Origin of the sequence: Williamsia maris, assembly GCF_024171815.1 — a bacterium.
In the GTDB taxonomy this organism is placed as follows: Bacteria; Actinomycetota; Actinomycetes; order Mycobacteriales; family Mycobacteriaceae; genus Williamsia_A; species Williamsia_A maris.
Genome location: NZ_JAMTCJ010000004.1, coordinates 228,099 through 342,961, shown reverse-complemented (window position 1 = coordinate 342,961; position 114,863 = coordinate 228,099). Strand labels below are relative to the sequence as shown.

The 114,863-nt window shown below is 64.0% G+C and carries 110 protein-coding genes and 1 pseudogene (1 of these 111 only partly in view); 56 read left to right on the top strand and 55 right to left on the bottom strand.

Annotated elements, in window-relative coordinates:
* Positions 1–5: 5 nt before the first annotated feature.
* The 3 genes from LX13_RS20265 to LX13_RS20255 all read right to left on the bottom strand — a co-directional run bounded on the left by LX13_RS20265 (position 6) and on the right by LX13_RS20255 (position 2,865).
* On the bottom strand, positions 6–836 hold the full coding sequence (locus LX13_RS20265; protein ID WP_253663138.1) for a GAF and ANTAR domain-containing protein: 831 nt from the start codon (positions 834–836) through the stop codon (positions 6–8).
* Positions 837–927: 91 nt separating this feature from the next.
* Positions 928–2,235: a cytochrome P450 gene (locus LX13_RS20260; RefSeq protein ID WP_253663617.1), complete on the bottom strand. Its 1,308-nt coding sequence runs from the start codon at positions 2,233–2,235 to the stop codon at positions 928–930.
* Positions 2,236–2,268: 33 nt separating this feature from the next.
* Positions 2,269–2,865 carry a TetR/AcrR family transcriptional regulator gene (locus tag LX13_RS20255; RefSeq protein WP_253663137.1) on the bottom strand — a complete coding sequence of 199 codons (597 nt, stop codon included), beginning with the start codon at positions 2,863–2,865 and terminating at the stop codon, positions 2,269–2,271.
* Between the two features lie 114 nt (positions 2,866–2,979).
* Here LX13_RS20255 and LX13_RS20250 point away from each other — a divergent pair, with 114 nt between their 5' ends.
* Together LX13_RS20250 and LX13_RS20245 are read left to right on the top strand one after the other, a co-directional pair.
* A complete protein-coding gene (locus LX13_RS20250) occupies positions 2,980–4,023 on the top strand; it encodes an NAD(P)-dependent alcohol dehydrogenase (protein ID WP_253663136.1) in 1,044 nt (347 codons plus the stop codon).
* 36 nt (positions 4,024–4,059) lie between these two features.
* Complete coding sequence (locus LX13_RS20245; protein WP_253663135.1) at positions 4,060–4,683, top strand: luciferase domain-containing protein; 624 nt, start codon at positions 4,060–4,062, stop codon at positions 4,681–4,683.
* A 10-nt stretch (positions 4,684–4,693) separates the two neighbouring features.
* Here the strand turns inward: LX13_RS20245 and LX13_RS20240 are convergent, their stop codons facing one another.
* The 3 genes from LX13_RS20240 to LX13_RS20230 form a co-directional block, all read right to left on the bottom strand.
* Positions 4,694–5,695, bottom strand: a complete 1,002-nt coding sequence (locus LX13_RS20240) for a fumarylacetoacetate hydrolase family protein (RefSeq protein ID WP_253663134.1) — start codon at positions 5,693–5,695, stop codon at positions 4,694–4,696.
* Positions 5,696–5,766: 71 nt separating this feature from the next.
* Positions 5,767–6,315: a dihydrofolate reductase family protein gene (locus LX13_RS20235; RefSeq protein WP_253663133.1), complete on the bottom strand. Its 549-nt coding sequence runs from the start codon at positions 6,313–6,315 to the stop codon at positions 5,767–5,769.
* A gap of 88 nt (positions 6,316–6,403) precedes the next feature.
* The gene (locus LX13_RS20230) at positions 6,404–7,279 is read right to left on the bottom strand and encodes an aldo/keto reductase family oxidoreductase (protein WP_253663132.1); all 876 of its coding nucleotides are present in this window, start codon (positions 7,277–7,279) and stop codon (positions 6,404–6,406) included.
* A 127-nt stretch (positions 7,280–7,406) separates the two neighbouring features.
* Here LX13_RS20230 and LX13_RS20225 point away from each other — a divergent pair, with 127 nt between their 5' ends.
* The 3 genes from LX13_RS20225 to LX13_RS20215 are packed head-to-tail and all read left to right on the top strand — an operon-like array spanning position 7,407 to position 10,366.
* Positions 7,407–8,252, top strand: coding sequence for a VOC family protein (locus LX13_RS20225; protein WP_253663131.1), 846 nt, complete (start codon positions 7,407–7,409; stop codon positions 8,250–8,252).
* 39 nt (positions 8,253–8,291) lie between these two features.
* Entirely contained in the window at positions 8,292–9,191 is a 900-nt protein-coding gene (locus tag LX13_RS20220; protein ID WP_253663130.1) for a DUF1295 domain-containing protein, read from the top strand.
* Positions 9,188–10,366, top strand: coding sequence for an FAD-dependent oxidoreductase (locus tag LX13_RS20215; protein WP_253663129.1), 1,179 nt, complete (start codon positions 9,188–9,190; stop codon positions 10,364–10,366). Before LX13_RS20220 ends, LX13_RS20215 begins: the two co-directional genes overlap by 4 nt.
* Here the strand turns inward: LX13_RS20215 and LX13_RS20210 are convergent.
* On the bottom strand, positions 10,329–10,814 hold the full coding sequence (locus tag LX13_RS20210) for a polyketide cyclase (RefSeq protein ID WP_253663128.1): 486 nt from the start codon (positions 10,812–10,814) through the stop codon (positions 10,329–10,331). The genes LX13_RS20215 and LX13_RS20210 overlap by 38 nt on opposite strands.
* A 182-nt stretch (positions 10,815–10,996) precedes the next feature.
* Here LX13_RS20210 and LX13_RS20205 point away from each other — a divergent pair, with 182 nt between their 5' ends.
* Positions 10,997–12,472, top strand: a complete 1,476-nt coding sequence (locus tag LX13_RS20205; protein WP_253663127.1) for an FAD-binding oxidoreductase — start codon at positions 10,997–10,999, stop codon at positions 12,470–12,472.
* Here the strand turns inward: LX13_RS20205 and LX13_RS20200 are convergent.
* The 5 genes from LX13_RS20200 to LX13_RS20180 all read right to left on the bottom strand — a co-directional run bounded on the left by LX13_RS20200 (position 12,424) and on the right by LX13_RS20180 (position 18,241).
* Complete coding sequence (locus LX13_RS20200) at positions 12,424–13,863, bottom strand: condensation domain-containing protein (protein ID WP_253663126.1); 1,440 nt, start codon at positions 13,861–13,863, stop codon at positions 12,424–12,426. The genes LX13_RS20205 and LX13_RS20200 overlap by 49 nt on opposite strands.
* 242 nt (positions 13,864–14,105) lie before the next feature.
* Positions 14,106–15,686 (bottom strand): alpha/beta hydrolase, encoded by a 1,581-nt coding sequence (locus LX13_RS20195; protein WP_253663125.1) that lies wholly within the window; start codon positions 15,684–15,686, stop codon positions 14,106–14,108.
* 124 nt (positions 15,687–15,810) lie between these two features.
* Positions 15,811–16,116 carry a hypothetical protein gene (locus tag LX13_RS20190; protein WP_253663124.1) on the bottom strand — a complete coding sequence of 102 codons (306 nt, stop codon included), beginning with the start codon at positions 16,114–16,116 and terminating at the stop codon, positions 15,811–15,813.
* Positions 16,117–16,238: 122 nt separating this feature from the next.
* Positions 16,239–16,793: a YceI family protein gene (locus LX13_RS20185; protein ID WP_253663123.1), complete on the bottom strand. Its 555-nt coding sequence runs from the start codon at positions 16,791–16,793 to the stop codon at positions 16,239–16,241.
* Positions 16,790–18,241 (bottom strand): acyltransferase, encoded by a 1,452-nt coding sequence (locus LX13_RS20180; protein ID WP_253663122.1) that lies wholly within the window; start codon positions 18,239–18,241, stop codon positions 16,790–16,792. The genes LX13_RS20185 and LX13_RS20180 overlap by 4 nt, the downstream gene beginning before the upstream one ends.
* 310 nt (positions 18,242–18,551) lie before the next feature.
* Between LX13_RS20180 and LX13_RS20175 the strand changes: the two genes are divergently transcribed.
* Both LX13_RS20175 and LX13_RS20170 read left to right on the top strand, forming a co-directional pair.
* On the top strand, positions 18,552–18,959 hold the full coding sequence (locus LX13_RS20175; protein ID WP_253663121.1) for a YciI family protein: 408 nt from the start codon (positions 18,552–18,554) through the stop codon (positions 18,957–18,959).
* A gap of 25 nt (positions 18,960–18,984) precedes the next feature.
* Entirely contained in the window at positions 18,985–20,130 is a 1,146-nt protein-coding gene (locus LX13_RS20170; protein ID WP_253663616.1) for an RNA polymerase sigma factor, read from the top strand.
* A 6-nt stretch (positions 20,131–20,136) separates the two neighbouring features.
* Here the strand turns inward: LX13_RS20170 and LX13_RS20165 are convergent, their stop codons facing one another.
* Both LX13_RS20165 and LX13_RS20160 read right to left on the bottom strand, forming a co-directional pair.
* Positions 20,137–20,508, bottom strand: a complete 372-nt coding sequence (locus LX13_RS20165) for a hypothetical protein (protein WP_253663120.1) — start codon at positions 20,506–20,508, stop codon at positions 20,137–20,139.
* Positions 20,509–20,604: 96 nt separating this feature from the next.
* The gene (locus tag LX13_RS20160) at positions 20,605–21,273 is read right to left on the bottom strand and encodes a TetR/AcrR family transcriptional regulator (RefSeq protein ID WP_308214770.1); all 669 of its coding nucleotides are present in this window, start codon (positions 21,271–21,273) and stop codon (positions 20,605–20,607) included.
* Positions 21,274–21,350: 77 nt separating this feature from the next.
* Between LX13_RS20160 and LX13_RS20155 the strand changes: the two genes are divergently transcribed.
* Complete coding sequence (locus LX13_RS20155) at positions 21,351–22,496, top strand: FAD-dependent oxidoreductase (protein ID WP_253663118.1); 1,146 nt, start codon at positions 21,351–21,353, stop codon at positions 22,494–22,496.
* A 6-nt stretch (positions 22,497–22,502) separates the two neighbouring features.
* Here LX13_RS20155 and LX13_RS20150 read toward each other — a convergent pair whose 3' ends face one another.
* The 3 genes from LX13_RS20150 to LX13_RS20140 form a co-directional block, all read right to left on the bottom strand.
* A complete protein-coding gene (locus tag LX13_RS20150; protein ID WP_253663117.1) occupies positions 22,503–24,020 on the bottom strand; it encodes an APC family permease in 1,518 nt (505 codons plus the stop codon).
* A 76-nt stretch (positions 24,021–24,096) separates the two neighbouring features.
* On the bottom strand, positions 24,097–24,453 hold the full coding sequence (locus tag LX13_RS20145) for a hypothetical protein (protein WP_253663116.1): 357 nt from the start codon (positions 24,451–24,453) through the stop codon (positions 24,097–24,099).
* Between the two features lie 47 nt (positions 24,454–24,500).
* On the bottom strand, positions 24,501–25,271 hold the full coding sequence (locus LX13_RS20140; protein WP_253663115.1) for an SDR family oxidoreductase: 771 nt from the start codon (positions 25,269–25,271) through the stop codon (positions 24,501–24,503).
* Positions 25,272–25,364: 93 nt separating this feature from the next.
* On the opposite strand from LX13_RS20140, the gene LX13_RS20135 reads away from it, so the two are divergent.
* Entirely contained in the window at positions 25,365–25,910 is a 546-nt protein-coding gene (locus LX13_RS20135; protein WP_253663114.1) for a dihydrofolate reductase family protein, read from the top strand.
* A gap of 27 nt (positions 25,911–25,937) precedes the next feature.
* Here LX13_RS20135 and LX13_RS20130 read toward each other — a convergent pair whose 3' ends face one another.
* Positions 25,938–26,300 carry a VOC family protein gene (locus LX13_RS20130; RefSeq protein WP_253663113.1) on the bottom strand — a complete coding sequence of 121 codons (363 nt, stop codon included), beginning with the start codon at positions 26,298–26,300 and terminating at the stop codon, positions 25,938–25,940.
* Positions 26,301–26,410: 110 nt separating this feature from the next.
* Here LX13_RS20130 and LX13_RS20125 point away from each other — a divergent pair, with 110 nt between their 5' ends.
* Entirely contained in the window at positions 26,411–26,980 is a 570-nt protein-coding gene (locus LX13_RS20125; RefSeq protein ID WP_253663112.1) for a pyridoxamine 5'-phosphate oxidase family protein, read from the top strand.
* On the opposite strand, the gene LX13_RS20120 is transcribed toward LX13_RS20125, so the two are convergent.
* Both LX13_RS20120 and LX13_RS20115 read right to left on the bottom strand, forming a co-directional pair.
* The gene (locus LX13_RS20120) at positions 26,977–28,050 is read right to left on the bottom strand and encodes a hypothetical protein (RefSeq protein WP_253663111.1); all 1,074 of its coding nucleotides are present in this window, start codon (positions 28,048–28,050) and stop codon (positions 26,977–26,979) included. The genes LX13_RS20125 and LX13_RS20120 overlap by 4 nt on opposite strands.
* A gap of 38 nt (positions 28,051–28,088) precedes the next feature.
* A complete protein-coding gene (locus tag LX13_RS20115) occupies positions 28,089–29,018 on the bottom strand; it encodes an alpha/beta hydrolase (RefSeq protein ID WP_253663110.1) in 930 nt (309 codons plus the stop codon).
* A 76-nt stretch (positions 29,019–29,094) separates the two neighbouring features.
* Here LX13_RS20115 and LX13_RS20110 point away from each other — a divergent pair, with 76 nt between their 5' ends.
* The 3 genes from LX13_RS20110 (at position 29,095) to LX13_RS20100 (ending at position 31,814) form a co-directional block, all read left to right on the top strand.
* Complete coding sequence (locus LX13_RS20110) at positions 29,095–29,625, top strand: TetR/AcrR family transcriptional regulator (RefSeq protein ID WP_253663109.1); 531 nt, start codon at positions 29,095–29,097, stop codon at positions 29,623–29,625.
* 4 nt (positions 29,626–29,629) lie between these two features.
* Positions 29,630–30,415 (top strand): sulfite exporter TauE/SafE family protein, encoded by a 786-nt coding sequence (locus LX13_RS20105; protein ID WP_253663108.1) that lies wholly within the window; start codon positions 29,630–29,632, stop codon positions 30,413–30,415.
* 148 nt (positions 30,416–30,563) lie between these two features.
* Positions 30,564–31,814, top strand: coding sequence for an FAD-dependent monooxygenase (locus tag LX13_RS20100; RefSeq protein WP_253663107.1), 1,251 nt, complete (start codon positions 30,564–30,566; stop codon positions 31,812–31,814).
* Positions 31,815–31,830: 16 nt separating this feature from the next.
* Here the strand turns inward: LX13_RS20100 and LX13_RS20095 are convergent, their stop codons facing one another.
* Positions 31,831–32,952, bottom strand: a complete 1,122-nt coding sequence (locus LX13_RS20095; protein ID WP_253663615.1) for a PQQ-dependent sugar dehydrogenase — start codon at positions 32,950–32,952, stop codon at positions 31,831–31,833.
* 226 nt (positions 32,953–33,178) lie between these two features.
* Between LX13_RS20095 and LX13_RS20090 the strand changes: the two genes are divergently transcribed.
* Positions 33,179–34,075, top strand: coding sequence for an oxygenase MpaB family protein (locus tag LX13_RS20090; RefSeq protein WP_253663106.1), 897 nt, complete (start codon positions 33,179–33,181; stop codon positions 34,073–34,075).
* Positions 34,076–34,089: 14 nt separating this feature from the next.
* Here the strand turns inward: LX13_RS20090 and LX13_RS20085 are convergent, their stop codons facing one another.
* A complete protein-coding gene (locus LX13_RS20085; RefSeq protein ID WP_253663105.1) occupies positions 34,090–34,707 on the bottom strand; it encodes a TetR-like C-terminal domain-containing protein in 618 nt (205 codons plus the stop codon).
* Between the two features lie 50 nt (positions 34,708–34,757).
* Here LX13_RS20085 and LX13_RS20080 point away from each other — a divergent pair, with 50 nt between their 5' ends.
* The 6 genes from LX13_RS20080 (at position 34,758) to LX13_RS20055 (ending at position 41,337) form a co-directional block, all read left to right on the top strand.
* Positions 34,758–35,888, top strand: coding sequence for an Rv3169 family protein (locus LX13_RS20080; RefSeq protein WP_253663104.1), 1,131 nt, complete (start codon positions 34,758–34,760; stop codon positions 35,886–35,888).
* Positions 35,885–36,880 carry a TIGR03617 family F420-dependent LLM class oxidoreductase gene (locus LX13_RS20075; RefSeq protein ID WP_253663103.1) on the top strand — a complete coding sequence of 332 codons (996 nt, stop codon included), beginning with the start codon at positions 35,885–35,887 and terminating at the stop codon, positions 36,878–36,880. Before LX13_RS20080 ends, LX13_RS20075 begins: the two co-directional genes overlap by 4 nt.
* Positions 36,877–39,252 carry a PEP/pyruvate-binding domain-containing protein gene (locus LX13_RS20070; RefSeq protein ID WP_253663102.1) on the top strand — a complete coding sequence of 792 codons (2,376 nt, stop codon included), beginning with the start codon at positions 36,877–36,879 and terminating at the stop codon, positions 39,250–39,252. The genes LX13_RS20075 and LX13_RS20070 overlap by 4 nt, the downstream gene beginning before the upstream one ends.
* A 346-nt stretch (positions 39,253–39,598) precedes the next feature.
* Positions 39,599–39,844: a DapH/DapD/GlmU-related protein gene (locus LX13_RS23570; protein ID WP_308214769.1), complete on the top strand. Its 246-nt coding sequence runs from the start codon at positions 39,599–39,601 to the stop codon at positions 39,842–39,844.
* A gap of 121 nt (positions 39,845–39,965) precedes the next feature.
* Positions 39,966–40,382 (top strand): pyridoxamine 5'-phosphate oxidase family protein, encoded by a 417-nt coding sequence (locus tag LX13_RS20060; protein ID WP_253663100.1) that lies wholly within the window; start codon positions 39,966–39,968, stop codon positions 40,380–40,382.
* Positions 40,383–40,749: 367 nt separating this feature from the next.
* A complete protein-coding gene (locus LX13_RS20055; RefSeq protein ID WP_253663614.1) occupies positions 40,750–41,337 on the top strand; it encodes a GNAT family N-acetyltransferase in 588 nt (195 codons plus the stop codon).
* A gap of 399 nt (positions 41,338–41,736) precedes the next feature.
* On the opposite strand, the gene LX13_RS20050 is transcribed toward LX13_RS20055, so the two are convergent.
* The 3 genes from LX13_RS20050 to LX13_RS20040 form a co-directional block, all read right to left on the bottom strand.
* Positions 41,737–42,156 carry a hypothetical protein gene (locus LX13_RS20050; protein ID WP_253663099.1) on the bottom strand — a complete coding sequence of 140 codons (420 nt, stop codon included), beginning with the start codon at positions 42,154–42,156 and terminating at the stop codon, positions 41,737–41,739.
* 303 nt (positions 42,157–42,459) lie between these two features.
* Positions 42,460–43,050 carry a P-loop NTPase family protein gene (locus LX13_RS20045; protein ID WP_253663098.1) on the bottom strand — a complete coding sequence of 197 codons (591 nt, stop codon included), beginning with the start codon at positions 43,048–43,050 and terminating at the stop codon, positions 42,460–42,462.
* Positions 43,051–43,517: 467 nt separating this feature from the next.
* A complete protein-coding gene (locus tag LX13_RS20040; RefSeq protein ID WP_253663097.1) occupies positions 43,518–44,876 on the bottom strand; it encodes an alpha/beta hydrolase family protein in 1,359 nt (452 codons plus the stop codon).
* 447 nt (positions 44,877–45,323) lie between these two features.
* On the opposite strand from LX13_RS20040, the gene LX13_RS20035 reads away from it, so the two are divergent.
* Positions 45,324–46,007, top strand: a complete 684-nt coding sequence (locus LX13_RS20035; RefSeq protein ID WP_253663096.1) for a TetR/AcrR family transcriptional regulator — start codon at positions 45,324–45,326, stop codon at positions 46,005–46,007.
* A 60-nt stretch (positions 46,008–46,067) separates the two neighbouring features.
* Here the strand turns inward: LX13_RS20035 and LX13_RS20030 are convergent, their stop codons facing one another.
* Complete coding sequence (locus LX13_RS20030) at positions 46,068–46,895, bottom strand: MerR family transcriptional regulator (protein WP_253663095.1); 828 nt, start codon at positions 46,893–46,895, stop codon at positions 46,068–46,070.
* A gap of 161 nt (positions 46,896–47,056) precedes the next feature.
* Between LX13_RS20030 and LX13_RS20025 the strand changes: the two genes are divergently transcribed.
* From LX13_RS20025 to LX13_RS20010, 4 genes are all read left to right on the top strand, one after another.
* Positions 47,057–47,401 (top strand): nuclear transport factor 2 family protein, encoded by a 345-nt coding sequence (locus tag LX13_RS20025; RefSeq protein ID WP_253663094.1) that lies wholly within the window; start codon positions 47,057–47,059, stop codon positions 47,399–47,401.
* Entirely contained in the window at positions 47,398–48,237 is an 840-nt protein-coding gene (locus tag LX13_RS20020; RefSeq protein WP_253663093.1) for an SDR family NAD(P)-dependent oxidoreductase, read from the top strand. Before LX13_RS20025 ends, LX13_RS20020 begins: the two co-directional genes overlap by 4 nt.
* A 180-nt stretch (positions 48,238–48,417) precedes the next feature.
* A complete protein-coding gene (locus LX13_RS20015; RefSeq protein WP_253663092.1) occupies positions 48,418–49,092 on the top strand; it encodes a hypothetical protein in 675 nt (224 codons plus the stop codon).
* Positions 49,093–49,410: 318 nt separating this feature from the next.
* A complete protein-coding gene (locus tag LX13_RS20010; RefSeq protein WP_253663091.1) occupies positions 49,411–50,100 on the top strand; it encodes a hypothetical protein in 690 nt (229 codons plus the stop codon).
* Positions 50,101–50,628: 528 nt separating this feature from the next.
* On the opposite strand, the gene LX13_RS20005 is transcribed toward LX13_RS20010, so the two are convergent.
* Together LX13_RS20005 and LX13_RS20000 are read right to left on the bottom strand one after the other, a co-directional pair.
* A complete protein-coding gene (locus tag LX13_RS20005) occupies positions 50,629–50,853 on the bottom strand; it encodes a hypothetical protein (RefSeq protein WP_253663090.1) in 225 nt (74 codons plus the stop codon).
* Between the two features lie 52 nt (positions 50,854–50,905).
* The gene (locus tag LX13_RS20000; protein ID WP_253663089.1) at positions 50,906–51,064 is read right to left on the bottom strand and encodes a hypothetical protein; all 159 of its coding nucleotides are present in this window, start codon (positions 51,062–51,064) and stop codon (positions 50,906–50,908) included.
* Positions 51,065–51,784: 720 nt separating this feature from the next.
* On the opposite strand from LX13_RS20000, the gene LX13_RS19995 reads away from it, so the two are divergent.
* Together LX13_RS19995 and LX13_RS19990 are read left to right on the top strand one after the other, a co-directional pair.
* Entirely contained in the window at positions 51,785–52,015 is a 231-nt protein-coding gene (locus LX13_RS19995) for a hypothetical protein (RefSeq protein ID WP_253663088.1), read from the top strand.
* A gap of 1,042 nt (positions 52,016–53,057) precedes the next feature.
* Positions 53,058–53,645: an ArsR/SmtB family transcription factor gene (locus LX13_RS19990; protein ID WP_253663087.1), complete on the top strand. Its 588-nt coding sequence runs from the start codon at positions 53,058–53,060 to the stop codon at positions 53,643–53,645.
* A gap of 247 nt (positions 53,646–53,892) precedes the next feature.
* Here LX13_RS19990 and LX13_RS19985 read toward each other — a convergent pair whose 3' ends face one another.
* On the bottom strand, positions 53,893–55,296 hold the full coding sequence (locus tag LX13_RS19985; RefSeq protein ID WP_253663086.1) for a hypothetical protein: 1,404 nt from the start codon (positions 55,294–55,296) through the stop codon (positions 53,893–53,895).
* A 275-nt stretch (positions 55,297–55,571) separates the two neighbouring features.
* Between LX13_RS19985 and LX13_RS19980 the strand changes: the two genes are divergently transcribed.
* The 5 genes from LX13_RS19980 to LX13_RS19960 all read left to right on the top strand — a co-directional run bounded on the left by LX13_RS19980 (position 55,572) and on the right by LX13_RS19960 (position 60,187).
* Complete coding sequence (locus tag LX13_RS19980; protein ID WP_253663085.1) at positions 55,572–56,021, top strand: hypothetical protein; 450 nt, start codon at positions 55,572–55,574, stop codon at positions 56,019–56,021.
* A 237-nt stretch (positions 56,022–56,258) separates the two neighbouring features.
* Positions 56,259–56,972, top strand: coding sequence for a hypothetical protein (locus LX13_RS19975; RefSeq protein WP_253663084.1), 714 nt, complete (start codon positions 56,259–56,261; stop codon positions 56,970–56,972).
* A 283-nt stretch (positions 56,973–57,255) separates the two neighbouring features.
* Complete coding sequence (locus LX13_RS19970) at positions 57,256–58,089, top strand: hypothetical protein (protein WP_253663083.1); 834 nt, start codon at positions 57,256–57,258, stop codon at positions 58,087–58,089.
* 1,058 nt (positions 58,090–59,147) lie between these two features.
* A complete protein-coding gene (locus LX13_RS19965) occupies positions 59,148–59,660 on the top strand; it encodes a hypothetical protein (RefSeq protein WP_253663082.1) in 513 nt (170 codons plus the stop codon).
* A complete protein-coding gene (locus LX13_RS19960; protein ID WP_253663081.1) occupies positions 59,657–60,187 on the top strand; it encodes a hypothetical protein in 531 nt (176 codons plus the stop codon). The genes LX13_RS19965 and LX13_RS19960 overlap by 4 nt, the downstream gene beginning before the upstream one ends.
* Positions 60,188–60,367: 180 nt before the next feature.
* On the opposite strand, the gene LX13_RS19955 is transcribed toward LX13_RS19960, so the two are convergent.
* On the bottom strand, positions 60,368–60,964 hold the full coding sequence (locus LX13_RS19955) for a hypothetical protein (RefSeq protein ID WP_253663080.1): 597 nt from the start codon (positions 60,962–60,964) through the stop codon (positions 60,368–60,370).
* A 204-nt stretch (positions 60,965–61,168) separates the two neighbouring features.
* Here LX13_RS19955 and LX13_RS19950 point away from each other — a divergent pair, with 204 nt between their 5' ends.
* Positions 61,169–62,278, top strand: coding sequence for an SMI1/KNR4 family protein (locus LX13_RS19950; protein WP_253663079.1), 1,110 nt, complete (start codon positions 61,169–61,171; stop codon positions 62,276–62,278).
* Between the two features lie 521 nt (positions 62,279–62,799).
* Complete coding sequence (locus LX13_RS19945) at positions 62,800–63,819, top strand: tyrosine-type recombinase/integrase (protein WP_253663078.1); 1,020 nt, start codon at positions 62,800–62,802, stop codon at positions 63,817–63,819.
* A gap of 65 nt (positions 63,820–63,884) precedes the next feature.
* Here the strand turns inward: LX13_RS19945 and LX13_RS19940 are convergent, their stop codons facing one another.
* Both LX13_RS19940 and LX13_RS19935 read right to left on the bottom strand, forming a co-directional pair.
* Positions 63,885–64,322 carry a PIN domain-containing protein gene (locus LX13_RS19940; RefSeq protein WP_253663077.1) on the bottom strand — a complete coding sequence of 146 codons (438 nt, stop codon included), beginning with the start codon at positions 64,320–64,322 and terminating at the stop codon, positions 63,885–63,887.
* Entirely contained in the window at positions 64,319–65,485 is a 1,167-nt protein-coding gene (locus LX13_RS19935; RefSeq protein WP_253663076.1) for a hypothetical protein, read from the bottom strand. Before LX13_RS19935 ends, LX13_RS19940 begins: the two co-directional genes overlap by 4 nt.
* Positions 65,486–66,595: 1,110 nt before the next feature.
* On the opposite strand from LX13_RS19935, the gene LX13_RS19930 reads away from it, so the two are divergent.
* Genes LX13_RS19930 through LX13_RS19920 form a run of 3 tightly spaced genes read left to right on the top strand, consistent with a single transcriptional unit; the run spans position 66,596 to position 70,362 of the window.
* Complete coding sequence (locus tag LX13_RS19930) at positions 66,596–67,315, top strand: TnsA-like heteromeric transposase endonuclease subunit (protein ID WP_253663075.1); 720 nt, start codon at positions 66,596–66,598, stop codon at positions 67,313–67,315.
* On the top strand, positions 67,312–69,336 hold the full coding sequence (locus LX13_RS19925) for a Mu transposase C-terminal domain-containing protein (protein WP_253663074.1): 2,025 nt from the start codon (positions 67,312–67,314) through the stop codon (positions 69,334–69,336). The genes LX13_RS19930 and LX13_RS19925 overlap by 4 nt, the downstream gene beginning before the upstream one ends.
* 9 nt (positions 69,337–69,345) lie before the next feature.
* A complete protein-coding gene (locus LX13_RS19920) occupies positions 69,346–70,362 on the top strand; it encodes an ATP-binding protein (protein WP_253663073.1) in 1,017 nt (338 codons plus the stop codon).
* 1,065 nt (positions 70,363–71,427) lie between these two features.
* Here LX13_RS19920 and LX13_RS19915 read toward each other — a convergent pair.
* The 11 genes from LX13_RS19915 to LX13_RS19865 all read right to left on the bottom strand — a co-directional run bounded on the left by LX13_RS19915 (position 71,428) and on the right by LX13_RS19865 (position 82,412).
* A complete protein-coding gene (locus LX13_RS19915) occupies positions 71,428–71,685 on the bottom strand; it encodes a helix-turn-helix domain-containing protein (RefSeq protein WP_253663072.1) in 258 nt (85 codons plus the stop codon).
* Between the two features lie 1,247 nt (positions 71,686–72,932).
* Positions 72,933–73,472 (bottom strand): hypothetical protein, encoded by a 540-nt coding sequence (locus tag LX13_RS19910; RefSeq protein WP_253663071.1) that lies wholly within the window; start codon positions 73,470–73,472, stop codon positions 72,933–72,935.
* Positions 73,469–75,145, bottom strand: a complete 1,677-nt coding sequence (locus LX13_RS19905; RefSeq protein WP_253663070.1) for an alpha/beta hydrolase — start codon at positions 75,143–75,145, stop codon at positions 73,469–73,471. Before LX13_RS19905 ends, LX13_RS19910 begins: the two co-directional genes overlap by 4 nt.
* On the bottom strand, positions 75,142–75,450 hold the full coding sequence (locus tag LX13_RS19900) for a DUF7162 family protein (protein ID WP_253663069.1): 309 nt from the start codon (positions 75,448–75,450) through the stop codon (positions 75,142–75,144). Before LX13_RS19900 ends, LX13_RS19905 begins: the two co-directional genes overlap by 4 nt.
* 454 nt (positions 75,451–75,904) lie before the next feature.
* Entirely contained in the window at positions 75,905–76,240 is a 336-nt protein-coding gene (locus LX13_RS19895; RefSeq protein WP_253663068.1) for a PDDEXK family nuclease, read from the bottom strand.
* A 513-nt stretch (positions 76,241–76,753) separates the two neighbouring features.
* Complete coding sequence (locus LX13_RS19890; protein WP_253663067.1) at positions 76,754–77,443, bottom strand: DUF6338 family protein; 690 nt, start codon at positions 77,441–77,443, stop codon at positions 76,754–76,756.
* Positions 77,444–77,644: 201 nt separating this feature from the next.
* Entirely contained in the window at positions 77,645–77,875 is a 231-nt protein-coding gene (locus LX13_RS19885; protein ID WP_253663066.1) for a DUF2188 domain-containing protein, read from the bottom strand.
* Positions 77,876–78,657: 782 nt separating this feature from the next.
* A complete protein-coding gene (locus tag LX13_RS19880) occupies positions 78,658–79,320 on the bottom strand; it encodes a dienelactone hydrolase family protein (RefSeq protein ID WP_253663613.1) in 663 nt (220 codons plus the stop codon).
* A gap of 271 nt (positions 79,321–79,591) precedes the next feature.
* Positions 79,592–80,242: a DJ-1/PfpI family protein gene (locus LX13_RS19875; RefSeq protein ID WP_253663065.1), complete on the bottom strand. Its 651-nt coding sequence runs from the start codon at positions 80,240–80,242 to the stop codon at positions 79,592–79,594.
* 114 nt (positions 80,243–80,356) lie between these two features.
* Positions 80,357–81,496, bottom strand: coding sequence for a zinc-dependent alcohol dehydrogenase (locus tag LX13_RS19870; protein WP_253663064.1), 1,140 nt, complete (start codon positions 81,494–81,496; stop codon positions 80,357–80,359).
* Entirely contained in the window at positions 81,489–82,412 is a 924-nt protein-coding gene (locus LX13_RS19865) for an alpha/beta fold hydrolase (protein ID WP_253663063.1), read from the bottom strand. The genes LX13_RS19870 and LX13_RS19865 overlap by 8 nt, the downstream gene beginning before the upstream one ends.
* Positions 82,413–82,496: 84 nt before the next feature.
* Here LX13_RS19865 and LX13_RS19860 point away from each other — a divergent pair, with 84 nt between their 5' ends.
* Positions 82,497–83,171, top strand: coding sequence for a TetR/AcrR family transcriptional regulator (locus LX13_RS19860; protein WP_253663062.1), 675 nt, complete (start codon positions 82,497–82,499; stop codon positions 83,169–83,171).
* Between the two features lie 149 nt (positions 83,172–83,320).
* Here the strand turns inward: LX13_RS19860 and LX13_RS19855 are convergent, their stop codons facing one another.
* The gene (locus LX13_RS19855; protein ID WP_253663061.1) at positions 83,321–84,199 is read right to left on the bottom strand and encodes a metal-dependent hydrolase; all 879 of its coding nucleotides are present in this window, start codon (positions 84,197–84,199) and stop codon (positions 83,321–83,323) included.
* Between the two features lie 423 nt (positions 84,200–84,622).
* Positions 84,623–85,309, bottom strand: coding sequence for a TetR/AcrR family transcriptional regulator (locus tag LX13_RS19850; protein WP_253663060.1), 687 nt, complete (start codon positions 85,307–85,309; stop codon positions 84,623–84,625).
* Positions 85,310–85,747: 438 nt separating this feature from the next.
* Here LX13_RS19850 and LX13_RS19845 point away from each other — a divergent pair, with 438 nt between their 5' ends.
* From LX13_RS19845 to LX13_RS19825, 5 genes are all read left to right on the top strand, one after another.
* A complete protein-coding gene (locus tag LX13_RS19845; RefSeq protein WP_253663059.1) occupies positions 85,748–86,386 on the top strand; it encodes a DJ-1/PfpI family protein in 639 nt (212 codons plus the stop codon).
* A gap of 111 nt (positions 86,387–86,497) precedes the next feature.
* A complete protein-coding gene (locus LX13_RS19840) occupies positions 86,498–87,508 on the top strand; it encodes a dipeptidase (RefSeq protein ID WP_253663058.1) in 1,011 nt (336 codons plus the stop codon).
* Between the two features lie 292 nt (positions 87,509–87,800).
* Positions 87,801–88,193, top strand: coding sequence for a RidA family protein (locus LX13_RS19835; RefSeq protein ID WP_253663057.1), 393 nt, complete (start codon positions 87,801–87,803; stop codon positions 88,191–88,193).
* Positions 88,190–89,032, top strand: coding sequence for an MBL fold metallo-hydrolase (locus tag LX13_RS19830; RefSeq protein WP_301301520.1), 843 nt, complete (start codon positions 88,190–88,192; stop codon positions 89,030–89,032). The genes LX13_RS19835 and LX13_RS19830 overlap by 4 nt, the downstream gene beginning before the upstream one ends.
* A complete protein-coding gene (locus LX13_RS19825; RefSeq protein ID WP_253663055.1) occupies positions 89,029–89,973 on the top strand; it encodes a 2-dehydropantoate 2-reductase in 945 nt (314 codons plus the stop codon). Before LX13_RS19830 ends, LX13_RS19825 begins: the two co-directional genes overlap by 4 nt.
* Positions 89,974–90,311: 338 nt before the next feature.
* Here LX13_RS19825 and LX13_RS19820 read toward each other — a convergent pair whose 3' ends face one another.
* From LX13_RS19820 to LX13_RS19795, 6 genes are all read right to left on the bottom strand, one after another.
* Positions 90,312–90,905, bottom strand: a complete 594-nt coding sequence (locus LX13_RS19820) for a hypothetical protein (RefSeq protein WP_253663054.1) — start codon at positions 90,903–90,905, stop codon at positions 90,312–90,314.
* Between the two features lie 107 nt (positions 90,906–91,012).
* A complete protein-coding gene (locus LX13_RS19815; RefSeq protein ID WP_253663053.1) occupies positions 91,013–91,963 on the bottom strand; it encodes an alpha/beta hydrolase in 951 nt (316 codons plus the stop codon).
* 324 nt (positions 91,964–92,287) lie between these two features.
* Positions 92,288–93,241, bottom strand: a complete 954-nt coding sequence (locus tag LX13_RS19810) for an SMP-30/gluconolactonase/LRE family protein (RefSeq protein WP_253663052.1) — start codon at positions 93,239–93,241, stop codon at positions 92,288–92,290.
* A 53-nt stretch (positions 93,242–93,294) separates the two neighbouring features.
* Positions 93,295–94,359, bottom strand: coding sequence for an alpha/beta fold hydrolase (locus tag LX13_RS19805; RefSeq protein WP_253663051.1), 1,065 nt, complete (start codon positions 94,357–94,359; stop codon positions 93,295–93,297).
* Positions 94,360–94,409: 50 nt separating this feature from the next.
* Complete coding sequence (locus LX13_RS19800) at positions 94,410–95,117, bottom strand: dienelactone hydrolase family protein (RefSeq protein WP_253663612.1); 708 nt, start codon at positions 95,115–95,117, stop codon at positions 94,410–94,412.
* A gap of 326 nt (positions 95,118–95,443) precedes the next feature.
* Positions 95,444–96,451 (bottom strand): alpha/beta hydrolase, encoded by a 1,008-nt coding sequence (locus LX13_RS19795; RefSeq protein ID WP_253663050.1) that lies wholly within the window; start codon positions 96,449–96,451, stop codon positions 95,444–95,446.
* A 1,444-nt stretch (positions 96,452–97,895) separates the two neighbouring features.
* Between LX13_RS19795 and LX13_RS19790 the strand changes: the two genes are divergently transcribed.
* The 5 genes from LX13_RS19790 to LX13_RS19770 all read left to right on the top strand — a co-directional run bounded on the left by LX13_RS19790 (position 97,896) and on the right by LX13_RS19770 (position 102,682).
* The gene (locus LX13_RS19790) at positions 97,896–98,714 is read left to right on the top strand and encodes an SDR family NAD(P)-dependent oxidoreductase (protein ID WP_253663049.1); all 819 of its coding nucleotides are present in this window, start codon (positions 97,896–97,898) and stop codon (positions 98,712–98,714) included.
* Between the two features lie 10 nt (positions 98,715–98,724).
* Positions 98,725–99,324, top strand: a complete 600-nt coding sequence (locus tag LX13_RS19785; protein ID WP_253663048.1) for a carboxymuconolactone decarboxylase family protein — start codon at positions 98,725–98,727, stop codon at positions 99,322–99,324.
* Complete coding sequence (locus tag LX13_RS19780) at positions 99,321–100,331, top strand: quinone oxidoreductase family protein (protein ID WP_253663047.1); 1,011 nt, start codon at positions 99,321–99,323, stop codon at positions 100,329–100,331. The genes LX13_RS19785 and LX13_RS19780 overlap by 4 nt, the downstream gene beginning before the upstream one ends.
* Before the next feature lie 5 nt (positions 100,332–100,336).
* A complete protein-coding gene (locus LX13_RS19775; protein WP_253663046.1) occupies positions 100,337–100,978 on the top strand; it encodes an MBL fold metallo-hydrolase in 642 nt (213 codons plus the stop codon).
* A gap of 1,140 nt (positions 100,979–102,118) precedes the next feature.
* The gene (locus tag LX13_RS19770; RefSeq protein WP_253663045.1) at positions 102,119–102,682 is read left to right on the top strand and encodes a TetR/AcrR family transcriptional regulator; all 564 of its coding nucleotides are present in this window, start codon (positions 102,119–102,121) and stop codon (positions 102,680–102,682) included.
* Between the two features lie 55 nt (positions 102,683–102,737).
* On the opposite strand, the gene LX13_RS19765 is transcribed toward LX13_RS19770, so the two are convergent.
* The 3 genes from LX13_RS19765 to LX13_RS19755 all read right to left on the bottom strand — a co-directional run bounded on the left by LX13_RS19765 (position 102,738) and on the right by LX13_RS19755 (position 106,963).
* Positions 102,738–104,159, bottom strand: a complete 1,422-nt coding sequence (locus LX13_RS19765; protein ID WP_253663611.1) for an amidase — start codon at positions 104,157–104,159, stop codon at positions 102,738–102,740.
* Positions 104,160–104,424: 265 nt separating this feature from the next.
* Positions 104,425–105,426 carry a quinone oxidoreductase family protein gene (locus LX13_RS19760; RefSeq protein ID WP_301301519.1) on the bottom strand — a complete coding sequence of 334 codons (1,002 nt, stop codon included), beginning with the start codon at positions 105,424–105,426 and terminating at the stop codon, positions 104,425–104,427.
* 898 nt (positions 105,427–106,324) lie between these two features.
* Positions 106,325–106,963 carry a TetR/AcrR family transcriptional regulator gene (locus tag LX13_RS19755; RefSeq protein WP_253663043.1) on the bottom strand — a complete coding sequence of 213 codons (639 nt, stop codon included), beginning with the start codon at positions 106,961–106,963 and terminating at the stop codon, positions 106,325–106,327.
* A gap of 96 nt (positions 106,964–107,059) precedes the next feature.
* On the opposite strand from LX13_RS19755, the gene LX13_RS19750 reads away from it, so the two are divergent.
* From LX13_RS19750 to LX13_RS19720, 7 genes and pseudogenes are all read left to right on the top strand, one after another.
* Complete coding sequence (locus LX13_RS19750) at positions 107,060–108,451, top strand: flavin monoamine oxidase family protein (RefSeq protein WP_253663042.1); 1,392 nt, start codon at positions 107,060–107,062, stop codon at positions 108,449–108,451.
* 757 nt (positions 108,452–109,208) lie between these two features.
* Positions 109,209–109,826, top strand: coding sequence for a TetR/AcrR family transcriptional regulator (locus LX13_RS19745; RefSeq protein WP_253663041.1), 618 nt, complete (start codon positions 109,209–109,211; stop codon positions 109,824–109,826).
* A 236-nt stretch (positions 109,827–110,062) separates the two neighbouring features.
* Positions 110,063–110,467: pseudogene (locus tag LX13_RS19740) on the top strand (MMPL family transporter); the annotation flags it as partial.
* A 10-nt stretch (positions 110,468–110,477) separates the two neighbouring features.
* Positions 110,478–110,924, top strand: coding sequence for a limonene-1,2-epoxide hydrolase family protein (locus LX13_RS19735; RefSeq protein WP_253663040.1), 447 nt, complete (start codon positions 110,478–110,480; stop codon positions 110,922–110,924).
* A 130-nt stretch (positions 110,925–111,054) separates the two neighbouring features.
* Complete coding sequence (locus LX13_RS19730) at positions 111,055–112,305, top strand: MCE family protein (protein ID WP_253663610.1); 1,251 nt, start codon at positions 111,055–111,057, stop codon at positions 112,303–112,305.
* A 56-nt stretch (positions 112,306–112,361) separates the two neighbouring features.
* The gene (locus LX13_RS19725) at positions 112,362–112,952 is read left to right on the top strand and encodes a hypothetical protein (RefSeq protein ID WP_253663039.1); all 591 of its coding nucleotides are present in this window, start codon (positions 112,362–112,364) and stop codon (positions 112,950–112,952) included.
* Positions 112,949–113,392 (top strand): hypothetical protein, encoded by a 444-nt coding sequence (locus LX13_RS19720; RefSeq protein ID WP_253663038.1) that lies wholly within the window; start codon positions 112,949–112,951, stop codon positions 113,390–113,392. Before LX13_RS19725 ends, LX13_RS19720 begins: the two co-directional genes overlap by 4 nt.
* A gap of 852 nt (positions 113,393–114,244) precedes the next feature.
* Here the strand turns inward: LX13_RS19720 and LX13_RS19715 are convergent.
* On the bottom strand, positions 114,245–114,863 hold the 3' end of the coding sequence (locus LX13_RS19715) for an MCE family protein (RefSeq protein ID WP_253663037.1). 635 nt of this gene lie beyond the right edge of the window; the window shows 619 of its 1,254 coding nt (coding positions 636–1,254); the start codon falls outside the window, past its right edge — the gene reads right to left on this strand; it ends in the stop codon at positions 114,245–114,247.

Genomic DNA, 114,863 nt, shown 5'->3' with positions numbered 1-114,863 from the left:
TGATCTCATCGGTCCTCCTCGACACCGTCGAACGCGCCCCGCGTGTCGAGTCTGCGGGCGACGATGTCGTCGGCGACGGCCGTGATCGAACGGCCGGTCTGATACGCGTGGGCGCGCAGACGGGCCATGGCCTCGGTGGTCGGGATCTGCAACTGGACGGCGACCATCCCCGACGCCAGGTACACCTGCGCTCGCGAATTCACGCCCTGCGCGATGCTTTCGTCGGCGGCGAGCCATTCGGCCACCTGTGTCGCGTCGCTGCCGGGACCGAGGTGCGCGATGACGGCATCCCAGTTCTGCGCCATGGTGGTCGCCACGGTCTCGGCGCACACCACCGCCACCCGCGACTCGTCCTCGCTCAACGCGCCCGCGGTCCGCCGATACAGCTCGAGCACCCCCAGTGGCCGGGTGCCGGAACTGATGGCGAACGCGAAGACCGCCTGTACGCCGACCGCACGCGCCTCGGCCGTGAACACCGGCCACCGCCGACTCGCGACCTCGGCACCCATGTCGGGCACGAGTTGCGGACTGCCTGCGGGGGAGAAGACGTCGAGACACGGGCCCTCGCCGAGGGTGAACTGCAGTTCGTCGAGGTGATAGGACATCGCATCGGTGGCCCGGACGAGATCGCGGACCCCGGTCGATTCGGTGAGCAGGGCTATCGCGGCACCGTCGGCGCCGGTCAGCCGTGCTGCGGTCCGGCTCAGATCACCGAGGCCGGAGTACAGACGGCGGTCCGCCGACGGCTGGGTGCCCGATGGTGACGACACCGTGTCGTCGTGTTCGGTGCTGTCCGAGGAGTGGTGCGGGAGATCGACCATGCGAGCCCCCGACATCGTCGTCATACTCGCGAAACCCGCACGAGCGGGCGGGGTTGCGTCAGCCTAACACCGCGGCGGTCGTCACCGGCCCGGGCGCGAGATGTTGTCAGGCGCGCGCGGTCCGCTGACGTGCACCGAGTTCGACGGGCAGGTGCGCCCATCCGTTGAGCACCCGTGTGTCGCGCTTGGTGCCGGCACCGGCGCCGCGCAGCTCCGGGAAGCGATCGAACAGCGAGCGGAGCCCCACCTCGGTCTCGGCCCGGGCCAGCGCCGCGCCGAGGCAGAAGTGCCGGCCACCCGAGAACGACAGGTGTTTGGCCGCGTTCGCACGCGTGACGTCGAACCGGTCGGGGTCGTCGAACACCTTCGGGTCGCGGTTGGCCCCGGCGAGCACCAGGATGGCGAGATCGCCCCGATCCATCCGGACCCCGGCCACCTCGACCGGGGATTTCGCCACACGAGCGGTCATCTGCACGGGTGCCTCGAGACGCAACATCTCGTCAACGGCGTTGGGCCACAACGCCGGATCCTCCCGGAGGGCCTCGAGTTGGTCCGGGTTGCGCAGCAGCAGGTCGATGCCGCTGCCGAGGATGTTGACCGTGGTCTCGAACCCCGCCGCGAGCACGAGTCCGGCGACCCCGAGCAGCTCGGTGTCGGTCAGCGACACCCCGTCGTCGGAGGCGCGGATCAGTTGACTGAACAGATCGTCGCCGGGGGAGCGGCGCAGCGCAGCCAGGTGGTCGGTCAGCCAGGCGTTGAATCCGACGAGCCCCGTCTCCACCTCGGAGAACTGCGTCCACGTCAGTCCGATGTCGAGACTGGGCGCGGCGAGTTCCCCGAATTCCAGGACACGCATCCGGTCGGCGTCGGGGACGCCGAGGATGTCGCTGATGACAGCGACCGGCAGCAGCGCGCAGTACCGCTCGACGATGTCGACGGTCTCGGTGGTGCCTGCGAGTTCGTCGAGAAGGGCGTCGGCGGTGTCCTGGACGCCCGCACGCATCGCCTCGACCGCCCGTGCGGTGAACACCGACGACACCAGTCGTCGGTAGCGGGTGTGGTCCGGCGGTTCGACGGCCAGCAACGACGGGGGCCGCAGCGGATGCAGAGCATCCGAGCGGGTGTGCTTCTCGATCCACCGCAGCGGTGCCGGCAGCCGCGACCCGAGGATGATGGTGCGGAAATCGTCGGAGCGCAGCGTCTCGAACACGACGGCGTGGTCGACGGTGATGGCGGCCAACGCCGTCTCCACGAGCGGCCCCTTGGCGCGGATCTCGGCGTATACGCCCGACGCATCGGCCCGGGTGGCCGGATCGGCGATCAGTTTGGCCTGTGGATCACCCGCCGCAGCCGCCCGTTTCGCGAGAAAACGGATGAACCCGTGCATGGCCACCCACCTGGCCACCGTGCGCATCGACATCGTCCTCATGATTCGCGACCTTGTTGCTCAGCGCAATGATCCGGGTGAGCGAACCTGGGCGCAGAACGCTCGCGAGACCGCGGCAGACAACGCCGTGCGACGGCGCGCGTGCACGTCGTGATCCTCGGATTCGGTGGCGGTGTAGACGATCGCCGACTGCGCCCAGGTCGCGGCCATCGCGATGAGCATGGACCACAGGTCGTCCGATTCGATGTCCTCGACCAGCACCCCGCGACGCTGGGCATCGGCGATCGCGGCCAGCACCTCGACGTCGCGCTCGGCCACGTCGGCGAACAACGCCCCGTGTGGGGTCCGCTCGAGTCGCGCCCAGGTGAGCAGTCGGACCAGGTGGGGGTCGCCGAGATACATGTCGTAGAGACGCGCCGCGTATCCGGGGAGATCGTCGGCGTCGAACGGAGTCCGGCCGACGTCGGAGTCGACCCTCGACATGAAAACCAGGTCGAACAGTTCGTCCTTGTTGCCGAAGTAGCTGTAGATCAGCGACTTGTTGGCCCGCGCCCGAGCCGCGATCCGATCGACCCGTGCCCCGGCGATACCGTGGTCGGCGAACTCGACGGTCGCCGCGTCGAGGATGCGTTCTCGGGTGGCCGCGGAATCTCCCATGGCGGGAGTCTACCCATTTCCAACCGGTTGGTTGTAAACCCGTCGACACCGGGATACTGTCGTTTCCAACCAGTTGGTTAGGTCTTCGCGGCCGCCACGACCCGAGGAGAAGACATGCGTCCGACGACCGGATACCGAGCAACCGCACCCGACGAACCGTTGTCCCGATGGCGTTTCGAACGACGCGATCTCCGCCCCGATGACGTCGCCGTACGGGTGACCCACTGCGGCGTCTGCCACACCGACCTGCACGCCCAGCGCGCGGTCGTCGCAGGTGACGAGGCGACCGCTGTCGTCCCCGGCCACGAGTTCGTCGGAGTGATCAGCGAGGTGGGGACCGCGGTGACCGATTTCGCGGTCGGTGATGCGGTCGCCGTCGGCAACATCGTCGACTCCTGCGACGTGTGCGACATGTGTCGGGCCGGACAGGAGAACTTCTGCCGGGAGTTCCCCACCCTCACCTACGGGGGCACCGACCGCCACGACGGGTCGACGACCAGGGGCGCGTTCGCCGACGAGTACGTCGTCCGAGACCGTTTCGTCTACCGCAGGCCGGCCGGTCTCGACCCCGCCGCCGTCGCACCGCTGATGTGCGCCGGGATCACGGTGTGGGAACCGATGCGGCGGTGGAAGGTCGGCCCCGGCGTCCGCGTGGGTGTGGCGGGTATCGGCGGGCTGGGCCATCTGGCCGTGAAGTTCGCGCACGCCCTGGGGGCGTCGGTCACGGTGTTCACCACATCCGCGGGCAAGGCCGCCGAGGCCTCGGCGCTCGGCGCCGACACCGTGGTCGTCTCGACCGACGATTCCGCGATGGCCGCGACGGCCGGTGCGTTGGATCTGATCGTCGACTGCGTACCGGTCGAGCACGACCTCGCGCCGTATCTCCGGTGCCTGGCCCTGGACGGGACGCTGTGTTCCCTCGGTCACCTCGGTGCGACGTCGGTCGACATCCTGGATCTGTTGATCGGGCGGAAGAGTGTGAGCTCGGCGGGGAGTGGCGGTCGGCGCCACACCCAGGACATGTTGGATTTCTGCGGGGAGCACGGCATCACCGCGGATGTCGAGACGTTACCGTCCGCGCAGATCAACACTGCTCTTGATCGGTTGTCGCGCAACGACGTACGGTACAGATTCGTGTTGGACATGTCGGACCTCTAGATCAGAGGTCTGCCGCCGACACACACCGGAGGCACCATGGCGGCCCTACTCGAGGACTATCGGCGATGGCGGGCCCTCGGCGAGGGAGGCCTTCCTGCCAACCCGGTGGGCTGGCTGGTGACGACCTCGTTGCGGCCGTGGGGGCGGGACACGATCACCGTCGACGCGACGCCCGACGCTGCGCCGAGTGACTTCACGTTGCCGCAGCGTCGTGGTGATCGTCCGGCCATCGCCCCGTATCCCATTCCGCATCGAGAACTGCACACCGTCACCGACCCCGACCGGATCAGGGCACTGGCCGAGCACGTGGCCGCGTTCGGCGTCGGTGACTCGGGCCCGATGGTCACCTCGACGAGTCGATTCGAACGGCGCGGTGACGCGCTGTTCGTCCGCGATCGGGCGACGGCGAGTCCCTGGATCGCACACGCGCGCGGTGAGATCGCCCATGTACACGGCACGCAGGGGTCGCTACACGTCGTCGCCGACCCCGCAGACGTGCCCGAGATCATCCGGCGCGGCTGGGGTGAGCGCCACCCTCTGGCCGGTCGGCCGATCATCGGACTGCCCGACTCCTACCTGTTCCTCTACGCACCGCGTGACGCGACCGATTCGCAACAGCTGCAACGGATCATCGACCGCGTGGTCGCGACCGCGCGCTGACACCCGCGGCTCACTCGCTCTCGCGGTCCCCGACGGTGTTCGTCACCGATCCGATGCCCTCGATGTCGAGGGTCACCACGTTGCCGGGACGAATCCACCGGTCGAGTTCGAGTCCACACCCGGACGGAAGCGTTCCTGACGCGAGAAGCTCACCGGGGTAGACGTTCTCACCCTTGCTCGCGTAGGCCACGGTGTCGCCGGGGGAGTAGCTGAGGCCCGCGGTGCTCGTCGTCGACCACGTCTCGTCGTCGACGACCACCGAAGCGGTCAACCCATCGATCCGGGGCAGCACCTCGTCGGCGGTGACGACCACCGAGCCCATCGAGCTCGCGAAGGTCTTGGTCTTGACGACCGGCCCGAACGATCCGTTGCGTTGTTCGTCCCACTGGACGTCGCGGGCGCTGACGTCGTTGAAGACGACGAACCCGCCGATCGCATCGGCGCCCTGCGCCTCGGTGGCGTTGCGCACGGGACGGTCGACGATCATCGCGAACTCGAGCTCGAAGTCGAGCGCGTCGGTGTAGGACGGCCACGGCAGCGGTGCGCCGTCGGCGACGATGCTCAGGTGGTTGCCGGTGTAATAGAGCGGATGCCGGCTGAACGACGCGCCGGGTCGCAGGGCGGGGAAATCCCGGCGCGTCAGTGCCTCAAAGGCGCGGATGGCCGGCATCGCGGCGGGCAGGTTTCGTTTGACCAGTTGGTGCGCGGCCTGACTCCAGTGTTGCTCCCACCCGAGGAAGCACCGCAGTGAGGCGGGTTGGTACGGCAACGATCCGCCCGGGTGGTCGACGACGCCGACGCCCTCTGTTGTCGCAGTGTCCATGAGGCGCGTCGCCATGTCCCGGCCACGCTCACGGGACGCGAGGAACGCGAGGAGGTCGGTGGTCAGACGCCCGCGGACCTCGGGCTCGAAAGCTGCTGCGGCCGAATCGAGATCGATCCACCGACCGGAGCTCTCGTGCTGCGCCGCGAGCACATCGGTGGTCGCTGTGGTGACACGCCTGATCTTCATCGATCCCCCGGTGATGTGCGAACGCGGACGAACAGTGTCGAACTGCCGCCGAATCTACCGTCTGTGTCGCCTCACCTGACCGGGCGGTAGTGCATGGCCGTGACGCCGCACTCGAAGGGATGGACCCCGACCACCGTGAGATCCGTGTGGTGTCCGGCGGGGAACACGGCCATCCCTGCCCCGATCGCGGTCGGGTTCACCAGCAGGTGGAGGTCGTCGAGCAGCCCGGCGCCGATCAGGCTGCGCACGAGCGAGCCTCCCCCGTAGGCGATGATGTCGCCACCGTCGCCGGCCTTGAGGTCGTTGATCACCTCGGTCAGGTCGCCGTCGGCGATCTCGGCGTTGTCCCAGGGGGATTCGGTCAGAGTTCGCGAGATCACCACGCGCCGCGAGTTGTTCATCGTCTCGGCGCCGGGTGCGTCGGGCATCGACGCCCACGTCGGGATGAAGCCCTCCGCCAGGGCCCGTCCTAGGACGATGGTGCCGACCGACTCGGTGAGCGCGGAGACGTAGCGGGTCAGGTCCTCGCTCCAGTCCGTGGTCAGCCAGTCCATCTCGCCGTCAGGGCCTGCCATGAAGCCGTCGGCGGTGACCTGGGTCTGCAGTGTGAACGTGGGCATGGGGTTCCTCTCGAACGGGCGGTTACACGGACAGACCGTCGGCGCGGCCGGAACACATCGGTCGTCGACGCACCGGGTCTGCCGACGCTCAGTTCGGTGCGGCGATGCCGTCGAGGATCTCGATCTCCTCGTCGGGCAGGACGAGTGCCGCGTTCGCGATGTTGTCACGCAGATGAGCCACCGACGAGGTGCCGGGGATCAGCAGGATGTTGGGGGAGCGCTGCAGCAACCATGACAGGGCGACGGCCATCGGCGTCGTGTCCAGCCGACTCGCCACGCCTGCGAGTTCCTCGGACTGCAGCGGCGAGAACCCGCCGAGCGGGAAATACGGCACATAGGCGATGCCCTGGTCGGCCAACGAGTCCACCAGTTCGTCGTCGACGCGGTGCGCGATGTTGTAGAAGTTCTGCACGCAGACCACCGGGGCGATCGACTGCGCCTCGGCGACCTGCTCGGCGTTGACGGTGCTGACGCCCAGATGCTTGATCAGGCCCTCCTGCTGCAATTCGGCGAGCACCGTGAACGGTTCGGCGATCGAACCCGCCGCCGGACTGTCGAAGTCCCCGACGCGGAGGTTGACGACATCGATCGCGTCGAGACCGAGGCGTTCGAGGTTGTCGTGGACGGCCTTGCGCAGCTGATCCGGTTCGCGGGCCGGCGGCCACCCACCCTTGTCGTCGCGCAACGAACCGACCTTGGTGACCAGGTGCAGCGAGTCCGGGTAGGGGCGCAACGCCTCGGCGATGATCTCGTTGGTGACGTAGGGACCGTAGAAGTCACTGGTGTCGATGTGGTTGATCCCGGCCGCGATGACCTCGTGCAGGACCTCGATCGCAGCGGCCCGATCGGCCGGGGGTCCGAAGACGTGCGGACCGGCCAACTGCATCGCGCCGTAGCCCATCCGTGTGACCGTGAGGTCGGGTGCCATCGTGAAGGTTCCACCGGGAAGTGTTGTCGTTGCCATGACCTCACCCTCCACCATTTCCGGTCACCACGACAGGACCCACCGGTCCCAGGATGGGCCGGTCGAGGATCTGCCGGTGTCGGTGCCGCGATCTAGGGTGGCCGCACAACCGTGCGAGGAGGAGACGATGACCGACATCAGGACGTATCCGCCCGGCGTCACGTCGTGGGTGGACGCCGAATACGGCGACGTCGACGCGGCGCTGGAGTTCTATGCGCACCTGTTCGGATGGCAGTACGAGGAGGCGACGCCACCGGGCCTGCCCTTCCGGTATGTCATCGCCCGACTCGACGGCGCCGACGTGGGTGGGATCGGCGGACCCGCCACCGTCGAGAACGCCGGATCCGTCACCTCGACGTGGAACACCTACATCGCCGTCACCGACGCGGCCGCCTCCGTCGAGCGGGTGATCCGCGCCGGCGGGAGCGAGGTACACCCGGCGCAGGCCGCCGGCGACGGCGGCGTGTCCGCGACGGTCCTCGACCCCCAGGGGGTGGCGGTTCGGCTGTGGCAGGCCCGCGGCCGCGCGGGGGCTCAGGTCACCAACGTCCCCGGCGCCTGGAACTTCAGCGACCTGCACACATCCGACCCGGTGGCGGCAGCCGCGTTCTATACCGACGTGTTCGGTTGGCGGACCGCCGATCTGGGTTTCGCGACGATGATCACGGTGCCGGGCTACGGCGATCATCTGGCCTCGACCGTGGACCCGGACATCCACCGCCGCCAACAGTCGGCGCCGCCCGGATTCGCCGATTCCATCGGGTGGCTGGCGCAGGCGTCCGAGGACGAGACCCCGCACTGGCATGTGACGTTCGCCGTCGCCGACCGCGACGCGACGGCAGCCGCGGCGGACCGACTCGGCGCGACCGTACTGACCACGGCCGCCGACGACTGGACGCACACCGCGGTCATCCGCGACCCGCAAGGGGCGGTGTTCACCGCGAGTCAGTTCACCCCACCCGACGACTGGTGAGAACAGACCCGCGGTTCGGCGGCGGCGCACCGTGACCGAATGGCACCATCGGGACCTGTGAGCAGAACCGCCTCGTTCGTCCGTGTCGGTGTGGCCTACGTGATCGCCATCGCGGTGGCCGCGGCATGGCTCGTGGTCGGTCCCTCCACGGATCTCCTCTGGCTCGATGCCCTCGTCGCCGACGTGCTGGGCACGCTGGTGATCTTCGTGTTCAGCCGTGTCCACCACAACTCGAGCTTCTACGACGCCTACTGGAGCGTCATCCCGCCGCTGCTGCTCGTCTACTGGTGGATAGAGGGCGGCGCGGGCGTCGACTCACTGCGCGCGTGGCTGGTGTTCGCCGTGGTGCTCCTGTGGGCGGTTCGCCTCACCGCGAACTGGGCCACCGGCTTCCCGGGACTGCACCACGAGGACTGGCGATACGGACTGCTGCGCGGGAACGCCGGGCGCTGGGAGTTCCTCACCGATCTCGTCGCCATCCACATGATCCCCACCGGACAGGTGTTCCTCGGGATGCTGCCCGTCTACATCGCCGTGACGCACACCGGGGACGACCTGTTCTGGCTCACCGCGATCGCGACCGCACTCGGTGTGGCGGCCGTGGTCCTCGAGTTCGCCGCCGACCGACAGATGCTCCGTTTCGTCCGCGACCGCACGCCCGGACAGGTGATGGCCGACGGGTTGTGGAGTTGGTCGCGGCACCCGAACTACTTCGGCGAGTTCGGGTTCTGGTTCGCACTCGCGCTCTTCGGCGTGGCCGCCTCGCCCGCCGACGCATGGTGGCTGTTCATCGGCGCCCTCGCCATGTTGGCCATGTTCCTCGGTGCGAGCATCCCGATGATGGAGACCCGCAGCCTCGAGCGCAGGCCGGAGTACCGGGCGGTCACCGACCGTGTGTCCCGGTTCGTGCCCCGTCCACCTCGTCGGGTGTCCGCATGAACCGCCCCCGGGTGCTCGTCGCCGGCCTCGGCGACACCGGCGTGCTGACCGCGATCCACCTCGCACGCCACGTCGACGTCGTGGGCATCTCGGCGAAACCGGCACTGGTCAGCGGGCAGGAACTCGGACGCCGGCTGTCCCACCCCGACGACTGGGCCCGCGACTACTGGGTCGGTTTCGACCGGTTCCGCGGCCTCGATCGCATCCGTACGGTGCACGGGTCGATGACCGGCGTCGACCTCGACGAGCGTGCGGTCAGCGTGGTGCTCGCCGACGGGTCGTCCCACGTCGAGGCGTACGACGCCCTGATCATCGCCACGGGCGTCACCAACGGCTTCTGGCGCCGACCGATGCTGCAGTCGAGCGCCGATGTCGACGGCGATCTCCGGGCCGCCCACGATCGGCTCGCCTCGGCCGGGTCGGTGACCGTACTCGGTGGGGGTGCGGCGGCGGTCAGCACGGCGGCCAACATCGCCGCGGCGTGGCCCCGCACGACGGTCGACCTCTTCTACCCCGGTGAGCGTGCGCTGCCCGCCCACCACCGACGTACCTGGTCGCAGGTCGAACGACGACTGCGGACACTCGGGGTCGGCCTGCACCCCGGACACCGCGCAGTCGTCCCGGATGGTTTCTCCTGTGACCGGATCACCGATTCCGACGTCGAGTGGAGCACCGGCCAGTCGCCGACGCAGGCGGACGCGGTCGTGTGGGCCATCGGCCGGGTGCGCCCGAACACCGACTGGCTACCCGCGGAGCTGCTCGACGACAACGGGTTCGTCCGGGTCGCGGCGGACCTGTCGGTCCCGAATCGTCCCGGTGTCTTCGCAATCGGCGACGTCGCGGCCACCGACCCCCTGCGCGGGTCGGCGCGCAACCGGGCCGATCGCCTGCTCGCACGCAACGTCCGGGCCCACTTCGCAGGTCGCCCGCTCCGCCGCTACCGGCCCCGCACCCGGCGGTGGGGATCGGTGCTCGGGGCGCAGTCCGACGGACTCGAGGTGTTCACACCGTCGGGCCGCGGCGTCCGGTTCCCCACGTGGTCGGTCGAGCACGTCCTGCAGCCGTGGATAGTGCAACGGGCCATCTACGGCGGCGTGCGAGCGCCGTCCGCCCAGAACGCCGTCACGGATCCCGACGTCACCGACCGGGCGCGCTCTCCTCGGCCAGGTGTTTGAAATTCAGCAGCTGTCGGCGTGCCATGACGAGATCACCCAGGCTGATGACGGGGCGCGCGACACCACCGCCGGACATCACGACCTTCAGGAGTAGTCGGGTGGTGTGCTCGTCCACGGTCACCAGGTCGTAGGACATCACCGCGCCGAGAATCCGGCCGGTCAGACTCACCCCGGGCGTGACCGCCAGGATGGTTCCGCAGGGACGGGTCGCGGCCGTCGTGAAATGTTCTCCGACAACCGGTTCGGGCATCGGCACCAGATCCCGCGGCGACGTGCGTCCCAGATTGTCGATCCAGTCGTACGAGTAGGGGGCGAGACGGATCTGAGACACCCACGGCCACAACCCCGCCCGCGAGGTGTGCACCGTCACGCCGCGCCACGCCTGCAGCGTGGGCGACGTGACGATGTCGTCGCACGGGTAGTGGCGCGCCATCTCGTCGTCGGTCACGTTCCAGCGATCGCCGATCACAGGGAGCCCCGATGAGGGTCGTTCGACATCGACGAAGCATACGACGGGCCGATCGACGCGCCCTGCACCGAACGATCCGACCGCCGTGGTCGCGCTTTCGGTGCGCGAGGGCACCGGTGCGGTGATACTCAGATGATCAACGTGGGTGAGGAGACGTCGGGGTGGGAGACGAGCGCGGGGTGGATCGTGGGCGACTGTCACGCCGGACCTTCCTGCGGTACACCGTCGGCACCGGTGTCGCCGCCTACGCGACCACGGCAGTCGCACCGGCGACTGCGGCCCCGTCCGAGCCCGACTGGACCGGACCGGGTGCTGCGGGGGACTCGGTTCTCACCGCGGGGGACGGGACACGCTTCTCCGAGGCCACCGCGATCTTCAACACCCGGTACGACTCCACGACACCCGCTGCGGTGGTGCGACCGCACACGACCGACGAGGTCGCCCGTGCGGTGTCCTTCGCATCCCGACGACGACTGCCGATCTCGGCTCGCAGCGGAGGTCACTCCTACATCGGTGCGTCGGCGGCCGACGGCGCGCTGGTCGTCGACCTGCGCTCACTGTCGATGCCCATCGCCTACGACGCGTCCACGCAGGCGGTGACCGTGACCCCGGCGACCACTCTGTTCGAGCTGCAGACCTTCCTGCATCGGTCCGGCCGGGCGCTACCGTTGGGCACATGCCCGACGGTGGGGTGCGGCGGCCTGACACTGGGTGGCGGGATCGGTGTCGACACCCGCGAACACGGACTGACCTGTGACCGGCTCGTCGCTGCGACAGTGGTCCTGCCCAGCGGTCGCGTCGTGTCCGTCTCGCCGGATCGTCATCGAGATCTGTTGTGGGCGTTGCGCGGTGGCGGAGGCGGTGCAGTCGGAGTGGTCACCGCGATGACCCTGACGACACATGAGGCGGTCGGCAAGGACCTGGTCCTGCTCGGATTCCCCGACGCCGCCACGGCCGACGTGATCGCAGGGTGGGCGTCCTGGCTGCCCACGGTCGACACCACGAGCTGGGTGGGTGTGAACGTCGAGTCCGACCGCGCAGGAGGAGTCCGGTGCGGCGTGCTCATCGCCGCTCCGGTGGGGGCCGGCACCGAGGTCGCCGCCCGATTCGCCGCGGCGGTCGGGGTGACGCCGAACTTCACCGCGGCGGCCACCCTGGACGCCGACGGCGTCCTGCTCCGGCTGGCCGGCGGGAGCCCGACCTCGCCCCGGCACGGTTTCACCGCCGGTTCTGACGTGGTTACGACGATCTCTGCCGACACGGCGGAGGCCATCGTCGCCGTCGTACGGTCGCGATCGGCCTCGGGTGGGGCGGGTTCGGTGATCATCGACCCGATCGACGGTGCGGTCCGGTCGGTCCGTCCGGGCGCCTCGGCGTTTCCCTGTCGTCGACACCTCGCGGTCGTGCAGTGGTTCGTCGACGTCGACCCGGACGGGTCCTACGATTCCGCGACCTCCTGGATCGCCGATGCCCACGCCGCGGTGCGCCCCGCCTCGGACGGTGCCTACGTCAACTACGCCGAGCCGGGAGCCGAACTACAGCGTTACTTCGGGGCGAACCTCGCCCGCCTGCTCGCTACGCGTGCCGCCTACGACCCGACCAGACTGTTGCGATCGTCCACCGACGCCGGCGCATAGTCCCCCGTCGTGGCGACGGAGGAGAAGATCTGCAGGATCTTCTCGACGTAGCGATCGATCGACTCGTCGGCTTCTGTGGTGCCGGGGTACATCAGGGTCATCACCGTGTACTCGGGGAACCGGTTGACCCACAGGAACACCTCTTCGGAACTCCCGCGGTTGCCGAACACGCCGCCGTTGATGTGGTCGAACATCTGGGCACCGGGCAGCTTGCGGACATCGATGTAGCTGACCATCGGGACGACCCACCCCGTCCCGACCTGGACGGTCGAATCGGCCGGGATCAGTTCGACGATCCGATGTAGCGACACCTCCGAGAGGGTCTTGCCCCGTTCATAGGACGACTGTGTGTCCGCGACCACGCTGGTGAAGGTGGAGTCGGCGGTGATGTCGACGGGAACCGGGATCAGGTTGGTGAACCATCCCACCGCGTTGAACTCTGCGGGTGAGGTCCGAGTGCTCTTCGGCGTCATCCCGAAGTACGAATCCGAACCGGTGAACTCGCGCGCGGCCATGCCGGTGACGGCCAGAACAGCAGAATTGAAGCCGGCGCCGAGACCGCGGCAGACGTCCTCGATCCGCTGTGCGGACTCCTCGTCCATGATCCGCACGGTGCGCAACGCACTGCGGGTGTATCCCTCGCTGCCCACGCCGAGGTCCAAGGGAAAGGTCGGAAGTCGGCCACCGTTCTGCTCGAGCAGCTCGATCCACTGGCTGACCTGCGGATCGTCGACCGTCAACTTCTCCGTGCCCTCCCGCTCACGTCGGCAGTAGTCGACGTAGCTGCCCGCCGGTTGCAGGCCGTGCGGGTTGCCGCTGATGTGGGATCCGTACAGCGCGATGAGGTCGACGCAGGCCAGGGCCTGCGATATCCCGTCGGAGTTCAGATGGTCGACGGCGAAGTAGATCGTGAAGTTCCCCTCGCGTTCGATGGTCCCGAAGGTCAGGCAATCCCAGTGGAACGGACCCGGCGTCTTGGCCTGGACGTGGTCGCGGATGGACTGACTGTCGCCGAAGTGGCCGAACTGTGTCGGGGTGAAGTCGACGATCTCCGCGTCGACGACGTGACGGGCGATCTGTCCATCCGGTTCCACCGAGAAGTAACTGAGGAACGTGTCGTGCCTGCCGACGAACTCGTTGATGGTGCGGGTCATGGCGTCGACGTCGAGGGAGCCCTCGAGGTCGAACGAGATCAGACACAGTCGCGAGAACCGGAATCCGGTGTCTTCGTTGCGCCGCGCCGAGCGGAGGTACTCCTCCTGCTGGTGTGAGGGCGGTACCGGATGGATCGGGGCTTCGCTCGCGGCGGCGGTCGACGCGGTCGACGCCGACCAGGTGGTGACGTGACCTGCGCTGGGTGCCCATTCATCGATGAGGCCGAAATTGATCATTGCGGAACGGTTCCTTCGGATCACACGAGGCAGAGCTTCGCGAGATGCGCTGTGGCGCACGACAAGACGAGCTTGTGACGGTGACCGTGCCCGCGCATCACTGATGAGACCTCCGAAGGGTATCGCGCAGAACACATACGGCAACGGCGATCGGCGTTGTGACAGTTCTCAGTCCGATCGCGACGAGCCTGGCGCTCATCCAAACCGGCACTCTCACCTGCGGATACATCGGGACGACGCGGTCACCGCACCTCGTCACCACGACCGGCGATGATCATGCCCATCGCGGTCAACGAACGGTTCATCCGCCCGTCGGGACCGATGTCCCAGTACTCGCCGTGTGCAGAACCCGAGAGGGAGGAACCGGGATCGGAGGCGAAGACACGGCCCCCGAAATCGGGATCGGTGGGGCTCATGCCGTGGATGCCCTCGGTGATCCCGATCGGATCGCGTGCCGCGGTCGTGGCGTAGACGTGGTCGTTCATTTCCTCGGCATCGACGTCGGTGAGTCTCCGATCGGCGGGGGAGTCCGGGTCGCCGATCCCGGGGCTGCCGACGAACACGAGGTCATCGGCGTCGAGAGTGTGGCCCTGCGACGCCGCCTCACCGACGACCACGGTGCCGTAGCTGTGTCCGATCACGGTGGTGTGGAAGGGCTCGGGACCGTCGTGAGTGGCGCGCAACCCGGCCTGGAACGCGTCGAGCGGGCCCGCCGCGTGTGCCGCAGAGGCCGGTCCCGCGGCTGCCGCGAGCCCGGCGGGTGCGTCGTAGGCGTACCACGCGATCACCGAGGTCGTGGCGGTCGGATCGGCTCGCTCGGCTGCCGTCACCATCGCCGCGGCCCGGTCGGCGCCCCCGCGTACGTTTCCCGCGTTCGAGCCCGTACCGGGGACGAAGGTGGCCACGTTGCGTGCGGTGTCGGGGTCGGTGATCGCGATGGCCACCCGGCCACGCGTGTCGATGTGCAGCAGCAGACGAGCATGCGCCCCGGTCGGGTCCTGCAGCGCTGTCTCGATCCCGTCGAGGGCACGATGCGTGCGTGTGACGGCGTCGAAGTCCCGTCGACGTCGGGTCTCCGTGACGTATCCGCCCGGGCCGGGGGAGCGCGGGATCTGCCCGTCGACGATGTAGGGGTGGCCCCGCAGGTACCGGGCGACCTTCCTGGTCTCGTCGCGCTGCAACTCGACCAGATGTCGTCGGTTGAAGTGGTCGCGATCGGCGGCCGGGATCCCGTCACGGTTGCCGATGGACCGGTCCGCGTTCCACAGTCCGGCCTTCTCCATCGCGGTGAGCTCGCCCCAGAATCGGTTGAGCGCGAACGGGTCGCGGGGGAGTGTCGCGCGGTGGTCGAGAATCCGGCGTACCTCGGAACGGATCGCGACCGGGTGGGTCGCAGGCAACGACGCGAGTGTCAGCGCCTCCAGCGCCCGACCGATGTGTCCGGCGAGGTCGGCGTCGGCGACACGCACCTCGTCGAGCGCCGACCTGAGTCGACGTTGGTGTTCCGACACCAGCCGGGCCGCGTCGGCAGTGGTGTCCGCGTCGCGGGGTACCTCGGCACCCACCGATGGCGCACGGACCACACCGTCGTCGGCGACGAGATAGCCGAGCGCCCGGATCGATTCCGCGGTGTCGCGGGCGGTCTCGCACGCGCGGGCGTACGCCGGGCCCAGCCGGTTGAGGCCGTCGGCGATGTCGAGGATCGCGATGCCGAGCCGGTTGCCGAACTGGCGCTCGGAGGCCGTCGCGGTCGCGGACGCGCGTGCCGAGTCACCACGCCACCACTCGCGCACCGCTTCGACATCCCGCGTCAGGACGTTCATCTCGTGGTCGAATCGTCGACCGCGGAATCGACTGCGGCTGCCGCGACCGAGAGCGATCCGGTGCCCACTGCCCAACCGCTGACCTGCGGCAGGGTCGGGCCGGGTGCGGACACGTCGCGACCGCTCAGGCCGCGTTGGTCAGGGCGCGGATGGCCGACGCGTGATCGGAGTCGGCGACGCCGAGGGTGTCGGCGGCTCGCCGGTTGGCCTCCGAGAGGCTCTCGACCCGTGCGGCGACCACCGCGATCGCCGACTCCGCCGCCGCGCCCGCGCGACCGCACTGCTCGGCGGTCTGCGAGCCGTCCAGAGCCCGATGCGCCTCGCGCAGAACGGAATGCAGGTCGATGTCCCGGAGGGTCGCCGCCGAGCGTCGCTGCTTGTCGGCGAGTGACCGCAGAGCGTCGAGGTCGGCGGTGAGGATGGGTTCCATGCCCGGCGACGCTACTGCCGTGGGACGACGCCGCCGGGCGATGTCGTCGCATATCGGGTGCTGCCTGGTGTGGGTGTGCACAGTTCGTGCGCCGTCACCACCGGCCGTCGGTGGCCTCGTGGTCAGGCGCGCTTGGGACGTTCCGCAGCGAACTCGACGGTGACCTCGTCGACGACCTTCATCGCACCCATCAACTGAGAGTAGGGCTTGATGCCGAAGTCGCTCTGCCGCACCACGGCCTCGGCCGACAGACCCCAGGACTCCCCGAGGTCGGCGACCGTCAGATCGACGGTGTGGTCGTGGCTGACGCCGTGGATCTCCAGGGTCCCGATCAGTCGGAAACCGCCGGCGGTCTCGTCGACCGTGTCGGTGCGGAAACCGATGTGCGGGAACCGCTCCGCCTCGAACGTCTTGAGTGCGTTCGACCGAGCGAGTGTCTTCTCGGGTCCGAGCAGCGGGGTGACGCCGCCTTCGCCGTGGACGACGTCGATCGAGTCGACCTCGGCGCTCAGATCGACACCGATCGGGCGGTCGCCGGACCAGTCGACCTCCGCACGCCACCGTGTCACGGCGATCGTGAGCCGATGCCCCATCTTCGAGGCCTTACCGGTGACACCGGTGTGCAGCAGCAGTCGGCAGTCGTCCGATGCGGTGAAGGTGTACCCGGATCCGGTCATACCCGGGCGGACTCGACCGGCTCCGAGGACTCGACGAGGGACCGTTGCCGCCAGAACACGAGGGCCGCGCTGGCGATGAGGAGCGCACCGGTGATCGAGATGAGGTCGCCGGCGAGGAGACCGAAGCCGCTGCGCAGGATGACACCGAGTGCGATCGCGACGACGCCGACCACGATGGAGCGCACCGGGGTCTGGACCTTCCACGACACCATGTTCCGGCCGGTGGTCATGAGGCTGATCGGGCTGCGGCGCAACACCTCGACGATGAACACGGTCAGCGCGACGGTGGCGAGATAACCGATCAGCGCGACGAGCCAGGTCGGGTCGGCCCGGTGGCTGTTGATGGTCGGCTGCAGTTCGTTGAGGGCCAGCGCGTGCGCGAGGTAGATGCCGAACGAGCGGTCGGCGGCGGTGCGGAGGAAGGTGTCGGCTCTGGAGCCGGGGCGTCGTCGCTCCCGCCACATCGAACCGAGCCCGTAGAGCATGGCGATGGTCGCCACGTAGGCGAAGGCGTTGTGCGGCATGAAGACGTTGGTCGCCCGGAACATCTCCTCGCCGACGTCGACCTTGTGCGCGAAGTAGACCAGGGTCGCGGCGAGCACGATGAGCCCGCCGGAGAAGATGAACTTGCGCCATCTGACCGTGAACGCGTGGGCCTTCTCGAAATGCAGTGCCGCGACGATGCCGGCCAGGACGAAGAACTGGTACGGCAGGATCGTGATGAGCAGGTGCCGCCAGATGACGCCCTGGGGCCCCTCCTGGATGAAGCCGGTCTGCGGACGAACCATGAAGTACAGCAGCGCCATGTGTGCGGCGAAGCTCACCGCCAGCAGGTAGCGGTGATATCCCCAGGTCTTCTTGAGGATGATCAGTACGAGCGGGAACACCAGGTAGATCTGCATGCTGACGAACAAGAAGTACAGGTGGTACCAGGCGTTGCCGGTGACGAGGTCGTAGGCGAGGCTCTTCAGCGACAGCACGATGTGGTCGGCGCTGTTGACGGTGTCCTTGAGCGCGTCGAACCCGCCCCCGCGATAGCGCGAATAGATCCAGTAGAAGATCGTCCACGTCACGTACGGGATTCCGATGAGTTTGAATCGCCGTCGCCAGAACTCGATGGGTTTGAGCTCACGGTTGCGGTACTGGTACCCGAGGACGAACCCGGTGAGGAAGAAGAAGCCGTAGCGCGAGTAGCGCACGGTCAGCTCGACGCCGCCTGCGACGGCGTTCGCGGGATTCGCCGCGCCCATGACGACGTGGTCGAGGATGACCGCACCGAAGGTGATGAGGCGGACCAGATCGAGCTGGTAGAGGTGTTTGTCGCGGCCGACCGTGGTGGTGTCGACGGTGGTGACGACCGCCGGCGTGTCATCGGCCTTGGTGTCGCCGATGATCGTCGGTGCCGGGGAGGGCTTCGTCTCCCGTGTCGGGATGTCCAACTCGTCCACGCTCCGTTCCCACCGCCGCGAGCACCCTCGGTCGGCCACAGTCATCGCCAGAAGCCCGTTTTGCCGTATATCCGCAGTACCCGGGCTCGTGGAACGCTAGCAGCCTTCAGGATCGATCGGCGTCTCCACAGGCGCTCACGCACCTGTGAGGTTCCTGCCAGTCGTGGGTTCGGCCAGACGACACCACCCCGACCGGCCCATTTGAGAAAATTCTCGACAACACCGCCGACACGATGTCGAGACAGCGAGCGCGGCTCCGTCCCAGGGGTGGATGCAGCCACCGGGGCGGCACCGACGAGGAGGAACCATCATGGCCAAGTACCTGCTTCTGAAGCACTACCGCGGAGCCCCCGAGGCGCCGAACAACGTTCCCATGGACCAGTGGACGCCGGGCGAGATCGACGCCCACATGCAGTACATGAACGACTTCGCGCAGCGCCTCGAGAGCACCGGGGAGTTCGTCGACGCCCAGGCCCTGTCCGCACAGGGCACGTTCGTCCGGTCGGACGGACCGGGTCGGCCGCCGGTGACCGACGGGCCGTTCGCCGAGACCAAGGACCTCATCGCCGGCTGGATGGTCATCGACGTCGACAGCTACGACCGCGCCCTGACCCTGGCGGGTGAACTGTCCGCCGCGCCGGGCGCAGGTGGGGAACCGATCCACGAATGGCTCGAGCTGCGCCCGTTCATGGGGGTCCCGACCACGGTCGACGAATGACCTCGGAGAGCGGATCGACCCGATGATGGACGACGTGCTCCTGCGGGAGCTGACGCCGGCGGTGATCGGCGTCCTCGTGCGCCGCGGAGTGGAGTTCGCGGCGGCCGAGGACGCCGTGCAGGAGGCGCTCGTCCAGGCCGCCATCACGTGGTCGCAGGACAGGCCCGCCGATCCGAAGGGCTGGTTGGTCACCGTGGCCTGGCGCAAGTTCGTCGACGCCCACCGCTCGGAGGTGGCCCGCCGCGAACGGGAGGAGCGTGCCGAGGCCCAACCCGCCCCCGGCCCCACGGAGGCTGCGGACGACACCCTGCAGCTGTTCTTCCTGTGCGCGCACCCGTCGCTGACGCCGGCCTCGGCGGTCGCGCTGACGCTGCGGGCGGTGGGCGGGCTGAGCACCCGACAGATCGCCGAGGCGTACCTGGTGCCCGAGGCCACGATGGCGCAACGCATCAGCCGGGCCAAGCGGACCGTCTCCGGGGTGCGGTTCACCGATGTGGGCGATCTGGCAACGGTGCAGCGCGTCCTCTACCTGGTGTTCAACGAGGGGTACACGGGCGATGTCGATCTCGCGGCCGAGGCGATCCGACTCACCCGACAGTTGGCGTCGACGACCGACGACGAGGAGACCGCGGGATTGTTGGCCCTGATGCCGTTGCACCATGCGCGACGGCCGGCCCGTACCCGTCCCGACGGGAGCCTGGTCCCGCTGGCCGATCAGGACCGTTCGCGGTGGGACACCGATCTGATCGTCGACGGGATCGCGGTGCTCCGGTCGGCTCTGGACCGGGACCGACTCGGCGAGTTCCAGGCGCAGGCAGCGATCGCGGCGCTGCACGCCGACGCGCAGTCGGCGCAGGAGACCGACTGGGTACAGATCGTCGAGTGGTACGACGAGCTGTACGCCCTCACCCCCAGCCCCGTGGTGGCGTTGAACCGCGCGGTGGCCGTCGGCGAGGCCGATGGTGCGCTCGCCGGGTTGGCCGCGTTGGCGGAGATCGATCCGTCCGTTCCGCGCCACACGGCCGCAGCAGCGCATCTGCACGAGAAAGCCGGGGATCTCAGCGCGGCGGCGGCGCTGTATGCGCAGGCGGCCCACGCCGCCACGAATCTGGCCGAGCGTCAGCACCTGACCCGTCAGGCGGCACGTCTGGGTGCGGCCGAGCGCGGCTGAATCGGTTCAGTTGGTCGAGGTGTTGTTCGACGAATCCGGATCGGGTGTGGACGAGACCACCGTGTAGGTCTCCGTCCGCTTCGGCAGGTAGTAGTCCAGCGGGAAGCACACACTTCGGAAACCACCCGGCTCGATCGAGCCGAGATGGCGAGGGAAGTGTCCCCGCAACCACGCGAAAGGGTCGCGAGACGACACCACGACATCGCGGGCGGTGTCGGGACCGTTGTTCGTGACGAACACGGCGCAGTCGAACCCCGCGGGGCGAATCGCGACGTCGGCACTCGCGGGAGCAGCGGAGGCGCCGCCTGCGCCGATGGTCGACGCTGCGACGACTGCGACGAACACGGCTGCGGTGAGGCGAACGGGAGATCGGTTCACGAGTGACCTTTCCGGTGGTACTGAGGAATACCAATCACTGTCGCACACGCGTACGGGAGTCGACAAGGGTCGAACAGGAATCGTCGGATTCGACGATCACCCCGCGGTCGCGATGCCCGCGAGGAAGATGTCGACGCCGGCGAGGAACTGTTCGCGGTCGTCGTGGTCGCGGACCTGGCTGGACAGATACCGCACGAACGGGAACTCTCTGTCGTCCATCTCGGCCCACCGGACCGCGACGGCGCCGAGGACGACGGATCGGTCGGTGGCGCCGCCGAAGTCCCGGCGGGCGTTCGCAGCGTTTTGACCGGCGACGCCCAGGACATAGCTCACCAGTGCCGACGCGGCGTCGAAGCGTCGCTGCTCGGGAACGCCGAGGGCGGGAAGTCGGCCGCCCAGCGCCTCCCAGATGCGCAGCATCGCGGTCTGCCACGGCTCTCGGGACAGGTGCGTGCCGACCCACGGATGGGCGTCGATGGCGTCGAAGACACCGAGAGCGATCTCGCGTATCGACTCCGCGGGCTGTTCGGAGCCAGTGTCGGTGACGACGCCGGCGATCACGTGTTCGGTTGCCGCCGAGAGCAACTCGGTCTTGTTGGCGACGTGGTGATAGATCGCGCCTGCGCCCGTCGACAACCGCGCGGCGAGGGCGCGGAAGGTCAGCCCGGCTTCACCCTCGGCATCGAGGATCTCCACCGACTCCGCGACGATGCGCTCTCGCGACAGCGCATCCGCGCGTCTCTCGTTCCGTTGACCAGCTGCCATGGGAACCATCTTGACATAGCTGGAACGCTGTTCCAAGATGTGTTGGAACAGCGTTCCAACACGAGAAGGAGAATGCGATGTCCCCATCGATCACGATCATCGGCGCCGGACTCGGCGGATTGGTGCTGGCACGGGTCCTGCACGTGCACGGCATCGACGCCACGGTCTACGAGGCCGACCCCTCGGAGAGCGCGCGCACCCAGGGTGGGCAACTCGACATCCACGAACACGACGGGCAGGTCGCCCTCGAGGCGGCCGGGCTCACCGCGCAGTTCCGTGCGATCGTCCACGAGGGAGGTGAGGCCACCCGCGTCCTGCGGCCCGATGGCGGGGTCCTGCTCGACGAGCCCGACGACGGCCACGGCGCTCGTCCCGAGGTCCTCCGCGGCGACCTGCGCCGCACACTGCTCGATTCCCTGCCTGCCGACACGGTCCGGTGGGGACACAAGGTGACGTCCGTCCGTGCGCTCGGCGACGGGCGGCACGAGATCGATTTCGCCAACGGCTCCACCGCCGTCAGCGACGTGCTCGTCGGCGCCGACGGTTCGTGGTCGAAGGTTCGGCCGCTGCTGTCCGACGCCGCACCGTCCTACGTGGGCACGGTGTTCGTCGAGACGTACCTGCACGACGTCGACGACCGACACCCCGATGCCGCCCGCGCCGTCGGAGAGGGTGCGATGTTCGCCCTCACGCCGGGCAAGGGGATCTCCGTGCACCGCGAGGCCGGCAACGTGTTGCACACCTACGTTCAGCTCAATCGCTCCGCCGACTGGGTCGCGGCGATCGATTTCGACGACGCCGACTCCGCCAGGGCAACCATCGCAGCGGAATTCGACGGGTGGGCACCGGAACTGACGGCGTTGATCACCGACGGCGAGAGCGCGCCGGTCCCACGGAAGATCTTCACCCTGCCCAACGATCACCGCTGGGATCGGACACCGGGCATCACCCTGCTCGGCGATGCCGCACACCTGATGCCGCCGTCGGGCGACGGGGCGAACCTGGCGATGTTCGACGGAGCCGAGCTGGGCCGGGCCATCGCCGATCATCCCGGCGATGTCGACGCTGCCCTGGCGGTCTACGAGGAGTCGATGTTCGCGCGCAGTTCGACGATGGCCGTCGAGGCACACGAGACCCTGGACCTGTGCCTCGGCGACACGTCGCCGTTCGGGCTCATCGACCTCATCACCGGCGTCGCGGCGGGGGAGCGGGCCGCCCGCTGACGCGGCCTACCGGTCGGTGTCGTGCGCGGCGACCGGTTCGTTCTCGGGGTCCTGGCCGAGATGCACTGCGCCCCCACCCGCGGGTTCGCTCTCCAACACGTCGCGGTCGAACAGCATCATCTTCGCGAAGTACACACCGCCGGTGGCGATCAACCCGACAACGATCAGCGTGGGGACGCGAGCATCGTCAGGGGTGACGAGCACGAACAGCGCGCCTGCCACCCAGATCATCGCCACGATGGCGACCGGGAGCTCGAAACGGCCGAGGCTGAAACCCCCCTGCTTGCTCTCGAGCCGTGGACGGACCACCAGGTACAGGACAATGGTCGCGCCGTAGATGAGGGCGGGCAGGACCGTCCCGCCCAGGATCAGCTGGAGGAGCGCGTCGCCGGGCAACGCAACCATCAGCACGACGCCGATGACGAGCACCAGGACGGTCGCGGCGACCGGCGTTCGGGTCGTCGGGTTCACCCGCGCGAGGACCCGGTGGCCCGGGAATCGCTCGTCACGCGCCATGGCGAACACCTGTCGTGCGCAGGCGGCCATCACCACCATCCCGGCGCCGAACATCGCGAAGGCGATGCACGCGAGCAGTATTCGTTCCATGACCGGTCCGAGTTGCTCGCGGATGATCGCCGCGACCGGTGAGCCACTCGCGCTGACGGCATCGATGTCCTTGATCGAGACGGTCAGGGCGATCAGGAACAGGAGCCCGGCCACACCCGCCGCGACCACCGACGCCACGATTGCGCGCGGCACGCTGCGGAAGGGATCCCTGGCCTCCTCGGCGAGATTCGCCGCCGAGTCGAATCCGACGAGAGTGGTCAGGCCCATGAGCATTCCTGCCATCAGCCCACCTCCGACGGCGTAATAACCGGCATTGCCCTCCGTCACGCCGCGGGACCCCAGGTTCGCGACATCACCGCTGCCGGTGAACACCACGACCGCCGCGAGCGCGATGATGATGACCGCCACGATCGCGATCTCGATCCCGACGGCCGCGGAGGTGACCATGCCCAGCAGACGCGTCGAGGCGATCACGAGGACGACCTGGATGAGAATGATGGCCACCGTGAGGATCCGGGCGGTGTCCTCGTCCGGTTGCATCCCGACCAACGGCATGAAGGCCTGACTGGCCAGGGCGTTGTCCATCGCGACCGTCGCGGTCGCCAGGTACCAGAACGTCAGCCATCCGAACAGCCAGCCCACCTTGGGGTTCGCGAGTCGCGACGCCCATTGGTACGACGACCCCGAGAGCGCGATCCGGGCCGCGAACTGCGCGACGACGAATGCCACCAGCGTCTGCCCGATCGCGGCGACGATCCACAACCAGATGCCCACCGGTCCCGCGGTGGTGAGCACCTGTCCGTAGGTGGCGAAGATGCCCACCGCAACCGATATGAACGCGAAGGAGATCGCGAACACCTGAAACGATCCGAGTGACCGCTTCAGTTCTGGACCCGACGCCCCGTCGGGGTCGAGATCTACCGTGTCGACCGCGCGCGTCGTCTTCTCTGCCGTCATCGAGAATCCGATCGTCGTGCCGATGATCAGGAAACGATAGATCAGGAATTGTGCTGGTCAGCCGCGAATTTCGGAATCAACGATCGCTACCGACGATTTCGGTGAGCTCCGTGCCGGGAGGGAACGGCAGCGTGTATTCGTCACCGATGTCCCCGATCGCATCCGACACCGCCGTCGTGACCACCACCCGGTCGTCGTACAGCTGGCGTATCCGCACCCGGCGACCGCGGTGGTCGAACCGGTTCAGCAGGAAGCGCAGACCGATCTCTTCCAGGACCTCCTCTGCCAGTGGCCATTCCGACACCGCGGCGAGAGACCGCCCCAGTCGGTCGACGGGGATCAGATCCGGTGCTGCGGTCTCGAGATCGATCCAACCGATGACCTCGCCGTCCTCACGACGGTGCGGTATCCAGTGCTCGGGAATCGCGGACATGGCAGTGAGGGTAGCGAGGTGGACATCCGTACGTCGCCACCTTTTCGTCAGCGGTGGGTCAGGCCGCCGTCGACGGCGTACCGCGACGCCGTCACATACGACGCGTCGTCGGACAGCAGGAACGCCGCGACCGCAGCCGCTTCCCGGGGTGTACCGACACGACCGAGTGGAACGCTTCCGAGAACCGTCTCCTCGAATTCGGCGCGGGTGTCGGGGGGCATGAAGTCACGGAAGCCGGTGTCGATCGGCCCGGGAACAAGGGTGTTGACGCGAATTCCGCGGACGGCCAGTTCGGAGGCCCATGTCTGCGCTGCGGCGATCAGCGCGGCCTTGCCCGCGGCGTACACCGCCGTCGTGGGAGCCGCCTCGTACACCGACGTCGAGGACGTCACCAGAACCGAGGACCCGGTGTTCAATCGTGTTGCGAGGGCGGCCAGCTGGAGGAACGGTCCGCGGACGTTGGTGGCCATGAGCGCATCGAAGGATGCCGCGTCGACCTCGGCCACCGGCGCGGTGGCCGCGAATCCTGCGTTGAGCCATAGCCCGTCGATTCCGCGCGAACCCATGGCCGCGAGAAGATCCGAACCCGTCGTAGGCGACGACGCATCGTTGGCCACGACCAGAGCATCCGGGAACGATGAGCGGAGATCGTCCAGGCGATGCGAATCGGTGCCGGTGAGCACGAGATCGGCACCCTCCGCCGCCAGACGTTCGGCTCCTGCTCGACCGATCCCACTGGTCGCCCCGGTGATCACGACGCGCTTGCCTGCGAATCGATCGGTGGACGCGGGGAGTCGGCTCGACGGGATGTCAGACATGGCCTTCACGGTTTCACGGGTGTGGCGCCGTGTCGAGGTCGGCGGTGGGTCCGATTGCACCACTGGTCATCTCGTCGCGAGTAAACTGAGCCGATGCAACCGCTTCGGTACTCCATCAACGTCACGCTGGACGGGTGCTGCGATCACCGATCGATGGTCCCCGACGAAGCCCTGCACCGGCACGCGGCACAGATCCTCGCCGGCGCCGACGCTCTGCTGTTCGGTCGGGTGACCTACGAGATGATGGAGTCCGCGTGGCGGCCTCCGTCGGACGGGACGAGACCCGAGTGGATGGAGCCCTTCGCCCGGACCATCAGCGCGGCGAAGAAGTATGTGGTGTCGAGCAGTCTTCCCCGGGTGGACTGGAACGCGGAACTCATCACGGGCGACGTGGAGGCGGCGGTCCGGGCGCTCAGGCAACAGTCGGGGCGGGGAATCTACGTCGGCGGGGTACAACTCCCCATGGCGCTCGCCGAACTCGGCCTCATCGACGAATATCAGTTCGTCGTGCACCCCAGAGTGGTCGGCCACGGGCGCCGACTGTTCGAGGGACTCTCTGCGCCGCTGGACCTGACATTGGTGGACAGGGAGGAATTCGAATCCGGCGCGGTCGTGATGAAGTACGTGCCGAGGCGCTGAGCACGTCTCCCCGCGTCCGGCGCGCCGTCAGCTGCTGACGATGCAGAACGGGTGCCCGGCGGGGTCGAGGTACACCCGGAACCCCTCGAACGATTGACCGGGTACCGCCGTGGCCCCGAGCTCGAGGAGTTGGCGTTCGGCCTCGTCGAAGTCGGTGACCTGTACGTCGAGATGGAACTGCTGACTCGCGTGCGGATCCGGAAACGTCGGCGGGCGATGCTCGGGGGACGGTTGGAACACCAGGTTGGCGCCGCCCAGTCCACAGTTCAGCTTCACCCATGAGGGGTCGGCTGCGTCGAGATCCCCACCCAGCACTCGCTGGTAGAACGTGGCCAACCCGACCGTGTCCGGGCAGTCCAGGATCACGGCGTTGACGAAACCGATTGCCATGTCATCACCTCTCGTGTGTGCGGTGTGTAGAACCGTAGCCAACCACCCGAGCACGCGCAGGCGGTCATCTCGGGAACCGGGGCCGTTCATCGCCAACTACGTTGAGCGACATGGGCAAGGTCTTCGACTCGATCGACAGCACGCTGCGCTCGTGGATAGAGAAACAACCCATGTGGTTCGTCGCGACCGCCCCACTCGCGGGTGACGGCCACGTGAATGTCTCGCCACGCGGCCACGACTCGTTCTCGGTCCTCGACGAGCACCGCGTCGCCTGGGTCGACTACACCGGCAGCGGTGTCGAGACCATCGCCCATCTCCGCGAGAACGGGCGCATCTGCATCATGTTCACGGCATTCGACGGCCGTCCACGGATCGTCCGTCTGCACGGACGCGGGACGGTGTCGCTACCAGGCGAGCCCGCCTTCGACGAGGTGGTGGCGCGACACCCCTCGAACCCCAGCACCCGTGCCGTCGTCATCGTCGAGGTCAGTCGGATCAGCGATTCGTGCGGATGGGGTGTTCCCGTGATGGAGATGGTCGACGAACGTGACCTCATCCGGTTGCACGCCGAGAAGAAGGGCGTCGACGGGATGATCGACTACCGCACCCAGAAGAACGCGCGGAGCATCGACGGGCTCCCCGGGTTGGACTCTCCCGCCCACCGCGAGAGACCTCGCTAGACGCTGTCGAGATCGCGACGGTCCAGCACCGCGCACGCGGCACCGGCAAGCAGCACGAATCCGGTCGCCGAGGCCAGCAGTGTCGCCTCCGGGTGGCCCCGTGCGACCGCGGCACCGATCGCCGCTCCCACCACCCCGGCGACCGCGGCAACGATCAACTGCGGCAACATCTGTCGATCCCATCCCCGCCACAACGCGACACCGACGATCACCGCACCGGACACCATCGACAACGGCGCGACACCGAAATTGATGCCGTACCGCACGGCGAGCGCGGGTACGGCGAAGACGACCAGGAACCATCCCAACGACCGTGCGGCCGAGGCGGCGACGGGACGCGGAGGTGCCTCGCGACGTGCCCACAGGCGCGCACCCATGAGAGCGAGCGCGGCGACACCGACCAACGGAGACCACGAGATGGCGTGCCCCAGGTTGTACAGCGTCGCCACGTCGTACACCGCCAGCACGATGCAGCCCAGCGCGGCGGCCGACAGCGCGAAGGGCCACAACGCCGGTGGTCCGGGACGACCGGCCGACAGCAGCGGCATGAGCACCGGCGTCGTGACGGCCGCGATCACGCGGATGACGATGTCGGTGACCGTGTACGGGTTGTGCAGGTCCCACTCGACGAGGCAGAACGTGGTGGTGAACGACGCCGAGATCAGCCAGCGAGCCGCGATCACCCGCCCGAACACATCGGCACCGAACCATCGACAGACGAGCAGGTAGGCCAACATCACGAACGGCAACTCCAGGGCTGCCTGCACATGCAGAACCGTCCACGACCACGCGGGCAGGGCGTCGGCGACCGGACCGAGATCGGCCATGTCGAACCAGCCGGACGGTAGGTACGTCGCCACCGGCGACGGGTCGCCGTTCCACACCTGCTCGACGAACGCGGTGAACAGGACCTGGTTGACGAACATCGCCGCGACGACCACGCCCAACCACGTGCCGGGATGTCGCAGGACGCCGCCACCGCCACGAGAACTCGACCCGAGTCGGGGCACCCACAGCACCGCGAGGACGCAGGACGCGATGATCACCCCAGCCAGAACCAGTTCCCCCACACGGTGAGAGTAGGTGGCCGGCCCTGCTCACCTGCAGATCACACGCGGGGACCGACCGGCACCGCCTCCTGGAGGAACGCGAGTTGGTCAGCGACCACGGTCGGGAAGTACGGATCGACGTAGGGATCGAAGTGACCGCAGTCGTACCGCCGCAGCGTTGATCGCGGAATGACGTCGGCGACCTTCACCGCCGCCGCGGCGGGCGCGATGTTGTCCTCCGATGCCACCTGGATGAGCGCCGCGCACGTGATCTTCCGTGCGGTCCGGGCGGGGGAGTAGAGGCCGATCTTCACGAGGATCCGTGCCGCCACGGTCTCCGGGTAGTCGCCTCGTTGCAAACCGGATTCGGCGATGAGTCGTGTGAACCCGGCGATCGCACCGGGAGAGGCCAGAGCCGCCACCGACCCTTCCGACCCGATCGCCTCGACGTATCGCGGCGGTCGGCCGGCGAACGACCCGAACAGATCGGCGAGAGCGATCGGCGTCAGCCGGAGGGCTTGCCGGAGGCCGGTGGCGCGGACTGCGGCGGGACCGCTGACGTGCGGCACCTGCGCGACGATGGCGGCCAACCGCTCACCACCACCGGCGAGGCTCAGCACATGGCCACCCGCGAACGACGTGCCCCAGCCGACGACCCGTTCGGCGTCGACGACGTCCAGCGAGCGCGCGAACCGGATCGCGGCGCGCCAGTCGTCGAGTTGCGACGGCACGTCGAGCAGTTGGCGGGGTTCGCCCTCGCTGTCACCGAAGTAGCGGTAGTCGAACAGGACCACCGCATAGCCGTCGCTCGCGAAACGGGCCGCGTAGGCGGGCAGACGGATCCCGCGGATTCCCCCGAAACCGTGCGCCATCACGATCACCGGCACCTGGCCGGTCGGCGCCGTCGGCCGGTACACCGTGGCGGCGCAGCGGACTCCCGACGATGAGAAGAACTCGTCGGTCCGGGTGAACTCGTCGTCGTTCAACATGGGTGTCGCCTCTCCTCTTGATCGGTGTTCAAGGAACATACCGCGCTCTTGATCGCCGATCAATTAGGGTGTGGGGATGCCTGCCAACCGTCGCCCTCGTGCACGGGAGGAGAAGCGGGACGAGATCGTCACCTCCGCCCGCCGACTCTTCGTCGACCACGGATACGACGAGACGTCGTTGAGCAAGATCGCCGCTGACGCCGGGGTGACCACCAACACCGTCTACTGGTACTTCGCGGACAAGGACCACCTGCTGGTCGCGGTCCTCGAAACTCTGCTGGCCGAGGCGATGTCGCGGTATGAGCCCATCGCGGCGCGCCCGCTGGGGGACAAGATCATGTTCGCCGTCGACGAGTTGTCGGCGATGCGCAACCTCGTCGACACGGTGCATTCGCGGCGCTCGGTCTCGCCGGTGATCGATCGGTGGCACGACACCTTCCACGGGGTGGCCGATGCGCTCACGCGGGACGACCTACCGCCCGAGACCGCCGAGGCCGCGAGCCACATCATCGCCTTCGTCGTCGAGGGTCTGCTGACCCATCCCGGGGACGACACCGAACGGCGGGCCATCGTCGATCTGCTGGTCGACCGCATCGCCGCACACTGATCCGGTGTCGATCTGGGAAGTGGTCGCGATCCTGGTCGCCGGTGTCGGCGCCGGGGCCATCAACGCCGTTGTCGGCAGTGGAACGCTGATCACGTTCCCCACCCTGGTCGCGTTCGGCTTCCCACCGGTGACGGCGACGATGACCAACGCCGTCGGCCTCGTGGCCGGCGGGGTGTCGGGAACGTGGGGTTACCGCCGCGAGCTCGCCGGGCAGTGGCCGCGCCTGCGCTGGCAGATACCGGCGTCGCTGGTCGGTGCGGGTATCGGCAGTTGGTTGCTACTGCATCTGCCCGAGAAGGCTTTCGAGACCATCGTCCCCGTGTTGCTGGTTCTGGCGCTCGCACTGGTGATCGTCCAGCCCCGCCTGCAGCGGTGGACTGCGTCGCGCACCACCCAGGTGCCCGACGATGTCCACGACACCGCACTGCGGCCAGGGCGTCTCCTGCTGGTCATCGTGTCGACGTTCGCGGTGGGAATCTACGGCGGGTATTTCACCGCCGCGCAGGGAATCCTGCTCATGGGCGCGATGGGTGTGATCGTCACCGACAACCTCCAGCGACTCAACGCCGCCAAGAACCTGCTGTCTTTGATCGTCAATGTCGTTGCGGCGTTGACCTACACAGTTGTCGCGTTCGATCGGATCGATTGGGCTGCGGCCGGGATCATCGCGGTCGGCTCGCTGGTCGGTGGGGTGATCGGGGCCAGGTACGGACGCAACCTCTCGCCGACCGCTCTGCGCGGCGTCATCGTGGTGGTCGGGATCATCGGTCTCTGGCGCCTGTTGGCCTGACCCCCGCATCTTCGGATTGCACGCCCGATCGTCAGCGATGTTTCCCTCTGAGCGGGAAAGACTGCTGATTCTTCCGATTAGTTTTGTCCGCACCGGGGGTCGGTACCGCTGAACACACTCGAGCAGCGACACACCATGGAGGCAAGTGATGGATCTCGACGACGACGCGCTGACGACCGGAATGCCCGCCCCCAGGGTGCTGGTCGCGGGGGCGAGCATCGCCGGACCGGCACTGGCCCACTGGTTGCACCGGCGTGGCGCCCAGGTGACCGTGGTCGAGCGGTCACCGGAACTGCGTCCCGGAGGTCAGGCGGTCGACGCACGCGGCGTGGCCAAGGAGGCCATCGCACGCATGGGCCTCGACTCGGCCATCCGCGCGGCGTGCACGGACACCGCCGGGGCGCACTCCGTCGACGCCGACGGGCAGGTGCTGCAGACCTTCAGCGCCGAGGACGACGGTGGCGACGGATTCATCGCCGACATCGAGATCCTGCGCGGAGACCTCGCACAGGTGCTCTACGACGACACCAGCGAGGACGTCGAGTACATCTTCGGCGACCGGATCGCCGAACTGACCCAGGACGCGGACGGGGTCGACGTCGTCTTCGCGAGCGGCGACCAGCGACGGTTCGAGTTGGTGATCGGCGCCGACGGACTGCATTCGCCCCTGCGCGCCATGGTGTTCGGGCCGAACGAGGAGTTCCTCCGGCACCTCGGGCAGGTGTTGGCCTTCTACAGCGTGCCCAACGAGTTCGGCCTCGACCGCCACCTTCTCGAATACCAGGATCAGCAGTCCGGCCGCTCGGCGATGCTCCGCCCCATTCACGACGCCGAGCGCGCGATGGCCATGTTCTACTTCGGCTCGGCCGAGTACGACGTCGACTACCGCGACGTCGCAGCCCAGAAAGCTCTTCTGCGAGATCGGGTGGCCGGGCTGGGGTGGCTGACCACGGACATCATCGCCCACCTCGACGACACCCCCGACTTCTACCTCGATCAGGTCGCACAGGTCGTGATGGACCGGTGGTCGAAGGGCCGGGTCGCGTTGCTGGGGGACGCGGCGTTCAGCTCGTCACCGATGTCCGGGCAGGGGACCGGGCTCGCGCTGGTGGGGGCCTATGTGTTGGCCGGTGAACTGGCCGCTGCGGGATGGGATCCCGACACGGGATTCGCCGGGTACGAGGCGAAGATGCGCTCGTATGTCGAGGCCAATCAGGAGATGGGACGGCTGAACGCCCGGACCCGCGAGGTCCCCGGCCCGGACAGCGAGCCCCTGCCCGACTTCACCGGCGACTGGTTCATGGAGCTGATCGGACGCGCGATCAACGGCATCGAGTTGTCCGACTACGACGGGGTGCCGGATTCGCGGGCGACAACGGGATCACCGGCTCCGCGCTGAGGTCGGTGATCGCCGTTCAGCTCGCCGGGCGGACTCGCAGGATGCGATCGTCACCGCCGTTGTCGGTGCTCACCAGCAGCGATCCGTCCCGGTCGACGTGGAGGGCTCGCAGCCGGCCGTAGGTGTCGCGCAGGCCGTCGGTGATTCGTACCGTCTCGCGCCCGTTCTCCGACAGCGTGACGAAGACGAGTCGCTTGCCCTTCTGCGCCGAGATGACCGCGGCACCACCGAGATCGCCCCAGCCGCTGGCGGGGAGGAACTCGAGCGCGGGCGTGGCGATGGTCGGCGCACCCGACGACCAGACCGCTCCGATGGCGCCGGGTACGCGCGCAGGGTCGGTCATCGGCACCGACTCGTCGTAGATCAGCGGCGCTCGGTCAGGGCGGTACCCGTAGTTGCCGCCCGCCTGCAGGAGATTCAACTCGTCGTCGCGGTCGGTGCCCTGCTCGATGGAGTAGATGCGTCCGGTCCCGGGCTGGATCGTGACGCCCTGGACGTTGCGGTGTCCGAGGGAGTAGATCGGGGTGCCGGGGATCGTCCCACCGGCGGGTGCGCCGCCGGTGGTGATGTGCAGGACTTTGCCGCCCAACGAGGTTCGGCTCTGCGGATAGGACCGCACAGCATTGTCGCCGGTACCCACCCACAGGGTGCCGTCCGGTGCGGCGGTCAGACCACACCCGGCGTGCCGCCCACCGGAGTTGACCGGGATGTTCGACAGCACGGTGCGCGTCCGGGTCAGCGACGACCAGTCGTCGGCGACCCGCCAGGCGACCACGTTGATCACCTGTCCCGAGTTGGGGAAGGGGATCGGCAACGAGCCGGCCGATCCCGTGCCGAACGCCGTCGGGGAGGTCTTCTCCGCCTGGCACGAGTACAGGGTGCGGTTCGACGTGAAGCCTCGGTCGACCGCGAGCCCCATCAGACCGGCCTCGTTGGTGACGAAGAGTTTCGATTGATCTGCGCGCACGGTCTGCGCTGTTCCACCCGGGCGTATCGCAACGAACCGGCCGCTGCGCTCGCCGGTGATGATGGTGCCGTCGGGGGCGATCTCGATGTCCCAGGGTTTGTCGAGACCGGCGGCCACCGTGCTGACCGACAACGGCGGCGCGGCCTGCGCGGGCGTGACGGCGATGAGCATCCCGATACCCAGCGCGCTGATCACGCCGAGTGTGGTGAGCAGTGAACGGTGGGGGACGCAGCGTCTGGTCACTTTGCCACCGTAATGTCGGACTTTACGATCAGGTAGAGGTTTCGGGAGAACTCCGCGCCCCGACCACTCCCTGTCCGCCGAGCCGTGCCGCGCCGACGAGGCCACTTCTCGGGTCCTGACCAGCACCGACTCTCAGAAGGCGCACAGTGGGGTGATGAACCCGTTCAGTTCGGTCCAGCAACGCGTCGGCGAGATGATCTTCGAACGTGTCGCCGGTGACGAAGGCCCCGCACGGCGCGATCGGATCCACCTGTCGACCGGCCCGCGCCGATACGGCCCCGAGTCCGCAATCCACCGGGTCCACGGTGACGCGTCGATGTTCGTGGGTGGGATGCGAGCACTTCTGCTCCAGTCACTGCATCCCCTCGCGATGGCGGCCGTCGATCAACACTCGGGTTACCGAGGAGACCCGTGGGGGCGCCTGCAGCGAACGAGCACGTTCCTCGCCGAGACGACGTTCGGCACGCTCGAGGACGCCGACCGCGCGATGCGGATCGTCCGGGCCGTGCACAAACGGATCACCGGCACCGCGCCCGACGGACGGCCCTACGCCGCGTCGGATCCGCACCTCATCCGATGGGTCCACGTCGCGGAGATCGACAGCTTCCTGCGCGCACACGACCGGTACGGCGCCCATCCGCTCGATGCGGGCGGGCGCAACGACTACGTCCGCGAAACCGCGTTCGTCGCGCGTGGTCTCGGTGCTGTCGACGTCCCCGAGACGACCGCGGAGCTCGACGAGCTGCTCGCGCTGTACCGACCCGAGCTCAAGAGCACCGCCGCCGCCCGTCGCACGGCGCGGTTCATCCTGCTGAACCCACCCATCCCGCTGCCTGTGCGCCCGGCCTACGGCCTGCTGTCATCGGTCGCCGTCTCGATGATGCCGCGATGGACCCGCCTACCGCTGCGCTTGCCGTACCTGCCCATCACCGAGGCAACCGCGGTGCGGGGGAGTGGCATCGCGATCACGACGGCAATTCGCTGGGCGCTCAGCCCGGCTGCCGTACAGCGTGATTCGACCGACCAGGCGGTGCCCGCGGTCGGTGGCTGATCCGGCGCTCGCGCTCAGTTCCCGTCAGACGACGTCCGCGGTGGCCAACTGTCCGTGATCATCTCGGTCATCTCGTCGACCCAGGTGTCATCGAGGGCGGCATCCCGGCGGATGAGGATGCGGAAGATGGCGGTGCCCGCGACCACCTCGGCGAGCATGGGTAGCTGGTCCTCACCGCGGCGCCCCTGACCGAAGCGGGATTCGAACACGGTCAGGTTCCCGGCCAATCGGCCGATCATCATGGCGTGTAGCTCGGGGTCGGCGACCGTGTCGGCGATCAGACCCGGCAGCGCCATTCGCACCTCGGGTCGGTCGAAGATCACCCTGATCGTCTCGACCAGGGCTCTGATCTCATCGCGCATGTCGCCCGGATGATCGATCGCGGGAACCGATTCGGCGAACAAAACCGCCTCGTGGACCAACTGCGCCTTGCCCGACCACCGCCGGTAGATCGCAGCCGTGGTGGTGTTGGCGCGCGCGGCGATCGCCGACAACGACAACCGGGGATAGCCGGTCTCGAGGATCAGTTCACGGGTCGCCGCGACGATCGCGGCGTCGATCCTGCTGTCGCGGGGCCGACCCGGCGCCGACTGGCCGGACCTATTGCCATCCGTGTTGCTTTCTGGTGACATGACGTCATCGTAGATGCAATACGAACTGCATCGTATTTGAGGGAGTGTTCGTGAACCTGAGCCCGCTCGACGAGTATCCGATCCATCAGGCGCCGGTGCCGGTGACGTGGCCGGCCGGCTCGGACCGGAACTTCTACGACCGGTCCTACTTCAACGTGCTCGACCGGGCCGGGCGCTTCATGGTCCTCACCGGCATCGGTTACTACCCGCGCCTGGGCGTCAAGGATGCCTACTTCGTCGTCCGTCGCGGCGACACGCAGACCGCGGTTCACCTCAGCGACGCCATCGACGACGACCGGCTGCGTCAGAACGTCACCGGATACCGTCTCGACGTCGTCGAGCCTCTACAGGAGATGCACCTGACGCTGGAGCCGACGGAGGGGATCTCCGCCGACCTCACCTGGCGAGGTCTGTTCCCCGCGGCCCTGGAGAAGCCGCACGAGATGCTCACCGACCGGCGAGTCACGTTGCAGGCCAGCCGTTTCGCTCAGGTCGGGTCCTGGGAGGGCTGGATTGACATCGACGGGGACCGGTTGGAGGTCACGCACGACACCAGTGTGGCCAGCCGCGACCGGTCGTGGGGGATCCGGCCGGTCGGCGAGGCAGAACCGGCGGGACGTCCCGATACGGCGTTCCGCGGAATGTGGTGGCTGTACCTTCCGCTGGTCTTCGACGACTTCCAACTGTTCCTGATCATGCAGGAGGATCCCGACGGTCACCGCAGTCTCTATGACTGCACGCGCCGGTGGCGGGACGGCCGCGTCGAACAGCTCGACGGGGTGCGGGTCGCCATCGACTACACCCCCGGAACGCGTATTCCGCGAGGCGCCCATGTCGAGTTCATGAACCGGGCAGGAGACCGAACACATCTCGACATCGAGTCGAAGCTGTTCGCACCCATCGCCTTCGGATCGGGCTACGGCGGCGATTCCTCCTGGGCGCACGGCAGCTGGAAGGGCAGTCCCTTCACCGAACGGGTGAGCTACGACCTCACCGATGCCGACGTCATGGCCCGCGCGCCGTTCAGCCTGATCGACCATGTGGCCCACGCCGTGTGCACCGAGGCCGACGGGACGGTCCACGAGGGCGCCGGGTTGTTCGAACACGGCGTGATCGGCCCGCACCACCCGTCGGGATTCTTCGACTGGACCGACGTGGGCGATCGGGCGCCGGGTTCATGAAGGTCATGACCGCTCTGTTCGGGCCCACCGACGCCGTCGAACGCGCGCACGCGCTGAAGGAGGCCGGTGCATCGGGGGTGTTCACCTTTGAGGGCCCGTTCGACGTGTTCACCCCGCTGGTGCTGGCGTCGTCGGTGAAGGGACTCGACGTGATGTCGAACGTAGCGATTGCGTTTCCCCGCAACCCGATTCAGCTCGCACACCAGGCCAACGATCTGCAGTTGCTCAGCGAGGGTCGCTTCATTTTGGGCCTCGGGACGCAGATTCGCGCGCAGATCGAGAAACGGTACGGGGCCGAGTTCGACAAGCCGGTGGACCGGATGAAGGAGATGGTCGGGGCGCTGCGAGCGATCTTCGCGACGTGGAACACAGGGGAGCGGTTGGACTTTCGCGGCGAGTACTACCGACACACCCTCATGACGCCGACCTTCGTTCCCGGGCCGAACCCGTTCGGGCCGCCACCGATCTACCTCGGGGCACTCGGGCCTCGGCTGACCGCAGCCACAGCGGAGGTGGCCGACGGCCTGCTGGTGATGCCCTTCGGATCCAAGCGATTCCTGCACGGGACGACGATGCCTGCCGTGCGCGCGGGTCTGACGACTGCGGGCCGTAGCGAAAGCGACTTCGAGGTGGTGCCCGAGGTGATCGTCTCGGTCGGCACCGGCCGTGACGACGACCACGCGTCGACGCGCATGTTGCTCGCGTTCTACGGGTCCACCCCGGCGTATCGACCGGTGCTCGACGCGCATGGCTGGGGCGATCTGCAGCCCGAGCTCAACGCCATGTCGAAACAGGGGCGCTGGCAGGAGATGGCCGCACTCATCGACGACGACATCCTGCACACCATCGCCGCATGCGGTACCCCGGCCGAGGTGGCCGCGCACGTCCGTGACCGTGTCGACGGAGTGTCGGAGCGGGTGTGTCTCTATCAGACAGGGCCGATCGAGGTCGACGCACTCTCAGAGATCGTCGATTCGCTGGCGTCATCGTGACGCCGGCGACGGTCGAATTCGCCGACATCACCGACGCCCGTTACGGCGGAAAAGCGGCGGGTCTGGCCGAACTTCGACGCCTCGGACTCGCCGTGCCCACGGGGTTCGTCATCGCCGACGTGTCCACGGAAGTCGCGGGCTGCGATGTGGCTCAATGGTTTGAGCGGATGGCCGCGGTCGGAGCGACCCCGGTTGCCGTCCGATCCTCGGCAATCGGGGAGGACGGTGACGACCAGTCGTTCGCCGGACAATACGACACGGTCCTGGGTGTCGACTCGGTCAATGACTTCGCCGCGGCGGTCCGGACGTGCGCAGCCTCTGTGCACTCGCGTCGGTCGTCGGCCTACAGCGAACTACCCCCGGCCACGATGCACGTGGTGGTCCAGCAGATGGTGGACGCACGCGCCGCCGGGGTGGTGTTCAGCGCAGATCCGACCACCGGCCGACGCGACCTGATGGTGATCGATGCCGTCGACGGGCTCGGCGAAGCGCTGGTCGACGGCTCGGCCTCGTCGGACCACCTCGTTATCGACTCCGTCGGTGAGGTGGCGATTGCCGACGTCGCTTCCGCTCCGGTCCTCTCGCCCGACGAGGTCACCGCCATCCGGGCTGGTGCTCTACGGGCTGCGCAGCACTGGGGGATGCCCATGGATCTCGAGTGGGCGATCGATCGCAGCGGAACGCTGTGGTGGCTGCAAGCCCGACCGATCACCACGCTTCCCTGTGATCTGGCCGCGATGGATTCACCCGTGGCCGGTGCGGACCATGTGTACACGCGCTGCAACATCGGCGAGATGATGCCGGGAGCATTCTGTCCGCTGACCGCGTCGGTGTCGGGCTTCGCCATCGACTATGCGATGCAGATGACGCAGGTGGTCGCACGGGCACAGCCGAGTTATGAGAAGCCGTGGCTCCAGGTCGGCTACTTTCAGGGCCACATGTTTCTCAACATGACCGAGGGGACAGGTCTGAGCTCCGGGCTCCTCGGCAATTCGCTGGAGCAGTTCTCCATCTCGATCTGCGGTCGGGTGATCGACGAACTGAAACCCAAGCCGCCGAAGCCGTTTCTCAGCAAGCTGATCAACACGGTTCGACTCAGCACCTATGCGTTGTCGGCCGGCCCGGCGATCCGACGACTCGGACCGCAGATCGACGGCTTCGAGGTCCCGACCAGCGAGGACCTGCGAGTCGTGTTGCGGCAGCTGGAGTCCGGGGTGCAGCAGTATTGCGACGTGACGCTCACGCATGTCCGGTCGTCGTCACGCGCCGCGGTCGCGGCCAACATCCTGGAGAGCGTCCTGATGCGGCAGGCCCTGAAAGATGGGCGCAGCGAAGACGACGGTCGAGCCGAGGCAACCCGACTGATGGCCGGCGCGGCCGACGTCGAGAGCGCGCTCATGCTCGAGGAACTGGACTCAGTGGTTCACACCATCGCGGCCGACGACGTTGTCGCGGAGAGGTTCCTGGCGGGGGAGCCCGGGGCCGCAGTGGACGAGCTGCGAGCCTCGCCTGATGCCGTCGGTGTGGCGCTCCGACGATTCCTGACCAGCCACGGTCACCGCGGCTACCGCGAGCTGTGCATGCGCGACCCGTCGTGGGCCGAGGATCCGGATGGGCTGGGCGCGATGATGCAGGTGATGGTGCGATCGGTCCTCGATCCGACCGCTCGCACGTCGGCCTCGAAGGACGTCGAGGCATCCCGCTCACGCGTCATCCGATCCCTCGCTCGATTGGCGCAGGGTGGCGCGCGTGGGCGGGAGGAGACGAAGTCGAAGATGGCGCGGATGGCGCATTCGCTGAAGCTCGGCTATCGCCACCTGGGCGAGATCTTGGCTGCGGCGGGCCGACTGCCTGACGCGGATCTCGTGTTCTTCTTCGACCGTGCCGAGCTGGAACGCGTTGTGGGGTCACAGGACATCACCGGTCTGATCACGAGCGCAGTCAAGCGACGGGAGGCACTGGCGTTTCAGAGTGCTCTCGAGTTCGACGACGTGTCCATCGGCCGACCGGTCCCACTGGTCGCCCGACCGCAACACGATTCATCGAGCAGCGAGATCGTTGGCCGGCCCGCCAGCCGCGGATCTGCGGAAGGCGTTGTGCGAGTAGTCAAGTCGATTGTCGAAGCGGGCGACCTGCAGCGAGGGGAGATCCTGGTGACACCGGTGACCGACGTCGGGTGGACGCCCTACTTCACCGTGATCGCGGCTCTGGTCACCGATATCGGCAGCTCGGTCTCCCACGGTGCCGTGGTGGCCCGCGAGTACGGATTGCCCTGTGTTGTCAACACTCTGATCGCCACGCAGTCACTCGTGACCGGGGACCGTGTCCGCGTCGACGGAGATCGCGGTGTGGTGACACGGTTGCATCGCTGACGGACCCTGCCACTATTGAGACGTGGGAGAACAGGCAGAGCGGCTGGCCAACGGTGAGTGGTACCTCGACGATGACGATCTCCGAGAGCGTCGCCGTGTCTGCTGGCGTCGGCTCGACGTCTTCAACTCGGTCGCGGGTGACGACGATTCCGCGCGCGCGAACGCAATGTCAGAATTGGCAGGATCGGTGGGGGAGTATGTCGTGGTCATCCCACGATTCACCTGCACTTTCGGCACCAACATTCATTTGGGCGACCACACATTTGTCAACGGGAACGCATTTTTCATGGACGATGCGCCCATCACTGTGGGAGCGCACGTACGAATCGGGCCGGGCGCCCAACTCATGACCGCCCTCCACCCGGTCGACGACCATGCCCGTCGTCGCGAAGGGTGGGAACGCGCAGCGCCCATCGTCATCGGCGAGAACTCGTGGCTGGGCGCCTCAGTCACGGTCGGGGCAGGCGTCACGATCGGCCGGAATGTGGTGGTCGGTGCGGGCAGTGTGGTTCTCCACGACATCCCGGATCATGTCGTCGCGGCGGGCACACCCGCTCGGGTCATCCGAACCACCCCGGCCGAAGATCCCTGATGCGCGGCAGTCAATCGTCAGCTCGCCGATCGAACCGATCGTAGGGACACGGCCACGGTTCTGGTCCGGAGCCGAAACGACGGCCCTGATCGGGTAGACAGCTTTCTGAGACAATGGGTTCATGTCTGAGACACCGTTGCCTGAATCCGCCCTGGCTATTTTGCGAAAGCCCAACCCGGCCGTGATGGCGACGGTCACCTCGAAGGGCCGGCCCGTATCCGTGGCAACCTGGTACCTCATCGAGGACGACGGGCTTCTCATGCTCGCGATGAATTCTGACCGCGCCCGTCTGAAACACCTCCAGAACAACGGATATGTGTCACTGACCGTGCTCGCAGCAGACGATTTCGGTACGCACATATCCATTCAGGGACATGTCGTTTCCATCAAGCCCGATGAGGGACTCGCCGACATCGATCGCCTCTCCAGGCACTTCCTCGGCAAGGAATACCCGGCCAGGGATAGCCCGTTGGTCACGGTCCACATCGAGATCGATCGGTGGTTCGGTTGGTCAGGGGGACGGCCTCTTCAGTACTAGCGAAGGTGTTGTTCGACGAGCGATTTCAGACAGAGTGGTCGCGAGCGGTCAGCGTAATCCCGAATCCGGCAGCTTTTTGATGCTCCGGTCTCGGCATTCCTAGGACATCGTTGAGTGTGCCCTGGGTTGGTTGCCATCTGATCCGTGAGGATTGTCGTCACGATGGAAGGATGTTTCCCACGTTGAGAGCATTTCCCGACATGTCGCGTCGATCCGTGATCGACGTCGCCCGCTGCGACGAAGCGCCGTCGCGTCAGATCACGAGATACCTCGAGCTCGTCGAGACCTGTTTGAGTCCGAGCGTCGTCGTGTTGGGTGTTGCACCCACGAAGCGGTCCCCGTGGCACTCAAACGTTTCCAGAGCTTCATGACGAGGATCGCCTCGCCCGAACTAGTTCACCCGGATACGGGGCGGTATCGGGAATGGCTGGCGTCGCATCGGGAGTGGGGTGCAGGACAGCATGAGGACGGCTTCGGCCTTGAAGCGGAGGATTCCGTAGAGACCGTCGACGAATTTCATCGATGGGTGGCACGGCTGATCGATGACCGCGACACCACCTACCGGTGGATCGTGCGGGGCCCGACTGTCATCGGAGGCATAGCCCTTCGGCACAAGTGGAATGATCACGTGATGTGGGCGGGGCATGTCGGGTTCGGGATCCGCCCATCGAAACGCGGACACGGCTACGCGTCATGGGCACTGGCCCGCACCGTGAAGCTGGCAGCAGCGTTGGGTATGGAGCGAATTCTCCTGGTGTGCGCCGCGGACAACACCGCGTCTGCGCGCACGATCGAAGGTCAGGGAGGCGAGCTCGAGGCGATAGCAGATACGCCGCTAGGAGCGGCTCGGCGGTATTGGATCGATACTGGCGCGACGAATTCAACCCCTCAACGACGAGCGCCGCGCTCATATGGTGACCCTTCCAACGCGCGGGAGGCACCCGGGTGTTCGTAGATAGCGGCGAACTCTGTGGCCGTCGTTGACGCCGACCCGTTGTCTCGGTGGGCTACGGAGCCCCGTGTGAAACTCTTCGAGTCGCTTGCCGACAAGGTCCGGTGGCAGAAAGCGCGGGCGAATGACCCGTATAGCTATCGCGCGGCTGATCGGGAGCTACAGCAGCGTTTCCACGGCCAGTCGTATCGGGCGCTGATCGCGCCGATATCGAGGTGTTACCCGGACTGGCAGCCGGAGAAACCATTGCCGGAGTGGGCATCTCGACACGTGGTGGCTCATAACGCTGTTGCGGCAATTGCACACTTGACGCCTGGCAATGCGTTGGTCGCGGTTGTTGGCTGTGTCGATCCTGCGTAGTCAGCAGGGGTGGGCTGACGAGGTTCGGGGAACCGACGACAGCTAGTCGAGAAAGTAGGCGAGGACCTTCTCGCTAGAGTCCAGAACCTCTTCTGCGGCTACCCCGAGCTCAAGTGCGAGTTCGATGGATCCCAGTAGAGCGATCTCCACGTTAGGGGAAAATGCCCGTTCGAGGACCGAAAGGTAGTCGGACATGCCTGCATCGAGCTTGTCGATGAGGTCTTGGTACTCGCCGGCGAATTGCTCGTCGAGGATCCGTTGTTCAGCAAAGTAGCGTTCGATCAGCGCCGCCTCTCGCTCTGAGAGTGCGGACGACACAGCCTTGTACATGACGACGCCGACGGTGTTGCCGATCACGGCACCGAGGACCGGCACCGGGATGATGGCTTGTCCGACTAAGGAAGATAGGGCGCTGACTGCGGTCTCTGGACATATGAGTTCGGAGTTTTCGATAAATGCCACTCGTCGATCTAACCGCGTCGGAATTTATTTGCCTGCTCCGCGACGCCGAAGGCCGCGGTGACGATCGAGCTGGCCACAGCGGCAGGGGTAGCGGTGAAGTTTGTGAGCCAGTAGATGCTGGCCCCTCGGACACCGCCCTGGGCAACTCCGAGACCGCCTTCGCCGGCGATGTCGCTCCAGTCGTCGCGCGTGAAATCCCTGAGCTGCTTGCCCGCGCGGCGCTTTTCCGACTGAAGCGCTAAGGGCCCGGGACGATGTTTCGCTGAACAGATGTGGTCGCCGGACGCCGACCAGTTCAGAAGACTATTTGCAGGCCCTGGCCGCCAGCGGTCCCGCGCGCCAGCTCCGTACCTGCCTCGCGGTCCGAAGGTGGACGATCGTCAGATCGGGATACGACTCTCTCAAGTCGGGGACCGCGTTGTCATATTTGTGCCGAGTTGAAATCGCGCAGCGAATTATGTGGTCCGGGTCGGTCAGCACGGTGTGCAGCGGTGGTTCTTTGTTTCCATTCCAGAGGACGTCCGAGCGGACACGCCGTCGCAGGGTGCGACGAAGAACCCGCGGGAATGTTGTTGTCCAAAAGGGTAGGTCGAGCCACACGATGAGGTCGCTGCGGTTGGCGATCAACGGCCGGGCTTCGGAGTACTGCCATTCGGTGACCCATCGGTCCCGGTCGACCAGGTCCAGCACGTCATAAAGGAATTCCGGTCGTGGCTGCCAGTGTGGCCCGTGGAAAAGACCGTCGATCTCGATGTGTGCGATATCGAGCACGCCTGCAATTTGTCTGGCCAGAGTCGTCTTCCCGACACCGGATACACCGGCGACAGCTACACGGTTGATCTCACCGGGCAGCATGTCCTCGCAGCTGAGGACCCCTGAGTCGGCATCGCCCACGGCGCTCCCTGCTGAGGTAGAGGCACCAAGTCTGCACCTCACGTCGCGTATCGGCTCCCTGTTCTGACCGTCAGTCCGGCCCGCTTTCTCTTACCAAAGAATCACGATGCCGTTGTCGCCAGTCAAGCCAGGACTGTCCGGGAGGGCACCGACCAGTTACCCCCCCCCCCCCCCCCGGGCGGGCCGGCGCGACGTCTGGAGGTGAGAAGCGGACACGCTGAACTGATGATTGCGCGGCGTACGACTACGTGGGACCTGCACGCCGGTCGGCTTTGCCTGGAACCGCCCAGATGGCAAGGGTTGATGTCGTGGTCGCCCGTGCGCCTAGGCCTCCAGCATCGAGTGAGACGCTCCCGGATGGTAACTCAGTGATTGATGCCAGCAATGTGATTCCGATCGGCCATCCCATCGAGAAGTAGGGTGCCCGCACCCAGTCGCACTGGCGCGGTCACAAGCTGCCGCTTCGCCTAGTTCAGAGGGGAGACAAGGTGTTCGGAAAGCCAGCGCTGGGAGTAGTCGAGCCATTCGCGGTAGTGGCCCATCGCGCAGTGGTCATCGTCGGGGTAGAGCAGCACGGTGCCACGGGGGGCGGTCTCGGCGAGTTCGACGCTGTCCTGGGTGTCCATCAGGGTGTCGTTGTCGCCGTTGATGACCAGCAGCGGCATGGAGATGTCGGCGTAGCGGTCCTCGATCGACAGGGCCGACAGTTTGCGCATCAGGTCAAGGGGGTGTCGGGCGCCGAGTGTGTCGGCGAGCGCACCGAGGATGACCTGTGGTGTCCCGAGCGCACCACCGTGAAATGAGCGATGCGTCGGAGCACCGCAGGCGATGGCACAGGTGATGCGGTCATCGGTGGCGGCCAGACGCGCGGTCCAGTACCCGCCGAAGCTCACCCCGACCATGCCGAGGCGCCCGGTGTCGAGACGTTCGTCGGCGACGAGGTGGTCGATGACGTCGTGATAAATCGCCTCCGATCCTGGGCTCATCGGCCCGGTGTAGGCGTAGCTGCCGGGCATCTCCATCACGAACATCGCCATCCCCGCGCCGCGGTAACGCAGCTGCGGTATCGCCAACTCTTGGGCGGTGCCCTCGAGTCCGTTGGTGGTCAGCACAACCGGGTGTGGACCCGGACCGGTCGGCAGGACCAGATACCCGGCCACCGTCTCTCCGCCGGCCACAGGGATCTCGACGTGCTCCACAGTCAGGTCCAGCGACGGGACCAGTGCACCGATGAGGACGTCGAACAACTGTCGTGAACGCCAGTAGGCCTGCATCCGCTGCTCGCTGTGTCCCGGGAAAGCGCTGACCTGGTGGTAGGTGATGGCCTTGACCCAGGCGTCGATTGCCCGGAATGCGGTTTCTACGCGCAGCCGGTCACCGGACGCGGCGTGCGTGACAACAAGATCGGTTATTGCAGCGGTGCTCGGTTGGGGGCCGTGATCGGCGAACAGGACTGCTGCGGGGGCGATCAGTTCAGCCAGACCGGCCAGGGCCGCATTGTCGGTGGCCGTTGCGGGATCGCTGATGTTCGGCACAGGTATCGACGTGCCGTCGGCGAGGTCGCGCAGCAGTGTGGTCGCTCGCTGGGCGTGCCCGGCCGCGATCTGGTCCCAGTGCGCGCACCATCGGTTGTCGCGAAACGATCGAGCTCCGGCCAGTTCTTCGGTGAACTGGGTGCGGTCGAGACCGCCCATGTTGGAGTAACGCAGGGCGAACAACGCGGGCAGGAACGGTGCTGCGCCGGTCAACCGGGCGGCGAGATCGGTCGTGCGGGTGACCGCGCAGGCCGTCACGAACAGCTTTTGCAGAAAGGTGGCATCAGGCATCGATTTTCCCCGGTTCAGAGCGTGTTGGTGACGGTGGCATCGCGGCGCGAGATCGGCTGCTGCGGAACGCGTTCCACGTCACAGCAGTCCGTGCCCCGACACTGTCCAATCGGCGTCGTCGACGTTGTCAGCAACCTCGCGCACGCTACCCCCTCACCGACACTTTCGGAACGATCGTTCCGACGCTAGCATGAGGGCAGCCCGGAGCGGAACAGTCGTTCCGATAGTTGGTAGGGATCGAACGATGAGGTCGCGACGGACACGTACCGCGGAAGACCTGTAGGTGCAGGCGGCTCAGCACGGTGGGAAGTGGGAACGCAATACCCCCCGAACCCAGCTGGCCAGGGAGGTGTTCGGCACGGAGACCGGACACTGGATCGGATCCGGCGACAAGTTCGAAACTGCCATCGGCGGAGTCGGAACTATCCAGCACGACATAATCGGATCGTGACACCTCTCGCCGCGGCCAATCCGCCAGCTAATAGTTCGCGAGATGCGACCCGCGTTGAACGCCAGACGCGGTTGCTCGACACCGCTGAGGAACTGTTCGCCGATCGCGGCTATTTCGGTGTCAGCGTGCGCGACATCACCGACCGCGCCGGGACCCGCCTGGCCGCGGTCAGCGACCAATTCGGCGGCAAAGAAGGGTTGTTCCAGGCAGTGCTGGCCCGAAGGATTCAACCCCTCAACAACGACCGCCGCGCCCGACTGGAGACACTGCCGGCCCGCGGAACACGAGACCGCCGCCTACGCGCCCTCATCGACGCGTTCACCGAACCGATGCGACAGCTATCCGGCGACACCGGCTGGGACAACTACTTTCGCCTCGTCGCCCAACTCGCCAACTCCGGACACCCCATCGGACGGCTGATCGTCGACGACTTCAACGCCATCGCAACCGACTTCATCAGCCAACTACACACCCTGTTCCCAGACGCCGACGACGCAGCAATCCACGACGCCTACCTCCACCTCGTCGCCGCCACCATGCACACCTACTCCAACAACCTGCGACTCGACAGCCTCACCGCAGGCCGGATGCACACCCGCGACATCGAGGATCGCCATCACGCACTTCTGCGGTTCGTTGAAGGCGGCATCATCCACGCAGTCACGAAGCGCGCACACTAAACCGGTGTGATGCTAGATGCGCCTTCAGTTCTCGGTTCCTAGGTCGGCAGGGCCTGAGAATTATTCTTGCGGTGGGGTGGTGCTGAAAACAGGCCAGCAGATTTCGGTGGCGGTGAACGTTGTCGGCTCTGAGCGTGTGCCGCCGATGTAGTGCTCGCGGATTGGTCCTTGGTCGCTGATCAGGTGCTCATTTGTGAACGTTCCCAGCGCCGCGTAGCTGCGGTCGATGCCCTCGTGACCGCCGGAGTGGGTGAGCACCGCGAATTGGGCCGGAGGTAAAAGTTGGGCCCGGATGCCTGACGGGGGGCGCGCCGATTGCGGAGCCGGAACGAAAAGAGAGGCCCGCCCAGAGGATTCGAGGAACAGCGCTCGGTCGTATAGGCCGCCAGGCACGACCTCGCTTTGATCACCTGAGGCCGCCGCAACGGCGTCTCTCAGTTTACGGACCGTGACTGTGAACCAGCTGTCGATCTCGGAGGTCTCGAGAGTGGTGCCGATGGTCCATACAGCCAGCGCAGGTTCAACGCGCACCTCGATGTCGGCGGGGGCCTGCACAGGAGAAAGTAGCTCGCGCAGTGCTCCGACCGTATCTCGAGTGTGCTGGAGTTGCGCCTCCATCTGTTCGAGATGAGTTGTGATTATCTCGGTGCGGGCCTTGGTGTCTTCCGTGCTCAGCAGCGCCTTGATATCCGGGATGGACATGCCCAGGAATCGAAACCGGCGGATGATGTGTGCGTGATCGACCTGGCTGGTGTCGTAGAAGCGATAACCGGAGTGCGCGTCGATATGGACTGGTTCGAGAATCCCGATGTCGTGGTAGTGCCGAAGCGCTTTTCTGCTCAGGCTGGACATCACCGCGAAGTCACCGATCGAGACCCGTGCACCCATGACGTCCTCCTGTGGTTGCGGCGACAGCATCATTGTTGGGCATCTTGGGGCTTCCCCCTAGGGCAGGGTCAACTGGAGCCAGGCGCCGGGCGTCGCGCGCCTGGAAGCAATTCGCGACCCAGTGTTGACTTTCCCCTTGGGGGAGGCAAGACCGTAAGGCCATGACATCAGAATGGGATCGACTCCCGGACAACGTGAAGAAGTTCATGACCGCGATCGACGCGAAACAGGGTGCTCATGCGCTCAGCGTGTTCACACCGGATGCCGTGGTGACGGACGAGGGCCGCGACCACACCGGTCGTGACGGGATCGAGGCCTGGTTGACCGACTCGGTCAGCGAGAGTGAGTACACCTACACGACCGAATTCACCGGCGCGACCGGGACCGGGCCGAGCGTCGACGTCGGGCAGCACCTGGAAGGCGACTTCCCCGGCGGGGTTGCCGACCTGCATTACCGCTTCACGCTCGACGGCGCGTTCATCAGCCGGTTGGTGATCGAACCATGAGCAAGCGATGGTTCATCACCGGCGGCACGCCCGGCGGCTTCGGGGTCGCATTCGCCGAGGCAGCGCTGGACACGGGGGACCGCGTGGTGCTCACCTCGCGGCAGCCGCACGAGTTGGCGACGTGGGCCGAGCACTACGGTGACCGCGTTCTCGTCGTAGCCATGGACGTCACCGACGCGGCACAGGTCCTGGCCGCGGTGCGCGAGGCCGAGGAGCATTACGGCGGTATCGACGTGCTGGTCAACAACGCCGGCCGCGGCTGGTACGGATCGATCGAGGGGATGAACGAAACCGCGATACGGGCGATGTTCGAACTGAACTTCTTCGCCGTGCTGTCCGTTACTCGCGCAGTGCTACCGGGTATGCGTGCCCGCGGAAACGGGTGGATCGTCAACGTGTCATCGGTGGGCGGGCTGCTGGCGGCAGTCGGATTCGGCTACTACAGCGCAACGAAATACGCGATAGAAGCCATCACCGACGCACTGCGCCAAGAGGTGGCCGATTACGGCGTCTCCGTCCTGGCGGTCGAACCGGGAGCGTTCCGGACCAACGCCTACGCCGGATTCGCCGGCGAGCCGGTCGCGGAGGCAATTCCCGACTACCACGACATGCTCGAACAGGTCCGCACCGCCTTCGTCGACATGAACGGTGTGCAACCCGGCGATCCACACCGCGGCGCCCGCGCGGTCATCGCGGCAATGGCCCAAGACCCGCCACCCCACCGACTGGTCCTGGGCAATAGCGGATACGAAGCCGTGGTCGACACGCTGGTGCAGAACCTGGACGACATACGGTCGAGCGAAGCTCTCTCTCGCGGAGCGGATTTCCCGGCCTAGCCAATCCCACGTGACGGGGCGAGCCATGACATCGACGGTGCGCGACGAAGCCGTCGTGACGTGCGGCAACCCGGTTCCTATTCTCAAGCCAGCCGGCTCGCATTGCTGGATAGGATCGTCAACAGACCTGGACTTTGCGCTGGACAGCTGTTGTGGGGACGGATGGATACAGAACAAGCGGTGATCGTGTTCTACATAGCGATCTGGGTCGGAGTGTCGGCGGTCGCGGCGATGGTCGGCAAACGCGGAGTGCTGTCATGGGTGGCCGCGGTCGCATGGACCGTCCCCGCCGCCTGGCTGACGCTCATCGGGGCATGGATACTTCCGGACCGAAGTGTGTACGAGCCTGCGGCCTTGGTCGCACCGTCTGAGCTGTGGCCGGTCCACCTCGCGTTGGCCGTGTGGGTGATGCCCTTCTCGTTCGTGGCTGTGTGGCTGCGAAGCGGGAGAGCGGTTCGTAACGCTTGCACCGTCTTCGGGACTGCTGTTGCGGCGGGCGTAGCAGTGACACTCGTCCAGATGGCCAACCCGGACGACCTGATCTTTCTGACAACCCGAAGCGACCGGCCACACGTCTACATCGTCGTCGGCTTTGCCCTCACCGTCCTCGGGCTCGTTCTCGTCGCAAGCGTCGTCCGACAACCGGGAGTACGTCACGTCAACCGGCTTGTCGCGTGTGCGGTCGTCTTCGGGGGTGCGGGCGTGACCACCTCGATGGGCGGTCTGCTCTGGCTCAGCTGGCTGTGCGTTGCCGGCGCAACCATCGTTCTGTTCATCGCAGCGATCCGCGCCGATCGTCGACGCACCTTCTTGGCAGGTCGGAAGCCAAGCGGTCCACCTGAAGTCTCTGCTTGAGTAGGCTCTTGAACTGTCAATGGATGAGGTCGACGGTTGTGTCCATGCGGATGACATGGCGATCGAATCTGCGAGCGGCGCTGGACGCCAAGCGGAAGTGACACGTACAGTTCGCTTCTAGGTGCACTGAGACCCGCGGCCGTCGTGCTGCGGACCATCTAACTCTCGGTGAACATGGTGATCACAACCCCGCCGTCTCTAGTCGTCCGGGTCGATGCGTTTGAGTACGGATGTTGCCGGCAGCCTCCGGCGGTTGGCGAGACCATCACCGGAACTCTCTCCGCCCAACCCACCACGTCCGATCGGTCGTCGCTGCGCGTGACTGGCTGGGACCGCGGTCGCGACCTCGTCACCGTCGATGGTGTTGTCGCACGGTGGGACTCATCTCGCGGCAACCCAATCGGTCAGCCCGTTGGCATCTGTCTGTCCTGGCATTCCGACGGTGTACCCGGTGTCGACGCCACAGCAACCATCGCCAGCGTCAGCCAGATCTATCTGGGAACGGAACAGGATGCGGCCAACGGCGAGACCCTCCACCTGGTGGAGCGGGTCGAGCAGTTCCCCGAACCCCTTCTCACCCCGGCCGGCGTGTTGCAACCCGGCGGCGCCGTGCTCACCCTCACCGACCTCGTACTCGTCGAACCCACCCGCGAACAGGTCGTCGACCATCTGGCAGCATTGGAAGTCAGCCGCCGAACAATCCACATCACCGCACCGCCAACCTATTTCGGGTCCATCGTTCCCGACCGCGGCAACCGGATCACCGTCGACCTCGACGACCCCGCGGCTCAGATCCACAACCGGCCCACCGATGCGGGCGGACTCGTCACCGGCATCACACGCCAAGTCAGCGAAGCAGTGCCCGTCGGTTCGAACGGGATGATGGTCTTCCGCCGTGCACCAGCCCACACCCCGACGGCAAACATCACCAACCACATGTTCGTCGTCCTCGTCCTCGACGAGTCGACCGTCCGATCTTCGCGGGTGCGCGGGAGGATGAATGACTGAGCAGGACCGGGTGAGGCGAGCGTTGACACGCAGCGGGCATTCGCCATGGACGACAAAAGGGCACCTGCTTGTCGGCGTGAATTCGCATCGGCCCCGCCGACGGCGACAGGACGGCGGCGCCCTAGCGCTCCTCGCGGAGTGGCGCGCGCACGTCGAACGAACAGAGCGCAGAGTCGCTCGGGGCGACCCGGACTTGCCGTGCACACCATTACGACTCCGAGAAGGCCCCACAGGATGTGTGGCATGCGACGGCGAGATGCTCAGCGACGCCCGCGACAGACTAGGGCGACTCATCAGCAACGGAGGTCGTCGGGCGCACCGACCCGCCGTCGAGGTCGAGCGCGTCGACGAGCGGTACCGCGAGGTGACCACCGAGGTGAGCTCCATCGCGACTCAACCCTGGTGGAATCGCAGAATGCCATGGCGCTGAGGGTGGGAACGGCCACTCGTACACCGGAGACGTCGATTGCCAGGGGATCGCAGCGCACTGAATTGGATCATCCGGTAGGGCGGTGGCGGTTCCGAGGTTTATTCGGTGGTGCCGGGCTCGTAGAGGTCGGATTTGCCGGTGGCGATGGCGCCACCGGCGATGATGGCGTAGATGAGTGCGATGCCGGCGGCGACGGATGGCCAGGCGCGCCAGGCGACCAGGGCGAGAGAGACAGCCACACCGGTAGTGGCGAGTCGGAGGTTGAAAGGCCTTTGGATGAGCCAGCGGGCGACGGTGCGGCCGCCGTCGTTGGTGTCACTCACGTTTTGCGGGTTGCTCTCCGTGGATGTGACCCGCCGCCGGACATGGTGGCAATCACTGAGTTGTCTGGGCAGTCGCAGTTCTGATTCTTAGAGCCTTGAGGATGCACCAGGCAGCGAGGACGACGAACGCGATCGCGGCGAGTCGGCCGTAGATCGCGTTTCGAGCCCCGAACCACGACAACGCCGCGACCGCCAACCAGAGGACGGCCATGACCAGGTACGCAAGGAAGCCAGGCCTGCTTGTGTCTTTCGGTTCTCTCACCGCCATCTGTTCACCTTTGCGGTTGATGTCCGTGGCGGCAAGTACAGCATCGGGACGCCGACAGTGCAGAGCAGGCTTAGGCGTCGGTCTGAGTCAGGTCACCCGTTGTGTCGCCGGTGACCGATCGGCGGGGAGCTGTAAGGCCAAGGTCAACGGATGAGTCGCCAGGTCGCGAACACCCTGAAACCGTCGTTGCACGAATAATCACGAACTATGCAGGGGCAGTCAGCCGTACGTCACTTCGGACGTGCTTCGCGTCTCCGCTTCAAGGCGCCTGCGACAGTCAGCACCACGCCCAGCGCGGCGACTCCTATAACTATCCATAAGCCGGACCCGGTGGGCCAACTGGACTCACCGGGCGTGCAGGCAACCGGATCGCATCCAAATGTTTTGGAGGGGTGCTGAAACTCGCCGACGGTTCCGATCATGACCACCGAGAGCGCCAATATGAAGATCCCGACCCAGAACAATCTGCGGCCGGACCAGTTGACTACTCGGCGGGCGGGCACGACCAACTGTACGTCGAGGTAGCTCAATCGCACCGGCAGTGAACACAGCGCCAGTTGTCCAGGTGACGTAGCCGAAATGGGCCGGGAGTCAGTCCTCGCTCGAACCGACCACCGGCAGTGGGAAATTCGTACCCCTGACGCTCCTGCCATCGTGCTCGACGTGCCACCAGGAATGTTGTACGGCGCTGTGGTCGACGGCGACACCATCACCGCGATCCACAGAGACGCGAAGGACGTCGCCGGAGGTGTGCGGCTCGTACGCGTGAGCGCCACAGGGGCCGTCACCCTCGGGCCCGTCCTCCCGCCCATCCCAAGCAACGGCATCACCGATCCACGATGGATACTCGCCGGCTCCCCCTGCACCTGTTCTGCGGCGGCGACGTCGCTGTGACCATCCGGTCCGATCTGTCCGCGGGACCACCAGTCACCATTCCAGAAACGGTGCTCTGGGCCGGGTCCGCCGACGACCTGATCTGGGTCGTCACGCATCCACCCAGCGCCAGCAACAACCGTGTCGTTGAACGGTGGCCTTTTCACGAACCCACCACGTACGACCGAACACGCGGGCAGTTTTGGCTCGTAACCTTTCTCGACCCCACCACGATGAAACCCACCGCTAGCTACCCCGTCCACGACACCCGGCCCAAAGTCGCCCGGACCGCAGACGGCACCATCTGGACAGCCGGCAATCGGCTTCAAACATTCGCCAGCGGACACATGCAATGGCCGGACCCTGTCGACTTCGACCCCATGATCAGGACAACGATCGACCCCGTGCCCCCAATGAGGACGCCGTCGCGTGGCCAAAAGAAATAACGAAGCCACGTTTCGATTCGAGCTGCCCTCTGACCTCGAGGGCGCCGCGCTCAGCGACCAGATCAAGCGGGCAACAGTGCGCCACGCTGGCGACGCCGGTGCCGTCGCGATCGGCGACGTCCTGTTGACGGGAAGCCTCGACCTAGGAACAGGGATGCGACAGCACACCGTTCGAGTGCACCTCTACTTCGGCGGAGGCTCTTTCTGATTCGGCAGCGACCCTTCTCAAGCGAGACACCCGAAACCGCGCGCGGTACGACGCGTTAAAGGTTTTGGGGTTCGAGAGCACACCCGCGACATCGACGAAAGCCACCACGCACTACTACGGTTCGTCGAAAGCGGCATGCTCAACGCAGTAATGATGCGATCGCTGCTGCTCTGAAATTTCTGCTACGCAACCGGTCTCGCCTTCACGTTGACGTAGTCCCTGTATTCGGCCAGTTCCGCTGCAGGGGAGCGGCTTCGGCCTCATGTCAGTAAAACAGCGCTTTCACCTGACATGACTCGATCAGCCGGCGCAACCACCCATGGACGTGTTTGGTGCATCAGATCTGAGAGCAAAAAGACTCCCGAAGGAATTATTGCGCAAGATTCGTTGCGGATATATGGTGACGTCCGTGACCGAGAATCGAAAGACACGTGATGACATCAAACGGGTGTCGACCTTGCCCGAGCTCAAAGCTCTGTCACACCCCACGCGGCTGCGCTTGCTCCATGCACTCAAGGCTCACGACTCGCTGACGGCAACTCAACTCGGAGAAATTGTCGAGGAATCACCAGCGTCGGTCAGCTACCACGTTAATCAACTGGCCGCGAGTGGGTTTGTCGAGGAGACCGACAACGCGAGCGGGGACGGTCGGCAGCGGTGGTGGCGTGCAGCGCACGGAATTTCATGGTTTCCAACCGACTTCAGCGACTCGCCCCACGGAGCCACCGCGGCGGAGGCGGCGAAAGCCGTAATGCTCGAACACCAATGGTCACGCTTGATGGAATACGGCCGCACCGCTACATCCTGGGGACCTGATTGGACCGACGCGACGTTCAGCGCCGACAACGTTCTACGCTTGACCCCTTCTCAGACCGACGCCCTGGGTGTCGAGTTGCTCGAGGTCGTTGAGCGGTACCGCTCCGTCGCCGCCGCCGAGGAATCGCAAGACGCAGCAGTGGTGATGGTCCTGCTACACGGATTCCCGACCCAGACGTGAGGCCACGAGCACCCACTGGACTGGTGGAGCGCGATTGCGAGCAAGCTAACGTCTACTGGATAAGTCCTTTATCACTTTTGGACTTATTCTTGACGGCGCATCGCAGGTGGTCAGGAAGCTGTTGGGTGCGTTTTCGCCGGGTCTGTTCTGCCGTTGCCGCCACTACCCCGTCATGAGACGAGTGGCGTGCCGCGCCGCCGCGTGAGGTCCGCGGCCCGCCCAATGCTGCGATTTGGGTGGTGGCGAATTACGGCATGGTCAGAACGTCGAGCACGCGGCGCCCCGTTGTTTCGGTCACCAACCCGAGTTCGTCGAGGACAGGTGTGGTGAGTGTGGTGGTGATCAGGTGGGCGCCGGCGTCGGCGGCGTCGTGGATGGCGTGGAACGCTGCTCGGCGAATGCTGTAGTCAGGGGTGGTGGGAAGTGCTTCGAGGATGTCGAGGGACGCGACGCCCGGGGTGTCGGTCCAGGCGATCACGGCGTGGGCTGCGAACGCGTACGGCTTGTGTCGAACGTCTAGTTCGTGGTTCCAGGCAATGAGTCTGCTGGCGCGGTAGGTCACGGTGGTGTCCATTGCGAGGTTCTCGCCGTGCGGAATGGACACAATTCCGTTGGTGTCTGCTCGCGGGGTGAGGTTGCCGATGGAGCTGTAGCCGCCGCTGCGCGTGAGCTCCTGGCGGCGGCCAAGGTGGATGACGCCGTTGATGCGGCTGCGTTGTGCCCATCGCACCCAGCCGGTGCTGAGTTCTTCGTCCCAGTCGCTGGCTCGGTAGGACATCCAGGCGGCGGGATTTGAGACAGGGGAGTAGAACGATGCTTCCGTTTGGGGCAGTTGGGTGGCAATGGCGAAGGTGTTGGGGTTGCGTTTCCACCGAAAGTGCAGTTGCACCTCGTGTGGTGTTGCGATGAGGCGTTCAGGTTGCAGGCTGGTGTGGATCGCGCCGCGGATCCGGAAGAGTTGGTAGGCCTGCTCGAGGGCTTCGCGGGCCACGGGGGTGAGGTGGTCGAGGTCGTCCCCGGTCAGTTGTATTCGCCATGTCCCGTCGGGGTTGGTTCGTAAATCGCGTACAAGTTCCGCATCTGCGAACGGGCCTGACGCGGCCACTAGTTCGATCAATTCGGTGTTGTGCGTGGATGGTTCGAGTTTGCGGGGTAGCTGCTGGCTCGTGTGGCTGAGGCGCTGCCAGGTGAAGTTGTCGGGCGCGAGCAAATGGTGGTCGCGTCGAGCGATGAAGGACGCGAAAATCTTCTGGTGTGTGTGCAGCGCTGCGCGTTTGCCTCGGGGCCGGATGTTGGTGTGCAGCTGGTAGGCGTAGTCGGCGAGTTCATCGCCCAGAACGACGCGGAGCCATGCTTCACCTTCGGCGTCGGCGATGGCGGTGCTCGCACCATCGCGAATGGCTTCGGCGCCTGTAAGGCCGGCGGGGAAGGGGTAGATCGTCATCACCACGGCGCGCGGCAGCGAGTTGGGTGGAAATGAGCCAGCGTCATCGACATCGTGGACGGCGATCGCGATCTCGAGTTGAGTATCGGCGGCGGTGACGGAGCGACCTCGCAGACGGACCGTATTGATGACATCCGACAGCGACAGCCTGCGGGCACCGTCCTGTTGCTCGATCTGTTCGACGAGGTCGGAAACGGCTGGAGTCATACTCCACCGCGGCTGATCAGACGGAGGCATTCTTTCGACGCAGCGATGAGTTCATACTGACACGCTAGACCTGGCACCCGACCGGGCCACCACAGCCTCCCAGACGGTCTGGATTTGTTCGCACCCTACGGGCGGACCGGGCAAGACGCCACTGTTCCGCGGCCTTCGTAGGGTTCTCGGCCCGAACTTGACCGGGTGCAGAATCTACACGGCGATCAGACGAATCCGACATAGGGTCGCTGCATGAGTGGATGCGCTGTTGTTCTGCAGTTGGCGTGCTCGCGGTCCTCGCCGGCGCTGTGACCGGATGTAGTGACGACGGCGACGACGCACCGGCTGTGGCTGTTAGCGAGGTGGCGATCGTTGCTATCGAGATCCCGACGGACCCGTCGCGCATCTCCTTCAGCCGCCTGGGAACAGACCAACCGTTTCAGCTCGAGGGTGCTGTCGATGACTCACTCTCCGGTCAGGTGGCCGCGCTGTCGGGCCTGTGCAGCAGCGACGGTACGGATGGTCTGACATCCCGAATGAAGGTTAAGGTGTCCGGGGCGCTCCCGGAGGGCAAGATTACCGTCGAGGTACGCGGACGGGACGCCGCCGAGTGTGCAAACTCCGCGGCTGAGGCCGTGGTGCAGTTGGTGGACAAGTCGAGTGCGTTCATACAGGTGCGAAACGTGCTTCCGCAGGAGACGTACCTCTTCGGAAATGTCGTCAAGCGGGCATAAAATCGTGCACGACGCCAATACAACAAGCACGGCCCACTCGACGTCGGCTCGAATGACCAACCCCATCGGGGATCTCAAAATTGAAGTGCGGCAACGCATGTGAACTTCTACTGGATAAGTCCTTTATCACTTTTGGACTTCTTCTCTGGACCGGACCACCGCAGGTCAGGCATCTGCAACCGCGAGAGGCTGCAGCAGCGCTGTAATCGGGATGGATTGGTGTGCAAGTCTGGACCCGTGCCCAATTCCGACGTGCAACCGCAGGCGTTTCAAATCCATGTCTTTGACGAGGTCCCGGCTGACGTACTGGCGGATCCTGGCACATCGTTGCGGGCGTTTTTCCCTGCTGACCGCAACTTTGAGTTCCCGCCTCACGTTGGAGACGCACTGCGAGTGTTGCCCGAAAGCGGTTGGCGGATGATCCAGTCTCTCGACAACGACCGCAACCGGCGCGAGACCGTGGCCGCACCGTCCCTCGACGAGCCGGGGGCTTGGGTCCTCATCTCGTCGTCGCTCACCGAGGAGGGCCGGTGGATGGTCAGCACCACGGATGGATGGCCCCTGCACGCCGTGCCTGCGAAACGCTATCGACGCGCCCAGCTGCGATTGGATTTGATGGAGACGACGACCGCCGCCGGGACCCGGCCGAACATTCGGCCCACCTTGACCAACACCAGCAACGCAATGTGGCGCAACGTCGCCGAGGACACACCGACCGTTCTTGCCTGGCTGCTCGACGCAGACGGCAAACCAATCATGACACCCGGGGTCGTGTACTCCGGCGGAGTCGGAGGCCTACCAGACCTGAACCCCGGCGAAACCGTTGAGCTCTACCGGGCAGACCTCACGACACCCGACATCGAATCCTTTCCCCAGGGGGAGTACACGGTCATCGGCCTATTGAAAGACCTCAACCTGCGATCCGAGCCCGGCCTGTTACGTATCACCTGACGGGGAGAAGCTCGGGCTGCTTTGCATCGTAAGTGCGATCAAATCCACTGTCGCACAACATGACTGAACTTCTACTGGATAAGTCTCTTATCGCTTTTGGACTTATTCCCATCACCGGATCACCGCAGGTCGAAGGACCTACGAGCTGGACCTATGCGCAACATCAACGCATCGAACTCGCGAGGATGGATCACTGTGGACGCCAGCCGGCAGTGACACGTACGATTCGCCATTAGGTGCACTGGGACCCGCGGCCGTCGTGCTGCGGATCGTCTAACTCCCGGTGAACACGGTGATTACACCTTTGCCGTCGCTGACGGTTCGGATTGCATTGTTCGAGTACGAATGTTGCCGCACCCCGCCTGCGGTCGGCGAGACCATCACAGGCACCCTCCATGCCCACCCCACCGGCGCTGATCGGTCGCCGGTGCGCGTCACCGGTTGGGACCGCGACCGCGACCTCGTCACAGTTGATGGCGGAGTCGCGCGGTGGGACCCGTCTGACGGCAACCCCCTCGACCAGCCCATCGTTATCTGGCTGTCATGGCACTCCGACGGTGTACCCGGCGTCGAAGCCACAGCAACAATCGCCAGGGTCCGCCAGATCTATCTGGGAACAGCACAGGACCCGGCCAGCGGCGAGACCCTGCACCAGGTCGAGCGGGTCCAGAAGTTCCCCGAACCTCTACTCACCGCGGCCGGCCCATTTGACCCCGGCGGCGCCGTGGTCACGCTCACCGACCTCATACTCGTCGAACCCGCACCTCAACAGATCACCGATTACAGGGCAGCACAGGATGTCGCCCGGCGAACAGTCCACATCACCGCACCGCCAGCCTATTTCGGGCCCGTCGTTCCCGGCCGCGGAGACCGGATCACCGTCGACCTCGACGACCCCGCCGCTCAGATCCACAACCGGCCCACCGAGGCGGGTCGACTCGTCGCCGGCGTCACACGCCAAGTCAGCGAAGCCGTCCCCGCGCGCAGCGTCGGCCCCGCCGGGATCATCGTCTATCGCCGCGGACCAGCCAATACCCCCTCGGCAGACATCACCAACGACATGTACATCGCTCTAGTCCTCGACGAGCCGACCGTCCGACCTCCCGGCCGCGCGTGATAACCGACCACCCACACGCCCTCGGCTACCTGGTCACTGGCGGCACATCCATCTCCACGAGAGTGAGGTGCGTGGGCCCGATTGGGCCGGGGTAAAACTGATGCCCCTCCATCGACGTGGCCAGTTGCGTGGTGGCGATGTTGTCGACGCGCCACACGTCGACTGGGCCGCCGGTGTTGTTCATCTCGGTGAACCAGCGACGCTCAAACTCGCCGATTGCAAGGAAACAGCCCGCCAACTGCGGTACACGGGGGCCCGCGATTCCTGGTGCGGCTCCCATCCGGCGCCAGTCCAAACCGTGGCGTCTGATCGACTCTCGGTTCAACACAGAGCTCACATGAAAAAGCTCAGTCATACACACCTCTATGACGGCGTTGAGTCAACGCTGGACAGGTAACCCGTTTTGGGATCGATTTCGGCAAGGAAGTCTCGAATGGCTCTCCGGCGGTGCGCGATCGTCGGCAACGGCAGTGGGAGCGGTGCCGGCGGCAGCCCACTACTGGATCGCCACGCGACCCGCGGTGCGCTGGCCTCAAACCCATACCCGGGGGTGGGGCCGCTAACCCAGGTATAGCGGCAACCACCGTCTGCCGCGACCGCGACCCGAAATGCTTCACCGTCAACTACCAGCGCGATAGAGCCATCCGCAGCCGTCGGCCGCCAATCGTCGTCCACATCATCCCCCTTCACGCACCTATCGTCGCCCAAACGTCGGCCCACCCGCGAGACAATTTCTAAGTGCGCTTCTCCAGGATCTGCGCAGGACCTCCGTCGTGGATAGAGCAGAACAGCCGCACCGCCGCCGCAGAGGTGGCCGCTTCCGGTGTCGCCTGGCCGTACCGCGCAGGCACCGGATTCGTGACCCCACCTCCACCGACGGCGTCGCATCCTGGACCGACGCAGGCCGCCACCACTGCATTGGCACACGGTCGGAGACCGCACCCGCAGCCTCCCCGCCACAGCACCGACCAGCGGATTTCCGCTTCTAACCGTCTTGTGGCAGGCAGGTGCGCTGTCGCAGGCTTCCGCGCTGTGTCGTGTGCCCATAGGGTCGCAACATGCATCCGTCGATCAACGAGTACTTCGCTGACGCCGCGCACTGGGTCTACTGGCCTGATGGGTCAATCACTGGTCCGGGCGCGCCCCCGCAGCGATGGACGATCGCGATCGCGACAGTGCGTCGTGACGTACCGTTCATGCAGACCGGGGAACGCGCTAACGCCTGGGACGTAACGACTTCGGTGTGGAATCTCTTCATCTCCGACGATGATCACGCGGCGATCGAAATCCGCGACACCGATGGGCGAGCTCTCATCTACACCGAGAACGCTGACGACGTTGCCGGCCGCAGCGACGCGTCGACGATCTACTGGGTGGCCGATCTGGTGCAGGGTGACTTCGCCGCGCACGAGTGGGTGCTGTGGCCCGCACTCGAGGGACGGCCACCGATGGATCCGACCGTCGTCGACGGCCGTGCCATGTGGGTGGACCACCAATCGCATGAACCTGTGATGCCGATCGGCGAACTACACGCTCACTCACTCGGCGGCGAAATGGTCGTCGGGCCATGATGGCAGGTCGCTGGGACTCGTTCGGCCAAGCACGCAATGAACAGGTGCTAACGGCCACCTGGACACAAGAGCGGGGTGTCGAGGTGGAATCGTCTGACTTGCCTGACGCGTGGCTTTCCGCGTTGGGACGCATAGGCCGAGACCTTCATTTGTGTCAGTACGGCAACTCTATCGAGCGGATCGATTGGGTCGCCGAGTACGAAGCCTCCAGCGGAGGTGTCCTGTTATATAGCCGCGTGACCGCTAAGGGGCGGGTACCGAGCGGGTGGGGCGTCAGCGGCGCCATTGCACGCGTCGTTGACGACGAAGAAACGGTAGCCGCAGTGAACGCTGAACTAGTGGCTAACGAGGTGGCCGACGCCGGTGTTGCGTGGCCGTACCGCGAGGGCGATGGATTCATGAGCCCGCGCCTCATCAACGGAGTCGCGACCTGGACCGACAAGGGACAACACCATGTCATCGGTTCACTGTCAGACACTCCAGCCAGTGCCCATATTCTCAAACACGCTGTCCGACAACATAAGTGAAACTTTACTGGATAAGTCCTTTATCACTTTTGGGCTTATTCTCGACATGCATCACCGCAGGTCAGCCGAGGTAGGGCGTACGGCGCCGGCGGCCTCCGTCGTGGCTGACCGATCCCCAGGGTTCGCTACGAACGAGGCACGGATCACTGGCCGCGTGCGTGGGAGAGGGGAGCGCTCGGGTCACTGCTTGTTGTGGCGGTAAAGGGCAGTTCGGCGGGCTTTGTTGCCGTCAGGGCGGAACTTCAGTTTGCGCTGCGGCGGCGGCGGGTGGTCGGCTGCTTGTTGCGTTGCGGGTTCAGTCGGCCGTTGTAGCGGGGGATCCGCGCTGCGGTAGGTCACGGCGGCGGTGACGTGGAACTGGACGCGTCCACTGACATCTAGCTGGCTGCTTATGCTGTGCGACATCCCAGCGAACGCGAGCTGTTCACGTTCAAACATGAGGTAGCAACCGATCTCGGCCTCTCCCGATGCAGCGTCAGTCGCGGCGCGCACAGTAGCGAATGGGCCGAGGTTCAGGACGGTGCCGACGAGTTCTCCAGTGGTGTCGGCTGGGTCCGTATCGAAGCACATGATCACCGAGGCGAGGTACTGCGCCTCCTCAGCGGTAGCGACATCGACGATGGAGTGCGAGTGCGCCACCAACCGTTCGCAGCTCTGTTCGGTGGCCGTCTGTGCTGCAGACGTGATCTCCCGGGACACCGCGGCTACGGCGTCGAACAGCTCTGAGAACGGACCCAAGACGCAGGCCCTGGCGCCGAAGTCTCCCGAATCACGCATAAAGCGAGTATGCCCGCTAGTTCATCCGCCGCAGCGGGATCTCCTCGCCACATGGAGCACCTCGCACGCTGTGGACGTTTTGATCAGGCGTTCTCTGTGCGAGTGAAGGATTGCTAACTATGGTGTTCGAATGGGTGTGAAGCGACAACCGGGTCATCTCGCGCGGCAAAGGCCGTATCGCGCCGCGACCTCGACGGAGATGTCGTGACCGCGAGCGTCTTTCTGGAGTTGTTGAGCCCCTTCGAAGTGCGAGTGCGTGCCGAACCGGCGTGGCGCGACAGTGTGTCGAAGGAGTATCAGCACGGCAAGCTGCTGGCGTGCGCTCCGGGCGCACCGGATGGCTCAATCCCCGGTGATGTCGTGATCGTGCTCGAAGAAGCAGTCGGCATGGTGGCTTTCGAATGGGGAAACTTGAGCGATTCGCCGGAGCTCGTCCCTGACGGTTGGGAGGTCATTGAGGAGATCGGCGCCCATTTCGTACCCGGGACGCGATTGCTGCCGTTTGAGACCTACGACGATGAGAGCGTCATGGATAAGCTCCGGCCAGTAGAGGACCTGTACAGGTCTCTCAACGGATGGCATGTCGTGCGCGTCAGCGTGCGAGGAGTAGACGGTGTTCCCGACGGCGGTTCGGTCAAGGTGCAGATCTGGCCGACAGACGGGCCCCGCGGGCTACACGAGCTCGTGGACACCCCGAAAGTTTCGCTGCGTCCGCCGCCGGTCCGCGACCGCACAGAAGCCGCGCGCGCGACTGCGACTAGTTGGCGAAACCTGATCGAGCAGTTGCGCGATCGCGGGGCGCCGCTCGTTGCGTCGACGCTCAGCACAGGCGCTACAGAAGATCAGATCCAGGCGACGGAGATACTGTCAGGTGTGTCCTGGCCAAGCGATCTCAAGGCGTGGTTCCGTACCGTAAACGCCCACAGCGAGAACCTGTTTCCCGAGTTCGACCTCCTGAGCCTCGATGAATCCGCCGATGCCAGGGCCACGATGCTCGCCGCGCACGACTGGATACCGGACACCGAGGACGGCAATGGCCGCGGGAACGAACCGGTGTACCGGTTCATCCCCGCGTTTATTCCTATCGCGGCGGGTGACGGATTGATGCTGGTGTACGACGCCAGGCCGGGGCCGGCGACCGGTCAGGTTGTCGAGTTTGACGATGTCGACAGCGATGACTCGACTCGAAGATGGGACAGCCTGGCCGCCCTCCTCGATGCACTCGCGGCAACCCTGCGCGGCGATTCCGGCTGGAGTGTGTTCGCGACGCCCCCTCGCGGCGAGCCGAACTGGACGCTGGTCGAGTCGGGATAGAGCGATGCTACTTACGTGAAACACGCTGTCCCGCAGCAAAAGTGAACGTCTGCTTGACATAATGTATCTTATCGGCTCGCGAGACACACTGTGTCCGAGACCTTTTGGCGGCATCCCGATGTCCGATCCAGAAAAAGATGACAGTAATCCAAGAAGACCTGAGAGTTGTCCGACTGGCCGCACGGTTCCACGAAAATATGAGAGTTGGCTGCCACAGCGCCCCGGCGGCACCATACGACCGAGTCGTCGCAGTTGCTCGGCGCGGGTACAGTCGCTCGCAGGCCGATCCATTGCGATGGATTTGGAAGTGAGCCGCAGGATATCTCGCCGGACGACGAGGCCTGCGGCTCGCGCTTTACGACCCCTGGCCGTCACACCAATCCCGCTCAGAGCATGTGATTCGTCACTGTGACGTATCACGGCGTTTCTGCCCTCGCGCCATCTGCGCTGCTCCAAGCGTCTCCCGTGCCCTTTTTATGGATAATGTTGATTATCCATGAAATCTGGGCCAGGGTGGACTCATGTCCAACGTCGCCTTAGACAAGCCGTCGCAAGCCTTCCCCGTTTGGTTCGAGCAGTTCATGGATGACCGTCAAATGCGCAAGCTCTCCCCCCATTCACTGAAGGCCTATCGGCAGGATTTCGCGGCTATCGCTGTACTGATCGCGGGAAGTTCGGAAGCTTTGTCCGTGGAGGACATCACGAAGGCATCAGTTGGTGGCGCGTTCTCAGCGTTCGCGCGTGAGCATGCTGCGACCTCAATCCGCCGCTGCTGGTCGACGTGGAATGTGCTGTGCACGTTCCTGTTCACTTCAGAGCTTCTGGAGTCGAACCCGATGCCGCTCATCGGACGGCCGAAGCTTCCTAAGACGCTCCCAAAAGCTCTGCCCATTAGAGCCATCGAGGCGCTCTTGGTCGCGATCACTCAACCTACGGTCCACCGGGCGACAGATTGGCCTGAGCGCGATCTCGTAATCGTGCTCACCGGACTACTAGCGGGACTACGTGCCGAGGAACTCAGGTCGTCTGACATTGGCGACATCCGCACGAATGGAGACGGCTCAGGCGTGATCTCCGTCCGTGGCAAAGGCGGCAAGCATCGTAATATCCCCATCGAGGCGAGCTACCTCGACGTGCTGCGGATATATCTCCAAACACGCGCACGTCGTAACCCTATGCGACGCAGCCGAAATGCGGATACTGACCCGTTGACTTGGTGGCCGGCGAACGCGCCGCTGTTTGTTGGGCGTGACGATGAGCGAATCAGCCGCGGCACTCTGCAATCGCGGATTGCGCGAGCATTCAAGCTTGCTGGCCCCGATGCTCAGCCCGTTGCCGGGGCCCTTGTGCACGGCCTCCGACATACGTTCGCCACCGAGTTGGCGAACGCTAATGTCAATGTGTACACGCTGATGGAGCTCTTAGGTCACGAGTCGATCATCACTTCACAGCGTTACGTCGCGGCCGCCGGTGTCGAGTCACGCTCGGCGGCAGCGACAAACCCTTTGTATCGATTCGCCGAGCAGGCACAGCTGCCCTAGTCAGTCGACACTAGTGAAATGCAGAGCAGGTACACGGAGGTGTTTGTCAAAACGGTTGCAAGTCTTCATTTTTCGATGATTGCCTTAAGTTCTGCGCTGGTTTTGAGCGAAATCCCAAATAAATCGGCCTTGGTCCTCACGGCATCGTCGTCGGAGACGACGACCCAGTTCGGCCCGAATAGCAATCCTTCGTTCTGATGCTGCGCGTCCAGTGCGCAGGCGACGATGATCGGGTCGGCGTTGCCGCGGTTGGCGAAGAGATCAACGAGCGATGTATCGCCGACGGAGACTGTTGCCATCACGCTAACGAGTTGGCGCAGCACACCTGGCGTCGTTCGGTACTCACGCTCCAACAGCACCTCGTAGTCGGGGAACCCGCGTGCTTCGTACAGGACCTCACTTGGCACATGACAGCTCGAAACAAAAAACTCGCTCGCACGCTGCCTCGTCGACATCTTAATGAGCACGTTGTTGTCGATGAGGTACTGCTGGTCGTCGCTCAACCCACCACCGCTCTTAAGTCAGCGAGCTGCGTAGGCTTCAGCTTGTTTAGGCATACAGATTTGCAAAACTGTCTCTCGGAGAGCCTTCCCGCGTCGAGCGCGTCGAACATCCGGCTGACCAGCTCCCGTCCGGCGTATTTTCTTACCGCCTTGGCTGGTAACGGATTACGCGCCTGGGACTTCGGCCTGCTCGCGTGTCGTCGGTTGAGCTCAGTGAGGTAAGCGCTCGACGTCTCGACATCGACAAGCTTGAGATGCATCGCGCGGACGGCTAAGGCACTCGGCGTGACCTTGAAATGGTCCGCGGCCGCCACTATGTCGTCTAGGGACCCTAGGGGCAGCGTGATGATCTCTTCGACGGGCATGAGAAGTTGCTCGACGATCTCGTACTCGCGGCCAGGGGCCGCGCCCCCACTCTGGGTCTGGTAGGTGACCGGGGCAAATATGTTTCGCGCGATGAGGACCGTCAAGAGCGTGAGGGTGAACACCTGGCGCCCGTAAAGCTCTTCCTGCCCGAGCTCGCTGGCAAGGAAGATATACGGCACCTTCTTGTCTTTGATCGCCATGCCGCTGAAATTGGCCTTGAGCTGCTGAGGCATGTAATTGCGAACACTGCGGGAGACCAAGATTTGACTAGACTCCAGTCGGTCGATGAGGAGATTTAGCGCAGCCTCCTTATTCCGTGCCGACTGCAAGTCGCTGCGGGTCAACTTGATGGCACGCATCAGCGCTTGGGCGTCTTGCTCGACCGTCGTCCCAGGCTTCCCGATCATCCCGACAATCGTGTTGTGAGTTAGCGTGTCGTCGTACTTCTTCAGCGTCGCCTGCTTGCGAAGCAGATCTTTGACGATGAGCTCTATTCGATGCAACTCGACCGTTCCACGCGAGTTCACGGAGAACGTCGCCTTGCTGATCCCTTCCAGCAGTTTTCCGGTGTTGGCCCTGATTTGAGCTCTCACGACAGCGACAGGACCGAAGAACAATGAGTATGGGATCTCACCCTTGCGTGCCAACCTCACGAGGGTTTTGAACTCGATTGACCCCTTCGCCAGCGCGTTTTGGTAGGCGACGTAGTCGCTGGCTACCGAATTTTCCAACAGCTCAACGAACACGTCCCGGTCAATCGGTATTGAGTCGCCATCCAGAACGACGCTAATTGTCACGCGGTCTGCGCCTGCCTCACGTGTTCTTCGGCGATCGCCTCGTCGACCCCCAGCTTGACGAAGACCTTGCCCTCGAGAACCTTCACGTGGGCGGGATCGAGTGCGTGGTGCTCGCCGGCGGTGACTGCTCCTGGGTCCTGGCACGCTCAAATCCCACATGTGCCATTCGGGCCGAAGCGTTCAGCTTCGTTATTCCGCCCACATGTGTCGGTTCGGCGGTCGACCCGTCGAGAAAAATCGTGCTGCCGAGACGCGCTGCGCTCACGCCCGATCCGACGGGTATCGCTCCAGCAACCACCGCAAGTAGGACTGAACCTTGGCGACCCTTCGCGCTTCCTTCTGCGTCATCGACGTGGTCCTCTGCACCTCATCGAGAGCCTCGAGTTGCCTCACCAGCTTGCGGCGCTTGGCCCCAAAGGCCACCCTGCACTTTGCGCTACAAAATAACGGCTTCTGACCGGCCACGTTCGGATCGAACGTGCACATTTCGAGGCACTCGGGGTTCATACACCGAGCCGTCGATTGCGACGGGATGGTAGAAAGTTCGATCAGATCATTGACAGCACTCATCACAGTGCCTCCCAACCAGTTGACGCCAGAACTGACAGGGAAGGCACACCGTCGGAGTCTCGTCGGCAGCGGAGCGAAATGAATCCGCAGTGATGCCGTGATTCTTTCGGTGCAACTTCGACTCTGAGTGTACCCACCGGGTTGACGACGACCCGTATTGCAAGACGACGCTGCGATCGGCGACCTATTGCGACGTTCGGGGATTCAATCAGCACTAGACACCACCTGTGGTTGCCGGTAACGTTTCGACCTGAAGCGCAAGCAGGTGGTGATGACCTGTGAAAGCTGGTGCCGTCGCGCCAACGACGACACCAGCCACGATGACCCCTACCCACTAAGTGGAGGTATCGCTATGCGCAAGCATAGTTGTGCGCACCCTCAGGTGCCACAGATTCTCTTTTCGACACCGTTACCGGCAGGCCTCGGACCCGGATGCGGCGCGACACGCGCCGTACGCGTGCTGACCTACTCGCGAATGTTGTCGTGACGAAACCGACGTCGGTGAAACTACCGATCGGTTCGGCACCATACGACCAGCTGATGTACGTGGACCCCGATACGCGACGGTCGGTCAGACGTCCTATACGCCCCGACGAGCTGGGCGCCGTAGCGTTCGAAAGCTTCCCTCCGATACGTCGGTTCCCCGCCTACAAGGGGAAGCGGTCGCATGAAGGAAGCTACTGGTTCTCCGGCACAGGCTCCCATGTCAGATTCGAATCGCACTTCGAGTCGATCGCGCTGATGCTTCTTGATTTCAGCCAGCAGGTCCAGCGTGTGAGCTCAAACCCCTTCTGGCTCCTGTGGCCAAAAGGGTTGACCCCGGCCCGCCACGCCCCCGACTTCTTTGCGCGCACCCACAACGGTTCGGTCGTTCTAGTCGACGTCCATCCCGCCGCTCTAATCTCGGAACAGATAGCCGAGCAGCACCTACGAACGCGGCGGGTCTGCGAGGCCCTTGGTTGGAGCTATCACGAGTTCACCGCAGTCGAGCCGGTCGTCCAACACAATGTGAGTCTGCTGGCCGGCTACAGCAGACCGCGATCTGCTCCCCCACCGGCGATCGCCACCATCATCCGGTCACACGTACCGACTCCCTCCGCCGGTGGCATCACAGTCGCCGACCTACTGGACGCGGCCCACGACGCGACTGGGCTCTCGCACCACAGCATCTCCACGGCGGTCTACCACATGCTGTGGCGGCGCCAACTGCATACGAATCTGCAACGACCTCTCACGAGCGACGCCAAGGTTTGGCGATGATCACCCTCTCATGCGGAGATGAAGTCGGACTGCGAAGCGACCGTTGGCAAGTCAGCGAACTAGAGGCCGGACGCGTAGAGCTGCAGAGCTTCACCGACGCAACCACTCTCTCCATGACGATCAGTGAGCTCCTCACCAACGACTCGTTCATTGCTCCGGCAGGGAGCAATAATTTCCCCGACCAACGCCAACTCGACCACATGCCCCAGACACGCCAGCGCGAAGCGGAGTTTTGGTACGAGCTGATGCACCAGGTCAAATACGGATCGACACCGGCCGAAGTAGGCCTCATCGCGGCCACAGCATTAACCGGCACCCTTGAAGAGCGCTTGCAGAAGAAGCGAAACGAGCTCCACAACAGAGGAATTGAAGTTTCGATGTCCACCATGTGGCGCCGATACATCGGGTTCGCAGCTGACGGCATCGTCGGATGTGCCGACAAGCGTGGACTCCCCGGCCACACACGTCAGAAGGCAACGGATCCACTCGTACACGCGATCCTCTGGGATGTGATGCGATCGTTCACAACGAAGTCAACACCGTCAAAAAAGCAGGTGATCGAGCTTGCCCGCACGGCGCTCTCCGCACGTAACGTAGTGGCGCCGTCCAGATCAACGATGTACTCGATCATAGACTCGCTTGATCGAGGCGAGCACACATTTGGGGAAGCAGCCACTCGTCGGAGCCTCGCCAACAGCCCCGACCGTGCATTCGGCAAAGTACGACAACTCTATCCGGGGCAAGAGGTCCAGCTCGATTCGACTCCGCTCGACGCCTTCGTACTTACAGCAGATGGCCGGACTGAGCGAGTCGATCTCGCACTGGCTATCGACGTGGCCACGCGAACAATCTGCGCAGCAATCCTAAGGCCACGAGCCGCCCGTACCGTCGACGCCATCGAACTGTGTACGGGAGCCATGCGCCCTATGGAACTGCGGCCCGGGTGGAGCGACGCCATGTCAATGGCCCGCTCGTACCTACCCGACGAGATGCTCCCGGAAGGCGAGCTAGCCGAACATGTTGCCGCGCGACCCATTATCGACGTCAGAGGAGTCCTCGTTGACCGCGGGAAAGTTTTCGTCTCCAATCACTTTCTCCGGGTGCTGGAGAGTCGACAGATCAGCCATCGCATAGCGTCCCCATACGATCCGACCAACAAACCGATTGTCGAACGAGTATTCAAGACCATCAGCGAGGACTTCGTTCGCTGGATCGTCGGGTACAAAGGCCGCGCTGTGGTCCACCGCGGCGCGCACCCCGAGACCGACGCGGTGTGGCCGCTCCCGCTGCTACAGGCAATGCTCGATGAATGGATCGTCGCTGTATATCAGCAACGCCCAACGTCTGGATTACGGCACAATCTGATGCCCATGAAGGCGCTATCCCCGAACGCGATGTACGGCGCACTCACCGCATCGATGCCGACGACGACGCAGGTACTGACCCACGATGAGTGGATTTCACTTCAACCGTGCGCATGGCGAACAGTTCAGCGGTACGGAATCAACTTCCAACACCTGATCTACGACAGCGACGAATTGCGGTTCCACGACCTACGTCGCACAAAGTCGCGCCACACAACCCGAAGTGGACAGTGGGAGATCAGGTACGACCCGGGAAATTTGATGACGATCTGGGTTCGTGATGACGAAGAAGGACAATGGATCGAATGCCGTTGGGTCCGTGCCCAACACAGCCCCGAACCGTTCGGGATCGACGTTCTTGGGTCACTGCTCAAGCTGATCGACGGCCAGCACGAAATTGATCAGCAAGTTCTTCAGACATGGAGGAAGATCTGCGGCCAACTGCGCGAAGGCCCTGCGACTGAGGTCCGAAGAAGCGAATCGACGGTGAAAGTCGCAGTAGCCGCTGCGCACAGAGAGAAGACTCGCAACGAAATGCGCCACAACGAGACCGTTGACACAGACCAGGCGGCCCCGTCAACTAGGCCGCCTGAGGCCGTAGAACAACTGTTTGCTGTGCAACCACTTTCGGCGCTACGAACAACCGACGATTGGTGAGGTAGTGCGATGGCCGCACCGGCGAACAAGGAGCAGTGGCGGACCTACTGCGCGTACGACCCCACACCCGACGAGCGACGCCCCACGTTGACGCTGAAGGAAATCCAGGCGCTCAGCGACGACGAACGGCGAACCTACAACGACCGCCGAATTGCCTATCTCTACGAGGAGCGGACAATCCCGACTCGCGACCTGCGACTGATCGAAAACACCGCGAGACGACTTCTCCGAGCGGCCAACGCGCCTTGCTTCGTGGTGCGACGCGGCATGAGCGTGTCCGGACCTGTACGAACCGGCAAGTCCACCGCGATCATGCACGCCGGCAAACGCCTGGAAAATCGGCTGCGAATCGAGCACAACAGGGTCGACGATCCCTCCTATCTCCCAATCGTTTACGTCTCGATTACTGCGGCGACGACACCCAACAAGCTCTGGGCGGTGCTTGCCGAATTCGTCGGTGTTCGTCAGCTCCGTGGCCGAAACAGCGACGGACGAATGTTCGATCTCACCCAAATGCTCCACGAACTCGGTACACGGTTCGTGATCATCGACGATGTCCAGAGACTCAATACCGACCGCATCGCGGGCGCCGAGGTCGCCGACACACTCAAGACATTCGCCGAGCATCTCGACGCGACCATGATCTACGCAGGAGTCTCTCTGCGCACCGCCCCACTATTCACAGGGCCAGTCGGAGCCCAGTGGAGGGCGCGCACCCTACCTATCGAGATGCACCCCTACTCACTACGCACCGGGGACAAGGAGCAAGAGTGGCGGGAACTCATTGCAACCTTTGAAAACTACCTACCACTCCCCCTCCACAAGCCCGGAACACTCGTCGCCGACGCCCAGTACCTCTTTCACCGGACGGGCGGGTCGATCGCGACGCTGAACGACCTCATCGCCGACGCCGGCGTCGACGCCATCGACACCGGCGAAGAGAAGATCACGCGCGAACTTCTCGACGACGTCGCGGTAGACGCGAACGCTGATCTCTACGGCGACAACGACGCCGGAGCCACGTGAACAGCGCTATCGCCCGCCTGCCAATTCCGCTGCCGCCGTTGTCGAACGAAACGCTCGACTCGTACCTGCCGCGACTCGCTCAGCGAAACTACCTCGCACGATCTGGAGGCCTGTTCAAGCTACGCGGTACAGAACTGCGATTGGCTCTGCATCAGCTGACCGGAGTCAGTGACATCGGCCTCGCGACCGCGCTGCCACAAGTCCGTTTTTCGGAAGATCGCGAACGCTGGCCGCACCTGAACCTGGCCGTATCGGCGCGGGCACCCATTCGGCCAGCGTGTCGCCTCTGCGCCGCAACTCGAGGCACTGGCAGCGACACTAAAGTCTTCGCCAGCCACGAGCAGGTGATCTGTCAACAACACCGACGATGGGTCGGCGCAGGAATCCTTAAATGCTCAGCAGATCAACAATTCTCGATAGCACCGGTAGGCGAAGTGTCACGGGCCAACGTCAGGCACCAGCACCTAATCAAGACATACGGCCGAGGATCGACACACCAGCGTTTTCACGACGCCGTCGCAGCCCTCATGCACTGGCACGACTGGCCGATATTCGCCCGCGACCCACGAATCCAACAACGCCGGAACCAACTAAGAATTCAGGCCGCATCGTCAACGCGCGATCCCCGAGATGTCGCTGCGTGGTACCCGAACGCCGTCGCTTTCACTGCGCTACTTCTCTCGTATGACCGCGCTTCCGAAGGCCACACCGGCATGCAGCGACGCGAGACGCTCCGCTCGGCGGTTGATCGATTCGAACTCGATGTAGTCGTAGGGCTGCGACCATCAGGCGCCACCAGCCCTTTCATTGCCCTACTGCTAGCCAACGACCGCCAGGCGACGACGAACGAACATGCAGAAGTTGAAGTCGCCGACGGGCGCCGGCACCGCTGTCGTTTGGCGTACTAACCGTTCACCGGCCCGGTGACGACGACCCGTAGCGCGGCAACCGACCGAACGTCCAGCACACATGAGCCCGATCATTCTCAGGTCGACTGAGTTGAACTCTTCGTGCCTAGCTAGTCATCGCATGTATGCGGACGAGCTCCGACAGCGAGAACCGCCGTCACTCTGGTCGCACAAGGTCGCTTACAGACACCTCAAGCGCATCCGCCAAGTCGAATAGCCGCTCGTAGAGCAAACCTCGCTTGCCGTGTTCAACCTGTATCAAAATGTTGCGGGTAACCCCCGACTCCAGCGCGAGCGCCTCCTGCGTGAGCCCCCGCTCGATCCTCAGCGCCCGAATCCGCGCACCGACTAGCGCGCGACTCTGTATCCACGACGCCTCGCGATCAGGCTCGCGCTGGCTGGGTCGTGTCGGCACCCAGTGAGTAAGCCGTCGGAATACACGAATGTCTGCCCTACTAGTAGTACAGTCCCCGAAGGAGGTTCTCGTGGACGGCGAACAACGTGAGTAGTTCAGATGCCCCTCAACCGACCGAAGCAACGTGCAAAGCATGGCTCACACAGGTCGGCGTCACCGGTGAGGATTCGCTTCGCCTGCTACACAGGGCCGCAGCGCCGAGCTCCGCCGGTTTCGCCCGCGAGCCGCTCGTACTGCCTGAACCGCGCTCCGATGACGCCACAATTATCGTTCGAATCTTGCGAACTCAGACGACCCCCACCGTCGCCGCGATGGCGACCTGGCGTGCGCAGCGGGCACCTCGAGAGCGCCTGGAGATGACCATGTCACGCACACAGCTCGACGAGCTGGGTCAAGTGATTGCGGGACGCGCAGATCGTCATTGGCGCGAGAATGGCTGCGGACCAACATGGATGGAATTGTTTCGTGCACCATACGACGAGCAGCAGCTACACGACCTTGCAGCAGAACGTGGCCACATCGATCGCTTCACCATGTCAACGGCTATGCGCCCATTGATGTCGAGGGGATGGATCGTTGCAAGTAACCAGGAGCGGTCGACCTGCGCAGGACCGTCGTTCTACGCGTCAACAGCTGGCGCGATCCGCGTGCGCAACCGCAATCAAGTTGGCGAACTGGTTGCTCACAGCGTTGGAAAGTTCAGATCAATGCACGGGCGCCGACCCCACCTCCGCGATCTAGTCCTTGAGACACGAACACGCAACGGGCAGAACGTTTTCCGAGACGTCTCGGACGCTGAGGCGCAAGCTCGTTGGTTAGTCTGCGCCGGCTGGATAACCATCGAAGACGACGGCGCGATCAAACGCGGCCCTCGCGCGCGCAAATTTAGCGAGGACCGGCGCGCTGCACGAATTGCTGCACGGGCCGCCACAACAGGTTGGGGTGAACGGTAGGGACCACTAATTCGAAAGCCACCGCTGGGGGTGCGGATTGCAGACACTCGGGCAAACCGTCTCCTCACATTTTGCGGAAGTGGTAGCCCGACAGGAGACCGCACGCTAGTTGTCCCAATTAACCAGGCAAATGTAAGGGCGGTTCCACTTGTCTCCGTTCGGGCAACGTCCTGGGGGAACCTCCACGAGCCTCGCCACGTCGGTCTCCTCGACCCGCGACCAGTGAACCCATCGTGGCGCGAGGCACTGTCAGCGCCGCGGCGCTCGTCGCCATGGCAGGACGTGACGGCGTGACTAGCCGTTTGACTCGATACGATCCGGCCATGATCCCGATTCGTCGAGTTGCGATTTCGGGAAGCAGGGTGACCCGAGGTTCAGTGACACGCCCCCTTGAACCGACGTTTTGGTGACGTAGACGTATCCGTCGCTGTCCTTGGCTTGCACGCTGCCGGTGGCGCGCTCGGTCACGGCAAATCCCTGTTTGCGCCAATCCTGGTTGAACGCATCGGTCGCCTGCGCAGCGGTCACTCCGGACGGGAGGAGCACCCACATGGGGAAGCTCCATGAGTAGGGCTGTTCAGGGTTGGTGTCGTCTGTGTTATTCGGTACAGGGCTGGGCGAGAGGACTGCTGAGGGCTCGCCTGGATATTGCTTGACCAAGGTGACTGGCCACGGCAGCGCGTCGGCGCTCTGATGCATGCGGGTGACCAAGCCTTGTCGGGCGGCATCGTTCGTTGTCATACACTTCTCCGCTTCGTCACCATTGCTGCAGGCCGCAAGGGCCGCCGCGGCCAGAACCAAAATCAGTAAACTTCGCCGTATCTGGATCATCATCGGTCGACTGTGTCCAAACCGGCGATTATTCTGCCCATGTTTTCCAGGGCCACGTTGTCATCGTTCCAGTAGTCGGAGTGCCCGCCACTAGGGTCGGAGGCGAAGAGTTGCCCGCCGTACTGCGGTAGCCACGGTTTGTCGCCCAGGATGACGCCGGGGGTGTATTTGATCGAGTCGCTGTCCGCGACCGTGGCCCAAACATGTTCGCCGTTGTCGGCGTTTGGAACTCCCGTCAAGCTGAGCTCGGAAGCGTCCCCGAATTCGCCAAGGCCGGGACTGGCCACGAGAACCACTTCATTAGTGTTCAACGTATGACCGTCTAGTGCGGCCTGGCCAACGACTGTGGTCCCGTAGCTGTGTCCCAGCACGCTCGTGTGGGCCGGGGTGTCTCCGGTGTGGGTCGCGGCGATGCCGTCCTGGAACCGGTCGAGCGTTCCCGCCGCATTCTCCGCATAGTGGGGTTGCCACGCGTTCTTAAGGACGTCCTGTGGGGCGTCGTAATCCTGCCAAGTGATTACTGATGCGCTGGCGCCCTGGCCTGCCTCTGTCGCTGCACCGGCCATTGCGTTAGCCCGGAGCAAGTTACCGTCGAGAGTGTTGATGCCGGTACCCGTTCCGGGCACGAAGGTGGAGACGTTCTTCGAGATGTCGGGGTTGTTCACAGCTACCGCGGCTTGCCCGTTGTCGCGTACTGCAAGCAGGTAGAACGGTCGATCGGACGGGTTGTTGAGACGCCCGTCAAGGGTTTTCAAGCCGTCGACCTGCCGTTGCGCAGCATCGTGGGCCTTCTTCCACTCGATGTATTTCGGGTAGTCCTCCTTGCGGGGGAAGCCCGGCGACGGCCTCCACACCGGCTCGGGACCAACCTTGTCGAGTCGTTCTTGCGCCTTTTCCTGGAGGTCAGGCAGGTTACGACGGTTGAAGTGATCACGGTCGGCGGCTGGGATGCCGTCCATGTTGCCGACATTCCGATCGTGGTTCCACAGTTCCGCTTTCTCGTTGGCCGTCAACGTATTCCAAAAAGCATTCAGCTTCTCCGGATCTGTCGGCAACTCGGCTTTACCGTCGAGGATCGCTTGCACCTGCGGCGAGACCGGCACAGACGCTGTGGCGCGGTCGGCGGACTGGCCGAGCGCATTCGCGGCCTCTGCCACCTTGGCCGCGAGTGCCGCGTCTGCCTGGCCGACCGCGGCTAGTAACCGCGCTAGCTCGGCTTGGTGAAAGCGGGCATTGTTCGCGGCGACCGGCGCGGCTTCTTCGGCAGTCAACCCGACCGAGATGTCCGAAGGGAAACCACCAGTGACCCCCGCAGGCGGGGTAACCATCCCATTGGCCGCGACGACGTACCCCAATGCGCCGAACTCATCGGCCGCTCGGACTGTGGTGTCGCAGGCATGGGTGAACGCCGGCCCCAGGGAGTTGAGCGCGTCAGTGATTTGGAGGATTCCCATCCCAAGACGGCTGCTGATCTGCTTCTCGGAGTCGGCGGCAGCCTGAGATGCAGTCGCGGAGTCGCCCTTCCAGCTGTCCATCGTCGCGTCAACGTCTCGGATGAGAGAGTTCATTGCCTTGTCAAATTCGTCGACTTTGCCGTCGAGGGCAGACGCGGCGACGGTCAAAGTTTCGCTGTTCCTTTTCCAGGTCCGGACCTGGGCAAGTGAGGGTGAACTCATGGGGCCAAGTTGAGCGTCGCCTTGATGTTGTGGGCGTAGGTGTCGTCAGCAATGCCAATGGTGTCGGCCGCTTGACGGTTCGTCTGCGCCAGTGTGTCGATCCGCCCGGCAACCTCGCTCAGTGCCGAAGTAATCTTCTCGGTCGCGGCGGACAGTTGCGCCGCCGTGTCGGAGCCGATCAGTCCGGCGGACGCGGGAGCAAACACTGGTCCGACGTCGATTGCTCGTACATCGCGAGCGCTCAGATGCTGTTTGTCTGACAAACCTCTGATGGCGTCGAGGTCAGCCCTCAGCATGTTGCCCATCGGTCCTCCCCAGTGTCTGTTTCCCGAGAGGGTACCGAACCACCGCACGATCGAACAGTTCACGCCTCGGACACGTGACGCCATAAGAGACATGATTGCGCCCGTGCGCACCAAGTCGGTCGGCATCGACCCCGACAGATATCCGGCCTTCCGGAAGACCTATGGCCCGCTAGTGCAGAGGTACACCACCGTCCAGGCCAACGACCGACACAGGCGGACCCAGCACCCACCCACACCCGTATCGATGAACGGGAAGTCCTCCGAAAGCCCGCCGCCGAGCATTACGACTGAGACGACGACGACAACAGCACGATCCGTCGCCCCTTCGCCGACCCAACTCAAACCGAACCACTCAGAAGCGGTGACATCGTCGGCCCAGGAGCACTACTGGTCCACGGTGACTTCATCACCACAGACCAAAATTCCCCGTCGCCTGCATCATGCCCGAGGGACTTCAGCGGGCGAGGTCGCGGACCTTTCCTATGACGCCGACGGGGTCGGGTGACGCGCTGTGAATAACGATCTCGTGGTAGGTGGGAACTTCGATCGGCAGCGTTGGAAGCGGGGCCTCGCGCAATCGAACAACCTCGATGCCCTCAGCGAGGAGGTCTAGAGACTTCGCGCTATCCAAAGCGACTTTGTCTGCGTGCCAGTACGACCCGTCGTACTCGATGGCGATCCGGTGGCCGTCCGCGAGGGTGACCAGGATATCGACAGTCCAGGACGCCCGGCGAACGAACGCGTCGCTGCGGATACGGACGCCGGAGGACTCGCCGCGTCGTCTCGCCACGCGATGTGCACCGTGGTCAGGATTAATTCGACATTGCCGCGGCGGAACCCAGCCGCATAAGGAGAACGCGCGAACTGTTCAACGGGTTTGCCTCCCGTGTCGGGCAGCACGATTTCACCGACAAGGCTCGAAGCTGTACCCGGGTCGAGTCGTAGTTGAGGGTCAGTCGTTCGCCGTTGCCGGCGTCGCCTTCGGTCACGTCCGACGTAGTCAAGCTCCAGTCGTCGCCGAGTCGATCGAGGAGGAAGCGCAAAGTCGTGGTGTCGCGGCGAGCCTCCTGAACGGCGATCACATCGAAGCTACAGACGATCTCAGGAGAGCCACGAAACGCCAGTCCCGTTCTGGTGAGTCACCTTTCGTCGAGTTCCACTTCGGCGTGACACTGGCGAATGCGCGGAGGTTCCAGGTCGCAACGAGAAGGTTGGCGGCAGTCTTAGCGGGTAGTTGCTTGTCCACGGCATCACGCAGCGCGGACAACTCTAGATCAATGGCTAGAAAGTCTCGGGCACGTCTTCACCGATCGATTATTTCGTCGGAGGTGCGCTGATATCGGACCAATATGGACTCGACCTCCTCCCCGTGGATCACGACTTGGCCCCAGCCGTTCCTTGTGTGGTCAATCCATGATGGTTCGCCACCCGGCTTCTGAAAAGCCAACGGCGGGCGCAAGGTAAGTTCTCGATCTGCAAGCTCAAGGTCAACCGAGAAGTCGCGTACGACACCAAACCAAACCGTCTCATTCTTTAGCTTCACTCGTACAGCGCTGTCATAGCCTGCAGGGAGTCTCCGACGAAAAGCGAGAGTCCACTGCGAATCGTATGAGAGCTTCGAGCCCACCTTGCGAAAATTGAACAAGTAGGCGCCGAGGGCGACTCCGATCGACACCGCCAGAAACAAGAACCCGCCAAGCGAGACGCCGATGGTGTGACCAGCAAGGAAGTTTCGGTCGGCGAGTATTAGCTCCCCAGCGGTAGGAATCCCAGCGCATGACGGAAGCCACGCTGTGAGCGGTGGACCGGCAATCAGGACGACTAGGGCTGACAGCGCCGTGCAGCTGGTCGAGACAAGTACGACTCTGCTCACTTCTCGGAGGGTGGATTCCCTCCGAACAGCGCGTTTTTGAGCCGCAAGCAGGTCATACATTACTCCTGGAGCGGCGAACGCAAAGAAGCCGAACACCGTTAGCCAGCTGGAGGGGATCACCAGTCAGTCCGAAACGTCGCCCCAGTAGTCAGTTGCGGACTGCTGGGGCACTGCAGGGCCCTCAGGCTCCCCTTGCTGAAATGGCTGCGCAACTTCGATGGTCGGCGGTGGGGGCGCTGGCAACGAGTCGGAACCCTTCTCGAAATAGCCTGATCCAGTGAGTGCTCCGTCGGGCTTGGGGTCATGGTTCTCAGCCATTTGTCATCCCTTCGGTGGGTGTTGATCACGCGACCGTGGATAGGTGTTCTTTTCACCAATCGTCCCATCGCGCTTCTTGACCACGTGCTCGACACCGCGATCGATTGCCTTCTCGCGGCCGCGCGCCTGCGCATCCGCCTTGCTTCCGCCGGCGTCTGACGCACGCTGGTTGCCCTGAACCCGGTTCTTCCAGACGCCGTCCTCGTAATACGTCTCGATGTCTCCAACAGCCATCTGTCCGCCTCCTTAGGTTGATTCTCGGACAAATCAGACGGTACGCCCGAGTTCCGACACCGTGATGGCGCAGGCGCCCTCTGGCTCACGTTTGCGCTGTTCAGGTGGCACACGTTGAAATACGCAGCGTGAAATTCATGCGTTTAGACGACAGTGGTCGCAGGTTGGAGACCGGCGACGAGGCTGCCAGGCCAAGATGCAGACACCAGACGGCCGGGTATGCCAACCGCCCCGCTGACGAACGTCGCGGGCGGACACGAAGTGGTTTAGATGCCCTAGCATTTCACCCAGCTCGATGTCCGGCGTTCTCGTGCCTTCTCAGAACAGCTTCCCGCACTCTCACTTCTTCTTGGGTCAGCGACACCGATCACGTCCAGAAAGACATTGAGAGTTACGTGCTCCCAAACTCGATCCACTCTCAACATGTTCTGGATCGGACAATAGTCATCGTTTCCAGCTTGCTACTCGTCGGGCCAGCGGTCGGCGATCGCGTTCCAGTGGGCGGTGATGACCTCGGCGTCGATGTCGCGGGCGGTGAGGGATCCGGCGTGGGAGCGTTGGGCGGCGCTGCGGGTGTCTGTTCGCCCTACATCGTGTTCGGAATCTGGAATTCGAATGCGAGCCGCTTACCCCGGCTGTAATGCTTCATGCGTACTAAACACCTGCCATCGTCGAGCTACTGGCCCACTAACAACTGGCTGAGCAGCCGGTTCAGTCAAGAACCGTGAGAGGCCGTTTGGCTGACCGTGCCGTCGGAGTCGATCGACTCCGATCGCAGCTCGTCAGCCGGTGAGATGTGTACCGAAAAATGTGAAGACGCGACTCCAGGCGTCCTCGCTGTTCTCGGCGTGGTGGCCGAATCCGAGAACCCGCAGTAGTGACGCTCCGGGATGCGGGTTTGCGAAGGCATGGCCACTGTTGGAGTAGGTCTTGATCTGGTGTTCTATGCCCCGGTTGGTGAGTGCGGTGCGCAGTTTGCGGTCGGCGCGGGGTAGTACGGGGTCGCGGCGACCGAAGCTGGCCACGATGGGGCACGCCCCGTCGAGCACGTCGTCATACCGGGCGGGTGGGAACGAGGGGTAGAATGGCGCGGATGCGTCGAACCCGTCGCTGGCCATGACCAGCGCGAAGCCGCCTCCCATGCAGAGGCCGATGATTCCGGTCTTTCCTGTGCAGGGTAGATCGTTGAGAAGGCGTTCTCGGGCAATGGATATGTCGTCGAACGACCTGCCGCTACCGCGGCGCATCTCGCTGACTACGCGGGTGACGCAACGCAGCGGTCCTCCGCGTGAGTACAGGTCTGGCGCTATGACGACGTAACCGGCGCCCGCTACGCGGTCGATGATGTCGGGCATGCCCCCACCGCGGGCGGAGACGATATCGTGGATGAGCACGATTCCGGGCCAGGGCCCCGTCCCCTCCGGTGATGCCACGGTGGCCGAGATTGGACCGTCGGCAGTGGTGAGCGTGTGCTATTTGTGCATGAATCTCCCTTACTGACACATAATTTAAACTCCCGACCGTATTTATCGCGAGACAATCAGAAACCGTCGTGGTCACCTACCGGCGGTGGCTAGGGGGTGTTGCTGAGGTCGTGTTCGTGGGGTGATGGTGTGGATGAAGTCGGCACCGAACGCTTGCGACGATGTCCGGTCACCGACGGTGGGCACGGTCGGCGCGCCGCCATCCGCTGACGATCGAGCGAACATTGACCTATCAGCCCGGCGTCCATTGGCCGGGTCGAGTCATTAGCGCGAAGACCAGATCTCGAAGTTCGGGATCGGCCTTTGACGGCGAGCCGCTATCGAATGGGGGGCGGGGGTCGTACTCGATTCCAAGCTGAATTGCCTGGGCCATTGTCGGGCTTTCGACTTCGCCGACCAGCGTGAGGGCGAGGTCTATGCCGGCCGATACGCCGGCCGCGGTCGCTACGCGGTTGTTCATCACCACCCGTTGATCTGACGGTATCGCACCGTGGGACGCGAGTTCGTCGTAGAAGCACCAATGTGTGGTGGCGTGAACGCCATTGAGCAGTCCGGCGGCAGCGAGGATCAGCGAACCAGTGCAGACTGAACTCGTCCACCTCGTCGTCGGGTGAGTTGCTGCGACCCAATCGACGATCGGACCGTGCGCGCGCGCTTCATCGCGAGCACCCTGCCCGCCAGGAATCACGACAATGTCAGGTTCGGCGACCTCGTCAAATGCGTTGTCTACCTGTATTTCTATGAGTCCGTTGTCGTCTGTGACCATCCCGGGTTTCTCGGCACACAGAACCACCTGCACGCCCGGCATGGACGCGAACACCTGATACGGGCCCACGAGGTCCAAAGCGGTGAATTTGGGAAATAGCCCCATTGCGATGATCACGCTCGCATTCCTCCATGGGTTGATGCTGGTTTACAGCGACGTCGTTCTGTGTGATCGCGAGATCTCGCGTCGTGCCATTGACTGAGTGCGCGATCGGGGCGCGATCGGGCCCGGTCACTCGGCGTTGAGCGGGGGCCGGTAGAGGACGAGTTTCGTGGTGCGGGTTGCGTAGGCGGATGGCGCGTCGTCCCATGAGGCCACGTGGGTGGTCACTTTCTCGGCGGGGAAGTCGTGGCGGTTTACCCAGGCGAGTACTTCCGGCAGGCTGTGCGCGGGATGGTTTAAACCGACGTAAAGGTTGATGTCGTTGAGGGTCATGTACATCATCGGCAATCCGGTGCGTAGCCCGAAGTGGTAACTCGGTGTCACACAGGCGCCGCCTGGTGCCGTCGCGCGGATTGCGTGGACGATACCCGCCGGCAGGTTAGATGCGTCGACGACCACGTCGTAGAGGGGGCGGGGGCGGGGGAAGGTCACCAGATGCGGGCGTTTGATGGCGTTGGCGCCGAGGGACTTAGCGATTAGCAGCCGCTCGGGGTCAGAGTCGAGGTAGTCGACCTGCGAGCCATGCGTCACCGCGATACCGGCTGCGTACAGTCCTACTGCGCGTGCCAGGCCTCCCACGACCAGGACCCGCGCTCCTGGTCGCTGGCGTAGATGGGGCACCGTGGCGCGCCAGGCTTCGGACAGGTTGTCTGATGCAGCGGCGATTCGCATGGGATCGAGTCCGTCGGGTACGGCTGTGAGCATGTGATTGGCGTAAGGAACCCGGAATAGGTCACTGGCCATGCCGCCGTAGGGGCCGGTCGCTGGACCGTGTCCGTACCACGACACGGTTCGCTGCCGACCCGATTCGTCGGTGCGCGTGGTCGTGCATTTGCTGGTCAGGCCGCGTTGACAGGTGTCGCACTGTCCACAGGAGACGGGATATGGCACCACAACGAGGTCTCCGACCGCGGCCTCGGTAACCCCGGTCCCGATAGCAGTGACCTCGGCGACGCATTCGTGGCCGATCGCGCACGGCTCGGTATACGGTTTCGGGCCGAAACCCTCACGCAAGATCGGATCGAGTAGGCGCGCCTTTTGGGCGAATCGGAGAGCTCGAAGCAGTGTCCGAGACGTGGGCATCTGGTCGCCGTCGCAGCGGCCGACGATGAACGGGCGGACGATTGCGTCGGTGTCGGAAACCAGGGTCGGTGGTGGCCGGTCGAGCCACTGGAACTTACCCGGCGACACCATGTTCAGTTCACGCATCGGCGTTGCTCCGTACCGGGTGAGCGGCAGCGAACGTAGCGGTCAGTGACGCAATGTCGGTTGCGTGGGTGAACGGCGACCAGTGACCGGCTGCGAGTGTGTGGACCTGCAGCTCCTGCGTCCACAGTTCCTCGTCTTCGAGCGGTATCTGTCGAATCGCCACATCGTATCTGCCGGTGATCATTTGGACCGGGACCGACGTTGTTCTCCTACGAGGTCGGAAGAGCTTTCTGATGTTGGCTCGATAGATTCGTACGCCGCCGAGCATGTCCGCGGGCAGAGTCGCCGACAATCGGGCCTGCCGGGCCGGGACTCCAGAAATGACCCGCAGCACACGCCGCCAAACGCGTGGTTGCCCCAGACGCGTGAGGACGGCCTCGCCGAACCCGGGCACGAACAACATGATGATGTACGACGAGCTCAAGATTTGCCCCACAAGGCCCAGCACGCGGCGAGGGGTAGGTCGGCGCAGCGTTTTGCCCGCCCACATTCCCCAATGGTCGAGGTTCGTCCCCGACAGGCAGGTGAACGAGGCGAACCGAGTGTCGGCGCCCATTTCGCAGACCGCCTCCCACGCATAGATGGCACCGAAATCGTGCCCGAGCAGATGAACTGGTCGATTCGGACTGACCACCGCCGCGACGGCATCGAGATCGTCGACGAGTTTCTCAAATGTGAAATCGCGCCAACTCGGCGGCGAGGTGGACAGGCCATGGCCTCGTTGGTCGTAGACCACAACGTGGAAGCGCTCCGCGAGCACAGCGGCCGTCTCCGTCCACAGAACATGAGTGTCAGGCCATCCGTGCAGGAGCACGATTGTCTCGTTGGCCGGATCCCCGTACTCGTAGACGGCCAACCTGATCCGACCCGAGGTCACCACGCGATGGCGCGGCTCAGCGATTTGTGAGGTGGTCATTTGCGCTCCTTCTCGCGAGCCCTCGAGCTGCGATACGTGTGAGACGACTTTCGCTTCCGCGTATCAGCACGCTAACATCGTCTCATGGCGGAGGCAAGGGCGGATCGCGGTACCGATTGGGTCTACGAGCTACTGACAGACAGTTCCGCCGTGTGGAATTCGCTCGATGACACCGACGAGGTGGCGTGGCGGATCGTGACCGCAGCACGTGAACAAATTGAAGCGGTCGGATGGAAACGCTCGACCATGGACGACATCGCCCGGCGAGCGCGACTCGGACGGGCCACCGTCTATCGCAAATTCCCCACAAAAACCGACATTGGCGCCGCTGTCGTGGCAGCCGAGGTCCGCGGCTATTACGCCGACAGGGCGGCGCTGCCTGATCAACCATCGGCCAACGAGCGCATCGCGCAGAGCGTGATCTTCACCGTGGAATGGATCCGCACCAATGCCATGCTTCAGCGGCTCTTAGACACCGAGCCCGAAGCCATCGTCCCCGCGCTGACCCGAGACGCCGGCCCGCTATTTCGGCTGGTGGCTCAACTGTCGATTCCGGGATGGCAGCGCGAACTGCTGGGTGACCGCCCGCCCACGGCCGAGCAGTTGCGACACTTTCATACCGCGGCCGAGCTACACACTCGCATCGCGCTGTCGTTTGTGCTCACTCGCGACACCACCATCGCCTTGGACACTCCTGAACAGATTCGCTGGTTCGCCAACCAGTACTTTGCGCCGCTACTACTCAATATGCCCGCGTGAGCGATATTTCTATGACGCCCGTCGCAGCACATCGTGGTCGCAGGGATGCCGCGTCCAGACGGTCACCTCCGTCCACGGACGTCACCTCTGCGGGCAAACATCGGCATCGTCGGGGGCCAGGCCACCCAAACTTTTTCTACTCAACCGCCTTAGGGGTGGCCGCCCGGCTCGGTTCTGTTCCTTGGCACCCTCGGGACGAGTACACCGTTGTCACCGAACAGTTCCGCACTCCACCTCTCAAGCAAGTGTGTGGTGTCGTTCTCGTCGGGATGAAATCCTCGGCGATGATAGGTACGCAACTCGCGGGCCAGATCGCGACTGAACCAAGGGTTGCCTCGCAGTGCCGATACGCTCCGTGCGAGTCTGACGGGGTTGTAGGCGGCACGGTCGCACAGCATTGAAACAGTTGTGGCGGCACACAGCGACCCGAGGAATGCGAGGTGTGTTACGCGCATCGCCCAAATACGCAGTGTCTCGCTGCCGCCGATGTGTCTGTATACGTCAAAGGCAACAGCCTTGTGCTCTACCTCTTCGTACGCATGCCACAGCAATAGCTTTCGCACCTCAGCTGAGGTAATGAGCTCCCGTGCCTTGGGCTCCGATAGCAGTAGCGCAGCAAACGTTGCTGTGTAGTGCTCGAGCGCTGCGGTAATGGCAAGCGACATGCGTTGCGGCGCAGCACGGTAGACCAGCCCTAGGGAGCGTTTCGTGAAGCGCTCCCTAGCCCACGTGGGGTATCCCATGTCTTGCAGTCTCGCGTTGATCTCACGATGCTCTCGACCGTGAGTGATTTCCTGTCCGATGAAACCCGCGACCTGGCTCCGGAGAGCCTCATCGGCGATGTCGTCGCTGTAGTGCCTCACCGACTTCACGAAAAATTCTTCGCCTTCGGGAAACACCGCTGAGAGCATCGAGATCGCATGACTCATGATCAAATCGTCGTCCACGTAGTGCCGGTTCATCGTCAAGGGGTAAGAGAAACGGACCCGTCGCGCGCGAATCGGGTGCTGAACGTTGCTTACGCTCATGAAAAAACTCCGTTGGTGTCGAGGTTGAAGTGACGTTTTAAGTCTGGAAGAACTTCTAGACTAGCAGGGTCGCTGTTCGTCTTCCAGGCCTGCGCGACCCTGGATCCGGTTTCGGTGCTCGCGCGATGGTGATGACCAGGCCCAAAGGGTCGGAACAGACTTCGACTGGTAAATCGTCAATCACCTATTTGATGAGCCGTAAGTACGCTCGAGCAAACGCGGCGAATCGGTGGCGAGGTGATTTCGCAAGCGCTGTCTGCGCCGCGCGGGCCCGTCGAGGCGGAAAGCGATGACAATAACAGATGACGATGTGCGCAATCGACGGCGAAACAGACACGACCAGGACGCTACCGGCAGCGCCAATGCTCGCGACGAGTGTTGCCCTCAAATGAGATACGAACGCCGCGCCTCGTGGCCGGCGTCCTACTGTGGGCGGTTAGCAGCCAACTGTACTGCCTGATCGACGTGCCCCTGTTGAAGTAGGTATCCCAGGAACAGCGCGCCGAGTGCGTCATTCAAATTGTCAGTGGGCACCTGTTGGCGATCAGATGACATGGAGTGCAACGAGTATCCGTCGACTAGCGCGACAAATGAACGGGCTATGGGGTCTGGGGCTGGAGCGCCGGCGATACGCAGGGTAGATGCGGCTAGCGCCTCGAATGCGGCGAGCATTTCGCCTACGAGATCACGCATCGTCGGCTCGCGTGCTGCGTAGAGGTACGCCTCGACCATGGCCAGGAGTTGCGCTCGATCGGACACCCGGTTGTCGGCAACTGCCTTGTTCACGTTCGCGCCGGCAACCGAGGTGTCGGCGGCCTGCTCGACAAGCTTCTGCAGTTCATCGACACGCCGTGCTGTGAAGGCCCGGATCGCTTCGATGGTCAAATCGTTGATCGAATCGAAAAAATAGCTAACAGTGGCCAGCGGCACGTTGGCGGTCTCAGTGACGGCCCGATGCGTCACGCCAGCAACCCCTTTGTCCGCGACCACATCAATCGTGGCTCGCAGAAGAGCCTCGCGACGAGCTTGCCCAGCTGAGCGATGGCGACGCTGTGCGCGCCCTGCGTTGGAGTTCGCGGGAGCCGCGTTTTCGGTTTCAGAAGGGGCCACCCCCAAATGGTAGGCCGATGCCCATGGCCGGTATCGAGATGTCACAGCAACAGCACCCAAAGCGGTATCTGGAAACTCTTCTTGACTTTGCCGGCGTGTGCGGAGATGCTTATCGAGCGCACGGACGGCAGGCCGTACTGCACTGTGAGCCGTCTGATCGCCCCACCGCCGACCCGCCATCCTGGGGGACGTCGCCGCAGTGGTCAGAGCAGACAATGTCCGAACAGCACAGATACTCGCCAACTACACGCTCTGAACCTGCCGCTAGCGCGGAGCTATCAACGGGTGCGTCGCGGTCAATAACTAAATTTGGCAGAAGTAAAACATGAGTACTGCCATCCCCCTGTTTGCCCGTAGAAGTCACTGCTGCTTCATGAACCAAATCCGCTCACATACCAGACCGGAATCGTCGGTCCCGACAACGAAGGCCGCCACATCATGCTCGCAGCGTTCGCGATGTTTCCCCAATTCACGGCCCTGGACTTCATCGGTCCGTATCAGGTTCTATCGAGCATGCCGGGTGTGGAGGTCGTCGTCTGTGCCGACGCGGCCGGCACCGTCACCGATGACAACGGACTTATCAACCTCGGTGTCGAACACACGTTTGCCGAGGTGACCGCACCTGACGTGCTTGTCATTCCAGGCGGCCCTGGCGCCCGCGATGAGGCCAACACTCACGGTCCTACCGTCGACTGGGTCAACGCGGTCCATGCCACCGCACGATGGACAACCTCTGTATGCACCGGCGCCCTGATCCTCGGCGCAGCAGGCATTTTGAAGGATCGTCCCGCCACCACGCATTGGTGCTTCTACGACGAGCTGGCCGCCAACGGCGCAATCCCGACCGAACAACGGGTTGTGATGGATGGCCGCATCGCAACCGCAGCAGGAGTCTCCGCGGGCATTGACCTTGCACTGGCCCTTGTCGGCGCGCTCGCAGACCCGATCACCGCGCAGGCAATCCAGCTTGGCCTCGAATACGATCCCCAACCACCCTTCGACAGCGGGGCACCGTGGAAGGCAACCCCTGAGGTGCGCGACCTTGTGTACGGGTTGATGACGCAATCCAGTGACTAGCCGACCCCGACTGACGTGGGTGGCCGAGGGAACAACAGCGCCTGTCTGCGAAGGGGGCCCGGCGAGCGCATCCCTCCGACATCACCGCAGCGAGAGAGATCGAGACAACACATGAGCCGTACCCGGCCCTGGACGCCTACACCTGAGCAGCTCGTCGCCGCCCACCAACTCGTACTGCAGTCCTACGTTGTGGATCTGCATGCGCATCCACAGGGCATAATGCCCCGGCCCGTCCGGTGGGCCGCCGAGAAGCTAACCGGTCTGCCGGTCGACCCGCTGAGCAACCTTCCCACCGCCGGTGTAGACCTCGCGGTAGTCGCAGCGATCGGCGACCCGCTGGGAACCGCATGGCGAGTGGGCTCATCCCCGTGGAAGGCGGTGACGACCCAACTCAACGCCGCGATCACAGAATCGACGGCGAGTGGAACCGCGGCCACACCACCGGAGTCGCCCTCACCAACCATCGTGCTCGCAGTCGAGGGAGCTGACTTTCTCGATCGAGACCTAGACGGTCTGGCACGTCTCGCCCACCACGGAGTGCGAGTGCTGGGACTCGTGCACTACGCCAATAACGCCATCGGGTCCATCGGGACCTCGCTGAGCGGTCGCCGTCGTCAACAAGCGCAGGGCAACGGACTGACTGCGTTCGGGCGCGATGTAATTCGCGAAGCCAACCACTTGGGAATCGTGATTGATCTGGCCCACGCTGACACCGCCACCACCCTCGCCGCATGCCAGCAGACAGATGCCCCGGTCATCAGCTCGCACACCGCAGCCAGTTCAATCCGCGATTTTCCGCGCTACATCTCCGACGACGAGATAAAAGCCATTGCCGACACCGGCGGGATCATCGGACTGTGGCCAGCCAGTATGCACGGCCGCGCCATGACCGACCTCGACGACTTCGCCCGCCACGCAACACATATGGCCGAGCTCGTCGGAACTGGCCATCTGGCCATCGGAACCGACAAGAACGGTGTCCCCGACTACGCACACGGCTACTCCGGATCGCCCGACATCGTCAACTTGGCGGCCGCTCTGACAAGGACCGGCTTCGCCGACACCGAGACCGCAGCCATCCTCGGCGGAAACGCACAACGCGTACTCGATTCACGCGCATGAAGCGACAACACCCTCACCCGGTTGCCGCGGTCGCAGTGTTGGGGCGCGGACTGAGCACTCAGACCCGCCTTCACACACTCCTACCGGTCGCCAGCGGTCCCTTGACGATGCTCAACGTCAATCAAGAACGCAGACGGTGCCGGCGGCAACCTCCCCAGTCGCGGACGTAAGCCGACTGCGCGCTCGGGAGGACAAGAAACGCCCTTCGCGTGTTCACCCATCGTGGCGCGCGGCTCACGCGATCGATTTCTGCCTCATCGCAATCCACCTGCTACGGAAAGAAGCAATGAATATGCACGTACCGATCTCAACGCAGACCGCACCGCCACCGGCGGGCCCCTATTCACAGGCGGTGCGATTCGGCAGCTTCGTACAAGTGTCGGGCCAGATCGGATTCGACCCGATCGACTTCTCCCTCGGCCCGGATACGTCAACGCAGACCACGCAGACGATGCGGAACATCGCTGCCATCTTGGCCGCCGCTGGATCTCACCCCAGCGACGTTGTGGTGATCCGCGTCTACCTCAGCGATCTGACACACTTCCTCGAATTGAACGAGGCACTGGCGCCGTGGTTTCCCCAAGGCGCCGTCGCGCGCACAACCGTCCAGGTGACCCTGCCGCCCAACGTACTTGTGGAAATCGACGCACTGGCCGACACCTCGCAAAACACTGAACAGTCATGAAAATCCACCATCTGAACTGCGGGACAATCACTCCACCCGGCGGCCCCCTGGTTGACGGTGCAAGTAGCTGGCGGTCGCGGGGTCGCGCGGTGTGTCACTGTTTGCTGCTCGAAACCTCGACCGGGCTTGTCCTTGTCGATACCGGCGTCGGAACGCACACCATCGAGACACCCACCAGCACCGTCGAGCGAGCGTTCATTCGTGGGGTCCATCCAGTGCTCGATCCGCGGGAGACGGCACTGGCACAGATCACGGCTCTGGGCTTTAGCGCCGACGATGTGCGCGATGTCGTGCTCACACACCTCGACATCGACCACATTGGTGGGCTACCCGACTTCCCCACCGCTGCTGTGCATCTCAGCAGCAACGAATACGATGCGTTGCAGAACCCGCGCACCTGGTTTGAGCGCCGTCGCTACCTCGATCAACCGTCCCTGGCCCACCAGCCGCGATGGGTTACCCACGCCAGTTTCGGTGACACGTGGATGGGCTTGGAAGGCGTGCATCTGATCGAGGGGATCGACGATATCGTGCTGATACCGCTCTACGGTCACACTGTTGGCCACATCGGGATTGCGGTAGCCGTCGACACCCCGAACGGGCGGCGGTGGCTGCTACACGGCGGGGACAGCTTCTCCTATCACGGCCAACTCGAGACGCCAGTACGGTACCCATACGGTTTGCGAGTTTTCGACTCCGCGTTGCAGGCTGACAAGAAGATGCGATTGCACAACATCGAACGCCTCCGCGAGCTTGCACATCGCGAGGATGTCGACATCTTCGCCGCCCATGATGCCCACGCCTTCGACCGCCTCTCCCTGACCGGACCACAGCGGTGAACGGCGAGCGCCTGGCGGACTGTGTCGACGAGCCTGGGGCCCCGTCGGTGGCGATCATCGGGGCCGGCGCCATCGCCGGGATCATGGCGTTATGGCTGAAGCGTGCCGGACATCAGCCTCCAATGGTTTGTGCACGCAACGCCTTCGACGCGTTCACGGTTGTGGGTGACGGCCTTGGAGATAGCTCGGTCGAACGGTGTCCAGTTCGGGTCATCACGACGCCCACGGCAGCGGTGATGGTCGACTGGGTGTTTATCACGGTGAAGGCCCATGACACTGAATCGACCAAGCCATGGCTCGACGCGCTTCTGGGCCCGAATTCGACCGTGGTGGTCTTGCAAAACGGCGTAGATCATCTCGACCGCGTCAAGCAAATCACGGGTTCGGCACAGATCGTGCCGTCGCTTGTCTTTGCCGCCGCCGAACGTACCGCGCCGACCATGGTCCATCTTCGCCTTGGCGCAAGTCTCACAGTGCCGAATACGACGGCGGGGCGCTCGTTCGCCGAGTTGATGTCTGGTGGCGTCCACGTCACCACCTCCGATGACTTTGTAACTGATTCGTGGCTCAAGCTGTTGGTCAATATCGGCGCCAGTCCGATCACCGCCCTCACGCTGCGCCATGCGAGCGTATTACGGGAGCCTGATGTCGAACTCGTCTGTGCGCGGCTGCTGACCGAGACTCGCAGCGTCGGCAACGCAATCGGAGCGCACCTCACAGACGTCGACGTCGACAACGTGATGGGGCTCTACCGCTCCTACCCCGACGAGGTCGGGAGCAGTATGCTCGACGATCGGCTCGCCGGCCGCCGACTCGAATCTGAACTTCTGTTTGGTGTCGTGATCAACACCGCCCGCCAACACAACATTGACGTCCCGGTGGCCGAAACCCTCTACGCCCTCACTGCAGCTGCTCACCCACCGACGCCAGACATAACCTAGTGCTATCGGTCTGCGCCACAAACGATTTCGTCACTGCAGGCCGCCGCTACCCCACCAACGCCCTTACGGCCGGTGGATCTTTAAGTCTAATTATGGAGAGGATAGGTTTGTTGAACGAATGGAGCCTGTTCTGGACTGCGCAATTCGCGGAGATCACCGTGACCTCGAGCGAACTCCCTCAGCCGTGGCACCGCGCCATGGCTCGCCTCAGGCTCAAGTTGACACAATATAAATTATCGACATGAGACGTTGAGAAAAGGGCGCCCTCTCACGGACCGCAGTCATGTGGCGTTCTCGGTGTCGCCGCGCTTACTCAGCACATCCGTGAAGGTTTGCGCCTAGACGTCTGGATCAATTTCGGACCACGTGAACTTCCGGTCGAGCGGCGGCACTTGCGTAAGATTGTCGCGCACAACCCGAGTCATGACGCGACGCTGCTGGACGACGCTCTGGAACGCCGCTCTCAACTCCGTGGTGTCAGGCGCCGTCATCGTTCTGAATGTTTCGAGAGGTAGGTTGCTGGAAAGCATTTGGAGGTTGCGTGTCTCTTCGTACAGGTCGTTAAGCGCATCGAAGACGTGCGGCTCTCCTATGACCATCTGGGCTGGCGTGAAGACGAGCTCTAAGTCCGACAGTAACTCCGTCCACGGGTGCAGGTTTCGTTCAACCTCCGCCGCTGCCGCCTCCCTGTCGACAGCTCGCACCAGGCGAAGTAGATCGTCATCGAGAAAGGCGGCATAGCTCTGAAACGGAACAATTAGTCGCCCGATTGCGGCCCAAATCGGCGGCAGCGTAGCCACTTGCTCGGCCCTACGCTGGGCGTCGAGTTGGCGGGCAAGTAGCGCTTCCGAGTTCTGGAGCTGCTGTGCGTGCCGTACCTCTGCAATCCTGCGTTCCTCGGCTGCTTGGATACGCTGCGCTTCGGCATCCATGGGTGCCGAAGGACCGGTCGGTGCAGGTGTTCGGGTGGGCTGTCATCGTCGCAGTGTTGTGCAGGATGCTGGGGTGGCTTGCAGATCCTCTCCGCCACCTGGAGACGTCATCGGTGTGATGCTGCGAAGGCGGCGCGCAGGCCCTCGTCGACCAGGTTGTCAGCTCGGTACGGGTGTGTCGGGTCTGGGAAATGGCCCTGTTGGGCGATGATGTGCAGCTCGGTGGGGACACCCGCGTCTTGCAGTCGGTTCGCGTACTGCGCGTCCTCGTCGCGCAGAATGTCCCATTCACCGACGATGACGAGAGCTGGGGCTACTGCTCGTACTGACGCCGCCAGAAGTGGTGAAACTCGCCAGTCGTACTTGCGGTCTGGGATGTCGATGTACTGATCGAGGACGAATACGAGGTCACTCCTGCGTAGTCCGTAGCCGTCGGCGAACTCTGCTTGGGATGGGGTGTCGCATCGGGTGTCGGTCGGCGCGTCGACGATGTACTGCAGTCGAAGGTCCGGGCCCCCAGCGTCTCGAGCCATGAGCGCCACGACGGCCGCGAAGTTCCCCGCGCTGCCCGCGCCGCCTACAGCAATCCGTGAGGTGTCCCAGCCCACGTCGCCGCCCTGGGCAATCCACTGCAACGCTTCCCAGCAGTCCTCGATCGAGGCGGGGAACGGGTCTTCAGGTGCGAGCCGATAATCCGGCGCGACGACCGCGCAACCCACATTTTTCACTAACGCCCTGTTGCGTTCGTGGTCGGCCTGCGAGGCTATCCCCAGATACCCGCCAGCATGAATGCTGAGGACTATCCCGCTTGGGACGTCTCGGTCCTTCGGTGTGTAGACCCGAAGGGGGATTGGGCCGCCTGGGCCCTGCGTCTCGACCACCCGCACCGCGACGGTTCCATCACCATCAATGCTAGCGATACCCGTGGGGGGCGCAGTCCCGGCCCGCATGCCTGTCGCACCGATCTCGTTAAGACGCGGTGCATTTTCAATCATCTCGCGGTACTCATCGCTCACGGCGCGTAAACGCCCGTGCCGCAATATCGCGTCCATAGTCATGCCTGCCTCGATTTCTACTTTTTACATATTTCAGCATTCTCGGACGAGCACTGCTTACTGGTTTGCGAGATGCCGCTATTTTCCACGTGAGGGAGATCCTCACAGATCAGATGTCAACCAAACCGGGGGCAGTCCGACCTCTGCAAAATACTGACGAAGCCAACGCGAACTAGCGGGCAGGAACACTGGTGGGCGCTCCTCAGCACCACACCCGTCTGTTCGCATGTCTGCGGCCCCGGGTAGGTAGGGAGCGAACTCGACGTCGGGGTCAGAGAGTCGTGTCGACTCCGTGAGCGCGTGAGTCCGTCAGGCATGTTGCCACGGTCAGCGTCCACCGGGATCGAATGCTGATGGTACTTCGTCGATTTCACCGTAGACTCCGGTTCGAAAGAGTCTTCCATGCGAGAAGCCCTGTGTCCCGTGTCCGTAGGTGACCTGAGTGGTTCCTCGTCGGTCGGCGCCAACGCTCACGCTGCAGAAGTGATCGGCGTCGACCCGCCAGACCTGTCCTGAGAGGTGCGTCGTCACGAGAGGGCGCCCCTGACTATCCACTGTCAGCCCATCGGGAGCGGCTGCGAAATCGCGGTGAGAACTACGAATCCAGGGGGCGGCGTCATGTGGGGCGTTGACGGGAATCCGGTACAGCGATGGGGATGGCCACGTCTGGATTGCGTAGAGGTATCGCCCGTCGGGTGACACCGCGATCCCGTTCGGTGACACAACGCGGTCCGTCCAATGTGGCGTGACTTGTCCAGCCGGTGTCACCCGTCCGATGGCGGTGCTGATCAGCGTCGACGTGTAAACGGTGCCGTCAGGCGCGAGTGCGACTCCGTCGATGCCGATGAGGCCAGACGCGTAGACGCTGGTGCTACCGGTGTCGGGGTCGATGAGTAGAACTCTTGCGTTTGCGGTGATGGGGCCATAGTTATAGGTACCCACGAGGAGCTTCCCGTCGGGGCGGACGACGACTCCGCCAGGAAGTATGACTCCGTCGGCAAAGTCGGCAAGCACCCGGGGAGTCGCGCCTGGATGATCAATCCGATAGACGCGTCCGCGGTACAAATCGGTCGCGAACAGACGGCCCTTCTCGTCCACGACGATTGATTCGATCCATCCTCCGAGACGGGCAACGGTGGTGGCTCGCTGCGGGGTCACGCCCTCGCAGGACGGTGCTGCTGATGCTGCACTCGGAGTGATGAGACCAACTGCCGTCGCAGCCACGATGAGAGTGATCGCCACGCGGCTGCGCGAGACGGACAATTTCGCGCGCACGTTCATAAGTATTCCTATCGTTAGTCGTTGAACAGCGGGTTAAGAATGGGTGCCGGCGTTCAGATATGTGCTCTGTGGGTGGTCTTCTCGAGCATCTCGGTGAGCGGCCGGTTGTAGGCGTCGTGCTCCTCGATGTTGCTCATGTGTCCGGTGTGCGGCAGCACGAGGTACTCGTGGAGGTGGCCGGCCTCCTCCAGCGTCGCGGCGATGGCGTCGGAATGCTTGCGCGGGGTGAGTCGGTCGTCGGTTCCGACGACCACGGCGGTGGGCACGGTCAGGTTGAGGACGCCCTGCCACACGTCGAGGTCCAGCATCGCGGCACCCCATCGTGCCCGTGCGACGGCCGGGCACTCGGAGATCATGCGGTCGCAGAACTCCACGTGGGCGGGTCGGGCCTGGGTGTTCAACGCGATGTACTGCGCCATCTTCGGCGAAACGGTGGTGTGCGGCAACGGAAGCGGAGTGGTCGCGATCATCCGACCCACCGCGTACTCCAGCGGACGGGTGAACCGCGGCAAACCCTCCGGGATCACCGCGAGGTTCTGCATGATCTCCACCGCGGCCGTCGACGTGAGCACGACGCCCCTGGCGAACCGGTCGACGCTGCTCGGATGGTTGGCGGCCCAGGCGAGTACCGACATCCCGCCCATGCTGTGGCCGGCGATGATGGCGCGCCGATCCGGCGGGACCACCGCCTGTAGAACCGATTGCAGATCGGATCCGAGCAGGTCGGTGCTGAGCTTGGTCTTGCCGAGTGGGGTCTCGCCGTGGCCACGCTGGTCGTAGACCACGACGCGGCAGGTGTCGGCGAAGTCGTTGATCTGCGCCCACCAGTGCCGGGTGTTGCAGGTCCATCCGTGGGCGGCGACGATCAGATCCCCGTCGGCGGGTCCGTAGGCGAGCACGTTGATCGGGTTGCCGTCCGCGGCGCGCACCGCGATCCGCTCGGGTGTCGCACGCGGTCGGTCGAGCAGATGATCGGGGCCGTCGTCGACCGGCGGGGCCGCGGTGAGCGCCGAACGCACCAGCGCGGTGAGAATGGTGCCGACACCGATCCCGGCCGCGCCGACGCCGACGCCCCCGGCAACGGCGAGTCCGGTGAGTGCCTTGCTGGAGCTGCTCATGGGCGGGTTTACCTCTCGTTGGGTGTGCTCGAACCGTGACGGGCGATCGGTCATGCCCGCGTGTTGAGGTGTTTGTCGAAGAATGTGAAGACGCGGTTCCAGGCGTCCTCGGTGTCGGTGGGGTTGTGCCCGAAACCCAGGACCCGCAGCAACGGAGCCGCCGGGTGGGGGTTTGCGAATGCGTGTCCGCTGTCTGGGTAGGTCTTGATGTCGTGGACGACACCCCTATCGCCCAGCGCGTCGCGCAGCCGGGGCCCTGCGCCCCGGAGAAGGGGGTCTCGACGGCCGAAGCTGGCAACAACCGGGCACGCGCCGCCCGAGATGTCGCCGTAAGCGCTCGGCGGTAGAGATGGGTAAAATGGAGCGGAGGCGTCGAACCCGTTACTGGCCATGGCGAGTGCAAATCCCCCGCCCATGCAGAATCCGATGATTCCTGTGGCTCCGCTGCACTGTGGATGGGAGACAAGGTAGGAACGGGCACTGGCCAGGTCGTCATAGGACCTGCCGTAACCGCGCCTCATCTCGGTGACGACACGCGTGACGCACCGCAGCGGTCCGCCCCGCGAATACAAGTCAGGCGCGATGACAAGGTAGCCCGCGTTCGCGACACGGTCGATGATCTCGGGCATGCCACCGCGGCGGGCGGCGACGATGTCGTGAACTATGACAACGCCGGGCCACGGACCCGTACCGTCCGGCGTGGCAACCGTCCCCTGTATCGGGCCCTGGGGTGTGGCAAGAGTGATTTGGTTGTCCATGTAGGCGTCCTTCTCGGTTGTACCGCTGGGCCGGTTCACGCAGCGGCTGTATCGGTGTGCGATGGCAGAACGACCGATCTGTCCCGGTTCAAAATCCTGGTGTTCATCCACCTCAGATGACTTGGCCGGCATCGTCTTCCGGGCACTCATCTGCCGGACTACGTCCACTAGCGCTGGCGGTTTCACATGCGTGGTGGTCACGATCGCAAAGGGGGCCACACCGGCGGGTCAGCCACCGGTGACCCATCACCGCACTGCGGTCGTGACGGCGACTAGGCAGCGTCATGCACGAGCGTGGCTGCTGCCTAGCTCCCCCGGAACCACACTCAGTCACGAAACCAGCCCTGGCTCTTGGCCCGCAAAACCATGTCCGACCAGTAGCCCCAGGCGTGGACACCAGTGGACGGGAAGTCCGACGTGATCGCGACGTTGTTGATCAGCGCCTGCACCTGGAACGCCCGCGACTGCGCCAGCGAGAGGGCCTCGAGCGGTCCGCCCTGGAGGTAGCCGACAAGAGTGTTCGGGTAACGCCCGGGCAGACCGCTGCCCGCGGCGACACGCACCTTCTTGCCACGCATGTTGCCGATCTGCACGAACGGGTCGTTCTCCAGCCAGCGCGGACTCCACGGCGGGCCCCACATGGAGTCGGAGTTGAACGGTCCGACGCCGGCCTCAATACCCGCATCGAGCAGCGCGATGCGGATGGCCTCACGCATGCCGGGCGCCGACAGGTTCAGGTACCCCGACAGCGAGAACAAGTGCGAGATGCGACGGTTGTTGGCACCGAGGACCATGGCCGCGTTGCCACCCATGGAGATGCCCATGATCGCGTACTGACGTCGCGGTCCGACGTTGAGCTGACGACGGTCAAGCTCGGGGATCAGCTTCTGGCTGATCAGGCAATTCCAACGGTAGCGGTAGCGCTGGTTGTTGAAGTTGCTGGGCGCGTCCCAATCGCTGTAGAAGCTCGCGAGTCCACCCACGGGCTCGACCACGTTGACACCCGAGTCGGCCATGTTCTGGATCTTGGTGTTGTGCTCCCAACCACTGACGTCGTCGGTGGCACGGAAGCCATCGAGGGCGATGACGGTCTTGTAGTTGCCCGGGCGGGTCCACATGCGAACCTTCACCGGGGGCATGCCGCAGGAGTCCTGCAGGGTGATCTGCTGGACGCGGGGCGCGGCCGAGGCGGTGCCGCCGGAACCGACTGCGATCCCCAGGCCGGCGAACGTGGCGGTGGCCAGGAACACGGCGAGCAGCCGCCTTCCGATGGAGACCTGACTCCGGGCCAGGTCGGGCACCCTGGAGCTGGCCCTCGAACTGCTAGTGCACATCGGTTACGGTCCACTCTTCCAATACTTTTGGTGCTGATCGTGATATGCGGTATGTCACGAAGAACCGCGCGGACAATCAGACAGGCGGCCGCTCGACACGACCGAGATTGCGGAGGTGTCGCGCAGCGACGCTGCTTGCAGCTGTGAGAGGTCCGCACCGACCGGCGTTTCGACCACCAAGCATGGTTCAACTCTCAATCGCGTTGTCGTTGAGCATGACTGACCATATCCACTCCGAGACCCGCAGTCAAACGCCGTTTGACTGCGGGTGTGATCCCTAAGCCGATTCCCGCTACCCCGCCGGAAAGGAAAGCCGCTCAGACAACGCGGGATTCGAGAGTCAATACCGAATACACCACTCGCACCGAACATTTTCGGTAGAGCGCGAGCGCGGATCGCGAGTCACTGCGCGGCGATAGTCACGACCACGTGGCGGTCGGAGCATTCACTACGCCCCGCGACGCCCGCCGGGCGATGATCGATGCTGTTGACTGCTTTCGGTCGGACCACTCGTGGCGGCGGCGATAAGCGAGAGGACGGCCGCATGAAGCACTCCCCCAACGACAACCATAATTAATCCGGTCAGCACCATGGGGTCAGCGAGGTGGGCAATCATCAGCTAGGCCGCAGTGTGGGTGGTGCCCGACAGAGCGGCGATCCGCCGAAACTCGTGTTCCTGCAAGCGGGCGTCCCGATCCGCGCCGGCAACGATCCGACCAAACACGACCGCGGTCACCATTGATGCTGCACAGAACACAATCACCCCGACCACCACGATTACTAGAACAGTCATGCCGATGCCCTCTCGCGATCACAAACCAGCAAGCAGCGTGTACGTGATCTCATAGCTTTTTCCGTACGTTGGTCAGGTTAGAGCGGGCGTAGGCCCCTGACCAGCAATAGAGAGCAGTCACACAATTCTGCCGTTGGCCAATGGCAGCGTTACGGGTCTGCACAAATCATCGGCGCCAGTCGCCGCATGACGTACAACCATCGTCCACCCGGAGCTAATCGAAAACGACCATGCGCGGTCTCCGCCGGACGGCGCGGGCCAATCATCAACGTTGTTGTGCGACAAGCTATCCTGATCGACCTCGCCCGCGTCGATGCGTTTAAAACTCCATTAACCCGATCACAACATCGGCCCCCACGCCTCAGACACAGGCATTGAGCTGCCTCGTGTCATCGGCCCGCGGCCACATCCCCCAGTAGGCGGCCGCTGGAGCCGAGATCCGGGGCTTACTGGACTTAAACGGTGTTTGACTACAGAGCCGTCTCGGTCTACATTTGGCTGAGGGCGCCTGAGCGAGAACGTGATCGACGCCCTTCCGCCGAAGCCACCACGTGCAGCGGCGCATCTTCTTCGGTAACTCAAGCCCCGCCCGCGTCGACTGGGCTATCCCAGACGAATTGACGCAAGCGCTATCGAAAGGACCCGTAACAGATGACCGGTGACAACTCAGACAGTGCCGAGGCATTCGAAGGCAAGGGGGCAATCGTCGTGGGAGGCGGCGCACGCGATGGCAACGGCGTCGTGGGTATCGGACAAGCAGTGGCCATTCTGCTCGCCCGAGCGGGAGTCAACGTCCTGGTTGTGGATCACCAGGAGTCCCACGCACAACGCACTGTCGACCTGATCTCAGACGAAGGCGGGGCGCCCGCCGAGGCGTTCGAGTGCGATGCGGCGGATCTTGACCAGAGCGTAACTGCGGTTCGCAAGGCGGTCGAGACGTTTGGGCGTATCGACCTTCTCGTGAATAACGTTGGCGTGAACCGCGGCCCAGCTGATGTTGTCGGCATCGACCCAGACGTGTGGCACGAGACGTTCACGACGAACGTGGACAGCATCTTCAACTTTTCGCGACTCGCGGTGACCGAAATGCGTCAGCATGGCGCAGGAGGCGCGATCGTGAATGTCTCGTCGGTGGCTGGGATCAGACCGGCACAGAAGTCCGTTGCATACGCAACCTCTAAGGGCGCAGCTATCACCCTCACGAAAGCTATGGCAAATGATCACGGCCGCGATGGCATTCGCGTGAACTGCGTGACACCCGGCGCGATCTACACGCCCCGCATGGAGGCGACGATGAGCGAGCAACTGCGTGGACAACGGTCGCATGCATCACTGCTGGACCGCGAAGGCACCGCTTGGGACGTGGCCCACGCCGTCACGTTCCTACTCTCCGACCACGCGCGTTACATCACGGGTCACAATCTCGTCGTGGATGGCGGCCTTACCCTCACCTCAGCAACAGTCAAGTAGGGAGACAGCAATGGCACGGCTTGAATACATGGATCCACTCGATGTCGACGGACTTGCAGAGATCGGTCACAGCGAGCGCCGACATCCATTCCCTAGCAATCTATCTCGCCTGCTGTCTTACAGTCCGGGCGCCGGGCGGCGTCTCGTCAGCCTGGGGGGGTGGCTGCGTTTTAGTAGCTCACTTGATCCGAGATTGCGCGAACTCGCACTCATTCAGGTCGGCTACATCACACGCACGGTGTACGAATACACGCACCACATCGAGATCGGGTTGTCCGTCGGGGTGACGCCAGCCGACATCACAGGCTTGCAATCGGCGACGGCCGGACACGCGTCGGGCTTGGACCCGGCTGCGGCGACGGTATTGAGCGCAGTCCGCAGTCTCACAACCGATGCGGAGATACCCGACGACCTTTTCGGTGAGCTACGAACACACCTGTCTGACGAGCACGTAGTAGACCTCCTCATGAACATCGGCCTTTACAACGGCATCGTCCGTCTCCTTCGAGCCTTGGCTATCGATCTGGAGCCCGAATATGACAAGTACCTCATCCGATTCCCGTTGCCCGCTGAGCCCGAGGCGACAAGCGATCACCAGGAGACGACATGACCCCCACTCAGATGAAGGCCGTTGTGTTGACGCCACACGGACAAGCCCTTCAGGACGTAAAGACACTCGCACCGGAACCGGACGAGGTACTGATCCAGGTGAAGGCCGCGTCACTAAACCGGGCAGACCTGCTCAGCGTGAAGCGCGGAGTTGACCAGCACAACGCAGAACGGTTGAAGAGCCATCCAGGAATGCCGAGCATTCTCGGCAACGAATGCGCTGGAATCGTGGCCGAGGTCGGAGCGGCGGTCATCGCTATCAAGGTGGGCGACCGGGTCATGGGGACGGCCTTCGCAAGCCACGCAGAGTACGCGATCGCGTCGCCAGGCAATCTACACATCATTCCAGAGGGCATGACTTATCAGGACGCCGCGTGCCTTCCCGTTGCGCTGGTGGCGATGCACGACGCCATCGTGACGGCAGGCCGCCTCAACGCAGGCGATTCGGTGCTCATTCAGGGCGCGAGTTCCGCGGTTGGCCTCATCGGATTACAGGTGGCCCGCCAGATGGGGGCTGGGGCAGTGTTCGGGACGTCCACCACTGCCGAGAAGCGCGCCCAGCTGGGCCGGTACGGGGCCGACTATGCCATCGATTCCAGTGAGCCGACGTGGCCCGAGGACGTCGTCGCTAAAACCGGCGGGGTGGGGGTGAACCTGATCATCGACCAGATCGCCGGCAAGACAGTGCTGGGCAGTTTGCACGCGGCCGCGCAGGGCGCTCGTTTCGTCAACGTAGGTCGGCTCGGTGGCGAGCGCGGCGAGTTCGACTTCGAGAGCCATGCCTTCAAACGCATCAGCTACATCGGAGTGACGTTTCGTACCCGACCCGCAGACGAGGCACAGGCAGCGATCCGACGAATGTGGGACGACCTGGCCCCTGCCGTGGCCGACGGGAATCTGACACTGCCTATCGACCGCGCCTTCTCACTCAACGACGCGGATGCGGCGTATCGATACATGGACAGCAATCACTACTTCGGCAAGATCGTACTGACGATGGGCGGCTGAGCAGCATGCATCTCACGCACTACGGTCAGTCGTGTGTTCTGTTGGAACACAACGGGACCGCGGTACTGTTCGACCCTGGCGTGCTGTCTCACGGCTTCGAGCAACTGACCGGTCTCGACGCTATCTTGGTCACCCACCAAGACGTCGACCATACCGATCTCGCACGTATAGGCGCGTTGATGACGCTGAATCCGCAGGCGATGCTCGTCGCCGACGAACAATCCCAGGTGATTCTTGGTGCGTCCTGGCGCGGCGTTGCATCCGGGGACATGCTCCGCGTCGGAGGGCTGACGGTCCGGGCTGTCGGCAGATACCACGCGGTTGTTGTCCCCGGGGTGACTCCGGTCGCCAACGTCGGATACATCGTCGGCGACGAGGTGCACCACGGATTGCTCTATCACCCAGGTGACGCGCTGTATGTGCCGGATACTCCCATTCGCGTCCTCTTAGCGCCAGCCGGTGGATCATGGCTGCGGTTGCCCGACGGAATTGAATTCATAAGGGACGTTGGAGCCTACATCGTGGTGCCGATCCATACCGAGACCGAACGATTCCCGGAGCTATACGTCGATAGGTATGCGGAGTTCTGCCCGCCAGGAACGATATTCACGACGCTGCCACCCCGCACCCGAGTGGCCCTCGAGTAGTTCGGGCCGCTTCGCGTCGGCCGCGCAGACGCGGCCCGCCACCGGAACAACACCAAAAGAAAATATGGGCTCCGAACCCAAGTTGTACGCCGTGCAGATCCGGCCCACAGCCGAGATCATCGAACTGTCACCGGACGGATCAACCATTCGCACAGCCGCCACGGTCACCGGACACTGTCGAGACGGCATCGCGGTGGACGTCGAGACATCGGCCGTGTTGTGGACCCACATGGGTACGCCCACAAATATGTCGAAAGCGGAATTTTTTGACCCCGAGGGTCAAATCTTCCGCACCACTGCCGACGGAGCGTCGGTACCGCTGCTGAGTCACTCGCAGTCCGTGACGCCGAAACAGCTCACGCTCGACTCTTGTCGCCGTCTCCTGTAGTGGGCTGACCGTGAGGGCATGCGCGTGATGCGTGCACGTCCTGATGGTTCTGAGGTGACCGTCCTCGCGCAGACGGGCATCTATCCCGACGAATCCGCCGACGCGACACGGCACTGCGTCGGCGTGGCCGTCGACCACCGGAATCAACGCATCTTCTGGACACAGAAGGGCGCCCCCAGTAGCGGTACTGGGGCATCCTCACCGCAGGTCTAGAGCTCCCCGCCGGCGCCACAGCCGACACCCGGCCCGACATCGAGACGATCGCGCACAGCCTTCCTGAACCGGTCGACCTTGAGCACGACGATGACGAGGACGCCTTGTACTGGACTGACCGCGGCGACCTGCCACAGGGAAACTCGCTCAACCGCGTGCGGTTCACCGCTGCCGGCCCGGGCCGCCAAGAGCTACTGGCGACCGGGTTCGCGGGAGCTATTGGACTCGTGCTGGATCGCGTCGGCCGGCGCGCCTATGTCGGCGACCTCGCCGGCACCATCCGAGCAGTCGACCTCCACGGGGAGCACGCCTCGCGGGTGATTGCAACATGGGCATGCTCACCGGACTTGCCTACCAGCCCGCAGTAGGCTGACTCGCGGCTTTCCAGTCGGGCCCGTGGGGAGTGATTTAGAGAGCCATAGTTGAAGCGGACAGCGGACCGACCGCTACTCCCTCAATTGGTCGTACGACCTACGGAGAGATCTACGTGACTGGCAACACTCATGGTTAGGCGAAGCCGCGATAAGCAGGCAGAAGTATTGCTGGCCGCCGCTGAGCGCGTCCTGCGTTCAGAAGGCTTCAATGCGCTGTCGGTACGCCGCATCACCACCGAAGCTGAGGCCAATATCGCGTCCGTCACCTACGCCTTCGGCGGTAAAGAGGGCCTGCTTCAAGCGCTGGTGGTACGAATTCTCACGCCAGTGACAGTCGAGCGAGTTCGGCGACTCAACGCAGTCGCCAGGCGCGAACACGAGGTCGCCGATCTCGTCGCAGCATTCGCCGATCCCCTGCTGGACTGCCTCCAGCAACTCGGGCCCCACTACGAAGCGGTTGCCACCTGGGTCGGCGAATCCATCGAACATTCGAGCCTCACCGTCCACACGATGGAGCCCGGGCTCCAGCGGTTCGTCGAAGTGCTATCGCCGCACCTTCCCCACCTGCCAATCGATATTCTCTATTTCAGAATTCGGACGGCGGTGGGCGCCATTCACCACTACGCGACTGGGCTGACGCGAACCATGCAGACCATTCCCGACGTGACCGCTGATCACCAACTGCGACTTTTCATCGCCGGCGGACTCGCAGCGCCACTCGACGAATAAGTCAGTCCCTGCGCCCGCAGAGAAGGTGGGCAACACGTTCTCGACGATGGCGATGTCACCCGTTGTGGTGCGCGGAGTCGATATTTCGGAAGGGGCGATCAGCTTCGAGCTCATAGGCCAGTTCGAGAAGTGTGGCTTCGCCGCCGAGGTTTGCTGACAGCTGAAGGCCCAGTGGGAGGCCTGTTGAGGTCACCTCGACGGGCAACGAAATAGCTGGACCGCCTGCAACGTTCTCAAGGGGGGTCAGTGCCAACCAGCCCCGCAACCGCGACACTGTTTCACTGAAAGGGCCGGCTGGGGAAAGGTAGCCAAGTTCCGGGGTCGTGTGTGAGACGACGGGAGATAACAGTGCACTGATTCCGCCGTAGTAGGCCAAGCGGTATTTGCGCTCTATCGACTTCAGCCGCCAGATCACGCCAGGGGTACGCACTAGTCGCCGCTCGAAACGGCTGGCGAGTCCCTTGGTGAACGCGTCGAGCTCGTTCGAGTCAAACTGGGCGTCGACAATCATTCCGCCGAACCTTCGTACCCCGAAGGCAAGCATCCCCCAGTAGTGGATGAAATCTTCTTCGAGTGCGGTCAAATCCTGTTCGCGGATAGGCAGTCCGACCGAGACGACGTCGTGGCCAAGGTTGGCGAGTCGCTCGGCGGTTTTGCCGATCGCGCGTTGCGTGTCTTCGTCGAACGAGTGACCCGGTAGCGCTTCATCCACAACCCCGATGCGCACTCGGCGGGTAGACGGGCCCTCGATCAGACCGATGGGAGGCAGACCACGAAGGGGGCCGTGCTGCTCGATGTGATGGGCGAACCGGGCGGTGTCCCTGACGGTTCGGGTTAGTATGCCGTTGCTCAGCACGTTCAGCGGCATGTATCGAGCGCTGTCGTCGGCGAGTTCGCGGCCACGGGTGAACTTCAGCCCCACCAGCCCGCGGGCCGCTGCGGGGATCCTAATCGAGCCGCCGCCATCGTTCGCGTGCGCGATCGGCACCACCCCTGCGGCCACCAGCGCTGCCGATCCGCCCGACGACCCGCCCGTGGAGAACGCGGTGTTCCAGGGGTTCCTCGCTGGCGCGGATGTTTCGAACTCAGTTGTCGCGTTGAAGCCGAACTCAGGCATCGTCGACTTGCCTAGCGGTATCACCCCGCTCGACAGGATTTGAGAGACAACAGGTGCATCCCGCCGGGCCGGTGCGAAACCCACTGCACGAGAACCGTCGCGGGTCGGCAACCCTGCGACGTCACAGTTATCTTTAATAGCCGTTGGCACGCCGGCAAAGGCGCCGGCGTGGGCAGTACGCGTCAGCGCGAGCGCTCTGTCGAAGTCAGTCGCTGCGAAACCCGCGAGCGTAGTCATCCTATCGGCCCGTTCAATGCTTGCAGCGACTGCTTCGCCCGCCGATATCTCGCCGGTAGAGATTCGCAGCGCAACACCAGTGGCGTCGTCACTGCCGAGCGCGTCACGGCAAAATGCGTGCATTCGACCGGTGATCTGTTTTGCACGTCCATCATTCGCCATATCATCACCATCGTTTTCAATTGTTCGGCCGACACCAGGATCTGCTCTGAGCTGGCCGTAACCCCGTTGATATTCGCCGGACGCAGCCTGTCGTCGCTTTAACGTTTGTCGTGCGTGCATCTGAACCCTTTAGGTGATTCGCGATGCCGGAACCCTGTTGATTTCTCAAATGTTGCAGGCATTCGCTATCCGAAATCACCCCTTGCCTGGCATTGCTCCTGCGACATCACTCCCCGGCCTGTACGTGGAAATTTGGGTATCCCGGGTCGAAGACGATGACAGGGCGTCCACGAAGCCCGCCGCGCAAAACCGCACGATACGCCTGGGGGGCCTGCTCGGGGGTATACGTTTTCGACACCCGAAGCGCCAACGCCCCGGACGCGGCGAAATCGCGCAGTTCTTCTAGCGCTCGGGTGTTCGTCAATTCGTCAGGCACAAATGGCCATTCCCAACGAATGCCCCGCTGGGTGGGCCCGTCGGTGGGCCGCAGACAGGCAACGGTACCGCCGTCGCGCACGGCCGGATGCAGCGCTGCACCCACTAACGCCGCATCGACGACGCCGGCGACACCGTCTGTGGCTACTTCACGAACGAGACGAGCAAAATTGTCGCTACGAGCCACGACATGGTCGGCACCAAGTACCGCAACGAGGTCGCGATCCTTGTCCGCGGCATCCGCCACTACGGTGTGTCCTCGCCGTTTGGCGAGTTGCACCGCGTATGCGCCGACCGCCCCGGCAGCCCCGGTCACAGCAACGACCGAGTCGGTATCGAGGTTCAACAGCTCCAGCGCCATGCGGGCAGTCAGGCTGTTCATGAGCAGCGTTGACCAGGCGATCAAATCGGAACCCCTCGGCAGCAGTACCGCAGACTCTTGCGGCACAACAACGTATTCCGCGTGCGAGCCGAACGTCGGCTGTGGCTGCAACGCAGTGGTCAGAATCGCTACCTCGTCGCCTGCAGCGAATCCCCCGACGTCCGGTCCGACGTCGTCGACCACGCCGGCAGCATCGTATCCGGCAACGAAGTTTCTGGCGGGGGGAAAGAGGCCCATAGTGCGCCACAATTTTGCGGTCTGCCCGCTGGGCAGACCGGCGTCGGAGGGGCTTACCGCTGCGGCGACAACCCGGACCCGAATGTCACCCGGGCCCGGATATACATCCGGGACCTCTCGGACCCGCACGACACGATCCAGGTCGCCGAACTCACTAAATGCTATAGCACGCATCACATCTCACCTCATTCGTTGGCCGCGTTCAACGCGTGAACACCGCGCCGGCGGGGATGGAGGAACCGGCACAACTTTGCGAATCAACCTGAGCAGCTGTTGCGCTCGGAGGTCGAAGCGCCTTACCGACGGTCTGGTCGAGTCATGAGACGTCGTTGAATTGGTGTTGGGTACGCAGCACGCATAGGAACCCGCCGACCTTGGCTGGTCTGGCGCACGCAGTCTCGCTCGTCGTCTAGTCAGCCGTGTACCCATCGCCCGATTGGTGTGGGCGGCAAGGCGCGGACCCCCGACATGACCGGCGCACAGTAGATGTCGCTTGACATGCACACGAACGCGCCGGTCTTGTCGTAGTTCCAGGCGTCGCCGTGCCACGACCAGGTTAAGCCGTCCGCAGACGGAGACATCGGGCACTGCGGTTTGGGCTTGCCCGCACACGGGCCTTGAACTTTCCAGGGCCCGACAGGGTAGGCCGCCGCGGTGGGGGTGGTGAGCCCGGCGAGTGTGATGACACCCGCGAGCGTTGCAGCTACAGCAGCTTTTCTCACCGTTGAACTTCTTTCCGTGGGTTGCCGAATTGATGGTCGGATGATGGAGTCGACGCCATATTCACAACGCCTGTCGATCAGTGCGTCGAACTGCCTACGGGTACGCGGCTGCCGCGATCACGTGGCCGCTCGCACCAGCTTCGACCCGGCGACCACAACCGCCTTGTGCAGATCGCGGCTACCGCCGTGCGACACAACAGGTAGCCAGCCGGGCTGTATAGGAGGGCATCCGCCAGCCCAATCCAATCTAACCTCGTCGAGTCAAATTGTCGCGGAAAGGAATTGCGTTACTGCACACACGTCGCCTGGGCGCAGCTCCGGCGTGAGCGCCGTCGATACGACTGACCCGCTCACCGGGTGTCGGTTTCGTAAAGGCGGCGGGTCGCCCAGCGCAGATTTCCAGTCAGGACAGCCACGTCGTGGCGGGCCTGAGTGGCGTCTTTGTGGACTAAGAACTGCAATATGATGCCGTCGAGTCCGGCTACTGTCTGACGCGCGAGGTCATCGACAGCCGCGGTTGGCAGCGCCAACTCACTTGGGGTGGCGGCGCGGATTGTCTCGGCCACAATGCTGCGATATCGATCGTATTGCCGGATGGCGAGCCACTGCTGGTCTGGTCGGCGCAGGCAGTAGATGGTGAGTTCGTACTGCACGAGCTGGAACGCCGGGTCGGCTATCACCAGGTCCCAGAACCGCTCCACTATGCCGCTCAACGCCCGATCGACGTCATCGATTGTGCCCGCCTGGGGCTGCGCGACCGGCGATAGCGCTGCGGTGATCGCATCGCCTACGAAGTCGACCACGGCAGTGATCATCTCCGCCTTGTTCGCGAACACATAGTGCACCGATCCCAACGACACCCCCGCGTGTGCGGCGACACGACGCGTGGTCGCCGCATCCAGGCCTTGGTCGACAATGACCGCGATCGCTGCATCGATGAGCTGCTGGCGGCGTCGAGGTGAGCGTCGAAGCCATCCGTCTGTTGACACATCCCAGACCGTACTCTACTTTCGGACGCAGATTGGTCATGTGACCAGTATTGGCGACCAACTACGGCTCGCGGCGACCTGAACTGGGAGAATTCGATGTCAGAGACCGATGTAGTCGTCATAGGAGCCGGTCTAGCTGGGCTGGTGGCGGCGCGGCGCATCAGGGCCGTCCATAAATCCGTCATCGTGCTCGAGGCTCGAGACCGCGTGGGCGGTCGCACACTCAACCACCGTCTGCACGACGGCAGCGATGTCGAAGTCGGCGGCCAATGGGTCGGGCCCGGTCAGACAGCCGTATTGGCGTTGGCGCGCGAACTCGGGATCCCCACTTTCGCCACTCACTCGGCGGGCAAAAACGTGTTTGAGTACCGAGGACGTATTCACCGGCACTCGGGAGCCTTCCCGCTCATCGCCTCGCCAGCGTTGGGCGAGGGATACCTAGCGTTGAAGAGACTGGAACGGATGTCGCGATCGGTGTCGCCCGCGTCGCCGTGGACCGCCCCCAACGCTGACTCGTGGGATAGCCAGACGTTGCGGTCTTGGACCGAGCGGTCAGTGCACAGCACGGGCGGAAAGAAGCTGGTCCAGTTGGTATGCGAGGCGGTGTTCGCGGCGAGCCCGGACGAAGTATCCCTGCTCCACGTTCTTGCCTACATCGCCTCAGCGGGCGGAGTCGATGTATTGATCGATACGGTCGGGGGCGCACAGGAGCGCCGGATAGTGGGCGGCTCGCAACGCCTCGCTGTGGAACTCGCCGAGGGTCTCGGCCCTGATGAACTACACACCAGCGAACCCGTACATCACATCGACTACACCGATGCCGGGGTCACCGTCGTCAGCGCTACTCAGGTGGTGCGCGCCCGCCATGCGGTGGTTGCTCTCAGCCCATCGCTCGCCGGACGAATCAGTTACCAGCCCGGCCTTCCACCGGCCCGCGACTCGCTCACCCAACGCGTCCCCAACGGCTCGGTCATCAAGACAATGGCGGTGTACCCGACACCTTTTTGGCGCTCAGCCGGCCTCTCCGGGCAGGCAGTTTTGCTCGACGGCCCGCTGAAAATCATCTACGACAACTCACCTTCCGACAGCAGTCTGGGGGTACTTCTCACGTTCTTTCTAGGTGACTCGTCGCGAGATGCTTCGGCCCGCTGGCCAGACGAACGCAGTGCGTTAGTCCTCGACACATTGGCACGAGTGTTCGGCCCGCAAGCTCGTGAGCCCATCGAGATCGTCGAACAAGACTGGTCCGCAGAGCAGTTCACGCGAGGATGCTACGGCGCCGCACTCCCGCCGAAAACGTGGACGTCGGTTGGCCAGGCACTTCGGACGCCAGTAGGCCCGATTCACTGGGCGAGCGCGGAGACCGCCACGGCGTGGATGGGATATATGGATGGCGCCGTACGCTCCGGCCACGACACCGCTGAGCAGATCCTTGCGACGCTGGCTAACACCACCTCGCCAGTGGCCCCGCCGCAGGTGTTGAGCTAGTGCTTCACACCGCTGCTGAACACACAGTGGACACAATCCTCGCCGAGCATCGCACGCCGCTGGGCGCGGACCTGCAGATGTATCGCAATCACGTGCTTCGAGTCCTCACGCTGTCCGACGCACTCTGGAACCGCCTCCGTACCGCACAACGCACAACTCGCCAACGGCCATCAACAGATGGCGACTTCCTCATCGCCGCAACATTTCACGATCTCGGGATCTGGACGGAAGGGACTTTCGACTACTTACAACCCTCCATACAGCTAGCCACCGACTTCATCCGAGGCGGGACCGAATGTAACGACAGAGAACTCGTAGCATCAATGATCGCCCAGCATCACAAAGTCAGGACCGCGGCAGAACCCGCAAACCCGATCGAACTGCTTCGCCGAGCCGACGCCATCGATGTGTCACTCGGGTTTGTCCGACACGGAATTCCCCCCAGGACCTATCGCGATTGTGCACGCACGTACCCGAGCCTTGGCTTTCACCGAAAACTGCTGAAACTGACCGTTCGTCGCTCGTTAGGTCACCCTGCATCTCCGCTCCCGATGCTTAGGTGGTGACCACCCTCGCCATGACAGTTCATGCAGTACGAGAATTCGCACGGCCACGATGTCGGCACTTCTGTGCCGCGCATAACACCGGGACCTGTTGACGCGTTCAGCACCACTTGAACGTCGACACCGACCCCTCACAGACGTAGCCGACTTAAGCGTGACTGCAAACCAAATTCCGGCTCGAAGGACCAACCGCAATGATCACTTCGAATAAATCGTCGCCGTCCGGAAAAGCTGCTTCGCCGCAACATCCTCACAGCCAGGTACGGCAGCGGATTCTCTCCGCCGCAACATGTTTGATTGTTGAACGGGGCGCTACCGGCGCTACCGTGTACACCATCGCGCGCGACGCCCAGGTGTCGAACGCGACGGTGTACAAGCTGTGGCCGAATAGATCCGCGCTGCTCGCCGACGCACTGGTGGCTCGGTTTCCCGTTCCCGAGCCACGCACCGGCACGGGCGGTAACGACCCCGTCGCGGAACTGTCGACGACCACCCACAATCTGATCAACGCGCTGGGTTCAGACCTCGGGCGTCGCTACCCCGAGATTCGCGCCGCCGTGTACGGAGCTGAACTGCATGACCAGCTCGACAAGGCCCTTTTCACACCGTGGCTGAACCGGATCACCGACATCTGCCGCGAGGGCGTCGCCATCGGCGTGTTTCGCGGTGCGATGGCAGATTCCATTGCTGGCGTTCATGTTGCGGCCGCAGCACTTGCTGCGGCCAACATCCCGCTCACCGAGCGAACTACATCCCAAGTCGCGACTACGTTCGTCGATCTCATAATCAACGGCGTGCTACGCAAGGACTAGACGCCACTGTTCAACGAACCAAGCCTCCTCGGCGCCGGATTACTCGTTACCTCTGGCCGCGGCCTTGATACTTAGGATGTTCGCCCTACATCGTGTTCGGAATCTGGAATTCGAATGCGAGCCGCTTACCCCGGTTGTAATGCTTCATGCGTACTAAACTCCTGCCATCGTCGAGCTACTGGCCCACTAACAACTGGCTGAGCAGCCGGTTCAGTCAAGAACCGTGAGAGGCCGTTTGGCTGACCGTGCCGTCGGAGGCGTTCGTGGTGCTCGTCGCGGTTGGCGCCGACTACAGCATGCTCTTCGCATCCCGAATACGCGAAGAGGCAAGAACATCTATGACACGCAGCATCATCCGCGCGTTCGGAACGACAGGCAGCGTCATCACCACTGCCGGCATCGTCTTCGCGATCACGATGTTCGCCCTCATGTCGGGATCAGTCGTGTTGCTGATCCAGGTCGGATTCACCGTCGGGGTCGGACTGATCCTCGACGTGGCAATAGTGCGAACACTGCTCGTGCCCGCAGCAATGCATTTGCTGGGCGACCGCGTGTGGTGGCCTGTCATCCCCAGAAGGCACGAGCGTCGGCAGTCCGCTAGCGACATGCCCTTAACTCAAGCCCCGAAAACACCCATGTGAGGAACAGTTAATGAAGTCCCCCGAAGCTATCCCGGCAGCGGCAGATCTGGCCGTCAACTTCTTCAACACCATGGCTAGAGGTGACGCCGACGCAGCCGTAGCATTGCTGCACCCCGACATTCTCTACACCAACGTCGGCTGGCCGACCCTGCGCCATGCCGGCACTGCGAGAGTGCTCGGCGCCCTACGCGGACCGGGCTCGTTCAACGTCGAATTCCTCACCGTCTCCGCCGACGGCAACACAGTCCTGACCGAGCGCATGGACGAGCTTGCCATTGGTCGATTCCGTTGGCAGTTCTGGGCTTGTGGGCGAATTGAGCTCCGCGACGGCCTGGTAGTCGGGTGGCGCGACTACGTCGACCACGCCCACCTCGCGATAACACTGCTGCGCGCGGTAGCCGCGATCCTCATCCCGTCGATGCAGCGGCCGCTACCCGCCCCGCCCTCGATCGGGTGACTCGCTGTCGTGATCGGCCTGTCGTAACTGTGTACAGCCGCGTTCAACTTCGTTACCATCACGCAATGACACAGTTGCGAGTGGAACCGATGGCGTGCGTCGCACAGGGTCGAGACGTAGCTCAGTGAGCGTGCTCAGCAGGCGGATGGTGGTGCAGTTGGTGGTGTTGCTCGTAGTCGGGGTGGCAGCCATCCTCTACGTCGGTGTCACCTACGCACGAATCGGCCAGCTCGCCGGCGTCGGACGATATACGGTGCACGCGGATTTCAAAGATTCCGGCGGCATCTTCGCCAATGCCGAGGTCACCTACCAGGGTGTCCCTATCGGTCGGGTCTCGTCACTGCAATTACGGACTGATGGCGTGCGGGTTGAACTTGATCTCGATTCCGGTGGCCCCAAGGTCCCGGCGTCGTCGCAGGCGGTGGTGGCCAACCGGTCGGCGATCGGTGAGCAGTTCGTCGATCTGCGTCCGGCGTCCGCGAGCGGTCCGTACCTGAAAAACGACTCCGTCATCTCCGACACGTCGATCCCGACCCCGGTCCAGGACGTCATCTCCAGCGCGGTCGACTTCACCGGATCGGTTCCGCTGAACGACCTGACCACGGTGGTCACCGAGCTCGGCAAAGCCTTCAACGGCAACGGCGAGAACCTCAAGGTCCTCGTGGACTCGCTGTCGAACCTGGCCAAGACGGGCAACGACAGCCTCCCGCAGACGATCTCGTTAATCCGCAACGCCGACACGGTGTTGGGGACCCAGGCCGATCAGACCGACGCGATCGGCGATTGGGCGAAAAACCTGGGTCTGATCACCGACCAGCTCGCGACCAGCGACCCCGCAATCCGCCGCTTGTTGACCACCGGTACCGCATCGGCCACCCAGATCTCGGAGTTACTGCGCCGCAGTGCCGGCGATGTCACCACCGTGGTCCGCAACCTCGCCAAAGACATCCGCAACATCAAGCCCACCTTTGTGACGTTCTCGCCCGTGCTGGCCATCATCTCCGGGATCTCCAGCGGCAGCTACACGCCCGCGCCGGGCGACAAGAACATCCACTTCGGAATCGTGCTTGAAACGAACAACCCGCCGGCCTGCACCCTCGGTTACGAAAGCACCCAAACCGAGATCGCAGCCATCAAGAAGAAGAACCCGGACTTCGACCTCAACTACGACGACTTCCCGTTCAACACCAAAGCCAGGTGCACTGTCGCTCAGGGCAACCCCACCGCCGTCAAAGGCGCACAGAACGCCCAATTCGCCGACCCCCGCACACCCCAACCATGGGACCGATACCCCAAAAAGGATCCCGACAAACTCAACCTCAACCCCATTGCCGCCCAACTCGCCGCACTCCTGGGTGTCACGACTCAACCGAGCAGATAGACATGCACCCACCCCCGCACGGCCCCCACCGCCAACCCGCGTCGAAACACGACTCCGTGCACGGCGATGTCCCGACCGAGCACCGCGACCCCGACCGCTGGCAGACCACTATGATCGTCGCAGCCGCATCCGGCGTCACCGGCGGGCGTGTACTGTTCATCGTCGGGTGGTTCTACGGCGCCCTCGCCGCCCAGCACACACCCACCGCAACCGATCATGGAGCGGAGATAGTCGCTCTTGGTGCACTATTCGGCAGCATTGGCGCACTCGCGACCGGCGCGACAGCGGGAGTCACCCACCGACTCTCGCGAGTTCGCACAGCCCGTTCCGAAACTTTCGACATGCCAGATCGCAGCGCCGCCGCGAACATCACAGACGACGATACAGGTTTGACCACGGTCACTTTTGCCGTGTGCTGGCTGCCCTACGGCGGGGCTAACAGCTACCAGATCTTCTCCACATTCGGCTTGACGCCAGCGCAATTCGCACTCGAGCTGCATCACGACCTCGCCACGCAACCTGCGGCGCAGCAACCCCGCCTCGGAGCCCAGGTGCGAGATCGACTCTTTCACGAAGTCAACCGCATAGCCGTCATGTCCTGGGCCCCCGACACCATCACCCAGCAGCACGAAAAGCAGGTGCCGTGAAGAAGCGGAAGGCAAGCCGGACCGCCACTACATCCCCCACACAGGTGGCCGAGTCTTCACGCAAGACAATCGAACAAGAGACCGGAACCGCACTTTCCAAGTGGGAACCGACAGTGGGTTGTCGGGCAGTCGTCCACCCCCATACCGACCAAGCGGTGGCCGGAAGCATCGTCGAAGACTTCGGCGAGTTCGCTGCCCACCCCGTTGACGCCAACAACATCCGTATCGCCGAAGCGGCGCGCCGATGGGCGATCCTCACCGCCGACGGCAACCTCGTCTTCGCCGACACCCACCAACTAGCGGCTCATCGAGCCCAGCCAACAGACCCAGCTAGCGCCAACCCGGGGCCAACTCGCGCCGAGCGTGGGCCACCGGTGAATTCGATTCTACAAACCCGTTCAAAGACAGATCAATGGCAGGCCAATACGTACGCCCGTTAAGCTTATCGGTTCGCAGCCCGATAGGGTTCGCCACCGCGACTCTCACCGGCGTCGTCCGACACTCTCATGCCCTATCAGAACAGCCTCCGGCCCTCTCATGTCTTCTTAGATCAGCGGCTCCGATCACGTCCAGAAAGACATGAAACTTGCGTGCTCACGAACTCGATCCATTCTCAACCTGTTCTGGATCGGACATGTCCAATCCGAAGTAGTTTGACGGTAGATCCGGGAAGACCCGAGAGCTATCTGACCACCTCAGAAAGCCACAAAGACATGCGAGTCAACCGTCGAAACGCCCTGCCGGCGCCATCCGGACCGCCGCTAGCAAACCACTCGATAGACGGCCATGTCTGCGGTATCACTCTCCGACGGACCATCCGTCGTCATTCCCCTTTGGTGCAGCACCCGGTTTAGGGTGCGCGATACGTCACTGTGACGTATCGCCACGTTCCCGTCCCGCTCACGGACGCGGGCCGTATCTTTCCGCGTAAGCGCGTCGATCGCCGGCGTCGCGTTCTCGGGTGCGTTCGTCGATCACATCAACGGAGTCAGACGTTTGCTGGCTCGATGACCACCGAGCAGCTCTATACGGCGATCGGTTTGGTCAACGGCGGGCGTCGCGGTCCGACACTCTCACGTCTTTTCGGATCAGCCTCCGACACTCTCATGTCATCTTGGATGAGCGGCGCCGATCACTTCCAAAAAGACATGAGAGTGCCCTTGTCGCGAACTCAATTCGCTCTCAACATGTTCTGGATCGGACACCCGACATAGTCGCTGTTTCCGCTCGTTAGTCCTGGGGCCACCGTTCGACAGGATGTCCCGATGGGTGGGTGGCGATAGCGCGTCTCGCTACCCCGCTCGACGGGTAATGCCCAGGAGCGCGGCCAGCTGGGTTGCGATGGGGTTGAGGTTGAGTTTGTCGGGGTCTTTTTTCGGGTTGTTGTCCCAGGGCTGGGACATCGCGGGGTCGGCGTAGCGTGCGTTTTGTGCGCGTCGGACGGCGGTTGGATTTCCCTGCGCGATTTTACAGTTGGCCTTCGGGTTAAAGGGGAAGTCGTCGTAGTTGAGGTCGAATGATGGGTTCTTTTTCTTGATGGCGGCGATCTCGGCCTGGGTGCTCTCGTAGCCGAGGGTGCATGCGGGAGGGTTGTTTGTTTCCAGAACGATGCCGAAGTGGACGGTGCCGTCGCCGGGGGCGGGGGTGAAGCTTCCGCTTGATATGCCGGACACGATGGCGAGCACTGGTGATGTGGTCACGAATGTGGGTTTGATGTTCCGGACGTCGGTCGCCAGATGGCGTATGACTGTGGTGGCGTCGCCGCCGCTTCGTTGCAACAGTGCGGCTAACTGGGTGGCCGATGCGGTGCCTGTGGTCAGAAGTCGGCGAATGGCTGGGTCACTGGAGGCCAGTTGGGCGCTGATCAGGTTGAGGTTGCTCGCCCAGTCGCCGATGGGATCGGCCTGGTCA

What these genes read in the sequence shown, in the direction of transcription:
- LX13_RS20265 (WP_253663138.1), bottom strand. Translation starts at nt 836, where the DNA reads ATGTCGGGGGCTCGCATGGTCGATCTCCCGCACCACTCCTCGGACAGC.
- LX13_RS20260 (WP_253663617.1), bottom strand. Translation starts at nt 2,235, where the DNA reads ATGCGCACGGTGGCCAGGTGGGTGGCCATGCACGGGTTCATCCGTTTT.
- LX13_RS20255 (WP_253663137.1), bottom strand. Translation starts at nt 2,865, where the DNA reads ATGGGAGATTCCGCGGCCACCCGAGAACGCATCCTCGACGCGGCGACC.
- LX13_RS20250 (WP_253663136.1), top strand. Translation starts at nt 2,980, where the DNA reads ATGCGTCCGACGACCGGATACCGAGCAACCGCACCCGACGAACCGTTG.
- LX13_RS20245 (WP_253663135.1), top strand. Translation starts at nt 4,060, where the DNA reads ATGGCGGCCCTACTCGAGGACTATCGGCGATGGCGGGCCCTCGGCGAG.
- LX13_RS20240 (WP_253663134.1), bottom strand. Translation starts at nt 5,695, where the DNA reads ATGAAGATCAGGCGTGTCACCACAGCGACCACCGATGTGCTCGCGGCG.
- LX13_RS20235 (WP_253663133.1), bottom strand. Translation starts at nt 6,315, where the DNA reads ATGCCCACGTTCACACTGCAGACCCAGGTCACCGCCGACGGCTTCATG.
- LX13_RS20230 (WP_253663132.1), bottom strand. Translation starts at nt 7,279, where the DNA reads ATGGCAACGACAACACTTCCCGGTGGAACCTTCACGATGGCACCCGAC.
- LX13_RS20225 (WP_253663131.1), top strand. Translation starts at nt 7,407, where the DNA reads ATGACCGACATCAGGACGTATCCGCCCGGCGTCACGTCGTGGGTGGAC.
- LX13_RS20220 (WP_253663130.1), top strand. Translation starts at nt 8,292, where the DNA reads ATGGCACCATCGGGACCTGTGAGCAGAACCGCCTCGTTCGTCCGTGTC.
- LX13_RS20215 (WP_253663129.1), top strand. Translation starts at nt 9,188, where the DNA reads ATGAACCGCCCCCGGGTGCTCGTCGCCGGCCTCGGCGACACCGGCGTG.
- LX13_RS20200 (WP_253663126.1), bottom strand. Translation starts at nt 13,863, where the DNA reads ATGATCAATTTCGGCCTCATCGATGAATGGGCACCCAGCGCAGGTCAC.
- LX13_RS20195 (WP_253663125.1), bottom strand. Translation starts at nt 15,686, where the DNA reads ATGAACGTCCTGACGCGGGATGTCGAAGCGGTGCGCGAGTGGTGGCGT.
- LX13_RS20190 (WP_253663124.1), bottom strand. Translation starts at nt 16,116, where the DNA reads ATGGAACCCATCCTCACCGCCGACCTCGACGCTCTGCGGTCACTCGCC.
- LX13_RS20185 (WP_253663123.1), bottom strand. Translation starts at nt 16,793, where the DNA reads ATGACCGGATCCGGGTACACCTTCACCGCATCGGACGACTGCCGACTG.
- LX13_RS20175 (WP_253663121.1), top strand. Translation starts at nt 18,552, where the DNA reads ATGGCCAAGTACCTGCTTCTGAAGCACTACCGCGGAGCCCCCGAGGCG.
- LX13_RS20170 (WP_253663616.1), top strand. Translation starts at nt 18,985, where the DNA reads ATGGACGACGTGCTCCTGCGGGAGCTGACGCCGGCGGTGATCGGCGTC.
- LX13_RS20160 (WP_308214770.1), bottom strand. Translation starts at nt 21,273, where the DNA reads ATGGCAGCTGGTCAACGGAACGAGAGACGCGCGGATGCGCTGTCGCGA.
- LX13_RS20155 (WP_253663118.1), top strand. Translation starts at nt 21,351, where the DNA reads ATGTCCCCATCGATCACGATCATCGGCGCCGGACTCGGCGGATTGGTG.
- LX13_RS20150 (WP_253663117.1), bottom strand. Translation starts at nt 24,020, where the DNA reads ATGACGGCAGAGAAGACGACGCGCGCGGTCGACACGGTAGATCTCGAC.
- LX13_RS20145 (WP_253663116.1), bottom strand. Translation starts at nt 24,453, where the DNA reads ATGTCCGCGATTCCCGAGCACTGGATACCGCACCGTCGTGAGGACGGC.
- LX13_RS20140 (WP_253663115.1), bottom strand. Translation starts at nt 25,271, where the DNA reads ATGTCTGACATCCCGTCGAGCCGACTCCCCGCGTCCACCGATCGATTC.
- LX13_RS20135 (WP_253663114.1), top strand. Translation starts at nt 25,365, where the DNA reads ATGCAACCGCTTCGGTACTCCATCAACGTCACGCTGGACGGGTGCTGC.
- LX13_RS20130 (WP_253663113.1), bottom strand. Translation starts at nt 26,300, where the DNA reads ATGGCAATCGGTTTCGTCAACGCCGTGATCCTGGACTGCCCGGACACG.
- LX13_RS20125 (WP_253663112.1), top strand. Translation starts at nt 26,411, where the DNA reads ATGGGCAAGGTCTTCGACTCGATCGACAGCACGCTGCGCTCGTGGATA.
- LX13_RS20115 (WP_253663110.1), bottom strand. Translation starts at nt 29,018, where the DNA reads ATGTTGAACGACGACGAGTTCACCCGGACCGACGAGTTCTTCTCATCG.
- LX13_RS20110 (WP_253663109.1), top strand. Translation starts at nt 29,095, where the DNA reads ATGCCTGCCAACCGTCGCCCTCGTGCACGGGAGGAGAAGCGGGACGAG.
- LX13_RS20100 (WP_253663107.1), top strand. Translation starts at nt 30,564, where the DNA reads ATGGATCTCGACGACGACGCGCTGACGACCGGAATGCCCGCCCCCAGG.
- LX13_RS20095 (WP_253663615.1), bottom strand. Translation starts at nt 32,952, where the DNA reads ATGCTCATCGCCGTCACGCCCGCGCAGGCCGCGCCGCCGTTGTCGGTC.
- LX13_RS20090 (WP_253663106.1), top strand. Translation starts at nt 33,179, where the DNA reads ATGAACCCGTTCAGTTCGGTCCAGCAACGCGTCGGCGAGATGATCTTC.
- LX13_RS20085 (WP_253663105.1), bottom strand. Translation starts at nt 34,707, where the DNA reads ATGTCACCAGAAAGCAACACGGATGGCAATAGGTCCGGCCAGTCGGCG.
- LX13_RS20075 (WP_253663103.1), top strand. Translation starts at nt 35,885, where the DNA reads ATGAAGGTCATGACCGCTCTGTTCGGGCCCACCGACGCCGTCGAACGC.
- LX13_RS23570 (WP_308214769.1), top strand. Translation starts at nt 39,599, where the DNA reads ATGACCGCCCTCCACCCGGTCGACGACCATGCCCGTCGTCGCGAAGGG.
- LX13_RS20060 (WP_253663100.1), top strand. Translation starts at nt 39,966, where the DNA reads ATGTCTGAGACACCGTTGCCTGAATCCGCCCTGGCTATTTTGCGAAAG.
- LX13_RS20055 (WP_253663614.1), top strand. Translation starts at nt 40,750, where the DNA reads ATGACGAGGATCGCCTCGCCCGAACTAGTTCACCCGGATACGGGGCGG.
- LX13_RS20040 (WP_253663097.1), bottom strand. Translation starts at nt 44,876, where the DNA reads ATGCCTGATGCCACCTTTCTGCAAAAGCTGTTCGTGACGGCCTGCGCG.
- LX13_RS20030 (WP_253663095.1), bottom strand. Translation starts at nt 46,895, where the DNA reads ATGGGTGCACGGGTCTCGATCGGTGACTTCGCGGTGATGTCCAGCCTG.
- LX13_RS20025 (WP_253663094.1), top strand. Translation starts at nt 47,057, where the DNA reads ATGACATCAGAATGGGATCGACTCCCGGACAACGTGAAGAAGTTCATG.
- LX13_RS20020 (WP_253663093.1), top strand. Translation starts at nt 47,398, where the DNA reads ATGAGCAAGCGATGGTTCATCACCGGCGGCACGCCCGGCGGCTTCGGG.
- LX13_RS20000 (WP_253663089.1), bottom strand. Translation starts at nt 51,064, where the DNA reads ATGGCCGTCCTCTGGTTGGCGGTCGCGGCGTTGTCGTGGTTCGGGGCT.
- LX13_RS19985 (WP_253663086.1), bottom strand. Translation starts at nt 55,296, where the DNA reads ATGACTCCAGCCGTTTCCGACCTCGTCGAACAGATCGAGCAACAGGAC.
- LX13_RS19965 (WP_253663082.1), top strand. Translation starts at nt 59,148, where the DNA reads ATGCATCCGTCGATCAACGAGTACTTCGCTGACGCCGCGCACTGGGTC.
- LX13_RS19960 (WP_253663081.1), top strand. Translation starts at nt 59,657, where the DNA reads ATGATGGCAGGTCGCTGGGACTCGTTCGGCCAAGCACGCAATGAACAG.
- LX13_RS19955 (WP_253663080.1), bottom strand. Translation starts at nt 60,964, where the DNA reads ATGCGTGATTCGGGAGACTTCGGCGCCAGGGCCTGCGTCTTGGGTCCG.
- LX13_RS19945 (WP_253663078.1), top strand. Translation starts at nt 62,800, where the DNA reads ATGTCCAACGTCGCCTTAGACAAGCCGTCGCAAGCCTTCCCCGTTTGG.
- LX13_RS19930 (WP_253663075.1), top strand. Translation starts at nt 66,596, where the DNA reads ATGTACGTGGACCCCGATACGCGACGGTCGGTCAGACGTCCTATACGC.
- LX13_RS19925 (WP_253663074.1), top strand. Translation starts at nt 67,312, where the DNA reads ATGATCACCCTCTCATGCGGAGATGAAGTCGGACTGCGAAGCGACCGT.
- LX13_RS19920 (WP_253663073.1), top strand. Translation starts at nt 69,346, where the DNA reads ATGGCCGCACCGGCGAACAAGGAGCAGTGGCGGACCTACTGCGCGTAC.
- LX13_RS19910 (WP_253663071.1), bottom strand. Translation starts at nt 73,472, where the DNA reads ATGATGATCCAGATACGGCGAAGTTTACTGATTTTGGTTCTGGCCGCG.
- LX13_RS19905 (WP_253663070.1), bottom strand. Translation starts at nt 75,145, where the DNA reads ATGAGTTCACCCTCACTTGCCCAGGTCCGGACCTGGAAAAGGAACAGC.
- LX13_RS19900 (WP_253663069.1), bottom strand. Translation starts at nt 75,450, where the DNA reads ATGGGCAACATGCTGAGGGCTGACCTCGACGCCATCAGAGGTTTGTCA.
- LX13_RS19885 (WP_253663066.1), bottom strand. Translation starts at nt 77,875, where the DNA reads ATGGCTGTTGGAGACATCGAGACGTATTACGAGGACGGCGTCTGGAAG.
- LX13_RS19870 (WP_253663064.1), bottom strand. Translation starts at nt 81,496, where the DNA reads ATGCGTGAACTGAACATGGTGTCGCCGGGTAAGTTCCAGTGGCTCGAC.
- LX13_RS19865 (WP_253663063.1), bottom strand. Translation starts at nt 82,412, where the DNA reads ATGACCACCTCACAAATCGCTGAGCCGCGCCATCGCGTGGTGACCTCG.
- LX13_RS19860 (WP_253663062.1), top strand. Translation starts at nt 82,497, where the DNA reads ATGGCGGAGGCAAGGGCGGATCGCGGTACCGATTGGGTCTACGAGCTA.
- LX13_RS19855 (WP_253663061.1), bottom strand. Translation starts at nt 84,199, where the DNA reads ATGAGCGTAAGCAACGTTCAGCACCCGATTCGCGCGCGACGGGTCCGT.
- LX13_RS19845 (WP_253663059.1), top strand. Translation starts at nt 85,748, where the DNA reads ATGCTCGCAGCGTTCGCGATGTTTCCCCAATTCACGGCCCTGGACTTC.
- LX13_RS19840 (WP_253663058.1), top strand. Translation starts at nt 86,498, where the DNA reads ATGAGCCGTACCCGGCCCTGGACGCCTACACCTGAGCAGCTCGTCGCC.
- LX13_RS19835 (WP_253663057.1), top strand. Translation starts at nt 87,801, where the DNA reads ATGCACGTACCGATCTCAACGCAGACCGCACCGCCACCGGCGGGCCCC.
- LX13_RS19830 (WP_301301520.1), top strand. Translation starts at nt 88,190, where the DNA reads ATGAAAATCCACCATCTGAACTGCGGGACAATCACTCCACCCGGCGGC.
- LX13_RS19820 (WP_253663054.1), bottom strand. Translation starts at nt 90,905, where the DNA reads ATGGATGCCGAAGCGCAGCGTATCCAAGCAGCCGAGGAACGCAGGATT.
- LX13_RS19815 (WP_253663053.1), bottom strand. Translation starts at nt 91,963, where the DNA reads ATGACTATGGACGCGATATTGCGGCACGGGCGTTTACGCGCCGTGAGC.
- LX13_RS19810 (WP_253663052.1), bottom strand. Translation starts at nt 93,241, where the DNA reads ATGAACGTGCGCGCGAAATTGTCCGTCTCGCGCAGCCGCGTGGCGATC.
- LX13_RS19805 (WP_253663051.1), bottom strand. Translation starts at nt 94,359, where the DNA reads ATGAGCAGCTCCAGCAAGGCACTCACCGGACTCGCCGTTGCCGGGGGC.
- LX13_RS19800 (WP_253663612.1), bottom strand. Translation starts at nt 95,117, where the DNA reads ATGGACAACCAAATCACTCTTGCCACACCCCAGGGCCCGATACAGGGG.
- LX13_RS19795 (WP_253663050.1), bottom strand. Translation starts at nt 96,451, where the DNA reads ATGTGCACTAGCAGTTCGAGGGCCAGCTCCAGGGTGCCCGACCTGGCC.
- LX13_RS19790 (WP_253663049.1), top strand. Translation starts at nt 97,896, where the DNA reads ATGACCGGTGACAACTCAGACAGTGCCGAGGCATTCGAAGGCAAGGGG.
- LX13_RS19785 (WP_253663048.1), top strand. Translation starts at nt 98,725, where the DNA reads ATGGCACGGCTTGAATACATGGATCCACTCGATGTCGACGGACTTGCA.
- LX13_RS19780 (WP_253663047.1), top strand. Translation starts at nt 99,321, where the DNA reads ATGACCCCCACTCAGATGAAGGCCGTTGTGTTGACGCCACACGGACAA.
- LX13_RS19775 (WP_253663046.1), top strand. Translation starts at nt 100,337, where the DNA reads ATGCATCTCACGCACTACGGTCAGTCGTGTGTTCTGTTGGAACACAAC.
- LX13_RS19765 (WP_253663611.1), bottom strand. Translation starts at nt 104,159, where the DNA reads ATGCACGCATTTTGCCGTGACGCGCTCGGCAGTGACGACGCCACTGGT.
- LX13_RS19760 (WP_301301519.1), bottom strand. Translation starts at nt 105,426, where the DNA reads ATGCGTGCTATAGCATTTAGTGAGTTCGGCGACCTGGATCGTGTCGTG.
- LX13_RS19750 (WP_253663042.1), top strand. Translation starts at nt 107,060, where the DNA reads ATGTCAGAGACCGATGTAGTCGTCATAGGAGCCGGTCTAGCTGGGCTG.
- LX13_RS19745 (WP_253663041.1), top strand. Translation starts at nt 109,209, where the DNA reads ATGATCACTTCGAATAAATCGTCGCCGTCCGGAAAAGCTGCTTCGCCG.
- LX13_RS19735 (WP_253663040.1), top strand. Translation starts at nt 110,478, where the DNA reads ATGAAGTCCCCCGAAGCTATCCCGGCAGCGGCAGATCTGGCCGTCAAC.